Consider the following 112,465-nt stretch of genomic DNA (forward strand, 5'->3'; position numbering starts at 1 on the left):
GGGCGCCTGGGCGTTGTACCAGATGGCCGGGTCGTCAGCGGCATCGCCACTGCTTTCCACCGGTACCGTCTCGCCCACGGCACTGATGATGACCAAGGATTGTGCAGCAGCCGGTGGGGTAGTCGTCCAAGGCCATACCAGCACCCAGCCCACTCCGACCAGGAGTGCCAGGCCGAGAAGATACTTGAACGATCGCCAACGCATGAGGTTCGATAGATTCATGATGGACTCCGCGTCATGATGAACTGCGCGTATAGCGTTCCGACTCCGGCACGGCAGAGGGAGCAAAGGCAGGCGCCCGGTACTCCTGCCACCCCTTTCGATAGAGGTGCCAGCAGATCGCCAGCATCATCCAGAACAGGGTCGAGCGAAGCCCGTTGTGGGTTATCGAATAGATCAGCGGCCCCGCCACGCCCATCCAGACGTAGAGCGGTGCCCTGTGCAGTGCGAGGAAGATGACGGCCAGGAACAGCCCGAACCCGGGGATGCCATAGGCAAACAGCATGTTGCCGTAGGAGGAGTGGATCTCGCTGCTGTGATAGGGATAGAAGCGCCGCCGCTCACCCTCCGCCGCCCCCAGAATGGCGTATTCCGGGAAGTTGGCCAGCCGGTCGTACTTGCGCTCCTCGTAGGCGTTCTCCATCTTGTCCGGAGCGCGATCCATGCGCGACTGCAGATTGCTCTGCACCTGGCCATCCGAGCTCAGGTTCACCACCACCACCACCCCCAGGATCAGCGGCGCCACCAGCAGCAGCCTGGCGAAACGGCGCAGTCGATCCAGATTGGCCACCACCCAGCCAAGGCCGACCAACACCGCACCGCCCATGGCCCCCAAGGAGGAAGCCGCGAGAATGCTGACCACGGCGGCCACCAATCCGGCCAGCATCAGTGGCCGCAGCGGTGGCCGGAAATCGTCGAGCAACATGAGGATCACGATCCCGCACAGCGAGAAGTAGGCCAGCTGATTGGGATTGTTGAAGCTTCCGGTAGTGCGGTTGGCCCCAGCCCCCAGCTGCAGCAGCACCTGGCTGGCGGCGACCAGCAGGGCGATGGAAATGGCGTTACGGATCAGGCTGCAGCCCATCTCGCCCGAAACGCCGAGAAAGCGCAGCAGCGCCATGCCCACCAGAAAGTTGAAGAAGAAGAAGGCGGGGTAGATGAAGAACGAGGTGCGCTCCATGACCAGCGTCCAGCCCAGGCTGACCAGCAGCACCCACAGCACCATCAACGCCCAGCAGATGACGAAGGACGATAGCACCCTGCCGCGATCGGTGAGCGCCAGCAGCGACATCAACACGGCAAAACCGAGCAGCAGGAAGTCGGCGGGCTGAGGCTGACCGCTGGGAAACACATACAGACTCGCCAGGCTCAGCCCGAGGAACAGCAGAATGGCGGCTAGCAGGTGCATGAGCATGCCTCGTAGAAGTGACTAGAGATTGGCCATCATGCGGAAGGTGTGGTTGTGCGCGACCAGCTCGTCGTAGGTGCCGCTGTCGGTGACACGCCCCTTGTCGAGCATGTAGATCATGTCGCACTCCTTCACCGTGGTGAGACGGTGAGCGACCATCACCAGCGTCTTGCCCCCGGCAATGGCATCGATGTCGTCCATGACCCGCTGCTCGGTGATGCCGTCGAGCGCGCTGGTGGCTTCATCGAGCACCAGCACCTGCGCATCGCGATAGAGCGCCCGGGCAATGCCGATACGCTGGCGCTGCCCCCCCGAGAGCTGCACGCCGCGCTCGCCGACATGGGTCTCGAGTCCTTCGGGCAGCGAGGCCAGCAGCGACTCGAGCTGAGCCATGCGCACCGCCTCTTGCGCCCGCGCCACGTCGATCTCCTCACGAGGCACGCCGAACGCCACGTTCTCCAGTACGGTGGCATCCGCCAGAAAGATGTGTTGAGGGACGAAACCGATGCCGGCCTGCCAGCGCGGCAGGGTCGCCTCGTCCAGCGCCACCTCGTCCACCAGGATCCGTCCCTGCTGGGGATGAATCAGTCCCAGCAGCAGATCCACGGCGGTGGACTTGCCGGAGCCTGACTCCCCCACCAGCCCGACCCGGGCGCCAACCGGAATCTCCAGGCTCAGCCCGTTGAGTGCCGGCAGGCGCTTGCCCGGGTAGTGAAAGTGCACGTCGTCGAAGCGAATGCTCGTTTTCGCCACCAGCGGCGGCAGCGCTTCGTCGTTCCCGCGAACTTCGGCCTCGGCATGGGAGCAGCTGGCCACCAGGTCGTCGCGGATCGTCTCGTAGGCCGCCAGGTTGCTGCGGATATGCGAGATGGATGAGTAGATCTTCTGGTAGGCAGGCAGCATCTTGAACCCGGCCAGGGCGTAGATCGACAGCGCCGGCAGAATCGTGCCCAGGTTGCCCTGGTGGGCATTGAGCAGATAGAGCACCAGCAGGATCACCGAGCCGAAGGCGACCATCTCGATGGCATAGCGCGGCGCCTCGCTCAAGCCCTGCGATACCCCTTGGCCGCGCGCCACCTGCTGGCTGGCCTTGTCGAACTGGCGCGTGAAGGTGGCCTGGCGACGCAACAGCAACAGGTCCTTGATGCCGCCGAAGCCTTCCGTCATCAGCTTGAAGCGCTTGGCCTGGAAGCGCGACACGCGCCTGCCGTTGGCCACCAGAAAGCGGCGCACCGTCTTGTACAGCAGCAGATAGGAGAGGATGAAGATCACGATGCCGGTCGCGGCCACCTTCGGGTTGTAGACGAAGATGGTGATCGACATGCAGGTGACCATCACCAGCTTGGCATTGAGCTGCATGAAGGGATTGATCACCTTGGTAGTGACTCTTTGTACCTCCTGCGAAACACGATTGATCAGGCGGCTGCTGCTGCCGCCGGCATGGTAGAGCCAAGGCTGATACAGGTAGTAGCGATACAGCCGGCTGGAGAGCTCGGCGCCGACCCGCGCACCGTAGAGCGACAGTCGCCAGGTGGTGTACATGGAGAACAGCGCCGCCATCAGCATTATCGCGAGCACACTGGCTCCCAGCAGGGTGAGAAACCGCTCGGGGCTGCCGACGCCGCTCCACCCATAGGCCTGGGCCAGCCAGCCCTCGCCCTGCAGCCGACTCATGTCGCCCACCACCGCCATGAAGGGACCGATGGCAATCACGCTGGCGATCTCGGCGAAGGCCATGATGATGATCAAGCCCTGCAGCCGCAGCAGGCGACGACGCTGGTCCGAGGTCAGCAGCGAGTACAGCTCACGTAGTTGACTCAACATTCCCTGTCACCGATAAGCATAGATGTAGTTGCCGTAGTGGCCGTAGCGGCTGCCGGCCGGCTTCTCGAGACCGTTGAGAATCGCCCCCTTGAGCCGTACCCCGGCGCTCTCCAGCCTGCGCTTGGCCGCCTTGATCTCCGCCGGCGGACTGACGCCGAAGCGAACTACCAGCAAACTGGTACCGGCCAGCTTGCCGACGATGGCGGCATCCGTGACGGCCAGCACCGGTGGCGTGTCGATCACCACCAGGTCGTAGTCCTCGCTCATCGCCTGCAGGAAGTCGTGGAAGCTGCGCTGCATCAGCAGCTCGGAGGGGTTGGGCGGAACCGTGCCGCGCGCCACGTAGTCCAGCCCCTCCACCTCGGAGGTGCGGATCGCTTCGCTGGGCTCGATGCGCTGGGCCAGCAGCTCGGACAGGCCCGGCATGCCCTTGGCATGAAACGCATGATGCAGGCGGCCGCGACGCATGTCGGCGTCGATCAGCAGTACCCGCTGCCCGGCCTGGGCGCAGACGGTGGCCAGGTTGGCAGCCACGAAACTCTTGCCCGCCCCCGGGCCCGCCCCGGCAATCATCAAACGATTGTTGCCTGCCTCCAGCATGGCGAAGTAGAGGCTGGTACGCAGGCTGCGCAGCGCCTCGACGGCAAGCTCGGCGGGATCTGCCACCGCCAGCAGCCCGCGGAAGACGTCCTGCTGCTGCTTCGAGCCTGTCGGCCGAATCTGGCGTGTGAGCCGGGTCTGCTCCTGTGAAGCGGGCAAGGTGGCATACACCGGCAGGCCGATCTCATCGAGCTGGTCGGGGCTCTTGATCGCCTGACTCAGCAGCAGGCGCAGGATGACCCCCACGCAGGCCAGCACGGCACCGATCATGGCGCTGACCAGGGTGGTGAGCGGGATCCGTGGCGAAATGGCCCCGGGCCGCATCTCGGCGTTGTCGAGAATCCGCACGTTGCCCACGGTGCCCGCCTTCAGCAGGCGCATCTCCTGACGCTGATTGAGCAGCTGCACATAGACCTGCTGGTTGACTTGAGTGTCGCGGGTCAGGCGCAGTACCTCCTGCTGAGTCTCGGGCAGCTCACCCACCAGCCCATTCAGGCGCTCGCGCTCGGCCTGCAGCTGTGATCGCTGTCGCAGCAGTGCCTGGTAGTTGGGATGCGTAGGCCGGAAACGCTCGGCCAGATCCGCCTCGGCCAGGGCGAGTTCGGTCAACTGGTTTTCTACCGCCACCATCCTGTTGAGCAGGTTCTGGGTCTCGAACGTCAGATCGACGGAGTCGCGCTGAGCCCGGTAGCTGTTCAGCTGATTTTCCGCTTCCGTCAACTGTGCATTGACCTGGGGAATCTGCTCGTCCAGGAAGGCAATCTGCTTCTCGGCCTCCTCCGACTGCCGCTGCACGTTCTGGGTCAGAAAGACCCCGGTAATGGTATCCAGCGTCTGCTGTGTCAGGCTACGATCCGGCCCGCTGAGAAATACCTGATAGACCCCGGAGTCCTTGCCCCGCGGCACGATCATGAAGTTGCGCTGCAGCTGGCCGATCGCACTGAGGCGGGAGACGCGACTTACCTCGAACTCGGCGCCCGGATGGGCCACCATCTGACTGACGAAGAGTCGATAGCCTTCGTCGTTCCGGGCGGTCTCGCCGCTGCGACCACGCAGCAGCCTGGTGCCATCCAGCAGCAGCTCATAGGTGTCGGCACCCGTCACTCTCAAGGTGTGCCGGAGCCCTTCCCCCTGTGCCGGAACCTCGAAGCGGGAAATGCGCAGGGACTCCCCCGCCCACACATAAGGCGAGCCCGACGAGGCAAGCGCACCGGGTAGCCGCTCGCGCACGAAGGTTGGAGTAAAGCGCTCGAGCCAGGCGTGCCGGACTCCGTGATTGACCAGAAAGTCGCCTACCCACGGCATCCGACGCGGCTCGATCACCAGGGTCAAATCGAGGCGGTCGACGGTCTCCCCCATGACCATGCGAGACTGCAGGATCTCCAGCTCGGCCGCTGTCGGATTGCCCATCTGCTCCCCGCCGGCCAGGGACTGCAGCAGCCCCAGAATCGCAGCGCGGTTCTCCACCTGAATGAGCGCGTCGGACTGGTAGATACGAGGCTGAGAGCTCGCATGAAAATACCCGGCCAACATGAAGACGATAACGCTGAGGAAAATGATCCTTTTCCTGTCGATTAAAGCATCGAGCAACTTCCTCAAGCTGATATCGCCACTCTCTGTCGGGGCTGGTGCTGGCGACTGAGGTGACGCAGGTGGGTTCGGGAAAATCGTCATGGATGGTGCCTCTCATTGACTGTGCCAGCGATGAGAAAGGGTTTAGATATCACCGACATTGTCTACGGATCTTGCCACGTCACCTGGGAGAGTTACCGAAGGAATCAACAGGGAAATTACGTTATTCCAGCGTGCCAACGGTGCGGAAGTCACGTAGACGACATCCTGTGGATTCAATGGAAATCTCGTACCCAGCATCAGACGGGTCGCATCGCTTATGTCGAGCTGATAGACCGTGGCCAATTTCTCACTTTCCGGTGGATTGCCGCGTACCACAAAAATGCCTGAGGGCTGTGCACGGCTCTCGTTCACCCCCCCTGCGCGAGCCAGGGCATCCGTCAGTGACAGGCGCTCGTTGCCCAGCGGAATGGCACCTGGCCTCAATACCTGGCCGAGTACGACCACGTTCTGGTTCTCGGAGGTGGGAACGTGCAGCAGATCGCCGTCTCGCAGCAGTCGATTCTGCGTCAGGTCGCCCTGACGCAGCATGGCGAACAGGGAGATTCGCTCCTCGCGTCCTTCGCGATTGAGCAGTACGTTGTGCCAGTCCGCATCATTGCGCGCGCCACCGGCCTCGCTGATGGCATCCAGCACCGTCAGCGGTACGATGGTAAGTGGCTGAGCACCGGGGCGTTCAACCGCTCCACTGACGTAGACTTTCTGCGAGCGGAAAGCCGCAATGCCCACTTCCACCTGGGGCTCGGTAATCACCTGGGAGAGACGCCGGCTGATCATGCCCCGCAGCTCCTCGAGCGTCATGCCCGCCACCTGCACGCGGCCCACGTAGGGATAGAACATGGTGCCATCCGGCCGTACCCGGTTACCGGTTTCCGATGCCGCACGCTCACTGCCGGCTGGAATGGTGAGCTCGGGGTGGTCGTAGACGATGACGCTGATCACGTCTCCCGGGCCAATACGGTACTCGTAGCTCTGAAGCTGCCTCTGCAGATCGGCTGGCAGGGGCCGCGAGGCAGGCTCGACCGGTCTCATCTCCATGACCAGCTCAGGGGTTATCGGCTGTATGTCGACACGGGCATCCAATGACTCTTCGAGTCGGTTGTGATTGATATGCCCCCCTGGAGCAAGAGAACATCCTGCCAATGAAAGCATCAGAATCAACAAGAAAAGGAGCAAGGAACACCTTGCCGCTGCAGCCCAGGTGGTGCGACTATCCGACTCGTCGGAAGCGCATGTGGCTGTACTTCCCCCACTGATTGTAGTCATGGTTCGATCCCCCTCAGGACCCCTGTGACACGCTACCGCCCCGGATTTCTTGGAAGCCATCCGAAGCCCTATCTTTTTCCTTGCTTATCGCTTCGTCACATCCAGATATACAATTTACATTTCATTACATTCTGGATCACAAGACCATGACAGTAGGATGATGGCGAAGATACATTTAGGTTACATGTGCGTTTCGGTGTGGCCAGATGGTTTTTGCCTCAGATAGAGGCTGAAAATTGGTGGCAAAAAAAGACTCAGAAGGAAATAAGGCGGGAAAATAAAGTGGATGAGAAAAGTCAGGCAGAAGCGTTAGACACAACTGATGTGGGAAAACAATAAAAGGCAAACCATGGGCTTGGAAAAGCCTTCACGGCGGGGTTGTCGGTCGCTCAAAGCCGCGGCGCCCAGGTATCGCTGGCTTCGGTCAGCAAGCGATGTACCTGCTCGAAAAACGCTGCTGAGCGACGATACGGATCGGGAATGTCGAGTCCCTGCCCCCGAGCCAGCCAGTGCCCCAGGCGCATGACCTTGCCCATCGTCTGGGGCCAGCGTTCGCTGACTTCGCGGCGCTGACCTTCACTCATGACGAGTACCAGATCGGCCTCGGCCAGCTGTCGAGCATCCAGTTGCCGTGCGTGATGCCCACTGACGTCGATCCCGTCGGCTTCGGCGAGCAGGAGCGCCTCCGGCACGACACCCTGACCGGCCAGTGCGGTGAGCCCTGCCGATTCCACTCGACAATGGGGAAGGCGCCGCTGAAGCATGGCGGCAGCCACAGGGCTGCGACAGACGTTGCCGCGACACACCACCAGGATGGAGCGAATCATGACGGTACCGCATGTGAACGAAGGGGGAACATGCCTGGACTATAGCGTCTCGCGACGTCGGGTGTGGAAAATGCTCGTCGCCTGGCGCAGCATAGAGCCAGCCAAAGCGATCTTCGAGCCAAGTTCTGGAGTGTGATGTTGGAGAGCAGCGAATGAAAGACCGCAGTGCCATGCGCCTGGCCCGTCTGCAACAGGCGCTGGCCGGTGGCGGCACCCTGCCTCTCGGCGAGGCCGCACAGATGTGCGCCGTCTCCGAGATGACCATTCGCCGCGACGTGGCCGCAAGCGACGGCGCCATGATTCTGCTCGGTGGACGCCTGGTGATGGCCAACCACTACGCGCCGGCCTATGACCTCGATCAGCAGCAGGACAGCCACACCCTGGCCAAGCGACGGCTCTGCGAACAGGCTGCCCGCTTCATCGCAGACGGTGACACCGTGTTCATCGACTGCGGCACCACCCTACTGCCCCTGGCGGGCCTGCTCGTCGAGCGCAGCCAGCTCACCGTGGTGACCTATGCACTCAACGTCGCCAATGCCGTGAGCCTGATTCCCGGCGTACGCCTGGTACTGCTGGGTGGCCTCTATCACACCACCTCGCACTCCTTCGGCAGCGACGACATGAGCGCGGCGATCAAGCGCCTGGGCATCAATCGCGCCTTCCTCTCGGCCGCCGGAGTGCACGCCGAGCGCGGCGTGAGCTGCTTTCACTTCCACGAGGTCGCCCCCAAGCAGGCCGCCATCGCCTGCGCCGAGCAGCGCCTGCTGGTGGTGGACGAAAGCAAGATCGGCCAGGTGCGCCCGGCCTACTTCGCCCGCCTCGACGACTTCGACGTGGTCATCACCGACGGCGACATGGCGCTATCGCCGGCCAACGGCGGCCCCAGAATCGTCGCCGCCTGACCCGGATACGACGAAGCCGGAACAAGTCCGGCTTCTGGGGTGGTGGTAATAGCCGAGCGCAGCCATTCAGGCTTGAGACGAAAAGTCGGCGAGCGAAGGCCAGACAAGGCAAAAATCGGCGAAAGGACGGAGTTTACGTGCTGTAAATGAGTACCTTGAGCCGATTTTTAACGCAGTATGGCCAAGCGCAGCCAGTTTTCGTCCAAGCCTAGCCACACTTGGACCAGCCACAGCCCGCATAACAGGTAGGACATCCATCCATCATGATCAGCTCGCCGCGGCACTCCGGGCAGTGGCCCACCACCGTGGGGCCGTCGCCCTTCTCTTCGGCGACTGCCGCCTTGGCCTGCTTCTCGGCCTGCGCTTCCTCTTCCGGGGTGGGCGGCTGCCAGGGATGACCGTGGGTCAGGCGGTGGGCGTAGCGGCGTACCAGCTCCTCCACCGGCACCTGGTTGCCATCCTGATCGAGGAAGCCGCGGCGGTAGAGGATCTGCTGGATCGACCAGGCGATGGCGGCCACTTCGGAGTCGTGGAACATCGGCTTGCCCCAGCGGTTCATGCCGCAGCGCACCAGGCCCTTGTCCCACGCCACCTTGCGCAGGTCGGCCACCGCCTGGGTGACGTAGCCACCGCGGGCGGCCAGCGACAGGCTGCGCATGGTGGCGGTGATCCACTGATGCTCGCTGGAGAGCTGGCCGGAGGGGAAGAAGAACTCCACCGGACGCTCGATCACCACCCGCTTGCCGTCGAGCACGCCTTCCACCGGCATGAAGGAGACCAGCAGGTAGACCTTCTTGCGGCCTTCGGCGCCGACGTAGGAGATCTTCTCGGAGACGGCCTCGAGAGTGCCCTCCGGGCGCGAGGGAATGCGTACCGTGAGCGGGTTCTCGTCGGCCAGCGGCGCCTCTTGCACCGCCTTCTTGACGCTGTAGGAAACGATCTTGGACTTGATTTCGACGGCCATCACGGGGCTCCTGCGGAAAAAGGTTGAACGGCACACAGCGGCTCGGAGCTGATCCGTCGACACGTCTGCGAGGAGGCGCTGTAAATACATCCCTGTACGCTATCTACGCCATCCATGGCGTAGAACCTCCTCTTCGACGTGTCCCCGGCGCCCCTCGCTACCGGCTGTTGGGAGAACGCAGGCTTACCACTTGCCATAGGTGCCTTCCTTCAGCGCGTCGTACAGGTTCGCTGCGTTGTGCTCTTCGCCGTCGTAGACCACCTTCTCGTCACCGGCTAGCTCCAGCGTCTCGCCGTTCTCCAGCTCGAACACGTAGGTGGTGTTCTTGAGGTCGTCCTCGCGCACCAGCACGCCCTGGAAGGCCTCGGGGTTGAAGCGGAAGGTGGTGCAGCCCTTGAGCTTGCTTTCGTAGGCATCCAGGTAGAGGTCCTTGAACTGCTCGAAGGGGAACTCGGTGGGCACGTTGACCGTCTTGGAGATCGCCGAGTCGACCCACACCTGGGCCGCCGCCTGCACCGCCACGTGCTGCTTGGGGGTGACCGCATCGGCGGTGATGAAGTAGTCCGGCAGGTCGCTCTCCACCGCGTCGCTGGCGATGAAGTGGCGGTAGGCGGCGAGCTCGAAGGAGACCACCTCCACCTGCTCCTTGGTCTTCTTGCCCGACTGGATCACGTTGCGGAAGTAGCGGTGCGAGAACGACGGCTCGATGCCGTTGGAGGCGTTGTTGCCCAGCGACAGCGAGATGGTGCCGGTCGGCGCGATGGAGCTGTGGTGGGTGAAGCGCGCGCCGTGCTCGGCGAGTGCCGCGACCAGCTCCGGCTCCACCTCGGCGACCTTCTGCATGTAGCGGCTGTAGCGCGCGTGCAGGATGCGCCCCGGTACCTTGTCGCCGATCTCGTAGCCGTCCTTCGCCAGCTCCGGGCGCTCGCGCATCATCTTCGGGGTGATCTCGAAGTCCTCGGCGAGAATCGGCGCCATGCCCTTCTCGCGAGAGAGTTCCAGCGCCTGCTTCCAGCCCTCGATGGCCAGGTTGCGGCTGACCTCCTCGGTGAAAGCCAGCGACTCGGCGGAGCCGTAGGGGATCTTGAGCATGGTCAGGGTCGAACCCAGGCCGAGGAAGCCCATGCCGTGACGACGCTTGGCCTCGATCTCGCGGCGCTGCCCGGGCAGCGGCAGGCCGCTGATCTCGACCACGTTGTCGAGCATGCGGGTGAAGATCGCCACCACCTGGCGGTAGCGCTCCCAGTCGAAGCGCGGCTTCTTGCCGAAGGGGTCGATGACGAAGCGGGTCAGGTTGACCGAGCCCAGCAGGCAGGCGCCTTCCGGCGGCAGCGGCTGCTCGCCGCAGGGGTTGGTGGCACGGATCTCCTCGCAGAACCAGTTGTTGTTCATGCGGTTGACCTGGTCGATCAGGATGAAGCCCGGCTCGGCGAAGTCGTAGGTGGAACGCATGATGGTGTCCCACAGCTCGCGGGCCTTGATCACCTCGACGATGCGGCAGGCCACGCGGCCTTCGGCGTCGACCGTATAGCCCTGTTCGACCACCGGCCAGTCGCGGTAGATCAGGTCCTCGGGCTTGACGTCATCCTTCTCGCCGGCGTGCAGCGGGAAGGCCAGCGGCCAGTCGGCGTCGTTCTTCACCGCCTCCATGAACTCGTCGGTGATCAGCAGCGAGAGGTTGAACTGGCGCAGCCGGCCGGCTTCACGCTTGGCCTCGATGAAGGCGCGCACGTCGGGGTGGCCGACGTCGAAGGTGCCCATCTGCGCGCCGCGGCGGCCGCCCGCCGAGGCCACGGTGAAGCACATCTTGTCGTAGATATCCATGAACGCCAGCGGGCCGTTGGTGCCGGCGCCGGCACCGAACACGAAGGCGCCCTTGTGGCGCAGGGTGGAGAACTCGTAGCCGATGCCGCAGCCCGCCTTGAGGGTCATGCCGGCATCCACCACCGAGGAGAGGATGTCGTGCATGGAGTCGCGGATGGTGCGCGAGACGGTGCAGTTGATCAGGCTCACCGCCGGCTTGTAGTCCTCGGCGCCGGCGTTGGACATGATGCGCCCGGCGGGGATGGCACCGTTCTCCAGCGCCCAGCGGAACTTGGGCAGCCACTCCTCGGCCTTGTCGTCTTCCACCGCCGCCAGGGCGCGCGCCACACGCTCCCAGGTCGCTGCCACATCCTTGTCGACGGGGCGGCCATGACGATCCTTGAGTCGATACTTGGAGTCCCAGATATCGCGTGAGGGCGCTTGCATAGGCACCTCGTGGGATGTCTTGACGGCCTTGGTGGAAGTACTCATGCAGGAATCTCCAGTAAGGGTCAAAAATTCGAATCGTTCAACGTTCCTGGCGCGCCATGCGCTCGAAGCGCGCCAGCCAATCTCCAAGCCGGCCCTGGGCCAACCCCTCCTCGCGGCTGTCGAGCAGGTTCTTGACCATCAGGCCGAGCTCGGTGTCGCCCTCGATCACCAGGCGGCGCTGGAAGAACAGGGCGTCGGGATCCTCGCGCCGGGTCGCCAGGCACAGAAACTCGCGCCAGCCGCCGCGAATGGTGGCCTCCCCCGCCTCCGGACTGAGCCGGAAGTGCTCCGCTTCGAGGGTCAGCGTCAGCGTCATGCCCAGATCCTCGATGTGCAGCGAAATGCGCCGTCCGTCGAGCGCATCGAACTCGCCCTCGGCCAGGGGTTCGGCGAAGGTGCGGTTGAGCAGCGGCTCGATCAGCTGGCGCTTCAGGACCAGCGGCACGCGGGGGTCGATGGCGCGAATCAGGCGGGTCGGGGCGGGCGGACGTGGCAAGCGCGACAGGGATAGCGGAAGCATAGCGACTCTCCAGTGGAGCGAACCCATGGATTCGGTGCGGCCAGGTGGCCATGAAACCGATCATCCTAAGCTCGACGCCGCCTGCCCGTACTGATATGCGTCAAGCCTGTGGCACTGCCCCCAACCGGGGCCTTGGCTACCATATATAGCCGGACACTGGCATTCAAGCACCATATGTGGTCTTTATTTTAACGCTAGGGCTTGTATTTTGGTAACTACTTGATCCCCAAGCGGCGTGCCAGCTTGTGCAGATTGCTGGGGTCCACAGCGAGCCGGCGGGAGGCATTCGCCCAGCTCCCGTCGCATGCCGCCAGCGCCTGGCGAATCGCCCGTCGCTGGGCGTTTTCGACCTGACGGCGCAGCGGTTCGACGCCATGCGTCGCCGACTCCAGGATGTCGGGTGCGCGTGAATCGGCTTTCAACGATTCGTCCTTCAACGCTTCGCCATGGGGCAGGTCGAGCCACTCCGGTACCAGGGTGACGATGTCGTCGCGCCGGGCACCGTGTCCCAGCGCCTTGATCGCCGCCCGGCTGATCACGTGCTCCAGCTCACGTACGTTGCCCGGCCAGTGATAGCCAAGCAGCGCCGCCTCGGCCCTCGGCGCCAGGCGCAGGCTGCGCACACCGAGCCTGGCGCGGTTGATCTCGAGGAAATGCCCGGCCAGCACCAGCACGTCGCTACCACGCTCGCGCAGCGGTGGGATGGCGACGGGATAGACCGACAGCCGATGGTAGAGGTCGGCGCGGAACAGGCCGTCGCGCACACCGTCGGCCAGCTGGCGGTTGGTGGCGGCGATGATGCGCACGTCGACCCGGCGCGGGGTGTCCTCGCCCAGGCGCTGCACCTCGCCGTTCTGCAGCGCGCGCAGCAGCTTGGCCTGGATCGGCAGCGGCAGCTCGCCCACCTCGTCGAGAAACAGGGTGCCGCCATCGGCTGCCTCGAAGCGCCCCGCCCGATCCGCCGTAGCGCCGGAGAAGGCTCCCTTGATGTGACCGAACAGCTCACTCTCGGCCAGGGTTTCGGGTAGCGCCGCACAGTTGACCTGCACCAGCGGTTGATCGCGCCGCGACGAGCGCTGATGGAGCCGTCGGGCGAACAGCTCCTTGCCCACCCCGGTCTCGCCCATCAGCAGTACCGGCAGGTCCGCTTCCGCCACCACGTCGAGCTCGTGCAGCAGTCGCTGCAGTTCGGCGCTGTGGCCGAGGATCTCGCCACCCTCGCCCGGCTCGACATGGGCGATGCCACCATGGTCCGCCATGCGCAGCGCGCGCACCTCCTGCTCCAGGCGCGAGACGCGCACCGCGGCCTCCACCAGCAGTGCATAGCGCTCCAGCGCCGTACAGGCGGTCTCGTCGAAGGTACCCGCCACCAGCGCATCCAGGGTCAGCACGCCCCACGGCTCGCCCTCCACGTGCAGACTGATGCCCATGCAGTCGTGCACGTGCAGCGGCTCCCCCGGCTGCTGCTCGACCAGACCGTCGTAGGGATCGGGCAGGCCGGAATCCGGCGGAAACAGGGTCGAGCGGCGGCTGGTGAGGATGGTGGCCAGGCGCGGGTGACGCGCCACCTCGAAGCGCCGCCCCAGCGCCTCACGTACCAGCCCATCCACCGCCACCGGCGCCAGTACGTCCTGCTGCAACCGCAGCAGGCACACCGCACCGCAGCGAAAGCCTTCGCGCAGCGTGCGGACCAGACGCTGCAGGCGCACGGCGCTGGGCAGATCGGCCGTCAGGTCGGCCAGCAGGGAATCATCGAGCATGGTCAATAATACCAATCAGGGTGAATTTAACCCTATCACGATGAGGTAAATTTAACCATAACCACCGTATATCATTGAAAAGCAAACAAGAAAAAACATGGCATGGCGCTTGCTCTGTACAGAATGACATCCCAATTGCAGAGGAACTTCGTATGAACCTGTCCGATCAGACCGTTGGCCGTATCGCCCTGTCACTGCCCGGCGCGACTCGCATCTTCCACATCCACAACATCGACTTCTGCTGCGGTGGGCGCATCAGCCTGCGTCAGGCCGCCGAGCGCGCCGGCCTGCATGTCGACAAGCTCGTGGCCGAACTCGAGGCGCTGCCGGCAGCCAGCAGCGAGCAGCGCGACTGGCGCGAGGCCAGCAACGACGAGCTCATCGAGCACATCCTGACCCGCTATCATGACGTGCATCGTCAGCAGCTGCCCGAGCTGATCCGCATGGCGCGGCGAGTGGAGCAGGTCCACGGCGAGCGCGAAAGCTGCCCCAACGGGCTGGCCGACCTGCTGATGGACATCCATCAGGAGATGGAGAGTCACATGCAGAAGGAGGAACAGATCCTGTTCCCCATGCTGCGCAGCGGCATGGGCGCCCAGGCTCAGGGGCCGATCGCGGTGATGCGCCACGAGCACGACGACCACGGCGAAAACCTGGAGCAGGTGATGCTGCTCACCGACGACATCACCCCGCCCAAGGGCGCCTGCACCACCTGGCGCGCCCTCTACACCGGCCTGCGCGAGTTCCGCGAAGATCTGATGGAGCACATCCATCTGGAGAACAATCTGCTGTTCGAACGGGCCGGCTGAGAAAGCATCTCCCCAGGCACAGCAGCTACGCAAACGGCGCCACGCGGGCGCCGTTGTATTTCGGTGGGTAGATTAGACGGTGCGCGAGAAACGTCCTTCGTTGGGTTTGAGGTAGGCGTCGAAGGCCATGGCCATGTTGCGCATCATCAGACGCCCGGCGGGCAGCACTTCGATGGCATCATCATTGATGGCCAGCAGGCCGTCGGCCTGCATCTCCTCGAGCTGGTCCAGGGCATCGGCGAAATAGTCGCGGAAGACGATGTCGTGGCGCGCCTCGATGTTGGCGAAATCGATGCGCCCGTGGCACATCAGGGCGTTGATCACGTCGCGGCGCAGGCGGTCGTCGTCGTTGAGCCGATAGCCGCGCATCACCGGCAGGCGCCCCGCCTCCAGGCGCGCCTGGTACTGGGCGGTCTCCTTGACGTTCTGGCTGTAGCTGTCGCCGACCTTGCCGATGGAGGTGATGCCCAGGCCGATCATGTCGCAGTCGGCATGGGTGGAGTAGCCCTGGAAGTTGCGCTGCAGAGTGCCGTTCTCCCTGGCCAGGGTCAGCTCGTCGTCGGGCAGGGCGAAGTGATCCATGCCGATGTAGACGTAGCCGGCGGCGGTTAGGCGGCGAATGGTGAGTTCGAGAAGTTCCAGCTTGCGCTCCGGCGGCGGCATGTCCTCGGGGCGGATCAGGCGCTGGGCCTTGAACAGCTCGGGCAAGTGGGCGTAGCTGTAGCTGGCGATGCGGTCGGGGCGCAGGGCGATGATCTTGTCCAGCGTAGTGTCGAAACTCGCCACCGTCTGCAGCGGCAGGCCGTAGATCAGGTCCACGCTGACCGACTGGAAGCCGGCCTCGCGGGCGGCGGCCACCAGTTCGACCACCTGCTCCTCGCTCTGCAGGCGGTTGACCGCCTTCTGCACGTCGGTGTCGAAGTCCTGCACGCCGAAGCTCAGCCGATTGAAGCCGAGGTCGTGCAGCTCATGGATCTGTGCCGGCGTGACCGTGCGCGGATCCACCTCCAGCGAGAACTCGCGCTCCTCCACCGGGGCGAAATGGAACGCCTCGTCGAGGGCCGCCATCAGCTCGCCGAGCTGGGCATTGCTCAGGTAGGTGGGCGTGCCGCCACCCAGGTGCAGCTGGGTCATACGGCGGGTCTCGTCGAACAACGCCCCCTGAACGCCGATCTCCTGCTTCAGCCAGTCCAGATACTCCGCCGCACGCTCGGTATTGTGCGTGATGATCTTGTTGCAGGCACAGTAGTAGCACAGGCTCTTGCAGAACGGGATATGCACGTAGACCGACAGCGGCTTGGGCGAGGCGACCCGGTTGCTGCGCTCGGCGGCGGCGCGGTAGTCATCCTCGGCAAAGGCCGCATGAAACTGCGGCGCCGTGGGATAGGAGGTGTAACGGGGCCCGGGGCGGTCGTACTTCTCCACCAGGGGGCGATTGAACAGCAGCTCGTCTTGCATGATCGACTTCGACCTCTTGAAACCTCGGCATGGGACTCGCCATGCCCAATGCCAGTGAGTATGACATCGGCTATCGCCAGCGTCTCGGCAGCTCGCCCCTCTCTTGTCCCGAGTCAAGTTTGCTTATCTCAGGCGACGGCAACCGGCGAATCCACACCCACAGCCGCCAGGCCACCAGCAGCCAGCCCAGGCTCCAGGCCAGCGCCGAGGCCCACAGCAGCAGCAGCCAGGCACTGCCGGCATCGATGGCCCATAGGCGAAGAACCGCTGCCGTGGCGAACAGCCCGGCCAGCGGCAGCAGCACTCTCTCCCGCTGCGGGCGGCCTTTGGCACGCAGAATCACGTGGCGCAGCATGATGGCGCTGGCCAGGGTACCCAGCGCCCCCGCGGTGAAGGCGTGCAGCGCCGTGCTGGCATGCTGCGGCGCCCACCAGCTGCGCGCCAGCAGCACCAGGCCGATGGCCAGCCAGGCATAGCCCAGCATCAGCACCTGCAGGTCCGGCCGCTCGCGGCAGCCAAACGGTCGCCAGTGCCAGATGCGAGTCAGCACCAGCAGGCCCGCCGCCAGCACCAGCAAGGCCGCCAACGGGCGCAGCAGGTCGAGCAGCATGACGAAGGGCGCCAGCCCCAGCAGCACGATCAGCGCCGCCTCCAGGCGCGGCTGCACACCCACCCCGGCCTGGCGAAACTCTCGTGCGAAGTAGCCGTTGACGGCCGGAACGATGACGCGTCCGCCCATGAAGGTCATCAGCAGTACCAGCCACAGCACGCTCTGATGCATCAACGGCGCGGTGGTCGGCATGTCGTCGAGGTAGCGCCAGATCAGAGTCACCACCGCCAGCAGGCAGATCATGCCCAGCAGCGGCGACAGCAGCCGATTGCGCCACTTCTTGGCGGCAATGAAGCGTGGCACCAGGCGCCCGGCTACCCACAGCGCGAAGGCAGCGTCGGCCAGCGAGGCCACCACGGCGCCCGGCCAGGTCAGCACACCCACTCGACCCAGTAGCCAGAGCGCTACCAGCATGGCCAGTTGGCGGCGTGGCACCGGCCCCAGCAGGTAGCCGGCGATTACCGCCAGGGCAAAGCCGAACAGCATCTCGCGCGCATGTGCCGACGGTGTCGCCAGTTGCACCACTTCCCAGCCGTGATAAAGCGCCAACAGCGAGAGCGGCACCATCAGGGCGGCATGCAAGGCCGACAAGGGGAACAGCCAGCGCCAGGCCGGGAGCCGTAGCTCCCTCGACTGGGGGTCCGGTGCGAACGTAGACTTGGCAAAGTTTTTAAACATGTATATAAAATACTACTTAGAACGAGCGCGCGAAACTACGTTACGGAAAATCGCGGGGCTACGGAAATTAGCGAGGGTGCCATGAGAGAAACCGCGCTACGCCTCGGCTGGCGAATGCTTGCTTATGGTGCCATCGGCCTGGGAGCCGCCGGGCTGGTGGTGCCGCTGTTGCCGACCACCCCTTTTCTGTTGCTGGCCGCCTGGGCGGCGCCCAAGGGTTCGCCACGCCTGGCACAGTGGCTATGGCACCATCCACGACTGGGCCCGCCGCTGCATGCCTGGCGCGAGCAGCGGGCCATTGCCAGAGGGACGAAGCGACTCGCCGTCGCTCTGCTTGCTCTTAGTTGGCTGGTACTATGGATCGGCGGTGCACCCGGTTTCGTGCTGGGAACGACAGTGGCGATTTTTGGCTGTGTGGCCACCTTCATACTCACGCGACCCGATGCCACAGCCCTGCCCAGCGCAAACCAGCAACGAAGCAGTGTTATGATAAGAAGATGTTAGCGTACTTCAATTGACGCCCATCAAGACAGGCCGAACTTCATGCATCTGACCCGTTACACCGACTATGCGCTGCGCGTTCTGCTCTACCTCGCCGTCAAAGGGGAAGAGCGGGCCACCATCCACGAGATTGCAGAAAGCTTCGGCGTGTCGCGCAACCATCTGATGAAGGTGGTTCAGGATCTCAGTCATCGCGGCTACATCACCACCATTCGCGGCAAGAATGGTGGCCTGTTGCTCAATCGCCCCCCGGAGGAGATCACTTTGGGCGGGGTGGTACGCGACACCGAGCACGAGCTTGGCCTGGTGGAGTGCTTCCGCGATCACAACGAATGCATCATCACCCCGGCCTGCCGACTCAAGCCTATTCTCAACGAGGCGATGGGCGCTTTCATGCAGGTTCTGGATGGTTACACCCTCGCCGACATGCTCGGCAGACGCCAGCCCCAGCTCGCGCGCCTGATGCAGATCCCGACAGGCGCCACCTAGATGTGCCAAACTCAATTTGGCCTTGTAGAAGGCTGGCATCGAGCGTTGCCATCGCGCTTCGACCGCCTTCACCGTGAATCAAGCATAAGGAGAAACCCATGAAGAAAGTTACCGCCGCTCTGCTCGCCGGCTCCGCCGCCCTGGTCTTTGCCACCGTGGCCCAGGCCGAACCCGATGGCGAGGCGATCTACAACCAGGCGTGCATGGCGTGCCACATGACCGGTGCCGCCGGCGCCCCGATCAAGGGTGATGCCGACGCCTGGGCCGAGCGCCTAGAGCAGGACATGGACACCCTGTATGCCCACTCCATCGAGGGTATCGGCGCCATGCCGCCGAAGGGTGGCCACGCCAACCTGAGCGACGAGGAAGTAAAAGCCGCCGTCGACTTCATGCTCGAGCCGGTGCTCTAACCGCGCCGTCAAAGCTCAGGCGGACCTCTCCGCCTGAGCGGCGGGGCGACTGGCCCAGATCGCCATCACGCGCCCCGCCGCCACCATCGCAATACTCTTCCAGACAGCGCCACGTCTTACCGTAGCCAAGCCTGCCTACCCCTTAGGGATTACCTCTTAAACCCCGTCCCCAGTCCCTCCCGTGCATGATCCACGTCAATTCGATGACGTTGGTCTACTGGCATGATGGGCAACACCACATAAGCAACATTTCAAATGCATGTTCTTGGTATCTGTCTTCGATACCCCGAACAAATGCTTGGTAAGGAATGCCCATGTTCATCCGGCGCAACCCGCTCCTCTCCCTGGCTCTCGTCTGTGCATTCGCCATGTCGATGCTGCTCGGAGCAGCCGCACAGGCCTTCGAGCTGTCCCAGGTGAAAGCAGGCTTTCCCGATGCCACTCGCCTGGCCGATGCCCAGGGCGAGCATCTCACCAAGGCGGTCTACGCCGGCGACACCCTGCTCGGCTACGCCTTCGAGACCGACGACATTGCGCCGATTCCGGCCTACTCCGGCAAACCGATCAACATGCTGGTGGGCATCGACCTGGAAGCCCGTATCACTCAGGCCACCATTCTCGGCCACGAAGAGCCGATCATGCTGGTCGGCATCCCCGAGCAGCGCCTGATCGACTATGCCGATGCCCACACTCCTCATCACGTCAACGAGCGGCTGCGGGTGGGCGAAAACCTGGACGCCATCTCCGGCGCCACGGTCACGGTGATCGTGCTCACCGAAACGGTGATGCGCTCCGCCCGGCGGGTCGCCGCCGAGCAGGGCCTGATCGACGACCCGCTGGCGACGCCGCCGGCCGAGGTGCGCTACGACGTGTTCGAGCCGGCCGACTGGGAAACCCTGGTGGGCGACGGCACCGTTCGCCGCCTGCACCTGACCCACGGCGAGATCGACGAGGCCTTCGTCGGCACCGCCGCCGAAGGCTACGCCAGCGGTCAGGCGGCCGAGAACACCTTCATCGATCTTTACGTCACCTATCTCAATGCGCCGACTGCCGGTCGCAACCTGCTCGGCGACATCGTCTACGAGCAGCTGATGGAGCGCCTGGAAGAGGGTGAGCACGCCATCGGCGTAATGGCCAGTGGCGACTACTCCTTCAAGGGCTCCGGCTATGTGCGCGGCGGTATCTTCGACCGCATCGAAGCGTCCCAGGGCAATACCAACATCGCCTTCCAGGACAGCGACCATCGGCGCATCGTGCGTCTGGGCATCGACGGCGCACCGCGGTTGACCGAGCGCGACATCTTCATCATCCGCAGCGAAGCCGAGTTTGATCCGGGCGAGCCTTGGGAACTGGGCCTGCTGGTGCGCCGGGCCGCCGGGCCGCTGGAAACCGAGTTCGTCCGCTTCAACGCCCACTACAGCATCCCCGAAGCCTACGTCGAACGCTTCGAGGCGCCGGTGGAAGAGGCGCTGTGGGTGCAGGTGTGGCGCGACCGCACCTTCCAGATCGCCGTGCTCGGCGCCGGCCTGACCGTGCTGACGGCGATCATGCTGTTCCAGGACGTGCTGGTGCGCTATCCGCGCGTGTTCGCCCCGCTGCGTGTCGGCTTCCTCATCTACACCGTGGTGTTCATCGGCTGGTACTCCCTGGCCCAGCTCTCGGTGGTCAACATCCTGACCTTCGTGCATTCGCTGATGGGCGGCTTCAGCTGGGAGTCGTTCCTCATCGACCCGATGATGTTCATCCTCTGGTCGTTCGTCGCGGTGACGCTGCTGATGTGGGGCCGCGGCGTGTTCTGCGGCTGGCTGTGTCCCTTCGGCGCCATGCAGGAGCTGATCAACAAGGCCGCACGCAAGCTCCGGGTGCCTCAGTTCGAAGTGCCCTTCGCCCTGCACGAGCGGCTGTGGGCGATCAAGTACATCATTCTGCTGGCGCTGTTCGCGGTCTCGCTGCACTCGCTGGGCCAGGCCGAGCGCTACGCCGAGGTGGAGCCGTTCAAGACCGCCGTGACCATGCGCTTCCAGCGCGAGTGGGCCTTCCTGGCCTATGCCCTTGGCCTGCTCGCCATCTCGGCCTTCACCCACAAGGCCTACTGCCGCTACATCTGCCCGCTGGGCGCGGGGCTCGCCATTCCCGCCCGCCTGCGCCTGTTCGACTGGCTCAAGCGCCACCGCGGCAGCTGCGGCACCCCCTGTCAGATCTGCGCCAACGAATGCGAAGTGCAGGCCATCCACCCCGACGGCCGCATCAATGCCAACGAGTGCCACTACTGCCTGGACTGCCAGGTGACCTACCACGACGACCGGCGTTGTCCGCCAATGATCAAGCGCCGCAAGCGCTACGAGAAGGCCGCTCGCGGCTCCTCGAAGGGCGGTGCCGTTGAATCCTTCCCGGCCGACGCTGCGCAGGGCAGCCAGGCCAAACTGCAGCGCATTCCCACTCTTCAGGAGGAGTGACCATGAGCGACAAGAACGACCACATCAAGGACCTCAGCCGTCGGAATTTCCTGCGCAACAGCGCAGTGACCGGCGTGGCCGGGGCCAGCTTGGCAGGCGGCTTCGGCGCCGGCGCCCTGGTACGCAGCCGCCCCGCGGAGGCAGCCACCAACAACGAACACCACGTGGAGCCGGGCGAGCTGGACGAATACTACGGCTTCTGGAGCGGCGGTCACTCCGGCGAGGTGCGCATCCTCGGCGTACCCTCCATGCGTGAACTGCTGCGCATCCCGGTGTTCAACGTCGACAGCGCCACCGGCTGGGGCATCACCAACGAGTCCAAGCGCGTGCTGGGGGAGAACGCTCCGCTCAACGGCGACACCCACCACCCCAAGGTGAGCTACACCGACGCCCGCTACGACGGTCGTTACTGCTTCATCAACGACAAGCTGAACACTCGGGTAGCGCGTATCCGTCTGGACATCATGCGCGCCGACAAGATTCTCACCATTCCCAACGTGCAGTCGATCCACGGCCTGACGCTGCAGCGCGTGCCGAGCACCGAGCGGGTCTTCGCGGCGGGCGAAATGATCGTGCCGCTGAACAACAACGGCGAATACCTGGATGATCCGTCCGAATACTGGACCATGATGACCTGTATCGATGCCGAGACCATGGAGTTCAAGTGGCAGGCGATCGTCGACGGTAACCTGGACAACTGCGACACCGACTACAGCGGCCGCTTCGTCGCCGCCTCCTGCTACAACTCGGCGCGCGGCATGACCCTGCCGGAAATGATGGGCCCGGAGCGCGACTGGACGGTGATCTTCGACGTCCCCGCCATCGAAGCGGCCGTTGCCGCCGGCAACTACACCACCATCGGCGACTCCCCGGTCCCGGTGGTCGACGCCCGCGAGCAGGCCCACCAAGGCCGCAACGCCTTTGCCCTCTACGTGCCGACCCCGCGCAGCCCGCACGGCGTCAACACCGCACCACCGGAAGGCAAGTACTGCGTGGTCAGCGGCAAGCTATCGCCGACCTGTACCGTGATCGAGTGGTCCCGCGTGGCCGAGTGGTTCGACGGCGGTCTGTCCGACCCGCGCGACGTCGTGGTGGCCGAGCCGGAAGTGGGCCTGGGGCCGCTGCACACCACCTACGACAACCGCGGCAACGCCTACACCTCGCTGTTCCTCGACAGCCAGGTAGTGAAGTGGAACATCGAGGACTCCATTCGCGCCTACAACGGCGAGGAGGTGAACTACATTCGCGACCGCATCGACGTGCACTACAACATCGGCCACATCAAGGCCTCGCTGGCCTGTAGCCGCGACGTGGACGGCAAATACCTCACCGCGCTGTGCAAGTTCTCCAAGGATCGCTTCCTGCCGGTAGGCCCGATGCATGCCGAGAACGACCAGCTGATCGACATCACCGGCGAGCAGATGAAGCTGATTCACGACGGTCCGACCTACGCCGAACCCCATGATGCGCTGATGATTCGTGCCGATCAGCTCAACCCGTCCCAGGTCTACACCCGCGACGATCCCTACTTCGCCGAAACCGTGGCCATGGCCCACGCCGATGGCGTCACGCTGGAGACGGACAACAAGGTCATTCGCGACGGCAACAAGGTGCGGGTCTACATGACCTCGGTGGCGCCGAGCTTCGGCACCACCGAGTTCCGCGTAAAGCAGGGCGACGAAGTCACCATCGTGGTCACCAACATGGACACCATCGAGGACGTCAGCCACGGCTTCGCCCTGGTCAACCACGGCATCAACTTCGAGATCCATCCGCAGCAGACCTCGTCGGTGACCTTCGTGGCCGACAAGCCAGGGGTCCACTGGTACTACTGCAGCTGGTTCTGCCACGCCCTGCACATGGAGATGTCAGGTCGCATGCTCGTAGAACCCGCATGACGATGTAACCCGGCCGGCCCCCGCGGGGCCGGCCACTGCAACACCCGAGGTGACCGTAATGCAACATACTCTTTTCTCATTCCTGGGCGGCTGCGCCCTGCTGCTGACGGCAACGTTTGCCTTCGGCGAGCTGCGCATCGAGCCCGGCGACGGTCCTCTCCAAGCTCATATCGATACGGCCGCGCCTGGCAGCGAGCTGACGCTCGCCGCCGGGATCCATATCGGCGGTATCCTGATCGATAAGCCCTTGACCCTACGCGGCGAGCCCGGCGCCATTCTCGACGGCGAGGGCAGCGGCGACGTGATCCGCGTGCGCGCCCCGGACGTGCGCATCGAGGGCCTGACCCTGCGCAACTCCGGTTTCAACCTGACCGACATGAACGCCGGCATTCACGCCGAACGCGAAGCCCACCGCATCCACGTCGAGAACAACGTGATGGAGAACGTGGCCTTCGGCGTCTGGGCATGGCACCTGGAGGCACCCAGCGTGATCGGCAACCGCATCGCCGGCAATACCGGCGTGCGCTCTCAGGACCGCGGCGACGCCATCCGCCTATACAACATCAGCGGCGGCACCATTGCCGACAACGACGTACGCGACAGCCGCGATGCCATCTACGTCGATACCAGCCGCGACCTGACCTTTCGCAACAACCGACTGCGCGACTCGCGCTTCGGCATCCATTACATGTTCACCCACGGCGGCAAGATCGTGGGCAACCACACCAGCGGCACCCGGGCCGGCTATGCGCTGATGATGTCCCGCGATCTGGAAGTGGTAAACAACCGCTCCGAGCGCGACATGAACTACGGCATTCTGATGAACTACGTCAACTACAGCACCATCGCCGGCAACGACATTCGCGGTATCACCGCCTGGCACGGGCCCGGCGGCAGTGAACACGGCGTCACGCTCGGCGCCGAAGGTAAGGCGCTGTTCATCTACAACTCCCAGCGCAACGAGATTCACGGCAACCGCCTGGCCGATAGCGAGATGGGCATCCACCTGACGGCAGGCTCCGAGAACAACCGCCTCTACGCCAACGCCTTCATCAACAACCGCCAGCAGGTGATGTACGTGGCCACCCGCCATCAGGAGTGGTCCCGGGATGGCCGCGGCAACTACTGGAGCGACTATCTGGGCTGGGACCTGGACGGCGACGGGGTCGGCGATACGCCCTACGAGCCCAACGATGCCGTCGACCGCCTGCTGTGGCGTCACCCCGAGGCGCGCCTACTGCTGCACAGCCCCGCCGTGGTCGCGCTACGCTGGGTACAGCGCCAGTTCCCGATCTTCCGTGCCCAGGGCGTGCAGGACAGCGCCCCGTTGATGCACGCCCCCGACCTTGGAGAAGCCCAATCATGAATCCGGTAATCGAATGTCGCGGGCTGACCAAGCGCCACGGCGAGCTCACCCGCCTCGACAGCCTCGATCTCACCGTCCAGGAGGGCGAGGTACTCGCCCTGCTGGGCCACAACGGCGCCGGCAAGACCACCACCATGAAGCTGATTCTGGGCCTGATCTCGCCCAGCGCAGGTTCGCTAGAAGTGCTCGGCGGCGCTCCCGACGGCCCCCATGCCGAAACCCTACGCCGCCATCTGGGCTATCTGCCGGAGAACGTCAGCTTCTACGAGCAGCTCAGCGGTCGTGAAGTGCTCGATTACTTCGCCCGGCTCAAGCGGATCGATCGTCGCCAGGTGGATGAATTGCTCGAGAAGGTGGGCCTGGGCCACGCGGCCAAGCGTCGGGTCAAGACCTACTCCAAGGGCATGCGCCAGCGCCTCGGGCTGGCCCAGGCGCTGCTCGGCGAGCCGCGCCTGCTGCTGCTCGACGAGCCCACCACCGGGCTCGACCCCGCTGCCACCCGCGACTTCTACGAAACCGTGCGCGAGCTGCGCGAGCGCGGCTGCACCGTGCTGCTTTCCTCCCACGTGCTGCCGGGGGTGGAGCCCTACATCGACCGCGCGCTGATCCTCGGCGCCGGCCGGCGCCTGGCGCTGGGCAGCCTCGAGGAGCTTCGCCACGAGGCATCGCTGCCGCTGACCATTCGCGCCAAGGGTCGCTGGCCCGGGGTCGACTGGTCCGCCGGCTGGGACGATACGCGCATCGCCCCGCGCTATCTCAACGGCTCGGCGCTGGAGCTCGGCGTGCACCCCTCGGCCAAGATGAGCGCCTTGCGCCGGCTGACCGGCACGCCGGGAGTCGAGGACATCGACGTGCTGCCGCCGACGCTGGAGCACTTGTACGCTCACTTCTCGGCGCCCGTCGCCGCGGCTTCGTCCACCTCCGATCAGCGAGGCACGCCATGAACACCACCTTTATCGTCGCCCGCAAGGAGTTCCAGGACGGCCTGCGCAATCGCTGGGTGCTGGCCATCGCCCTGATCCTGGCCGCACTCGCCGTCGGTATCGCCTGGTTCGGCGCTGCCGCCAGCGGCGGCATGGGCTTCACCTCACTGGCCACCACGGTAGTCAGCCTGTCGACCCTGGCGGTATTCCTGATCCCGCTGATCGCCCTGCTGCTGGCCTACGATGCCGTGGTCGGCGAGCAGGAATCCGGCACCCTGCTGCTGCTGCTCACCTATCCGCTCAGCCGCACCTCGCTGCTGCTGGGCAAGTTCCTTGGTCACGGGCTGATCCTTGGTGCCGCCACGGCGCTGGGCTTCGGCATTGCCGGGGTGGTGATCGCCTTCGCCGCCGATGGCGTGGCGCTCGGCGAGCTTATCGCCAGCCTCGGCCTGTTGATCCTCAGCAGCGTGCTGCTGGGCTGGGTGTTCATCGCCTTCGCCTACCTGATCAGCGTGTGGGTGACCGAGAAGGCGCGCGCCGCCGGGCTGGCGCTGGGCGTGTGGTTCCTGTTCGTGCTGGTGTTCGATCTCGGCCTGCTGGCGCTGCTTGTGAGCGTGCAGAGCGGCGCCGACTGGCTGCCGTGGCTGCTGCTGCTCAACCCCACCGACGGCTTCCGTCTGATCAACATGGTCGGCTTCGAATCCGCCCAGGCCTATACCGGGGTGACCGCCATTGCCCAGAACACCGCCTTCCATGCTGGCTGGCTGCTGCTGATCCTGGTCGGCTGGATCGTCGCCCCGCTGGGACTGGCGATCCTGCGCTTTCGCCACCATTCCGCCTGACCCATGACTAGGCTGTGTAGGAGAACGACCATGATACGCACCACCCTCGCCGCCCTGGTTCTTGCCGTGTTGCTGGCAGGCTGCAGCGGCAGTGAAGACAAGCCTCTCGCCGCGGCCCAGCCGATCACCGACGGCGACAGCTGCCACGTGTGCGGCATGCTGATCGCGGATTTGCCGGGTCCCAAGGGCCAGGCCTACCTGAATCGCGACGATGCGGTACGCAAGTTCTGCTCCACCACCGACATGTTCGCCTTCCTGCTGCAGCCGGAGAACGAGAACCGCCTGAGCCATGCCTGGGTCCACGACGTGGCCGTGACGCCCTGGAGCCGGCCGGCCGACGACGCCTTCATCCTGGCCAGTGAAGCCTGGTACGTGGCGGGCCACGACCAGCGTGGCGCCATGGGCCATACGCTGGCATCCTTCAGGGAGCGCCACCACGCCGAGGCCTTCCGCGAGACTCATGGCGGCGAGGTGCTCGCCTTCGGCGACATCGACCTGGAGCTGCTGACCGAGCTCGCGCGGGCGGATGCCAGCATGCAGCACAACGGCGGCATGCCCGGCCACGCAGGCCATGGCAACGAAGTGAACGACCACGCCGGTCACGGTGGCGCCATGCACGGCCACTGATACGTACCCACTGCAGGGGAGGGTCCAGCCCATGGTCATGAAGCTCGCCTCGCGTGCCGTCGCCGTCCTGCTGATATCGCTGAGCCAGTCCGCCTGGTCCGGCGATACCTCTCCCTCACCTCCGGTTGGCGACGCGCAGCGCGGCGCCGACATGGCCAAGCTGTGCACCAGCTGTCATGGCTACCAGGGGCGCAGCGTGACCTCCCGCTATCCGAGCATCGCCGGCATGGACGAAGCGCGCTTCATCGCCGGCATGCAGGCGCTGCGGGCCGGCGAGCGCGGCCACCTGATGGCCAGCATGACCCGCGGCCTCAGCGATCAGGACATCGCCGACCTGGCGGCCTACTATTCACAGCTTGACCCCCAGACACAGCTTGAGCCCCAGACACAGCTTGAGCCCCAGACACAGCTTGAGCCCCATACGCAGCAGGAGCCGCACCCCGAGGACGCCGACGCAAGCGTGCCGTAAAGACTCTGCTCGCCGTAACCGATATCTGACGGGGTCGGCGCGGCGGGCTGCGAGTGCTACCATCCCAGGCTTGTCGATCAGGAACCCGAACATGACCCGATCCCTTCGGCCCCGCGCCGCATTCCGGCTGCACGCCGGCCTGGTGCTCGCGGCCCTGCTGGCGGCCTTTCCCTTTGCCAGCGTGGCACTGGCCACCAACTACAACGTGAGCGACGTCGAAGCCCACGGCCACTGGCACTCGCTGGCCCTGTCGCTAGGCGAGGAGCGCCACTTCCGCGCCCTGGAGCAGCACAGCTACAGCGACTCCATTTTCAGCGTGAACTACACCCCCGGCGTGTGCGACCTGCCGTGGCTGGAAGTGCGCGTCGAACTCGAGGAGCTCCAGTCGGAGAGTCGCGTGGCCAACCTGGTGCCCGGCGACCTGCGAGTCGACTACGCCACCATCCACAGCGGTGCCGCGGAATTCATCACCCAGCGCGGCGACCGCGGCTTCTACGTCAACTTCTATCTCGACGAACTGGATCTGCTGATCGACGAGATGAGCGAAGGCGAGACCCTGCGCCTGCGCTTCGACCGCGGCGACGAGGACTACTGGTTCATGAGCTTCGACCTGGCGGGTGCCGGCGACGCCATCGCCCGCGCTGAGCGGCTGTGCGAGGCGGCCGGCTGATGGCAACGCTGCTGTTTCGGCTGGCCAACGTCTCCGAGGAGGAGGTCTGGGAGGTACGCCGACTGCTCGACGAGCACGGCTTCGACACCTACGAGACCCACGCCGGCTTCTGGCGCCTGGGGGTCGATGCCATCTGGCTGCGCGACGACACCCAGTTGGAAGCGGCGCGGGAAACGCTCGCCCGCTACCAGGCCGAGCGGCAGGCGCGGGTACAGCAGGAACATGCCAACCAGATCGAACGCGGTGAGGCGCCTACGCTGTGGCAGCGTCTGCGCCATCACCCCTTGAAGGTCTTGCTGGTGGTCTGCGCCGTGGCGGCGATATTGGCGCTGACGTTGGTGCCCTTCCTGGGCCTGATCTAGGCTCTGTCTGAAAATTGCCCCACGCCCGACACGACAAGCCGCCGCCCGAGGGCGGCGGCTTGTCTATTGGCGGCTGGTATCAGCGCAGCAGCCGGGTATCCAGGTACTCCACCGATAGATAGTCGTCGAAGGCCCACAGGCGCACGAAGCGGCTACGCTCCTGGCGCTCGCTCTCGCTGCCGCCCCAGATCGTCAAACCGTTCGGCTCCTGCGGCATGTCGCCCTTGAGCTGCTCGAACCACCACTCGGTCATATCCTCGCCCCACGGCTGGCCGTACTGCGAGACCAACTGCTCCTTCACGGCCGCGTGATCCTCCACCTCGGGATGAAAGGCCACCACCAGGGCCAGCCGGTCGCTGCCGGCCGGGAAGACGTAGCGCAGATCAGTCACCGGTTCGCCATCCACCTGACGTTCGCCGTCGATGAGCAGGTCGTCATGCTCGGTCTGGTGCCGCTCGATGTTGGCGATCTGGTCGCTCTCGAGCCGCGCCAGCACCTCTTCCGAGCTCATGCCGAACTCGGCGCTGCGGTAGCCGGAGATCTCTTCCGCCGCGACGGCGGCACTGGCCGCGGTCAGTGCCAGCGCCGTGAGCAGCCCACCGAACAGCGCTGCGGGTTGGGTAGTCATCGCCATGGGAACTCCTCTTGAGCCGCTCCGGCCCATGCTTTCAGTTGTCTTCGTCGGTAGCCACGACGCGTATCACGCCAATCATGCCCCGGTTGTGATGGGGCTGGCAGTAATACTCGTAGGTGCCCTCTTCATCGAAGGTCCGCTCCCAGCTCTCCTCGGGAAAGAGACGGCCGGAGGCGATCTCCTCGTCGGGGAAATAGATGTCATGGTTGGAGCGGCGTTCGACGTTGACCCAGCGCACCGTGGTGCCGACGCTGACCTCCAGCTCATCCGGCTGGAAGCGGTTGTTGACCATCTCGATCTCGACCACATCGCCGCCGGCCTGGGCCGCCCCGCCGATCAGCAGGGCGCCCAGCAGGCCAAGGGTGGTCACGAGCCGCACGCGCATCTTCATTGCCCACTCCCCCTCGGGTCCGAGCGCATCACCGCGTGATGCGCGTGGCGTTGATCTCCACCATGTCTTCCTCGAAGTCGCCGGGAATCTCGGCGTCGAAGGCCAGACCGTACTGCCAGGAGACGTGGTGGAAGCGTGAGGCGGCATAGTCGTCGTGCAGCGCCACGTTGAAGCTGTACTTGCGGTCGGTGGCGAGCGGCTTGTCGCCCTCCACGCCGGTACGCAGCGCGCGGGTCAGGTAGGCGGTCCATACGCCATTCTCCTCCATCGCCGTCATGACCACCGCTTCGCTCTCGGAGAGATGCCGCTGCTCGAGGATATAGCCGCTCTCGGTGAGCTCGGCACCGCTCTTGTAGCGCGCGATGTCGAGATAGACGCCACCCCCCAGCAGCTCGGTGATCTCCGCCTCGTCCTTGAGCTTGTCCCAGCCCCCCCGCGCCGCGCCGCGGCGACCGCGGATCTCGATCTCGCTGCGGCTCTCGCTGAGGTACTTGGTCACGCCGTTGAGCATGTCGAGGCGCTCGGCCAGCTCGCTCTGAGCCAGGGCTTCCGCTTCCGGCGCATCGGGCATGTAGGTGGAGTCGTGGTGACAGCTGGCCCAGCAGCCGCCGCGGTCGGCCATGTCCACCCGCTCGTCGGCAAAGCTGACGGTGAGCTTCATGGGGTTGTCCGGGTCCATGCGGCCGCCGTCGACGAAGGGCAGCGGCGCGTGCTCGCCGGCTTCCCACTGGAAGCGCATGAACAGGTAGTCGTCATCGAAGGTGGCCTGCACGGTCATCGGAATGTGGCCGCGCTTGTCGCCCAGATCATAGGTCTCGATCTTCTCGGCGCTGGTGGCCAGCGCTCCGATCTGCGCCTCTTCGCCCGCATGGCACCACACGCAGCGGTCGCCGAAGCTGAAGGCACGGCCGCCGCCGTGGGAGCTGCCGTCCTGGATCCACTCGATGGAGGCCTGACCGGGCAGGAACAGAGTCACGTCCAGCGCCGGCACGTCGGACCAGTCCAAGGTCGCGGCGATGTCACCCTCGGCCGCCACGGCTTCACCCAGCTCTTCGGCTTCCAGCGGCATGGCCGGCTCGCCGCGCTCCGGCAGATCGGTGACGGGCTCGTCGTGCTCGAAGCGGTAGGCCCACACCGGCGACTCGTCCCAGTCTGCGGGAAGCTCATGGGCGATACCCTGGTGGCATTCGATGCAGGTCTGGCCCTGCTCGAAGGCGCGCGCATGCTCGCGGGCGGCGCGCGGCGCCTGCTGTTCGAGGTCCATGGCCGACCAGTCGTGGCAGTTGCGGCACTCACGCGAGTCGGTGCGCAGCATGGAGCGCCACACATTCTCGGCCAGCTGCAGCCGCTTGCCTTCGAACTTCTCCTTGGTATTGATGGTGCCCAGCATCCAGTGCCACACCTCGCGGCTGGCCTCGATCTTGCGCACCATCTTCGGTCCCCAGGAGTCCGGCACGTGACAATCCGAGCAGGTGGCCCCGACCCCGGTGGCGTTCTGGTAGTGGGGCCGGTCCAGGTACTCCTCGTGCACCCAGCTCATCTCGTGGCACGCCGTGCTGCAGAACTTCATGCTGTTGGTGGCTTCCATCACGGTGTTGAAACCGCCCCAGAACAGGATGCCGGCAACGAAGAACACCACGGCGGCACCCAACGATGCCCCCATGATGGTGATCCTGCGCCAGTTTCGTAGACGCTCCCCCATGATCTCGCTCTCCCCAAAATGTCGTGCCACGAGTCGTGCTTGTTGCTTATGCCTGCCTCCCGGTGGTGCCTGGGCTGTCGGCTTCTTCTGCAGGCGCTTCGCGCGAAGCGACTGAAGAAGAAGCCGGAGCGCCGCGGGGCGCTCCGGCCGGCGGGCTTAGCCGCGCTCGTACTTCTTCAGACGGTTGTAGACGTTGAACTTGCCGGTCGGCGTGTTCAGGTTCTCGATGACTTCCTTGACCTCGAGGGTCGCGTCGTCGAAGACCACGATGGCGCCATCGTCCTGGTGGCCACGGCCGCGGGCCCAGATGGAGACCCACACCTCGGTGCCGGACTGGTCGTACTCCATGTGCACGGCCACCGCATCATGCTCGACGGGACGGTCGGCAACGTGGATCGGAGTCAGCTCGCGAGTCTCCTTGTCCATGACCATGATCCACTGGTTGACGTCGGCCTCCGGGTGCATGGCCTGATCGATCCAGACGTGGGGCGAGTTCGGGTGGCTGCGCAGGAACAGGCCCGGGCCGTCGGTCTCCACGGTGCCGCAGATCTCCCAGGCATGCTCCGGATGGCCCTCGGGATCGGTGCCCCAGAAGGTCACCAGGCCCTCACCCAGGTGGGTGGTACCGGCCACCGGACCACACTCCGGGTCGATCCAGTTGGCACCCGGACCCGGGTGCGGGATCTGGCCGGTGTTGAGCAGGCCGACGAGCTTGCGCTCCACGGTATCGACGAAGGCCATCTTGTGGCTGAAGTTCGCCGCGATCATGAAGTAGCGACCGGTGGAGTCGAAAAAGCCGTCGTGCAGATACTCGGCAGACGCGATGTGGTCGATGCGCAGGTTGTCGATATCGCTGTAGTCGACCTGCCAGACCTGCCCGGTCTCCTTGACGTTGACCAGGAAGGAGGGCGCATGAGGCGTATCGTAGAGCGCCGCCACGCGGGCTTCGTGGACGTAGTTGCCCTCGGTGTCGTAGCCGCGAGTGGAGACGACCTTGAGCGGCTCCATGGTCTCGGCGTCGGCGATCACGAAGTGCGGGGGCCAGTAGCCGCCGCCGATGACGTACTTGTCCGCCCACTCGCCGTAGTGAGATACCGCCACGTCGCGGGCGTCGATGCCGATGAACACCTCGGCGGTCGCCTGGGGCGGGTCCATCCACAGGTCGATCTTGGTCAGACGACCGTCACGGCCCTGGACGTACCAGAAGCGGCCGTCGGAGCTCGACTTGGCCACGTGCACGGCATAGCCGGTCTCGGCCTCGGTGATCAGCTCCTTGGTGTCGCCGTCGATGATGCCCATGGCGCCACGGTCACGCAGGATGGTGACCATGAAGTTTTCCCAGTTGCGGTCGTGCTGGGGCTCGGTGGGCCACTCCTCCTGGGGCACCAGGATGCGCCAGGTCTCGCGGATGTCGGCAAGCGACATCTCCGGCGGCTCTTCCGGGGTCTGCTGGATGTACTTGGAGATCATGGTGATCTCCTCTTCGTCCAGGATGCCGTCGAAGTTGTTCATGCCGCCTTCGGTGCCCAGCGCGATGATGCTCTCCAGACGGCGCTGGCCCATCTCCTGGGTGTTTTCCGGCAGCAGATTGGGGCCGGTGGCGCCCTTGCGCAGGGTGCCGTGGCAGCCGGCGCAGCGCTGGAAGTAGATGGCGCTGGCGCGCTCCATTTCCTCGGCCGTCATTTCAGGGGCCGCGGCCTGGGCGGTACCCATCATCGCGGCCAATGGAAAGCTCAGGGCAAAGATCCCCTTGGTCAATGCTCTCATGTGCATATCGTGCCTCGCTTGGTTTCCCCTTCGGGTAGTGGCTGGCGGGTGCCCGGCATGACCCATTCTTCTCTACCGTTCGGCGACCATGCGCTTCAGCCACCCCCCACCTGACGCCATTAGTAGCAGGTTTGACTTTTGGCTCACTTGACCACTGTCAATAGATGCATTCTGGAGTTGACTTATGTCAGAAGAGGGGCGAAATAACCGTCGGCAGACATGCAACGACCCGCTGGGCGGGCCATTCCGCAGATGTCATGCGTGGCGGATGTCTGCATCAACGACAGGGGCGCATTGCTGCGGTTCGCTGCCCCTGCGCCACGCTTGGCAGCGGCGAGAGCAGCTCCTCCTCATCGGTATTGGCAAAGCGGCGCAGGGCGGCGATGTCCTCGACATGTACGCAGTTGCGCTCGCAGCTCACCCCGACCTCCTTGAGCCGAGCCATGGCCCGCGAGAAGCTCTCCGGTTTCATCCCCAGCCGGCCGGCGATGAGCAGCTTGTCGCAGGGCAGGCAAACGGTGGCCTGATTGGTTTCGCAAGGGCACAGGGAAACGATGAAGGCCGCCAGTCGCTGGTAGGTCGGCTGGTTGGTCAACTGGTCGAGCTGACGCACCAGATAGCGCAGCATGCCCGTCAGGTTGGCGAGCAGATTGAGCGTCAAGCCGTGGTTGCGCTCCAGGGTGGTGAGAAAGTGATCGGCTGTGAACACCAGCAGACGGGCGTCCTCGGCAACGGCGGCGTTGACCGGAAATCCCAGGCGGTCGAACATCGCCGCCTCGGCAAAGGACTCGCCGCGGGTGAACAGCCCCACCATGCATTCGTTACCGTCGGGACTCTCGCGAAACAGCTTGACCCAGCCGCTCAGCACCACATAGAAACGGTCCGCCGGCTCGCCGGCACTGAACAGCAGCGTGCCGCGACGATAGCTGCGCTCCAGGGCGCCGTCGGTGAGCAGCGCCAGGGTCTCGTCGCCGAGCCCCGAGAACAGCGGCACCTGCCTGACGGCCTGCAGGGCCTCACGACTCAGCGGCGATTTCATCGGTTTCTCCTTCATCATGGCATCTCCTGTCAGCCTTCCGTGGTGGTCTGCGCCACCTGGGCCAGGTTGCCGCGAATGATCTCGGCTTCCGGCGAGTCCGGCGGCAACAGGCCGAGCAGGCGCTCCCAGTAGCCGCGAGCAGTCGTCATTTCCTCCTCCAGGAAGGCCCATGAGCCGGCCAACCACAGCCCCTGGGCATGGTAGGGGTCGATTTCCAGGGCCCGCTCGATCAGCCGCAGCGGTTCACCGCTCAGGCCCCCCTGGCGCTCGGCCATGACGTCGGCATAGCGCGTGAGCAGATCGGGATCGCCGTCGCCGCCGTGGGCCATGGCCTCGCGAAAGGCGCGTTCGGCGGCATCCAGGTCATCGAGGAAGACCAGGGTACGGCCCAGCAGCACCCAGCTCTCGACGTCGTCCGGCTCCTGGGCCAGGCGGCCCTGGAGCTGCTGCGCCATCAGCTGGAACTGGCGGCGCAGCTCGGCTTCGGTGGCTGCGGTCGGCTCGGCGACCGCCGTCTCGCCGGCGGGGTGCTGGGTGGCGAAGACCTCCTCGGCGTGCCCCACCGTCAGGTAGATGCCGATCGCCATGAACGGCAGCACGGCAATGCTGACGATGGCGGCGGCGCCCACCGCGCGCCCGCCCCCACGCTGTGCGGCAGCGGGTGTTTCATCGGGCTCGATGGCACCGCTGTCAAGCAGTTCGCGCTCCAGGTCGGCCACGGCCGTGGCGTACTGGGCCTGGGTCAGGGTGCCCGCGGCCAGGTCTTGATCCAGTTCGTGAACTCGGTCGCGATGCACGCTGGCATTGACCGCCCGGCGCGACGGCAGCGTCTCTCGCCGTGGCGCGCGCAGCAGCGGATAGAGCACGAACGCCAGCGCCAGAACGCAGAGCAGCAGGGCAAAGAGCAGAAACAATCCGTTCATCTCATCCTCCGGGATCAGGCGTCGTGGTGCAGCCGTTCGAGCACGGCGCGCTCCTGCTCGGTGAAGTCGGGGCGCTCGGCCATGCCTCGCCGCCCGACAACGAGGCGCCACCACACCAGGGCGCCGCCGAACATGAGCAGGAAGGGGCTCGCCCACAGCAGCCAGGTGTTGGCCTGCAGCGGCGGCCGGTAGCGCACGTAGTCGCCATAGCGCTGGACCATGAACTCGACGATGGCGTCGGCATCGTGACCGGCCAGGGTCATGTCGTAGACCCGTCGACGCATGTCGGCGGCCAGCTCGGCGTTGGATTCATGTATGGTCTCGCTCTGGCACACCGTGCAGCGCAGTTCGCGCACCAGGGTGTCGTACTGGCGCTTCTGGGCTTCGTTGTCGAATTCGATCGGCTGGCCGATGGCCAGGGCCATGGCGAGACCGGCGGGCGCCAACCAGGCGGTCAGTAGCAATAGCATGTGTCGGATCATGATTGCGCCACCCTCCTCGCCTCGTTCTTACGCTGCTGCTCGGCTCTCAGTTGCTCGGTTCTCAGCTTCTCGACCAGCGGCAGCACCTCGTCGAGCAGCAGCTGGCGGGAGAGCGGGCCGATGCGCTTGTAGCGAATCACCCCTTCGGCATCGAGCACGTAGGTTTCCGGCGTGGCGTAGACGCCCCAGTCGATGCCGGCATCGCCGCGGGGGTCGTAGGCAATGGTGCGATAGGGGTTGCCACTGACGGCGAGATAGCGCACCGCCGCATCCCGCTCATCGCGGTAGTTGAAGGCGTGAATGGGAATGCCGCCCTGGGCCAGCTCCATCAGCAGCGGCTTCTCGGAGCGGCAGGTGCTGCACCAGGTGGCCCAGACGTTGACCAGCGCCACCTCACCGATGAAGTCCTGCTCGGTGACCAGGCGCTCGGCGTCTTCCAGTGCTTCGAGAGCGAAGGCCGGCGCCGGTTTGCCCACCAGGGGAGAGGGCAAATCGCGGGAGTTCATGCCAAGCCCCACGAACAGCAGACCGAGCAGGGCAAAGGTGGCGACCAGCGGCAGTATCAGGCGAAGTTTCATCAGCCGGTCGCCTCCTGCGCTCGTGCAGTGACCTCGTCCGACCGACGCTGCGGCCTGACCACGCGGTTTCTGGCCAGACGGTAGCGCTTGTCGCAGGCCGCCAGCAGGCCACCCAGCGAGAGCAGAATCGCGCCGGACCACATCCAGAACATGTAGGGCTTGTAGTAGAGCCGGAAGCTCCAGGCATCGCCCACCAGCCGCTCGCCCAGCGAGACGTAGACGTCGCGGGTCGGCGCACGATGCAGCGAGGCCTGATTCATGGGGTTCTGGGGCTGGGTGTCGTAGTAGCGGCGTTGGGGCAGCAGCGTCGCCACCAGCCTGCCGTTATGCTGCACCTCGACCACTGCCTGATCCGCATCCCAGTTGGGGCCGCGCACGGTTTCCATGCGCAGCAAGGTGAAGTCGAAGCCTGCCGCCGAAGCACTCTGCCCCGGCTGCATGCGCACGTCGCGCTCGACCTCGTAAGTGTTAACCATGGCGATGGCCACCACGATCAGGGCCAGGCCGATGTGGGCCAGGTGCATACCCAGGAAGCTCGGCCGCATGACCTTGCGCAGCCGCGCCGGCAGAGGTTGGCGCGCCGAGCCCATGCGCTTGTGCATGTCCAGCAGCGCGGTGAGCACGATCCAGGTGGCCAGCATCAGCGACAGTGCCGTCATGGGGCGCCAGGCGCCCAGGGTCAGCGGCCACAGCCCGCCGCCCACCACGCTGACCGCCAGCACCCAGCGCAGCTGGCGGAAGGTCTCGCCGGGATTGGCCTGCTTCCACATCACCGACGGGCCGAGGCCCATCAGCAACAGCAGCGGCAGCATCACCGGCGCGAACACGGTATCGAAGTAGGGCGGGCCCACCGAGATCTTGCCCAGCCCGAGGGCATCCAGCGCCAGCGGGTAGAGCGTACCGATGAAGACCGCGGTGCAGGCCACCGTCAGCAGCACGTTGTTGGCCAGCAGCAAGGATTCGCGGGAGTACCAGCCGAAGGCCCCGCCAAGCCCCACCCTGGGCGCCCGCCAGGCATAGACGGTCAGCGAACCGAGCAGGGTGAGGGTGAGCATGCCGAGGATGAACACTCCACGCTCCGGATCGGTGGCGAAGGCGTGCACCGAGGTGATGACTCCCGAGCGCACGATGAAGGCGCCGAGTATCGTCAGGGCGAAGGTGATGATCGCCAGCATCAGGGTCCAGACCTTGAAGCCGCCGCGCTTCTCGGTCACCGCCAGGGAGTGGATCAGCGCCGTGGCGGTGAGCCAGGGCAGGAAGGAGGCGTTCTCCACCGGATCCCAGAACCACCAGCCGCCCCAGCCCAGCTCGTAGTAGGCCCACCAGGAGCCCACCGCGATGCCCAGCGTCAGAAACACCCAGGCCACCGTGGTCCAGGGCCGCGACCAGCGCGCCCAGGCGGCATCGAGGCGACCACCGAGCAGGGCAGCCATGGCAAAGGCGAAGACCACCGCCATGCCCACATAGCCCATGTAGAGCAGCGGCGGGTGAAGAATCATGCCCGGATCCTGCAGGAGCGGGTTCATGCCGCGCCCATCCACCGGACCCGGCACGACGCGTTCGAACGGATTGGAGGTGAAGATAGTGAAGGCAATGAAGCCGACACAGACCATGCCCAGCACCGCCAGCACCCGTGCCAGCATCTCCCGGGGCAGCGACTGGCTGAAGTAGGCCACGGCGGCGCCCCACGCGCCCAGGGTGAAGACCCACAGCAGCAGCGAGCCCTCATGGCCGCCCCACACCGCGGTGACCTTGTAGATCAGCGGCTGGGTGAGGCTGGAGTGGCTGGCCACGTAGCGCACCGTGAAGTCGTCGACCACGAAGGCCCAGGTGAGCACCGCCAGCGAAAGTGAGAGGAAGACGAACTGGCCGGTGGCCAGGAAGCGACCGGTGCGCATCAGCCGGGCGTTACCGAGCTGGGCGCCCACCAGGGGCAGCACACTCTGAGCCAGCGCCAGACACAGCGCCAGGATAAGGGCAAAATTTCCGAGTTCCGCCACCATGGGCCGGCACCTCCCGCTTTCCCCGGTGCCGAAGAGCAGCGCGGCGACCGGTCACTGACGAACGTGAGTGGTCGAGACGAACGGGATGAAAAGCTGAGAGCGGGCGCGCCTCGACCGGCATGAGAGGAATGGTCCGACCAATGGCGTTAAATATCCATACGCAATACTTCTTTTCACGGTGGGGTTGTGATCCATGTCAAACAAAACGGCGCGGCCGGATGTCGCGCCCCACTTAGGGCGACGAAAGCCTGACAGCGGACACGTCTGGACGTAAGCTAGGCACAGCGTTTTTCCCGCCTCACACTCATCGCGAACACTCACCGCAAGTACTCATCACGAACACTCATCACGAACAACAGGAGCTACCGTGCTGAAGCGAACTCTGATCACCCTGCTCGCCGCCGCCAGCCTGCCGCTGGCCGCCGCCCACGCCCAGGCGGCCGACGTCGTGCTGCACACCAACCACGGCCCCATCGGCATCGAGCTGTTCAAGGACCAGGCCCCCGAGAGCGTCGAGAACTTCCTCACCTACGTGCAGGATGGCCACTACGACGGCACCCTGTTCCATCGCGTGATCGACGGTTTCATGATCCAGGGCGGCGGCTTCGATCAGGACTTCCGCCAGAAGGCGACCCGCGACCCGATCGCCAACGAGGCCGACAACGGCCTGCGCAACGAGCGCGGAACCCTGGCCATGGCCCGCACCGGCGACCCGCACTCCGCCACCGCGCAATTCTTCATCAACGTCAGCGACAACGCCTTCCTCAACCACCAGGGCACCCACTCCGGCCAGGCCTGGGGCTATGCGGTATTCGGCCGCGTGGTAGAGGGCATGGACGTGGTCGACTCCATCAAGCGCGTGCCCACGGGTAGCCGCGGCCCGTTCAAGGACGTGCCCCGTGAAGCCGTGATCATCGAGCGCGCCGAAGTGCAGTAAACGAGCACCACCCAGACACGACGACGCCCGCCATCGGTCGATGGCGGGCGTCGTCGTATGGGCGTTGGGTGTCTTACCGTCGCAGCAGGTAGCGTCTGATGGCTGCCAACAGCAGCACGGCCGTTCCCGCCCCCAGGGTATTGGCCAGGATATCGGCCCAGTCGCCGCCGCTGCGGCCGGGCACGGGGATCTGCAGGTATTCGATGCAGATGCCGTAGAACACCACGGCAACGAAGGTGCGCACCAGCGGCAGCCCAGCCAGACCGATCAACCCCGCCAGGCCGGCATAGCCGACGAAGTGGTTGAACTTGTCCCACGGCAGGTTGGTGGGCATCTCGTCGCCGGGGGTCAGGCTGCCGATGGCAATGGCCACAGCCGCCAGCACGGCCAGCACCGTCCATAGACGATGGCGGTCGTGCTGGCGCTGGAGCCAACTGGCTTCAGGCATTCTGATGCTGGATGGCACGGTGATAGCGCGGGCTCAGGTCGTGCAGTGCCTCCATGAAGGCGGTGACGTTGTCCGGGTTGGTGAACTGGCTGATACCGTGGCCCAGATTGAACACGTGCCCCGGCCCTTCGCCGTAGCTGTCGAGGATACGCCCCACCTCGGCGCGAATGGCCGCCGGCCGGGCGAACAGCACGTTGGGGTCGAGGTTGCCCTGCAGCGCCACCTTGTGACCCACCCGCGCGCGCGCATCGGACAACTCGGTGGTCCAGTCGAGGCCCACGGCATCCGGCCCCGCCAGGGCGATGTCCTCGAGCCACTGACCGCCGTTCTTGGTGAACAGGATCACCGGCACGCGGTTGCCTTCGTGGTCGCGGATCAGGCCGGCGACGATCTGCTCCATGTAGCGCAGCGAGAACTCGAGATAGGCCGGCGTGGAGAGCACCCCACCCCAGGTATCGAAGATCTGCACCGCCTGGGCCCCGGCGCGAATCTGCGCGTTGAGGTAGTCGGTCACCGCGCTGGCCAGGGTGTCGAGCAGGTCGTGCATCACGCTGGGCGTGTCGTAGAGCATGGTCTTCACGTGGCGGAAGTCCTTGCTCGAACTGCCCTCCACCATGTAGGTGGCCAGCGTCCAGGGGCTGCCGGAAAAGCCGATCAGCGGCACCCGTCCATTGAGCTCGCGGCGGATGGTCGAGACCGCCCGCATCACGTAGTCCAGGTCGCGCTCGGCGTCGGGCACGCTGAGTGCCGCCACGTCCTCGGCCGTGCGCACCGGCTTGCGGAACTTGGGCCCCTCACCGGTCTCGAAGTAGAGCCCCAGCCCCATGGCATCGGGGATGGTGAGGATGTCGGAAAACAGGATGGCGGCATCCAGCGGATAGCGCTCCAGGGGTTGCAGCGTCACCTCGCAGGCCAAGTCATGGTTGCGGCACAGGTCCATGAAATCACCGGCTTCGGCGCGGGTCGCGCGATACTCGGGCAGGTAGCGGCCGGCCTGACGCATCATCCATACCGGCGTGCGGTCCACCGGCTGACGCAACAGAGCACGCAGAAAACGATCGTTCTTGAGTTCCATGCAGGCAGTCATCCCCGGAAAATGTCGCCACATTGTAGCGCATCCTTTTCCACGCGGCTTGACCGGGGCCAAGATCGGGGGCACCGCACAATCGTGAGCCGCGCCGGCGTTCCTGCTAGAATGCGGGATTCACTTCCGGCAACGCCGTGGTCTTGACCGAGGTACCCCGTGACCATTCGATTCATCGCCGCCTCCCGGCTGCCCACGCCCTGGGCCACCTTCACCATGCACGGCTTCGAGGACGAAGCCACCGGCAAGGACCACATCGCGCTCACGCTGGGCGAGGTGGCCGACGGCGAGCCGGTACTCGGCCGGGTGCATTCGGAATGCCTGACCGGCGACGCGCTGTTCTCCATGCGCTGCGACTGCGGCTATCAGCTGCAGGAAGCGCTCAAGCGCATCGCCGACGAAGGCCGTGGCGTGCTGCTCTACCTGCGCCAGGAAGGCCGCGGCATCGGCCTGCTCAACAAGATCCGCGCCTATCACCTGCAGGACCAGGGCGCCGACACCGTGGAAGCCAACGAGCAGCTCGGCTTCGGTGCCGATCTGCGCCGCTACGATCTCTGCGTGCCGATGCTCGAACACCTGGGCATCCAGAGCCTGCGGCTGATGACCAACAACCCGCGCAAGGTCGATGCCCTGACCCAGGCCGGCGTCACCATTGCGGAACGCGTGCCCCTGACCACGGGTCTGAATCCTCATAACGAGCAGTATCTCTCGACCAAGGCGGGCAAGCTCGGCCACATGATGGCGCTGGGCGACTTCACCCAGGCCGGCGACGTGGATATCGAACGCAAGCCCTGAGCCGCACCCGGCAGCGGGGCACTCCTGACGGAAACGACCCCATGCCACCAACGGAAACAACGGGCGGCCACCGCCACCACCTCATCGAGGAGCTGCTCAACAGCATCAGCCACGGTATCGGCGCGGCTCTGAGCCTGACCGGCGTCATCGTACTGCTGGTGCTGGCCAGCATGGCCGCACACGTCGATCCGTGGAAGATCGTCGGTATCAGCCTCTACGGCGTGACCCTGGTCCTGCTCTATACCATCTCGACTCTCTACCACGGCGTTCGCCATCCCCGGCTCAAGCGGCTGTTCCAGCATCTGGACCACTGCGCCATCTACCTGCTGATCGCCGGCACCTACACCCCCTTTCTGCTGGTCAACATGCGCAGCGCCACCGGCTGGACGCTGTTCGCCATCGTCTGGAGCCTGGCGCTGGCCGGCATCGCCTGCAAGCTTGCCTGGCCGCATCGCTTCACTGCCCTGCGAGTCGCCATCTACCTGGTCATGGGCTGGCTGATCGTCTTCGCCGGCGACACGCTGAGTGCCAACCTGCCCACGGCCGGCATCGTGCTGCTCACGGCCGGCGGCATCACCTACACCCTTGGCGTGGTCTTCTTCGCCATCAGCGCGATCCCCTTCAACCACGCCATCTGGCACCTGTTCGTGCTGGGCGGCAGTACCTGCCACTACTTCGCGGTTTACGCCGCGGTGTTGCCGTTCGGAGGGTGAGGCACGGCCAGCCTCAACCGCTCCAGCCGGGCGTAGAGGTATTCGGTGAAGAAGCCATGCATGAGGAAGCGCTGGCTCAGGTTCCACGGCCCGACCAGGTAGTGCGGGTACTTGTTGTAGGCCATCTCGGCCAGGGTCGGGTCGCCGATCAACTGGCCGACGCGGATGGCGATGGACTGGTCGAGGTTGAAGCCATTGATCGCGTCGCGGTACTCCTCGCGGGTCAGCAGCAGGCAGAACAGGCACATGAACAGCGCATGGGCGCTCTCGAAGTCGAGCACCTGGGTGCGCCTGCGCGGCAGCTCGAAGTCGCTCTCTGCCAGCGGGCGCCAATGCGCCCAACTGATCGCCTGCGGCGCCAGGGGTGCCGGGCGCTGCCGCCAGTGGCCCATCTCCTCGATCACCCGGAACAGCTCCTGATCGTGCTTGACGAAGCTGGCGTCGAGCATGTCGTCGATGCGGCTCGGATAGAGCGTGAGCGGCTCCACCGAGACCTCCGGGCAGTTGTCGATGAGGAAGTTGAGGATGTTGGACTCGGTGGCGAAGTGACGCAGGATCAATTGATTGGCGCTGGGGCTGACGAAGTGGGTGCAGAACCAGCAGATCAGCCGCTGCAGCAGGCCGTGAGCGCGAAACTGTGGCAGCGGCAGGCGCTTCACGAACCAGATCAGATGCAGCAGCACTGCCAGCAGGAACTGCAGCAGCGGGCGCAGCGACCAGCGCGTGGGGCGCTCCAGGTCGTCCAGCCACAGCCGCACCGCCGCCGGCTCGATGGGCAGGGAGTCGTCGACTGCCAGCGCACGCAGGAAGGGGCTGCGCGGCCTCGGCCGGGTATCAGCCATGCTCGATCTCCTCCAGCTGCAGGGCGTAGAGCCGCGCCACCACCCGCGCGGTGCGCAGGATCGCCTGCTGCTGCTCCGGCGTGCGGCAGACCCGATCGATCAACGTATAGAGCTTGTCCAGGTGGGCGTCGTCGTTCTCGCCGTGGTAGCGCATGAAGCAGGTGTAGCGGCCGTCGCCCTCGGTGGCCTCGTCGATCCGCCGCGCCCAGTCGCTGGCCATCTTCTGCCCCAGCCCTTCGATGATCCACATGGCGCCGATCAAATCCACCGGATTGGGCTGGCTGGCGCGATACATCATGAAGGCGTGCAGCGCCTCGCTGCCGGCGTTGCGCTGCCCGGCGCGGATCTCCTCCAACGCGCCGCCTGCCGCCACGAAGTCCGCCTCCAGCATCTCGTAGTCGCGATGCTCCTCCTTGGCGTGACCGATCACTTCCGAACGCACGTCGGCGTAATCGCGCTCGAAGCTGGAGGCACCGCGGGTGATCCAACGCGCGCCCTCGATCACCTGCTGGCGCAGGTGCAACAGCAGGTTGCGGTAATCCTCGCGGGTGAACTTGCCGCGCTCCAGGCGCTGGATGATCGGCACCCGCCCCAGCTGGCGCTCGAAGTCGAACCACACACGCATCAACCCTTGCAGGCACTCCTGCCCCAACTGGGTGGTGACCTTGCTTTCCATGGTTACTCCTCCACGACCGTGAGCTGCATGTAGACGTTATTGAAGCGACCGCTCTCCGGAACCATGCACAGGATGGTGTCGCCGGCTCGATGACTCTGGGTGCGCCGGAACTCGTCGAGCATGATGAACATCGAGGCGCAGCCGGTGTTACCGCGGGTATAGAGATTGGTGTACCACTTCTCCTCGGGGATGGCCGCGCCGGCCTGGGTCAACATGTCGAAGATCTTGCCGCGAAAATAGTGCGACGAGTAATGGCACAGCACGTGGTCGATCCGCCCTACCTCGACCCGCCCCTCGTCGATCAGCCGCAGCAGGCCGTCCACCCCCAGCTTGACGATGTTGTCGAGTAGGCGAACGTCCTGACGGATCAGCAGGGCGCCGGCGGCCTCCGCCTCGGCGTAGGTGGAGAAGTCCTGCCAGCTGCGCCCATCGCTTTCGGCGCGACCGACGCTCATGCACACCGGATAGGCGTCGGCGTGGGAGAAGCCGCGAATCCAGTCGATGCGAAAGCAGCGCCGGCGCGGCTCGTTTTCCAGCAGCAGCGCCCCGGCGCCGTCCGACAGCATCCAGCGCAGGAACTCGGCATTGAAGTCGACCTCCTGCGCCACCGCCTCGTAGCGGCTGGCCTTGAACAGCCGCGAGGCCAGCTCGCTGGCGATCACCAGGGCATTGTCGTGCTCGCCGGCCTTGAGCCCGGTGTAGGCCGCCTTGAGCGCCATCATGCTGCTCGAGCAGATGCCGTGGCTGCTGTGCAGCTCCACATCGGCCACACCCAGCTCGGCCTGGACCATGCTGCCGAACCCCGGCAGCACCAGGTCGCCCTGGCTGGTGGCCACGCTGAGCATCTCGAGCCGCGACTTGTCCAGGTAGCTGTCGTCGAGGCAGGCCCGGCCCGCCCGGGCGGCCATCTCGCCGTTGCTGATCAGGGTGTTGTGCTCGGCATCGATGGCGTAGTGGCGCTGGCATATGCCGTTGGACTGCAGTATGCGGCGCTTGAGCCGGCTCGGTTTGCCGTGCACCAGGCCGAGCACTGCCTCGATCCGCTCGTTGTCCACCGGCTCGCCAGGCAGGTAGTGGCCAGTACTGGTGATATAGACGCTCACGCGGGGTTGCCTCCGTGCTTGAGGTAATGACGCAGGCAGCGCAGGTTCTCCTCCATGTAGGGAAACACGCACAGCAGTGCCATGAAGGTCAGGTAATAGGGCAGGTAGCGCTCGCCGCCATGGGGCACCTCGACGGGAATCAGCCGCATTTGCCCGGCCCAGTCGAGGGAGACGAGATCGATCACCACCGGCCAGTTGATCACCATGATCATCGCCAGCATGTAGAACGGCAGGCTGGCCAGGTAGCTGTGTGCGTGCATCTCCCAGATGCTGATGTGACGCCGGGGAGCGGCGTAGTGCACGTCCCAGTGGGCCACGACCTCATGCAGCACCCAGGCCAGCAGGCAGATTAGCAGCACCAGCACGTTGATGCGGTAGAGCAGGCACATGAGGATGGGGATGCCCACCTGAATGCCCATCGCCGAGTGCATCAGGGTCTCTTTCAGCCCCGAGGTCTCCTCGATGTGCGTGGCACGGTGGCAGCACCAGTCGACGAAGCCGGCAATTCCCCATAGCGGCAGGAAGACGTACAGCAGGACATGGATCAACAGCGTGTGAGTATCCATGGCGATTTCCTCTGTTTCAGCGACTCTCACAGCATTCTTGCAAGGCGCTCATGTTTCATGGATGATGTTAGGAAACACTGTTCGATAACTAATATCCACCAGGCGCATGACATTTGCAAGCGCCAATCGAATGGAACGAAACGTCATGAAACAGGTAACCCACAGGCGAGGCCCGGCTTCGGATAGCGCAGGCGCACCGCAGGCAGTTCGGGATCGCTACCCCGATGCCCTGCGTGCCGGCGCGCTGCTGGTGGTGGTATTCGGCCACTGGATCGCCACCCTGCCACGGCTGGAAAACGGCCTGATGACTACCACCGACCACCTGCTGCTGGTGTGGACCGGCGCCGGGGTGCTCACCTGGCTGCTGCAGGTGGTACCGCTGTTCGTCTTCGTCTCGGCCGCGGTCAGCGCCGACGGCGCCCAGCGTCGGCTGGATCAGGGCCAGCGCCAGCTGCACTGGTGGGCGGGCCGGGCACTGGGTCTGGCCCGCCCCACCGTCACCTACCTGGCGGTGCTGGTGGCCTTCGTCCTGCTGGCGGCCTACACCGGCGGACGCCTGCTCGGCCCGCTCAACCACTCGCTCACCGTTCACCTCTGGTTTCTGATGATGCTGCTGGGCGTGCAGGCCCTGCTGCCGCTGAGCGTGTGGGCCGACAACCGCTGGGGGCTCAAGGCCGTGGCAGGGCTGCTGCTGATCGCCGCTGCGGTGGACCTGCTGCGTGCCGGCATTAGCACTCCCGGCGAGCTGCTGGAGCTGGGCTCTCGCGTCACCGCCAACGGTGGCGGCATCGGTTGGCTCAACGCCGCGGTGGTCTGGCTGCTGCCGCAGCAGCTCGGCATCGCCTGGCGGCGCGGGCGCTTCTCCGGCCTGGGCTGTGGCCTCGCCCTGCTGCTGCTCGGGCTGGTGTGGCTGGCCGCCGCCGTGGCCTCGGGCTACCCCGTGGCCATGGTCGACGGCGCCTTCGGCGTGCCCAGCAATCTGCTGCCGCCCACCCTGGCGCTGGTCGGCGTGATGTGGGTTCAGGTAGGCGCCGCGCTGACCTTCGAAGCCCCCGTGCGCCGCTTGCTGGAGCGCCGCCGAATCGACCGGACGGTGACGATCCTCGGCGCCCTGGGCATGCCGCTCTACCTCTGGCACAAGCTCGCCGAACTGCCGGCCGCCTGGCTGGGCGAGCGCCTGGGCCTGCCCATCGACGCCGGCATACCGGGCGAGGTGGGCTTCTGGCTCGGTCGCCTGTGGTGGATTGCGCTGTGCATCGTGGCCGTCGCCCCGGTGATGATCGCGGTGGTGACCTTCGAGATGCGCCGCAAGCGCGACGTGGTTTCCGCCACCGCCGCACCGGTCATTCTCGCCGGCGGCGCGGCGCTGCTCGGCGGCATCGTCGCCAGCCTGGCGCTCGGCGCCCTGCCCGGCGCCATCTTCGGCCTGGCCGGCGTTGCGGCTGCCTCATGGCTGCTGCGCGTCCATCCACAGCCGCCAGTGTCAGCGCTCGACGCTTCCCTCTCCAAACAGAAGGAGGTTGAATCGAGCCCCTTGTAAGTCATTTCTTACAAATTTCATCGTCAATTTCTTACAAGCCGCTTGCCCCAGGTTAACGTCGCCGAGCACTGTTAGTTGGCAAAGTAAAACCGTACTGAGCACGGAGGCTCAGCCAGGGACGACCGAGTCAGGAAGACTCACTATCCAGGGATGCTCGGGTGGAAGGATGCTCGAGGTGGAGGTAAGGAAGCGAAGATCCAGCCCGGCCGCAAGGCCGGGCTTTTCGTTTGTCCTACCCGCTGTCCCTACCCAACAAGTGTGCCGTCAGGCCCAACACCATCAGTGATACCGGGTGACATTCAGGCCACCACCTCCTGATTGCGATAAGCCTCGGCGAACACTTCTTCGATGGACTGCTGCGGGTCGCGCTGGCGAATCCGCCGAACCTCTTCCGACAGACGCACCAGCTCCTCGCTGGGCTTGGCCCACTGCTCCTTGGGGAGCGGCTTGGACCATTCCACCATCTCCGGTGGCAGCGACTTGGTGCCGGAGCGTCTGAGTAGCCACGTTTCCAACTCAGCCAGATAGCCCGGCAGGGTCCAGAAAGTGAGCAGGTGATAAAGGTACCAACCCAAGGTGTAGCACCAGCCCACCTCTCCGTTACGGCGGCGACGGTGAAGCCGGCGATGGGCGTTGCGGATGGTATGCGCTCCCTCCCAAGGGGGATCCCCCTCTTCCCGGATGGACAGCGGGCTCTGGATCTCATCGAGCGTGTTGATCTCGTACTCCATATAGCCGCGAAGCGCTTCCCATTCAGCAAGGGCCAGAGGCAAAGCCGGCGTCATGAACTCCGTTTTCACCCACTGGTTGGTACCGGGCAACACATAGCCGATCCCCATACCGTACTGTTGCTGCACGCCATATTGAGTGACGCCACGCGTCTCGAATATCCATACGCGCAGCGACTCCCAGGGCACGAAAACCGGCGCCTCATAGCCCTCACCGTTCTTCTTTTCCGGCACAAAGCAGACCTCACGCCGCTGTCGGTGAAAGCGTGTCGGAATTACCTTTTTGCGCTTTGAATGGACGGAAATAACACCCCAAAGGCCAGCAATTAGCACAGTGGCCGACATGTATAGGCCATTCCTTATAAAGCCATCAGAGAGAGCATTGAAGAGTCTTTCCGACATAAATGGTGATAGAACTAGAGGCATCACAACAGCCACTAGAAGAAACCCCTTAAAGGCTCCCCCCAGAACTAGTTGGTTGCCAAAAACACCGGGCCAGCCAGCGCCATAGTCTAGCCATGTATCGTTGAGCTCGCTGACTGCCCCTTCGTTTAGCGCCGACTCCCCCGTTGGGAGGGGGAGAGGTGCCAGAAAGGAAATACGCCCCCCTGGCAAAGGCTCTACATCGCCAGCGCGTTGAGGTTGGGTGGGGTCGGGCCTAGAAAAGCCTTTGCGTTGCTTGGCCATCGTCAGGCTTCGACACCCTGGCGACGATAAGCCTCGCTGAAGATCTCCTCGATGGGACTGAGAGGATTCTCCGCGCGCAGTCGGCGCACCTCGGCCGATAGGCGCACCAATTCCTCGCTGGGCTTGGCCCACTGCTCCTTGGGGAGTGGCTTGGACCACTCTTCCACTTCCGCTGGGCGCAGCTTGGAGCGGCTTTTCATCAGCCGCTTGGCTTCCCACTCGGTCAGGTAGCCGGGCAGATTCCATAGTTCAATGACATGGTAGGCATACCAGAAAAAAGCGAAGATCGGCCCCACTTCTCCATTGGCCCGGCGCTCGCGCATCCGGCGGCGCGCATTGCGCAGCGTATGCACCCCTTCCCAAGGTGGATCGTCCTTGCCCCGCGGCAGGTGGGGGTCCTGGAGCTCGTGCAGCGAGTGGACTTCATAGTCCATATAGGCGCGGATCGCTTCCCAATTGCTGATCGCCAGGGGCAAGCCCGCCGACATGAATTCAAGTTTCAGCCACTTGCCCGTCTCCGGGTGGGCATACCCAACCCCCATACCGTACTGCTGCTGTACACCGTACTGAGTGACACCGCGCGCTTCCACTACCCAGGCCATCAAGGACTCCCAAGGCACGTAGACGGCTTCCTGCGTATCGGTCAGGGTAAAGCAGACTTCCCGGCGCTGACGATTGAAGCGGACGGGGATGCTGCGTTTCAAATCCTGGATGCCCATATAGTGCCCGATATACATGAGCAATAAACCAGCCACCCCCCCTATTATACCTGACCAAAAAAAACCGCCATATACGCTCTTGGCCATGTCTAATGGCAATAAGGCCAAGCTAATCAGAGGAAATCCTATCAAGCACAGCAATACAAACCCCAAACATCCCGCAGTAATCATCTGCCATCCAAAGACATTCGGCCACCCACCCCCGAAATCCAGCCAAGCGTCATTAAGCTCACTTACCGCCTTGCTCATATCCAGGGGCGGCTGACCCGTCGATAAGGGCAGCGGCGCCAGATAGGTAATTCGCCCACCGGGAACAACCTGTATGTCACCCGCACGGTGAGGCTGAGCAGGGTCGGGCCCAGGAAGGCCCTTGCATTTCTTGGTCATCGCGACTCCCCGGCGGGCCTAATCCACCGCAAAGGCACCATCCGAGTCGACGTCCAGCTTGCACTCACGGTAAGGGGTATTGGGAAGCTTCTCTCGAAAGAACTCGATGCGCTTATCGATTTCTTTTTTGTGGCAATAGAGTGTCTTGTAGGCTTGATAGCTAAAGCCGTCTTCATTGTGGTAGGTGAAGCGCAGGCCGATGACAGCCCGCTCCCGCCATACGGCGATTTCCTCGGCATTCTTCCAATCGATTTCATAGTGCTGATCGTCACGCACCATCGACCGATAATTTTTCGACGTGCCCATCAGCGCGGCGGCGATCCCGATACCGACGGGTCCGATGGCAGCAATAAGAAAGGCCGGGTCGATGAACACCAAGAAGAGCACCACCACACCAGAGCCGATAGCCGTCCAAGTCATCACTGGCTTGACCGAATCGATCTGGGGTTTCCAGGAAAACACCTCAATGCGCTTGTCGGTAAGACGGTAGACGATAATGGCGGTCTGGTGTGTCATACTCATGGTAATGAGAACGCCAAACAAAAAAACCCCCCCGCCAGCAAGAACCCTACCTAGTATCGATTCAATACCCCACCCAAATGCAAACCATAAGCCTGCTGCCATAGAGATGGCGGTCATAACCAACAAGAGTAAGTTGGCTGCGAGCACATAGTAATTTCGAGCGCGAATCTGCCACGCCATCAAAGCGGGTTCATCAGCATGCTTCCATGGCATCTGCGCCACATAGTCCTGCTTGGGTTGGATAAACCACATGTTCGTCATTGTCTCCTTAGGAGGTCGGCACGGTCAGCTCAACGATGGCCGAGGAGCACAACCCACGGTACCGGTCATCGACCTCTACCTCGTACTTACCCCACCGTGGTTCGGCCTTGTAAAAGGTGAAGCTGAGCCCGCCATTGGCATCGCCGTATATAGCTTCCTCATAGGATACACTGAATAGAAAGGGCTGACCGTCCGGCAGCTGATCGGCAGACAGCCAGGCTTGCCACACTCGCAACGGGTCACCCTCGACGTAGGTTGCGGCTTCAGGTAATTCCCGATTGATCTCGGTGGCAGGGCGATCAGCAAAGCTGTCCGACGATGCCCAAAAGCCTCCCATAGCGCTCTGTGAAACCGAGACTTTTTCGCCGCCCAAGACGGCTGGCAGGGCCAGTTGAATCCAGTAGCCCTGCAGCGTTTCCACTCTTCTGCCAGGCGAGAACTGAGAAGACGTTCGTGACACATCGAACTCGGCCCTGACAACCGGCGTCAGTTTGAGCGAGGGAGCAAGACGAGCTTCATTGAGCGCACGCAGTTCCGCGGTCCGGTCGGCATCGCTATCGGTCCACTTGTTGGCCTTGCCCCAAGTGCTTTGATAGAGCCATAGACGAACGCCTTCTCGACGATAGTGCTCGGCAAGCATGGAAGCAATCAGATAGCCAACGCTTAGAGCCAGAAGGGCCCAGCTAGCCCAAGGAGCAAGGATCCAGCCAAAGGCAAACCAGCGCCCCAATAGCGCTCCGCCAAGCTGAGCACCTCCAACAACCGACATCCCGGTAGTAGCTAGGCCTTGAGCTAAAAGAGCATGTCGCTCTGAATTACTAGTCGCGTTGCCATACTTCTGAGAGATTTGCCAAGTCTCTATTCCCGCCCCAATAGCAGCAAAAGCGGCCATACCCGCAACCCGACTGGATAGCTTGGCGGCGATTCGTGCCGCGCTTGCCTGCCCGGCAGCTTGCCACCTGGCTATACCAACTCCGGTTATTCTTCTCGTGGCTCCACGCAGCGAGGCCATCTGATGCGCATGCCGCTGCCAGTAAGGCATGACCCATAGCGCCATGACTGCGGCAGTGGCGTAGCTGGCCTGGCTGGCGAGTTTCTCCAGGTCGGCCTGGTTCATGCCGTCCCGCTGGGCGTTCCTAATACCATCGGCCACGTTGACCAAATTGAGTGCGGCGATCAGCAGCGGCAGTCCACCGATGCCTCGGCTCTCCATCCACTGAGCCATCCGTTGCCGAGCCGCCACAGCGCTACCTGCACCACGCTGAATGCGCAGGCGATGTTGCTCGCGCAGCTCGTCGAAGCCCAGTGTGGCAAGCGGTGCCGCAGCGCCTTGAGCAGGGCCTGCGGTAAAACGCTTCGGCTCTTGCAGTGCCAAGGCCCGATAGTCGTTTTCGAGCGAGCTCAGCGTGCGAAACACCTCGGCACGCCGGCCAGACGACATAGGTGCACGTAGTAACAGCTGCTGAGTCTTGATCTGCACCAACAGACGGAGCATGCCGGCACGCCAATGGCGTTGCTGGGCCAAGGCCCTGTCGTTGCGCTGCAGGAAGGTGCCCTGATTATCGGGATGAACGAAGGCCGCCAGCATGACAATCGAGGCCCCCCTGGCGATTTGCTGAGCAGCCACCTGAGCCCCAGCGCCTGCGGCGGGCAACGCCTGATAGGCAAGCGCCTCCCATACTTGCCTGCCGGCACCGGCTGCCACCTTCTGCAAGGTGGCAAATGTGTCTTGCACAGGCTGGGCCAAAGCCAGGAACATTGCTGATTGCTGCACATGCTCCAACTGCAGTACGGTATCGACGTGGCCGGCAAAGCCGGCCACGTCGCTTGGCATGACACCAAGCCCACCAGCGCCATCCACTCCTCCCTCTAGCCACTGCTGAGCGATACCATCAAGGGCCGCAGCCAACGTTGGGGAGAAGTTGAAAGGCCCTGTACCGATCAGGCTATCGCGCTCCCGGAAGGTCCCGGTGAGCCATTGCCGCCCTTGTTCGGTGGCCCCCAAAGCTTGACTGACCAGATCGGCGAATTCCAATAAAGTCTGCGATTGCGCTTCGTCGCAAAGATCGAAGCAGAGACTTTCACCATCCGTGGGCAGTCGCTCGAGCCAGACAATGACATCTTCGAGACTGGCTTTAGCATGGGCTTGCAACCGTTCAAGACGCGGTTGCTCAGAGCTGATGAAATTTACGACACCAGCATAATCGACATCGTCTCTCCAGCGTCGTTTGCTACGCCATGCATCCCGTGCATCGCGACTCGGCGGCTCGATGCCCATGGCAGCCAGGTTGGAGTCGATTGCAGCGATGCGCTCCTCATGCTGGCGCTGCAACGGAGAGCCAGCGCGACCGAAGGGAGAGCCTCGGTTCATTGCGGTGGAGAACTCCTGCGCCTCCTGCGCTTCCAGACGCTGCTGGAGTAGTCGTTGAGCCTGACGGTACATCTCAGGGTCATCGCGGACCGCCTCCGGTAGATCGCTGTCGTCAGGACCGCACAGTGCCTGGGTCACCAGCGCTGTTTCCAGCTTGTGCCCATGCTCGTCGAGGAAAGCTTCCCGCTCCGTTTCTCGCCCCAATAGCGCCATGATCAGATCGTTGACGATGCCGAGGTCGTCATCCAGCGCGACGAAGAGCGCTTCGTCATGGCGCTCCACTTTCGCCAGCACGCTCTCCTGAGTGATCTCCGGCTTGACGGAGAGGACTTCGTAAAGGCTGTCCTCCTCCCCTCCCACCTCTCCCACTTCTTCTTCACGCTCGGCAGTCGAGACGGTGGTTGTGGTGAAACCATCAACGGCTCCGTTGGGTGTGATATCCGCCACATGCGCAGCCAGCTGGGTGATGGGGCCGACATTGGCGGGAAAAGCACCACCCGGCTGGGCCGTGCCTGTTAATGCAGCCAGCAGATCGACGGAACGCATCACGCGCTGGCGCACCTGGGCATCGGCCAGCATGTGGGCCTGGATACGTTCGGTCCATTGCACCGGGGAGTAGGCCAGGGCAAGCTGCGCCTGGGTGGAATAGGTCAAATGGGGCTGGCCACCGAAGGTGGCACCCTCAACCCTATGCTCATCGATGCGCTGTTCGCCCTCTTCCTTGACCCAAACGTACACCCAGCCGTCGCGCAGTTGTCGCAGCGTGTAGCTGCGAGTCTGGAGCTCAGGATAGTCCGGGCCCTGCCAGGGAGATGCCAGGGGGTGTGGTGCCGGCTCGCCGGCTTGCCCCGGCGCTTCGTCAATGGCGTAACGTACGGGAAAGAGGGCAACGTCGAGCAGTAGTGGACACATGCCACCACCCAGCGGTGATTCATCGAAGCGAGCGTCGCGTTGTTGGCACTGCACGTCCCTGTCAGTCATGGGAAACCTCTTTCATGGTGTTGGTTCTTATGCTCGCTTTGCTCAGCAGAGCCACAGCCTCAGGAGTACGGCTCCAGGCATCGAGTGCGTAGAGCCGTTCCTGGCGCGAGAGCCTCTCACTCTGTGCGGTGCAGGCAATCCAATGCAGATACGGCCCATCACTCGCGCTCATGAAGTTCTCGCCCCAATGCAGGCTCAGATCGAGCCAGATAGCTATCTGCCGCTCGGTCGAGGCTCCCCAAGCCAACGCATCGTCGATACGCGTATCCATCCACGCGCCCCGGCTTTCGGGGGGCAGTGCCTGCCAGGCTTGACTGGCATTGGCCAGGAAGTACTCGGCCAGGCGCTCCTTGAACTGCCAGCGCGTCACCACCTCCAGCGCCGCGAGCTGAGGCGCACCCATGACGTGTAGCTGCGAGCGCTCATCGTGCTCGCCGAGCGGGGAACTCGCATCAGGCTGGAAGGCGCACCATGTCAGTACCGACGTCGCAGCCCAGTTAGGCGACCACTCCGCTACCCACCAGGTTCGAATGGGACCCATGACGTCGGCCGGCACCGCATTGCCATAGCTGGCCAGCCAGTGGCGTGTCACCAGTGGGTCGGCAAAGCGCAGCAGCTTTTCCTGACCCGCCGCTTCGAACGTTACGAACTGGCGCAGATGCTCGGCCAATTCCGCGCTGCTCGCATCGCTGTGCAGCCATGTCAGAGCCCGTGTCCACTCTCCCTGTGTTTCGCGTAGCACTTCATCGTGAAGCCCCGAGCCTTGCAGGCGCACCAGGATGGGCCCTTGCTCTGCCAACGACGCCCAGCGGGTCGTCAGGTACAACGGCTCAATGTCGGCAACATCGTCACGACCATACAGACGCTCGAAGGCGCGGGAATAACGCACACCATCCACCAATGCGTGGGTAGCCTCCCGTGAGTCATCCATTTCAGCGGCTTCCCTGACCATCGGCCGCTGCTTCACAGATCTCGCAGCTGGCCGGGGCCTTGAGTAGTGCCTTGAGCTGAGCCGGACGATCGATCGGGGCGACGATCTCATGTGATTCCCCCACCGCCTCCCGCGGCAGCGCCGGTGCCTGGGCGGCCTGGCCGGAGCCGGAGCCGGGGCTGCCTCCGGAGTTGATCTTGACCTGACTGCCGACGATGGTGACGCCGCTGGGGTCGAGCTTGACGAAGCTGCCTCCGGCCTTGAGGGTGATCTCGGCGCCGGCTTCGATCACCACCTTCATGCCCGCTTTGTGGTGGATCTCCTGGCCGGCTTCGACCAGCTGGGCGCGGCCGTACTTCTCGTGACGGCTGGCGTCGACGATGAGGTGGTCGTCGCCGTCGATCTGGGTATGGCGGCTGCCGCGCACCGTCAGGTGATCGTCGGCATGGATCTCGCCGATGCGGTCGTGGTGCACGGTGAGGAAGCTGTCGTTGCCGATCTCTTCGGTGCGGTCGTTGTTGGTCAGCAGCTCCAGGTCTTTCTGGGCGTGCAGCCAGATCTGCTCTTCGCCGGCCTGGTCCTCGAAGCGAAGTTCGTTAAATCCTTCGCCTTTGTGACTCTGGGTGCGGATGACGGTACGCGTCTTGTGCTCGGGCAGCGCGTAGGGCGGCGTGTTGACGGCGTGGTAGGTGCGCCCGGTGATCAACGGTTGATCCGGATCGCCCTCGAGGAACGATACCACTACCTCATGCCCAATCCGGGGTATCGCCATGCTACCGTAGCCGCCGCCGGCCCAGCCCTGGGAGACGCGCACCCACGCACTCGCCGTTTCATTCGGCTCGGCATAACGATCCCAGGGGAACTGGACCTTGACCCGGCCGTGCTCGTCGCAATAAATCTCTTCGCCTTCGGGGCCGACGACGAAGGCGATCTGCGGGCCGTCGACACGGGGCTTGGCGTTGGGCGTGGGGCGCCAGGCGCGGTCGGCGGGGGTGAGGATCAGTTCGTTGTCGAACTTGGTCATGGCTTCCGAGCCTGCCCGCCCCCGCAGGCCCATTCCTGCCGCGTCACCTTGAGTGACACCGTCCTCTTCCAGGGCCTGGGGCTGGCTGCCGGTGTGCTTGACCTTGACCACCTGCCAGTCGCGGTTGAGCTCACTGAGGTCGTGGTCGGTGAGGGTGAACTTGACCCCCGGGGCGAGCTCGGGCAGGTCGCTCTCGGCGGCGCAGGTCAGGGCGCCGCTTCTGAGGTGTTCGAGGCGGATGCGGGTGAAGGCGTCGCCGGAGGCGTCGGCCTTGTAGCGCCCGGGGTAGTCGTAGTGTTCGTAGTCGTCCCGCTGGGCGTGCTCTTCCAGGTCACCCGCGGCGTGCTCGTGGAGCTGGGCATAGGCGGGGTTCTTGAACGAGTAGTCCTTGAGCGTGACCGAGGCCGGGGCGACCCGGGCAAGCTGCTGGAGCTTGCGCACGTGGCGGCTCGGCGGGGTGCCGCCGGCGCGGCCGTGGTAGGTGCGCTCGCCCAGGTGGGCCAGGGTCTGGGGGGCGTCGGCGAACACCAAACGATGGACGCCGTTCGGGGCATCCTCGAACTCGTGGAAGTAGAACAGGCCCTCTTCGGCGGCCAGGCGCTCGATGAAGGCGAGATCGGTTTCCCGGTACTGCACGAGGAACTCTCTTTCCGGCAGTTCGCGGGTGACGGCGAAGGCGACGTCGGTGAGGCCACGCTCGTCGCACAGGGTGTTGAGCACGGTGAGTGGCGAGACCTCTTGGAAGATGCGCGAGTTGTGGCGCAGATCGAGGCGCCACAGCGCCGGGCGGGCGACCAGGGAGTAGAGGGTACGGCGATGGCCGCGGTCGCCGCGACCGAACTCGCTGACGATGGCATGCACCCGGCGCAGCACCTCGCCGTCCTGCCAGATCGTCAGGCTCACCGGGCGGTCGAGCAGCTCGGTGGCGGAGAGGCTGCCGTCGCGGCTGGCGAAACGCACCTCGAGGTGGAAGGGCTGCGAGAGTGCCTCTTCCAGGGTGAAGTCGATCACCGCCAGCTCGGCGCTGTCGACCCCGGCGAGATCGAGGGTGAACTGGAGTCCGGTGCGGTCGGCCATGTCAGCTGCCCTCCCCGCTGGCGGAACCGATCACAACGCCGCCGCAATCGACGGCGTGGCCGGTAAGCGCTGCCGGCTTGCCATCGATCAGGATGGTGCCCGAGCCCTCGGCAATGGAGCGCGGGTGCGAGGGGTGCTTGGGCTTGTCGTGCGGGGCCAGGGGGTCGCCCAGGCGCGCTGCCGGTTTGCCGTCGATGATCACGGTCGGGCTGCCGGCGGTGACCGGCGTCGGCGGAAAGCCGTCGTGGTCGGTGCCGATGTCACCCACGAGTACCAGTTTGCGTCCCATCTGTCGTTCTCCTGTCGCTATTCGCCTAGTCCCACTCGGCGGGCGCTTCGAAGCTGGCCACCTCGAAGGCATTGACGTGCATGCGTGCGAAACCGGCCTGCTCCAGGCTGCGCACCGCCGACTGGCAGGCCAGCGGCAGCCGGGCATTGAGCGGTACGCCGTTCAGGCTGAGGCGCGCCGCCCGCAGCAGGCGGGCCCCATGTCCGCTGCCCTGCCACTCGGGCTCGACGAAGAAGAAGCGCAGCTGCCAGGCCGCTTCGTCATCCGGCCGGCACGCCAGCAGCATGCCCAGGGTAGGGCCTTCGCCGTGGCGCAGCTTGAGCAGCCGGCCCTGCCAGCGGGCGATGTTGCCGCCGTCGCGCTGCAGCCACTGGCCGTGCTGCACGGTGAACTCCAGCGCCCGGCGCAGGGTGGCCAGGCGGGCTTCGTCGCGCAGTACCCAGGGCGAGTGCCCTTTGGTATCGGCACGCCGGGCCGCCTCGAGGAAGGCGTCGATGTCTTCCATCGAGGCCTCCTCCAACCCTTTCACCGCCTCTTCCGTGCTGGCAGGCGCCGCCGCCTTGCGGCGTTCGCCGCCGAACAGGCGCTTAAAGGCTGCCAACATCGAAGCCTCCTTCGGCATACAGCGCGGTGGGCAGCTGGAAGCCGGCGACCAGTGGGCGGGTGAAGGGGTTGCGCGAGCCGGTGGCGTAGAGGCGATAGCGCGCCGTGCCGCCGTCGACCTGGAAACGCAGCTCCAGGTCGCGCTCGCCGGCGCTGGTGATCTCCGCCTCGTCGAGCAGGCGGAACCAGGCCCAGGCGCCGTCGCGGCTGAGGCTGCGCGGCGAGCGGTTGACCTGGCTCGGCACCAGGGTGATGCGGCTCTCGTTGCCGCCGCGCAGGGCGTTGGGCCAGATCATCGAGACCCGCGAGCTGGCGCTGTGGGCGTAGTCGATGATCTGTCCGTCGATGTTGATCACGCTGCGGCGCTTGTCGGCGCTCAGGCTCACCGGCTCCAGGGCGAACTCCACGTCGAGCACGCCGTCGCGGCCGAAGTAGGCCTGGCGGATCTGCTCGGCGCGCTGGAAGGCGGTGAACACGCTCTGACGCAGCAACGGGCTGCCCTCGGCATCGACCAGGAACTCGGGCGCCTCTTCGATGAAGGGCCGCAGGTTCTCCTGGTAGAAGCGGTCGAGGATGCCGCCGCCGGCGAAGAAGGCCTCGAAGTCGGCCAGCGCAACCTCACGCGAGGCGCTGGGCACCAGCGGGTAGCGACCCGCCAGACGCTCCTGATAGGGCCCCACCACCTCGTCGAGCCACTGGTGCTCCAGGTGGCGGATGGCACTGGCCATCATCAGCTGCCAGCTCTGGTCGGCCAGGCTGTCGAGCATGCGACCCACCGGAGCCGGGGTGTTCTCGGCAATGCGCTTGAGGTTGTGGATGGGGTCGCCGCCGCGCAGCGCCAGACGGTCGCGGGCGCTGAGGAAGGCCGCCCGGCCCGGGTCGCTGGCACCCTGTACCTGGCGCAGGTAGTCGCGCAGCTCGCCGATGGCCACCTTGATCTCGGCAATGTCGGCCGGGTTGTCGCCGCGGGCGTCGAGCAGCGCGTTGAGGTCGCGGAAGTTGCGCTCGATCTCGCCGGCCAGACGGTAGCGCGGCGAGCGCTCCAGCGCCTGGCGAGCGGTCTCGTCGTCTTCCGGCAGCTCGGGGTAGAGCCGGGTGTGGCGCGCCACTTCGCCGAGCAGGCGATCCAGCGGACGGCTGGCGCCGAGCAGGGTGTCGGCCACGAACACGGCCTGGTCGATGTCGGGCAGCGGTACCAGATAGAGGTCGTCGAGCACCTGACGCCAGGTCACGTGGTAGTCGCTGACGTAGCGCTCGTGCAGGGCGTCGCGCAGCTGGCGCTCGTCGGCGGCACTGAAGGCGATGTCGTCACGCTGGCCCAGCACCCAGAGGTCGATCATCGCCAGCTCGGTGGCCTGTTCGATCTCCTTGAGGAAGTAGCCCTCGAAGCCGTCGCGGGTCACCAGGCTGGGTACCTGCAGGCGCTCCAGCTCGTCGTCGCGGGCCATGAACACGGCGTTGAACGACGGACCCACGCCCTGCGGGAGTTCGAGCACCGCGCCGCTGCGGGTGGAGCTCTCGGCCTTGAGGGTGGCGTAGACCCGCTCGTCCATGGGCTGACGCGAGAGTTCCTCCTGAGCGGCCTGCAGACTGCCGCGCAGCGCCGCCATGGCCTGCTCGGCGTGGCGGTCGCCGGAAGCGATCTGGCCTTCGAGGTCGGTGTGCGCCATGGCGTAGGCGAGGTGGTCGAGCAGGCGCTCCTGCACGCTGCCGCGCTGCGGGAAGGCGCGCTGCCAGCGCCGCGCCATGTAGGCTTCGACCCGCTCGGGCTGACGCCCGCTGGCGTCGGACATCATGCGCAGCACGCGCAGCAGGGCCAGCTTCTCGTTGCTGCCCGCCTCGGCGCGGTTCATGTCGTCCATGATGCCGATCATCAGCGAGGGCAGGAAGTGGTAGCTGAGCATCGCCAGATAGGCGCTCTCCACCTGGCGGCCCACGGCGTGGCCCTGGTAGAGGCCCATGTCGGCCAGCCACGGCAGGTGCTCGCGATAGTCGCCGAACTCCAGGGTGGCGGCGCGCAGCCGGTCGAGGGGCTCCAGCAGCGCATAGCCGGTGGGGTCGTCGCTGCGCAGCTCGTCGGGCTGGGCGGCGAGGAAGGCCTCGGCCTTCTCCTCCACTGCGGCCAGCGCCTGGGTGTTCTTCTGGTAGAAGTGGCTCCAGCCGCCCACCAGCGCCAGACCGCCCACCAGGCAGGCAAAGGCGCTGGTACGCCGCAGGCGACGCCGCCTCCGAGCGGCACGGGCATTGTCGCCGGCCAGTCCCGCCTCGGGGTAGATCACCTTCTCGAACAGCTCCTCGGTGAAGTAGAGCGCACTGCGCGCAGCGCGATGGGCCGGCTGGGTGGTGTCGGCCATGCCGTAGCGGCGCGCGGCGGCGTCGACGAAGGGGTCTTCCGGCACGCCCTGCTGGTACACCGAGGTGAAGTAGGTGCCGCGTACCATGGCGGCGGTGGAGTAGCGGTCGCTGGAGAGCGCCTCACGCAGGAAACCGAGCAGCACGTCGCGCAGGCCGGCAAGCTGGCGCACGAAGCGGAACACCGATTCACGTTCCTCGCGGTCGCGGCACTCGGCCAGCAGCGTGGGCAGGCTGCGATTGAGGCGTTCGAGCATGGCATCGTAGGCGTTGGCGAACTCGTCGGCCCACTGGTCGATACGCTCGACGCTCTCGGCGCTGAAGGTGAAGCCCAGCGGCGCCCGGCGTGCGGCGCGCGAGTAGTGACGGAAGAAGTCGTCGAAGCCGTGCAGCAGGTCCATCTTGCTGAAGGTGACGTAGACCGGCAGGCGCGCGCCGTGGCGTTCCATCAGCTCGCGCATGCGCGCACGCAGCAGCGAGGCGTAGGCCTTGCGCACCGCCACCCGGGCATCGCTCAGCCGCGCCAGGTCGAGCACCAGCACCACGCCGTCCAGCGGACGCTGGGGGCGGTTGACCTCCAGCCAGCCGACGAAGTGATCCCACAGCCGGCTCTGCATCTCCTGGGGCTCGCCCCCTTCCAGCGCGCCCTGGGTCAGCAGCTCGCCGTCGGGGTCGATCAGCACCGCCTTGTCGCCGATCCACCAGTCGAAGCCGTATTGATTGCCCTTCTTGCCCTGACCGGAAGCCTTCATCACGTGGGTCAGCGCGAAGTTCTGGCCGGAGCGGTTGATCAGGCTGGTCTTGCCGGCGTTCTCCACGCCCATCACCAAGTACCAGGGCAGCTTGTAGCGCGCGCCGGGACCGGCACCGAGGTTGTCGAGCAGCTCGTGCAGGGTAGCGTTCAGCGTCGCTTCCTGCTGCTCCACCTGGGCCAGTACCGGGTCGAGCTGCAGTTGCTCGTTGTGGCGCCGCTCTTCGCTCACCTCACGCAGCCGGCGGGCGAGGCGGATACCCCACACCACCGCTACCAGAGTGGCCAGCGCCAGGGTGGCCAGCAGGCGGTTGAGCCATGGCGCCAGCGGGTAGCTGTCGCGCACCTGCCACATCGGCCCCAGCCACCAGATGGCCGCGACCAGCGCGGCCAGCAGCAGCCACCAGAGCACGGCAGTGAGCTTGCTCGCCTGCTTGCCGATACCCTGAGCCTTGTTGCCGTGCATCTTGGCCCGGTTGAGGTTGCTTTCTGCCCTGGAGGCGCCGGGTACCCAGCGACTCAGACCGGACTTCACACTTTTCCACATGAGCCTTAGCCCTCGTCCCTGTCGATAATGTTGTTGGAAAGAATCTCGAGCCGCTCGAGTAGCGCCGGTTCCCACTGTTCCAAGCCCAGGCCAGTCAGCGACTCGCTTACCGCGCGATAGTGCTGGGTAGCCAGCGCCGCGAGGCCGGCATCGCGCAGCAGGTCGGCGCTGGCCAGCCGCCAGTAGGCGACCTCCCGCGGCGAACGGGCCTTGGCCAGGCCGCGGTCCAGCCCTGCCAGCGCCGCCTCGAGGCCCTCTGCAGCGAGTTTTTCGCGTGCCTCGGCGAGCCCCTCCTGCCAGGGGTCGCCGCCGCCTTCCGGGCCACCGGATGCCGCACCGGCCGGCATGGCCTGCAGCCACTGCCGGGTCTCGTCGTCGACGAAGGCGCTGCCGTCGTTGAAGGTCAGCGCTTCGATGCCGGGCAGACGCTCGGCGAAACGGCTCGCTTCGTCGCGAATGGCCGCGGCGCAGCGCGGGTGGCCGAGCCGCTCGGCGGCGCTCGCGCTGAGACGATGCCCTTCCAGCCAGTAAGGGCTGACCGCCAGGCTGTTCTCGATGCGCTTCCACAGCTCGGCGTCGGCGCCGCGAGAAAGCGCCTCGCGATACTCCGCCACCCGGTCGGCGGCTGGCGGCGCCAGTTCGGAACGGACGCCGTCGCGGGTGGCCGGCAGCGCCTGAATCGCGTGCCAGATGGCATGGCGTCGCAGCCGATAGCCGAGCGGATCGCCAATCGACTGCTCGTTGAGGAAGTCGGCCATCTTCAGCAGCGCCTGGCGGTTGCCGCGCTCGTTGCCCGCTTCCAGGCGCATCTCGGGCAGCTTGGCCGTGGGCGCAGAGGCGCCTCCCGCTACGGCACCGGGTGTGACTTCCTCCCGTGACGGCGCGGCGGCAGGCGCCGCAGCCTGGCTGGGGCGGGCCTGACGCAGCAGGCGCTGCAGGTCCACCAGCGGTTCGTCGGGAAGCTCGAGCCCCCGGGCCGCCGCCAGCAGCGCCTCCAGAGCGCCTTCGCAGGCCTGGTGCTCGTCTGCCGCGTTGTCGAAATCGAGGGTTTCCGCCAGCGCCAGCGCCCGCTGGGCGAACTGACGGAACAGCCGCGGCCGCAGCCGCTCGCCCTGCACGCCGCCGTAGGGGTAGGCCTGGCTCCACCAGCCTTCGAGACTGCCGGCGAACAGGCGCAGCGAGAGGGCGAAGCGCACGCCGTCGCCGCCGCGCTGCAGGCAGTGCAGCAGGTGGCCCAGCACCTTGAGGTCCTTGCCGGTTTCACTCAGCAGGCGCACGGCGCGGGTCTCGGCGCCCTCCCAATCGACGCCGCCGTGCTGCAGCGAGCCGATCTTCATCATCTCCTCGTCGAGCCAGGCATAGTCGGCGCTGTCGACCACGGGCCTGCCCACGCCCTCCGGGGGGAGTGCGGCCAGCAGGCCTTCCAACTGTGTCTCGTTGACGATTCGCATCTCTACCTCACCAGCGACAGGCGTCGCGCAGCGGCTGAATCGCCTGGCGCAGCCCGGCGGTCTCGAAGCGCAGGCCGTCGAGGGTGGCCTGGTCGCTGCCCAGTGCCAGTTCGTCGGCATCCAGCAGTTGCTGCAGCGTGGCGATGGCCGGCAGCCCCCGGCCGCCGCTGACCACGTAGCCACCGTCGCGGGCCTGCCATACCTGCTCCAGTTCGCGTCCGCCGGCCCGCAGGCGTACCTGCACCCGGGGGGCGTCCAGCGCCTGCGGCAGGTGGATCTGGAAGCGGGTGATGGTCTTCTCGCAGGCGATCACCAGCTGCGGCCGCGGCGGCACGCTGCCCAGCGCCGGGGCGCTGATGCGCACGTCCTCGCCCTCTTCGCGTACCAGCAGCCCCATGTCGTCACCCTCGCGCTCGGCCTCCTGGGCGTTGATCGCATGCCACAGGGCGGGACGCAGGTCTTCGCTCACCGCCGCTTCGTCGAAGGTCAGGAACAGGGCGTCGTAGCAGCCCAGCCGCTCCAGGCGCGAGGGCTCGGCCGCGCACTCACGGGCCTGGGCCACCACGGCCTCGGCGGTGTCGCCCCAGGCGTCGGCGGTAACGATCAGGCTCACGGCCAGCACCCACCATGGCGCGCGGCGGAAAACAGAGGTCGAACTCATTTGGCATCCAGTTCCAGCAGTCGGCACTTGTGTGCCAGGGTGCGCTTGGGCAGGCCGAGGCTCTCGGCCGCCAGGGCGCGGTTGCCATCGAACAGCAGCAGGCGCTGACGAATCAGCTCCGCTTCGTAGTCGCGCAGGGCGCGACGCAGGTCCTTCACGCTTTCGGCACTCGCCTTGGCGGGCGCTGTCGAGACGCTACCGTCGTCATCGGCCTCGGCATCGGCCTGGGCGGGCAACGCCTCGGGGGCGACATCCTCGCCGGGGCGGGTCATGGCGCAGGCGTAGTCGATCAGGTTCTTCAGCTCGCGCACGTTGCCCGGATAGTCGCGCTCGCGCAGCTGGCGCAGCGCGGCCGGGGTGATGCCCATCTCGCCGCGCCCCTCACGGGTACAGAAATCGGCAACGAAGGCTTCGGCCAGCTCGGCGATATCCTCGCTGCGTTCGCGCAGCGGCGGCAGGGTCAGCGGAAACTGCCCCAGCCGGTAGTAGAGATCGGCGCGGAAGCGCTGGTCGCGGATCCGTTCGCGCAGCGGCTGATGCGTGGCCGCCACCAGGCGCAGATCGGCGCGCCGCTCCTCGCTCGAGCCCAGCGGCCGGTAGCGGCCGTTCTCCAGCACCCGCAGCAGCTTGGCCTGCAGCGGCAGCGGCATGTCGCCGATCTCGTCGAGGAACAGGGTGCCGCCGTCGGCCTGACTGATCAGCCCTTCACGAGCGCGATCGGCCCCGGAGAAGGCGCCCTTGGCATGGCCGAACAGCTCCGATTCCAGCAGCGACTCGGGAATCGCCGCACAGTTGATCGCCATGAAGGCGCCTTCGCGCCGTCCCGAGAGGCGATGAATGGCGCGGGCCACACGATCCTTGCCGGTGCCGGTCTCGCCCTGCAGCAGCACCGCCAGATTGGTCTCCGCCGCCCGTACCACCTGGCTGCGCAGCGCCTGCATGGCCTTTGAGCCGCCCAGCAGATCCGCGGCCAGGCGCTCGGCCAGGGCCTGACGCCGGGCGCCGTCGCTGAGCTGGGCCAGCGACTGGCGCAGGCTCGCCTCGCGCTGGCGCTCGCCCTGGTGGCGGGTGAGCCCCGCCCACAGCCGGCACAGCAGCGCCTCGAAGGCGGCGAACTCGCCGTCCGCCTCGAGCCGGGCGAGGCTGGCCGCTTCCCCGGCCATGGCCAGGGCACCGAGCCACTCGCGCTTGCCGTCCAGCGCCCGCAGCGGACGCACCACCAGCTGCAGCCCGCCGGAAAGCGCCGCCACCTGGGCCTGGAAGTCGGCATGGTCGAGCCGCGAACGCGCCTCCAGCAGGCCCAGGCGCAACGGCTTGCCCTGGCGAATGGCGTGGGCGTAGGGGTGACGGAAGTCGTCGCAGTCGAAGCGCACGTCATTGCCGTCGCTGCCCAGCCAGCGACCGCTGCCGTCGAGGTAGAGACAGCTGACCCAGGCCAGCGCGTGGCTGGCCTGGAGAATGCCGCCGGCACAGGCACGCAGCTCGGCGGGCGAGGCGCTTTCGACCAGCGCCAGCGCACGCGCCATGCCGTCGAGGCCGGGCCCCGTCGGCAGGTCGCCTTCGCACCAGCGCATGTCGATCGCCTTCGCCGTCATCGCCTACACCACCTCCGCAGTGAAGGCGCCCGCCTCGTCGACGCCCAGGGCCACCCGGGTCACCGGCTCGCGCCGCGCCAGGCGGTCGAGCAGCGCCCGCGACACCGGCGGCAGCAGCTCGCCGTCGATCACCGACTCGAGCATGCGCGCGCCGTTCTCGCTGCGGGTGGCGCGGGCACAGATGGCGTCGCGCAGGGCCTCGTCGAGCACCACTTCGGCCTGGCGATGGCGCGAGCGGATACGCTCGGCCAGGGTGTCGAGCTTGGCCGCCACGATGTCGCGCAGGGTGTCGGCACCCAGCGGGAAGTAGGGCACCACCTCCATGCGCGCCAGCAGCGCCGGCTTGAAGAAACCCGCCAGCACTGGGTAGAGCGCGTCGTCCAGCGCCGCAGGCTCCTCCGCGTGGGCAACGATGGCCTCGTACCCCAGGTTCGAGGTGAGGAAGAACACCACGTTCTTGCAATCGATCAGCCGTCCTTCCCCGTCGGCCAGCTCGCCCTTGTCGAAGGCCTGGTAGAACAGGTTGAGCACGTCCGGGTGGGCCTTCTCGACCTCGTCGAGCAGCACCACCGAATAGGGGCGCTGACGGATCGCCTCGGTCAGCAGGCCGCCCTCGCCAAAGCCCACGTAGCCCGGCGGCGAGCCGATCAGCCGCGACACGGTGTGCTTCTCCTGGTACTCGGACATGTTGATGGTGGTGAGGAACTGGCGACCGCCGTAGAGGCGCTCGGCGATCTGCACCACGGTCTCGGTCTTGCCCACGCCGCTGGGGCCGACCAGCAGGAAGGCGCCCAGCGGGCGACCGGGACGGCGCAGGTCGGCACGGGCGGTGAGCAGGTGGCGATGCACGCGCTCGATGGCCACGTCCTGACCCTGCACCAGCCGGCCGAGATGCTCGGGCAGCTCGGTGAGACGGGTCAGCTCGTCGCTGGTCATGCGCTCCACCGGCACCCCGGTCCAGTCGCCGATGACCTGAGCGATCTGCGCCTCCTCGACGCTGGCGTTGACCAGGGCGAACTCCTGCTGCAGCTCGGCCAGGCGCGCCTCGTGGCGGGCCAGGGCTTCGTGCGGGTCCTCGGCGGCGACAGCAGCCTCCTCGGTGCTCTCGCCAGTCCCTGCTTCGGGGCTCTCCTCAAGGCTTGCTTCAAGACCTTCTGCCGGGCTCGCACCGGCGGCATCCGCTGTCGTCACGCCCTCGCTGGCCACCTCGGCTTCGGCAGTCGCAGGCTCGACCTCGGCGTCGTCCTTGCCCGCGTCGAGCAGCTGACGATGCAGGGCGATGATCGCGTCAACGCACTCGCGCTGGTCGACCCAGGCCGCCTCGAGCCGCTCGACCTCCTCCTCCAGGCGTGCCAGGCGGGCGTCGAGCTCGGCCTCGCGGGCCGGGTCGGGGCTGCGCCCCAGCAGGCGTTCGCGATCGAGCTGTTCGCGCTCGCGCTGGGCGGAGATGTGCTCGCTCTTGAGGTGGCTGAGCCGGCGCGGCGGAGTGTCCAGCGCCTGGGAGAGCCGCGCGCAGGCGGTGTCGAGCACGTCGATGGCCTTGTCGGGCAGCTGGCGGCCGGCCAGGTAGCGCGCCGAAAGCTCGGCGGCGGCGCGCAGGCCGCTGTCGCCCACCAGCACGCCGTGGGCGTTCTCGTAGGTGTCGCGCAGGCCGCGCAGAATCATCAGCGCCTGGTCGACGCTGGGCTCGGCCAGGGCCACCGGCTGGAAGCGCCGGGAGAGCGCCGGGTCCTTCTCGAAGTACTTCTTGTACTCGCGCCAGGTGGTGGCGGCGATGGTGCGCAGTTCGCCGCGGGCCAGGGCCGGCTTGAGCAGGTTGGCGGCGTCGCCACCGCCCTCCTGATTGCCGGCGCCGATCAGGGTGTGGGCCTCGTCGATGAACAGCAGGATCGGCCGCGGCGAGGACTTGACCTCCTCGATCACCGCCTTGAGGCGCTTCTCGAACTCGCCCTTGACCGCGGCGCCGGCCTGCAGCGCACCGAGATCGAGACTCATCAGCTCGACGTCGGCCAGCGCCGAGGGCACGCGGCCTTCGACGATTCGTGCGGCAAGGCCCTCCACCACGGCGCTCTTGCCCACCCCGGCATCGCCGATGACGATGGGGTTGTTCTTGCGCCGACGGCCGAGGATGTCGAGCATCTGGTCGATTTCCGGATCGCGGCACAGCACCGGGTCGAGCTCGCCGCGCCGGGCCTGCTCGGTGAGCGAGGTGGCAAAGCGTGCCAGGGCGCTGTCGCCCTGAGCGGCCTGGGCCGGACGCCGCCCGGCGTCGCCGGACTCGGCGCGGGGCGCTTCGGCGGAGTCGGCGGCCAGCCGCTCGAAGCCGCGACGCAGCCCCTCACGATTGATCTCGGCCAGCAGCGCGGCGCTGCGCGGCCCCACATAGCGCCCGGTGTTGTGCAGCAGAGCGGTGAAGATCAGGCCGCTGCGCAGGCTGTCATAGCTGAATTCGGTCGTGGCCAGCAGCCAGGCGTCCTGCAGCAGCTCGACCAGCAGCGGCGAGAAGCTCGGCGTGGTGACGGCCAGGTCCCGCGGCGGGCGGGTCTCCTCGGCCAGCCGTGCGCGCAGCTCGTGGAGGTCGACGCCCTGCCCTTCGAGCAGGCAGCGCAGGTCACACAGCGGCTGATCGATCAGCGCCAGCAGCAGGTGGCCGGCGGTGACCTCGGGAGCCTGCTGCTCGGCGCACAGCACCGCGGCCTGCTCCAGGCCTTGACGGGAAACGGCGTTGAGACGGCCGATGAGCGCGGGAAGCTCTACCCTGAGCATGGGATCTCCTAACGGTAAATCTGATCGAGAAGGGTACCGACCTGGGCCGCTTGTTGATCGAGCGTCCAGGCGAAGCCCAGGTAGGCGCCGACCATGGCGACGGCGAACAGCGCGAACACGCCCCACACCGGGATGCCGCGACCGCGGTGGCGGCGCCCCGGCATGACGTTGTCGAGCGGCCGGGTCAGGCTGTCCTCGGGGGTGTCGCTGAGGGCCGCCAACTGGTCGCCGAGGGTGCGCACGATGTGCTCGTACTCCTCGCGGCCGTGGTCCATGACCTTGTAGCGCCCTTCGAAACCGAGACACAGGCAGAGGTAGATGAACTCCAGCATGTCGCGGTAGCGCTGCGGCTCCTGCTGCAGCCGGGCGAGGATCGAGAAGACCTTCTCGCCGCCCCAGGTCTCGTTGTGGAAACGCGTCAGCAGCGAGTGCTCGGCCCAACTGCTCTGGTGCCCCCAGGGGGTGCCCATCACCGCCTCGTCGATGAACGAGCAGAGCACGTAGCGGAAGGCCAGCAGGGTGGGTCGGTCGTAGCCCTGCTCGGTGAGCTCCACCTCGATGGCGGCGATCTCGTCGACCACCTGACGGTAGAGCCGATCGAGGTCGCTCATGCCGTCGAGCTGGCGCACCCGCAGCACCATGCCCAGCAGCGAGCTGGCGGCGTCGGCCAGCGGGTTGAGGTTGTAGCCGCGCAGGCGGAACCAGTACTCCTCGTCGGCGTCGAGCTGTTCGGCATGGCTGTGGATAAGCTGCTCCAGCCCGCGCTCGTCGATGCGGTCCTCATGGCGGGTGGGGGCATAGCGCGCCACGGCGCCAGCCTCGGGTTCGTATCGCGTGGTGGCAAGTTCTTGCATGGCTTAGCTCCTGATCGCCCAGAACTGCATTTCGAGCCCGGGGAATTCGCCCGCCACATGGAAGGCGAAGCCGCTGGCACCGTCGAGCATGCTCCAGGCCTGGCTCTGCCGGTCGAGCCGGAAGTAGCTGTATCCGGCGTGGTAGGGCAGCTCCCGCGGGGCCACCGGCAGCGGCTCCAGCGGTACGCCGGGCAGCTGCAGGCTGATGAGGTCGCGGATGCGCTCCACGCTTGCCACCTTGGTCTGCTGCAGGAACAGCTTGCGCAGCCGCTCGTGGGGCATGTCGGCACGCACCGCGAGGATGAAATCGGCGCTGTCGAGCAGGGCCGGATCGGCCAGCGGTGCCACCAGCAGGCCGTAGCGGCGCGACTGCAGCTGGATCGCCAGCGCGCGCGGCTCGAGCACGGTGGAGAGCGCCTGACGCAGGCTCTGCATCAGCATGCGGAAGGCCCGCTCGGGGTGGTCGTGGTCGTAGGCCGGATACTCCGGCGGCAACCGCGACTCGTCGGTGAAAGTCACCAGTTCACTGGCGGTTTCCAGCATGGTGGCGAACAGCCGCTCCGGATGCAGGTGACCCAGGCGCGCCAGGTGCTGGAAGCGCGGCTGGGCGCGGTTGAGCAGCTGCAGCAGCATGAAGTCGGAGACGTCGGCCACACCGGCCTGGTGCGGCGAGGCGAGGCGATGGGCGATATTGCGTGCACGCTCGCGCATCAGCCCGGCCATCTCGCCGACGAAGCGCTGAAGCACCGGCGCCGCCTGCACGTTGAGCAGCGTGGGGATGAACTGCTCGTCGAGCACCAGGCTGCCGTCGGGACGCCGCTCGTGGATGCGCGCCACCGCCAGGCAGGTGTAGGCGCTGCGGTCGTCGCGCTCGAGCAGCAGCCGCGGCGCGACCCGGGCAACATCGAGAATCGCGGTATCGCCGTCGCGGGAGTGCAGATCGCGCACGCTGCGCTGGGCCAGGCGATAGCGGGTCGGCAGGTCGTCATCGGGCCAGCGCACCTCGCCCACCGCATCGGTGGCCAGCGGCAGGCAGAGGTAGACGAGCTGATTGGCGATACCGGCGTCGTCGATCTCCAGCGGCTGCGGCTCGATGTCGTCGTCGGGCAGCAGGAACGCCGTACCGTCGGGCATCACACCGCTGGCACGGCTGATGGCGATGCGTCCGAAGCTCAGGTATTCGGCGTTGAGTTCCAGGGTCTGGAAGCCGTACAGGGCGTGGCTGATGCCGCGCAGGCGCGCCTCGAGCAGGCCCTCGAGGCTGCGCTGCTGCTGCTGGAAGTGCTGGGGCTTGATGAACAGCCCCTCGCTCCATACCACTCGGTTGCGGCTGGCCATCAGTCTTCCTTCCTCAGCTCGGCCTCGTCGGCGCGCAGATGCACCAGCAGGTGGTAGTCCTCACTGCGCGAGGCGACCCGGACCACCTTCTTCCATTCGGTCTGGTCGGGGTTGTTGTAGAAGGCGATCAGCCCGATGTAGCGGGTCTCCTCGTCGATGTCGAACGGCTCGTAGAACTTCCACTGCCCCGGCAGCAGGGTGAAGTCGTCATGCGACAGATAGTTGGTGCCCAGGGCGCCTTCCAGGTCGTTGAGCAGCTGCTGGTGGTCGGCCGCCATCAGCATCGAGTCGTCCTTGAGCTGCAGGATCTGGAAGCGCAGCGGCGTGCCCTCGCCCTCGAAGTTGGGATTGACGTCGGGCTCGGCGAGCATGGCCAGGTCGACTCGGGTCGGGCGGTCTTCGGGGTGGCCCACCGGGATCGAGGGATCGCGGATCACCTGCCAGGTCTTGCCGATGGTGGTACAGCCGCTGAGAACCAGCGCCAGCAGCAGCACCGCCAGCCAGCTCAAGGTGCGCCCCGAGGCCTTGCTTGCGCGCAAAAGTCTTGTACTCATGTTTCCTGCGTCCCGTCTTGTTGTGTTCACTTGGCTTCGCGCTGCTGACGTCGCACCGATTGGTCGTAGGCCTGCTCGAACACCTCCCAGAACAGCTTGGCGAAGCCCTGCTGACGGCCGGAGTTGAGCTCCTGGTAGTAATGGCGATACATCTCCCACGCCCAGCTGCCCTCGTCGTCGAGGCGGTTGCCGGCACCGCGGTAGGCGTGGAAGCGCTTGAGCAGGGCATCCGGAGCGAAGGCGTCGAGGATCGCCTGCAGCGCCTCGCCGATGGCCTCCTCCACCGCCGCCTGGTGCTGCCCCTGATGGGTCAGGCACTCGGTGACGGCCGCCGGTGCCGAGAGGTGCACCGGACTGCGGCGGGCGGAGAACAGCGTCTCCACGGTGTCGCGGTAGGGCTGGCCCAGGCGCAGCGGGTTGTCCTCGATCGGCTGCAGGCGGCGGTCGCGCAGCGGATAGCGGCTGTCGTCCTGGGCACGGTGCAGCGCCTGCAAGCCTTCGATGGCGGCGCGCAGGGTCTGGCCGGCCTCAGCCAGGAAGTTCTGCTGCTCTTCGCTGTCGGCAAAACGCAGCTCGGCGCCCAGGGCACGCAGCAGCGGATCGCTGCCGACGGAGCCGGCGCCGACCGGCACGCTGTCCTGCCAGCGCTCCTCGAGCTGTTCGCCTACCGAGCGTTCCAGATCGTCCAGCAGCCCTTCGTCCATTTCCCGGTTCATCTTGGTGTCTTCCTCGTATCGTCGATTGGTCGGCGCCGCTGCGCGCCACTCCAGAGAGCCGTGCTGTCCCGTATCGCCATGCCGCTGCTCGGCCAGCACGCCGAGCAGCGCATCGTCATCGCCTTGCGCCGCATCATGCTCGTGAGCCAGGGCCGTGAGCGGATCGCGCTGGCTGGCGCCGGGCGTGGCCTCGCCCAGGGCTTCCAGCGGGTCGTCGCGACGCGGCGGCGGAAAGGCGGCCGAGGGCGCGGCCCGGTAAGGCACCACGCCCTGCTCCGCCAGCACCTCCTGCTCGTCGTCGACCAGCGCGGCAAGCGGCTGGGCGCCGGGCAAGCCGGCCTGACGGTCGCCCAGATGCACGCGCACCCGGTACTCGCCGATCCCCAGCTCGTCGCCATCGCGCAGGGCGACCCGACGATCGCGGCCCAGCGGCAGCGTGGCTTGATTGATGAAGGTGTGGCCGCTGCGGTCGATCAGGCAGAACTGGCCGTCGGCCCGGCGGATCTCGGCATGGGCCGGGCGGATCCGCCCGGCGTGGTCCTGCAGCAGCCAGTCGTCGCTCTCGGCGCTGCCCAGGGTGCCCCCCGAGGCCGCAAATACGTAGCTGCTGGTGGAGCGCCCCTCGAGCCGTTCGCTGTTGAGCACCACCAGGGTGACGGCGCTGGCGGCGGCCTGGGGACGGGAAAGATACGTCATCGCGTTACCCTGTCATCTGAATGCGCACCCGGCGCCGCCCTGCGGCGGCACCGGCTTGGGGATTGACGAAAGTGGTCCAGCCGAGCTGGCAGCAGCCGTGGTCGCCAAGACGCATGGGCTGAACGGCGCTCTCCAGCAGTTCCAGTTCGAGGTCGTAGGCCAGCGGCTCGCGCAGCACGAAGCTGACCAGGGTCTTGAGCGGCGCATGTTCACGGCCGTCGGGCAGGAAGTCGCGGAAACGCGCCAGGCTGAGCCCCTGCAGGCACAGGGCGAACTTGCCGCCCACGTCGGCGACCCGCTCGCCGGCCACCATGTCCTCGCCCAGGGTCATGGCGCCGAGGCCGGTGCGGCTGCGCTGATCCTCGGGAATCTCGACCCAGCGGTGCACCCACTGCTCGACGCTCACGTCGTCGAGGTCGAAGCAGTGGCCGACCACGCTCTCGACCACCTCGGGCGAGCGCGAGCGCCCCGCCAGCAGGCCGGCATAGGCGAGCATCTTGCCCCAGTTGATCGGCGTCTCGCCGCGCAGCTCCTCGTCGGCCAGCCCCACCAGGGCGAACACCGCGGCGGAGAAGCCGTCGCTGGCGCCGTCCTGGTAGCGCACGTAGTGGCGATACTTGCGCCAGCTGCGATGCACCAGGGTCAGCAGGCGGTGGTTGAAGAAGTCGAGGAAATCGCGGGCCACCCCTTCGTGGTGGGCCGCCTCGTGGGCCAGCGATTCCAGGTAGTAGCCGGGCAGCGGCGACTGGGCCCCCTGCAGGCCGAAGAAACTGACTTCCAGCGCGTATTCGCCGCTCGGGCGGGACTCCAGCGCCACCACGTCGCTGCCAGGGAAGCCCAGCGACGCCGAGGCGCTGAAGCGCACTCGCTCGCGGCCGGGATGCACGTCGGCCACGCGCTCGAGATCGTCTTCATGGTGACGATGCAGCAGCTCGACGAGCTGGTAGAAATCGTAGCGCCGGGCCCCCTCGATCAGGGCCAGCGGCGCTAGATCAGGGGTTGTTGGCCCGACTGTAAGGTCCATGCGTAACGTTCCTGGTTGTGACGATTGACGACGTGAAGTTCGTGGAACGAATTGATGCTGGCGTAGAGCGAGAAGAATCGTGCCAGCACGCTGCCGAACAGATAGAGGCTGCCCTCGTCGCCGAAGGCCTCCTGATCCAGGGTCATCACCGAGCGCAGGCCGCGTACCGGCAGACCACGCTTGAGTCGGTCGATGGAGCGGGTCTCGATGTTCAGCACACCGGCGAGACGCTTCTGCGACACCCGCTCGGCCTGACGGTCGACCAGGGCGCGGAAGTCGTAGGCGCGCAGCACCGAGCACAGCGCATCGCGCTCGAGCAGCGACAGATAGTTGAGCGAGAGGTTGGAAATCAGCGTCCACAGCAGGCTGCCGTCCAGGGTCGGACGCAGCGCCGGGGTGGGCCGGGTGATGTTGCGATAGGCGGCAAACACCGGGCTGGTGTCGGTGGAAGCGATGATGTCGCCTACCGCCAGACGCTCGGGCAGGGTGCGGTTGCTGCAGGTCAGGCGCAGCGAGATGGTCTCGCGCATGCCGACGCAGGCCTGCTCGTCGCCGCGCACGAAGGCGATGTCGTGGTCGAAGCCGTCGCCGCGCAGGCTGTCGCGCACCCGCACCCGGAAGTAGCGCGCCTCGCGGCCGCGGTCACGCTCGATCTGATGCTGGAAGCTCTCGAACGGCACGTACTGACGCGGCTCGCCGCGCATCTTGCCGCTGTCGCCCTCCAGCCAGCCCTGTACCGCATCGACGCTGAACACCTCGTAGTGCTCCGCCGCGCGGCTGCTGGGCCGAATGCGGTACTCGCTGCGCTCGCCGTTGAGATCGATGGGGTCGGCGTCGTGGCTGAACAGGTTGATCGCCGGGGCGCAATAGAGCGCCAGGTGTTCGTCGCGAACCTTGGCGTCCGCCGGCAGCGTACGCGAGAAGACGAAGCGCAGCACGATGCGCGAGGCCTGGCGCGGAGGCAGCAGGCGGCCGAGCCCCATCAGATCGACGAAGTGGAAGGCCTCGGGAAAGCACAGGTACTCCTGCAGGATGCGATAGCCCTGATGCACGTTGCGCGGATAGGGCAGCAGCGCATGCTCGCGCTCGAAACCCACCGGAGCGAGCATGTCGCGGGGCAGCGGTACCACGGCGCCGTCGATCTCCAGCTCCAGGCGCGACAGGTAGTGGCCCAGCCACAGGTAGAGCGTGCGTGCGGTATAGCCACCGCCGCCCAGGTGCAGACGCAGGTTGTCGATGCCCAGCGCATCCAGCGACTGATCGCCGTCCACGTCGAGAGCCAGCTCGACGATGGAGGATTCGCGGGAGTGTCGCGCCTCTACGCCGGCATGCATCAGCGGGTAGAGCGCCACGTCGTGGCAGATGCGAAAGCGACAGGCGGTGCCGTCGATGGGCCGCGCCGCCAGGGTGGTGCCGGCGGGCACTTCCTGACGTCCGCTGAGAGCCCCCTTGTTGGGCGTGAACTGCATGATCGTCATGCTCGGCACCGGGCGCAGATAGTTGGGCCACAGCATGGAGATCAGCGAGTGGGTGAGTTCGGGGAACTCGTCCTCGACCTTCTCGCGCATGCGTCCGGTGAGAAAGGCGAAGCCTTCCAGCAGCCGCTCGACGTCCGGGTCCGTGCTGCGCTCGGAGAGGAAACGGCTGAGGCCGGGGTTGGCCTCGGCGAACTCCCGCCCCTGCAGCTTCAGGTAATCGAGCTCATCCCGGTAATAACGATTGAGCATGCACGCCTCGCTTCCTGGCTGGGGCTAATCGGCTTGGGTACTCAGTTCAGGCACTGGTAGCGTTTGTCGTTGAGCAATAGATCGATGGTGGCCTGGCCCTGGTCGCGACCGAGATCCACCGTGGCGTGCACCTGGAAGCGCAGCTGCAAGGGGTCGCTGCCGCGCGGCAGCGACTCCACCTCCACCTGCCGCACGCGCGGCTCGAAGCGCTCGATGCACTGACGAATGGCGCGCTGGATGTTGCGCTCCAGGTCGAGCACGCCGATGGTCGCGTCGTTGAAGTCGAGGAGCCCCAGCTCCGGGGCACATTCGCTGTGCCCCGGGTGGCTGTTGAGCAGATCGACCAGATGGCGCTTGATGGACTCGACGATCTCGGCAAGGCTCGCCTCGGCGCCGCTGGCTTCCGGTCGCTCGGGAGTCGCCAGACGCTCGAACAGCCGGTTGCCGAGCACGCCGCCACGGTGGATCATCATGGCCGCGTCCTCCCCTTACTCCTTGTCCAGACGGCCCACCAGTGACAGCTCGAAGTTGGCGCCCATGTACTTGAAGTGCGGGCGCACCGCCATGGAGACCTGATACCAGCCCGGATCGCCCTCGACATCGGAGACCTGGATCGAGGCGGCGCGCAGCGGACGACGACTGCGCACTTCGGCCGGCGGGTTCTCCTGGTCGGCGACGTACTGGCGAATCCACACGTTGAGCTCGCGCTCGAGATCCTGACGCTCCTTCCAGGAGCCGATCTGCTCGCGCTGCAGCACTTTGATGTAGTGAGCCAGGCGGTTGATGATGAACATGTAGGGCAGCTGGGTGCCGAGCTTGTAGTTGGTCTCGGCGGCCTTGCCCTCGGGGGTGTTGGGGAAGACCTTGGGCTTCTGCACCGAGTTGGCCGAGAAGAAGGCGGCGTTGTCGCTGCCCTTGCGCATGGTCAGCGAGATGAAGCCCTCTTCGGCCATCTCGAACTCACGGCGGTCGGTGACCAGCACCTCGGTGGGAATCTTGGCCTGCAGCTGGCCCAGCGCCTCGTAGGTGTGTACCGGCAGATTCTCCACCGCACCGCCGCTCTGCGGGCCGATGATGTTGGGGCACCAGCGGTACTTGGCGAAGCTGTCGGTGAGGCGCTCGGCGAGCAGGTAGGCGGTGTTGCCCCAAAGGTAATGCTCGTGGCTCTCGCTGACCGTCTCGCGGTAGTGGAAGGTCTTGACCGGGTTCTCCACCGGGTCGTAGGGCATGCGCAGCAGGAAGCGCGGCGCGGTGAGCCCCAGGTAGCGGGCATCCTCGGACTCGCGCAGGCTGCGCCAGCGGGCGTACTTGGGCCCCTCGAAGATCGCCTTGAAGTCCTTGATGTTGGGCAGCTCCTGGAAGCTGTCGATGCCGAAGAAGCTCGGCGCCACCGAGGACAGGAACGGTGCGTGGGCCATGGCGCCCACCGCAGCGGTGAACTGCAGCAGCTTGATGTCGGGGGTCGAGGGCGAGAAGTCGTAGTTGCCGATGATGGCGCCTACCGGCTCACCGCCGAACTGACCGTACTCGGCCGCATACACGTGCTGGTAGAGCCCGCTCTGGCTGAGCTCCGGCGCGAACTCGAAGTCCTCCAGCAGCTCCTCCTTGGTGGCGTGCAGCAGGTCGAGCTTGATGTTCTGGCGGAAGTCGGTGCGATCGACCAGCAGCTTGAGCCCGCGCCAGGCCGATTCGATCTGCTGGAAGCCGCGGTCGTGCAGGATCTCGTCGACCTGACTGCCGATCTTGCGGTCGAGCTCGACGATCATGCGGTCCACCACCGCCTTGTTGACCTGCGGTGCCGCATCGTCGCTGCGCAGCAGCTCGGCAATGAAGGCGGCCACGCCCTGCTTGGCGATGTCGTAACCGTCCTCGGACGGCGCCAGGCGGGTCTGCGCCATCACCTGATCGAGAAGGGAACCCTCGGCCTGGGCCTCGGCGGCCTGCCCCTGCGTCTGTGCCATTTCGCTCATTGTACGTGCCTCGAATCTTTTGCCTGGCCGGGAACGTCATGCGCATGTCGGCGCGCTCCCGGAATGCCTCAGTGACGCTGGAGCCTCAGCTCTCGGCGTCGTCGCGAGTGTCCAGCAGCTCGAGTTCGGCGAGCAGCTGCGTGCGCGCTTCGTCGCTCTCCATCAGCTTCTGCAGCTGGTCACGGAACGCCGGCACGTTGCCCAGCGGCCCCTTGAGCGCCACCAGCGCCTCGCGCAGCTCAACCAGCTTGCGCAGCTCGGGCACCTGGCGTGCCACGCTGTCGGGGGTGAAGTCCTCAAGCGACTTGAATTCGAGATTGACCGCCAGGTCGCCGGCGTCCTCGCCCTCCTCGAGACGGTTGGGCACGCTGGCCGTCAGGCTGAGACCGGCCTCGCGCATTACCGACTTGAAGTTGTTCTTGTCCACCGAGAGCTTTTCGCGCGCCTCGATCGGCGTGGCCTCGGCACCGCCCTTGAAGTCGCCTACCACCAGCAGCTTGAGCGGCAGTTCGGTTTCCGCCTGCTGGTCGCCGGTAGCCGGCACGTACTTGATGTTGATGCGCTCTTTCGGCGCAACGGTTCCTTCCTTCGCCATTGGAGAAGCCCCCTGATGGACCGCCTTGTTTGGAATCGCAACAGCTGAATCGGTACAGCTGCGTCGACAACGCACCACGCCCTGTCCGCATCAACCCACCCTCAGGTAGGCAGATGCGGTCAGCATTTCAGGTGAGAAACGTTATCGCCCTTGCTCGTGAGGCGAGAGAGTAATCAGGCTTGGGTCATGTGCCAAACGGCGGGGTCGGCCGGCTGGCGGTTACAACTGAGATACGGAGTGTCGTTTCGGCTTACACACAATCCGCCACAACACCCGTGGTGACGCGGATCGTTCCCGGACGCAGGCCACTGCTGACAAGAGGGGGTGGTAATGGACTACAAAGACTGTAGGAAATCGCTTACACGAATATAAGAAATATAGGGCAAATAGATACGCCATTCGCTTCACCTCGAAGTACGATGGATGACGCTGGCGGTACGAGAAGAGCCAGTAGCCCGCAAACGAATCGACCGGGCAAGCGCCCGGCCGATTCGTTTTTCCGCATCAAGTTCTCACCCCAGGCGGGCGCGAATCGCCGCTTCGATACCGGTAGCATCGAGACCACACTCGGTCAACAGTTCGGCGGGCTTGCCGTGCTCGACGAAGGCGTCGGGCAGGCCCAGGTTGAGCAGCGCAGCCTGCACGCCCTCGGCGGCAAGCAGCTCGTTCACGCCGCTGCCGGCACCGCCGGCTACCGCATTCTCCTCCAGGGTGACCAGCAGCTTGTGGTCGGCGGCAGCGGCCAGAATCGCCTCGCGATCGAGCGGCTTCACCGAGCGCATGTTGAGGTGGGTGGCATCGAGGGATGCGGCGACCTCGGCGGCCGGACCGTTGAGGCTGCCGAAAGCGAGCAAGGCGACCCGCTTGCCGAGCTCGGCGCCGCTCTCGCGGCGCAGCTCGGCCTTGCCGATCGCCAACGGCTCGAGGTGCGTCGGAATCGCCACACCCGGCCCGCTGCCACGGGGGTAGCGTACCGCGGCGGGGCCCGGGTAGTGGTAAGCAGCGCTGAGCATGGCGCGACACTCGGCCTCGTCGGCCGGTGCCAGGATCACCATGCCGGGCACGCAGCGCAGGTAGGAGAGATCCATGCTGCCGTGGTGGGTGGGGCCGTCTTCACCCACCAGGCCGGCGCGGTCGATGGCGAAGGTGACGTCGAGCTCCTGCACCGCCACGTCGTGGATCAGCTGATCGTAGCCACGCTGCAGGAAGGTGGAGTAGATCGCCACCACCGGCTTCGCCCCTTCACAGGCCATGCCGGCAGCCAGCGTCACCGCGTGCTGCTCGGCGATGGCCACGTCGTAGTAGCGGTCGGGATACTCCTTCGAGAAGCGGATCAGATCGGAGCCCTCGCGCATCGCCGGGGTGATGCCGATCAAGCGCTTGTCCACCGCCGCCATGTCGCACAGCCACTCGCCGAAGACATTGCAGTACTTGGGTTTTTTTCTTGCGGGCACCACCGGCGCACTGCTGGGCGCATCGCCATTCTTCTCCAGCTTGGTGATGGCGTGATAGCCGATGGGATCGGCCTCGGCGGGCAGGAAACCGCGTCCCTTGCGGGTCTTCACGTGCAGGAACTGGGGCCCGTCCAGGTCGCGAATGTTGCGCAGGGTCTGGATCAGGGTCGGCAGATCGTGGCCGTCGAGCGGGCCGATGTAGTTGAAGCCCATCTCCTCGAACAGCGTGGCCGGGCTGACCATGCCCTTCATGTGCTCCTCGGTGCGTCGCGCCAGCTCCAGCGCTCCCGGCAGGTGCGACAGCACCCGCTTGCCCTCTTCGCGGATGGCAAGGTAGGGCTTGCTGGAGAGAATGCCGGCCAGGTAGCTGGCAATGCCGCCGACGTTCTCGGAGATCGACATCTCGTTGTCGTTGAGCACCACCAGCAGGTTGGCGTCGAGGTGACCGGCGTGGGCCAGCGCCTCGAAGGCCATGCCGGCGGTCAGGGCTCCATCGCCGATCACCGCGCAGACGCGACGCTTGTCGCCGCGGGTGGCAGCGGCCAGGGCCATGCCCAGCGCCGCCGAGATCGAGGTGCTGGAGTGGCCTACGCCGAAGGTGTCGTAGGGTGATTCGGCGCGCCGCGGAAACGCCGCCAGGCCGCCATACTGGCGGATGGTCGGCATGGTCTCGCGCCGGCCGGTGAGGATCTTGTGCGGGTAGGCCTGATGGCCGACGTCCCACACCAGGCGGTCGTGGGGCGTCTCCAGGGCGTGGTGCAGCGCCACGGTGAGCTCCACCACCCCCAGGCCGGCGCCGAAGTGACCGCCGCTGCGGCCCACGCTGTAGAGCAGGTAAGCGCGCAGTTCGTCGGCCACCTGCAATAGTTGGGCACTGCTCATGGCGCGTAGTGCCGCCGGGGTGTTAAGCGAATCGAGCAGCGGGGTTACCGGGCGCTCGACAGGGATTACGTCGTAGAGCTTCATTGCGATTCGGTCGTCCTGGCTGTCATGCCGTATGGCGGCTAGTGGTCGCGCTCGATCATGTAGCGGGCCAGTTGGGCCAGCGGGTCGCCCGCCTCGCCCAGCGGCGCCAGTGCCGCCAGCGCTTCGTCGGTCAGCTCTTGGGCCCGGCGACGAGCGCCTTCCAGCCCCAGCAGGGCCGGGTAGGTCGGCTTGTCGCGGGCGGCATCGGCGCCCGATGCCTTGCCCAGGGTTTGGGTGTCGCCGATGACGTCGAGAACGTCGTCATGTATCTGAAAGGCCAGACCGAGCGCCTCGGCGTAGCGATCCAGCGCCGCCACACGAGGATCCTGTTCGGGTACGGCCGTCAGCGCCCCCATACGCACCGCGGCGCAGATCAGCGCGCCGGTCTTGTGGGCGTGCATGGTGGCGAGTGCCTCGACGTCAGGGTGGCCGCCAACGGCCGCCAGGTCCAATGCCTGTCCGCCCACCATGCCATCCCGACCCGCGGCGACGGCCAGCGTGAGGATCAGTGCCGGCAGGCGCGGATGCGCAGCACGGGCGAGTACTTCGAAAGCCAGGCTCTGCAGCGCATCGCCGGCAAGTATCGCCGTGGCCTCGTCGAAGGCACGGTGCACCGTAGGCTGCCCCCGGCGCAGATCGTCGTCGTCCATGGCCGGCAGGTCGTCATGTACCAGCGAGTAGGCATGGATCAGCTCGACGGCAGCGGCAGGCGCATCGAGCGCCTCGTCGCTGGCCCCGAGCGAGCGTCCGGCCAGGTAGACCAGCAGCGGGCGCAGGCGCTTGCCACCCACCAGCAGCGCGTGGCGCATGGCGGCCTCCAGGCGCGGAGTCGGCGGCTGGCGCTGCTCGAAGGCGCGCGCCAGGAAGGCATCGACCCGAGCACGATCGACCGCCAGGGTGGCGGAAAGAGAGTCAGTGCTCACTGTCGTCCTCCGCGCTCGGGCCGGCGAAGGGTTCGAAGTCGATGCCGCCGTCGGGACCCTCGACCAGGGTGCGCACGCGCAGCTCGGCCTCGTCGAGTCGACGCTGGGCATTGCGGGTCAGGCGTACGCCCTGCTCGAAGGCGGCAAGCGAGCCCTCCAGCGTCAGCTCGCCCGACTCCAGCTGCTCCACCAGCTGCTCCAGTCGCTCCACGGCAGCGGCGAAATCGACCTCGCCTTCATCGCCCGCCGTCTCGCCTGTCGCTTGCTTGTCACGCTCGGCCATGACACCTCTATTGGTCACCGCTGTTTTCAGGTGGCACAGTATACACGCACAGCCCTATACGCACTGCCCCAGGGGGCGTCTGCCCGCGCCGAGTCACGTGCAGCGCGCTCATCTTCGCGACGCAGCATTTTCATCTTGACGCATGTCGGTTGTGTTAACATGAGCGCCCTGTTCCCAGCCTGAACACCGGATGGCACCACGCCGTTTCGGCACCCACCGGTCTTCCAGCACAGCACGCGGCGTACCACGAAGGGGTTGATTCGACCATGGCCAAAACGTCCCTGGACAAGAGCAAGATCAAGATCCTGCTGCTCGAGGGCGTCCACCAGAGCGCGGTGGACAATTTTCTGAATGCCGGTTACACCAACATCGAGCATCTACCCACCTCGCTCGACGAGGCGGCGCTGGTAGAGAAGGTGCGTGATGCGCATTTCCTCGGCATTCGCTCACGCACTCAGCTCACCGAGCGCGTGTTCGCCGCTGCCGAGAAGCTCAATGCCGTGGGCTGCTTCTGCATCGGCACCAACCAGGTCGACCTCAATGCCGCCCTGATACGTGGTATTCCGGTATTCAACGCCCCCTATTCCAACACCCGCTCGGTGGCGGAGCTGGTGCTGGCCGAGGCCATCATGCTGCTGCGCGGCATCCCCGAGAAGAACGCTCGCGCCCATCAGGGTGGCTGGCTGAAGAGCGCCAAGAACTCCCACGAGGCCCGCGGCAAGACCCTGGGCATCGTCGGTTACGGCAACATCGGCGCCCAGCTCTCGGTGCTGGCCGAGTCGCTCGGCTTCAACGTCATTTTCTACGACGTGGTGACCAAGCTCGGCATGGGTAACGCCAACCAGGTGGCCAGCCTCGAGGAGCTGCTGGCGCGTGCCGACGTGGTCAGCCTGCACGTGCCCGAGCTGCCCTCCACCAAGTGGATGATCGGCAAGGAACAGCTGGCGCTGATGAAGCCCAGCGGCATCCTGATCAACGCCTCCCGCGGCAGCGTGGTGGTGATCGAGGACCTGGCCGAGGCGCTCCAGGCCGGCCGTCTCTACGGTGCCGCCATCGACGTCTTCCCGGTGGAGCCCAAGGGCAACGACGAGGAGTTCGTCAGCCCGCTGCGCGGCATCCCCAATGTGATCCTCACGCCCCACGTCGGCGGCTCGACGCTGGAGGCCCAGGAGAACATCGGCATCGAGGTTTCCGAGAAGCTGATCACCTACTCCGACAACGGCACCACCGTCACCGCGGTGAACTTCCCCGAAGTGGCACTGCCGGCCCACCCGGACAAGCATCGCGTGCTACACATCCACGACAACGTGCCGGGCGTGCTCTCCGAGATCAACCGGGTGCTCTCCGAGAGCGGCATCAACATCTCCGGGCAGTACCTGCAGACCAACGACAAGGTCGGCTACGTGGTCATCGACGTGGACAAGGCCTACGGCGAACAGGCGCTGGAGGCATTGCGCAAGGTCGATCACACTCTGCGTGTACGGGTGCTCTACTCCGAGACCAACTACGAGGAGTGAGCAAGCGGCTCACCGCAATCAGACCGCCGCGCCTAGCGCGGCGGTCTGCGTTAAAGACGCTGAATGTCGATGACGTAGCCGATGATCGGATAGCCGGCCTGCTTAGCCGCCTTCTCGGCTTCCAACTGGGCTTCGAGCTTGGAAATACTGGTGGAACGGTGCTCGAAGACGGTATCGGTCTCCAGCTTGCGCGTCCTCACCGCAAGCCGGACCAGGTGTCCGGTCTTGTAGGACTGGGCGGACTGCTCGGCTGCCCCCGCCCTGGCGCTGCTCTTCTTCTTGCCACGTCCCTTGTGTCCGCTCGCCTTGCCGATCGGCAGATCGCGGGACGGCGACGGCTCGTGGCCGGGCTTCATGAAGGCATCGATCTCGCGCTTGATACTCTGCTCGAACTCGCTCAGTTCGTCGCTCATTCGTCCTCCAATGACAGATGTTCGCGCCCCGGTTGGAACATATCAGAACCGCTCCTCAAAAAATGCTAACCCAGGTTATGCGAGGTTGGGCGCTTGGTTAGACGCGCAGCCCTGTGGTTAGACGCGCAGCCCCTTGCTGTGCTAATCATTTCTTTTCAAAACGTATATTGCCGCCTTCACAAGGAAAAGTGCATGCCGACTAGCGCCGCCTACCTGATCGTAGTGCTGGTGTGGGCCACCACGCCACTGGCCATCAAGTGGAGCGCCGAGGCGGGGGCGCCCGTAGGCAGCGTGCTGTTGCGCATGGCGATCGCCTTCCTGGCGGGGTTGCTGGTGCTGGTGGTCCTGCGCAGCGGATTACGCAGGGACCGGCGCGCCATGACAAGCTACGCGGCAGCGGTTCCCGGAGTATTCGGGGCCATGGCCCTGAGCTATCACGCCTCGATGACGCTGCCCTCCGGCATGATGTCGGTGATCTTCGGCATGGCACCGCTGATCTCGGGGCTGATCCTGCAGCTGCTGCCCGGCGCCGTGAAGCTGCGTCGCTGGCACTGGTTCGGCTGTACGCTTGGCCTGGCAGGGCTGGGCGTGGTGTTCGCCGACAGCCTGGTGCTGGGCAGCGATCAGCTGCCGGCCCTGCTGATGATGGTCCTTGCCGTGACCCTGTTCAGCGGCAGCGGCATCGCCGTGCAGCGGGTGGCGGCCGGGCTCGGCCCACTGGAGCAGACCCTGGGCGCCCTGGCTCTGAGCCTGCCGTGTTTCTTCATCCTGTGGCTGGCCAGCGGCGAACCCATGGCGATACCGCTCAGTACACGCGGCCTGTGGTCGGTATTCTATCTGGCACTGTTCGGCTCGCTGCTGGGCTTCCTCTGTTATTTTCTGATCCTGTCGCGGCTCTCGGCCGCTAGCGTGGCGCTCGTCACCTTGATCACCCCGGTGCTGGCGCTGGGCCTGGGCATGACGCTCAATCAGGAACAGCCATCGTCCTCCATGCTGGCGGGAGCGGTGCTGATTCTGGTGGCGCTCGGCGCCTACCTGTTCGGCGACCGCCTGGCTCGGCTGAAGGCCGAGCGTGAGGTCACGCCCTCCTGAGCGCGCCTAGAAGCAGGTCTGCATCACCTCGACCACTTCCAGCCGCTCATCGACGCGGCAAATCCGCCGCCACTTGTCGAAGGTCAGACAGGGATGTGATGCGCCGAAGGCGACGATGTCGCCGACCCGCACCCTGCCGTTGCCCACCTCGGGCTCATCTTCGTCCTGAGGCAGATGCACGAAGGCGTGCTGATCCATCAGCTTGGTCACGCGCCACCCCGCCACCGAAAGCGTGCGCCCCGGTCGCTCGTCGCCTTCGCGGTAGCGGCGCAACGGTTCTGGCAGCTGGTCGTGACCGATATCGCGCTTGCCCATGCCGACGATGGCCAGCCCCGGCTCCGGCAGCGACACTACCTGGGCGAACACTTCGAGCGCCGGCTTGAGCCCGCGCTCGAGCTCCGGCCGGCGCTTCAGAATGTCATGCTGAGCCTGACGATAGATGCCGTGGTCGTGCACCACGTAGCAGCCAGGGCGCAGCACCGGCACGAACTGCTTGCCCAGGTGCGCCTCGCGGAACACCTCGGCGATCATGTCATACCAGGCCGAGCCGGATGCGGTGATCAGCGGCTGGGGACTCTCGATCAGGGCGTCCTTGTCCAGCGCCTGGGCCGCTTCCACCAGCTGCCAGGCGTAGGCGCGCACGGCACGCTCGGGGTCGTTGCCATGCACTACGCCCTCGTAGCCTTCGAGCCCGCACAGCACCAGCGCCTGCTCGCTGTCGATGCGCTCGGCGAGCGCCATCACTTCGTCGGTATCGCGGCAGCCGCAGCGTCCGCCCGGTATGCCCAGCTCGATCAGCACCTGGAGGCGCAGACCGCGGGCAGTAAAGTAGCGCGCCAGCTGGTCGGCGTTCGCGACGCTGTCGACCACGCAGTAGAAGTCGACACCCGCTTCGATGAGCTCGGCGACGATGGCCATGTTGGCTTCGCCGACGAGCTGGTTGGCCATCAGCAGACGGTTGACACCATGACGGAAGGCCGCCCGACACTGCGGCGCGGTAGCCAGGGTGATGCCCCAGGCACCGGCGGCAAGCTGACGCTGGAACAGCTCGGGGCACATGGTGGTCTTGCCGTGCGGGGCCAGCCGCGCGCCGTGGTCTTGGCAAAAACGCTGCATCCAGGCCAGGTTGTGGGCCAGCGCCGGCTCGTGGATCACCGCCGCCGGCAGGCTGACGCCCGACAGCAGGCTGGTCCCGACTTCCGGCATGCCTTTGTGCTGGGTCTCGAGGTCGGAAAACGTGTCGTTCATGCTTCACTCTCGCTGGGTGGACGCAGGAAGCGCGGCACACCCTCTTTGGTCGCAGAGGTATCGAAATGTGCACGTGTCAGGCTAGTCTGGTGCAGGGCACGTTGCTACAGGATACGACAATGACTACTACCGTCGACGAGCGCCCGGTGATTCGTCGCGACCACCGCGGTGTCGCCACCCTCACGCTGAACCGTCCACACCAGTTCAATGCGCTGTCCGAGGCTCTGCTCAAGGCCCTGGGCAGCGAGCTTTCCCGCCTGGCCAACGATGGTTCGGTGCGCTGTGTGGTCATCGCCGCCGAGGGGCGCGCCTTCTGCGCCGGGCACGACCTCAAGGAGATGCGCGCCACTCCGGACAAGGCCTATTACCAGGCGCTGTTCGCCCAGTGCGGCGAGGTGATGCAGCGCATCGTCGAGCTGCCGGTACCGGTGATTGCTCGGGTACAGGGCCTGGCCACCGCCGCCGGCTGCCAGCTGGTGGCCAGCTGCGACCTGGCGGTGGCGGCCAGGTCGGCGCGTTTCGCGGTATCGGGCATCAACGTCGGGCTGTTCTGCTCGACTCCTGCTGTGGCGCTGTCGCGCAATATCGGCCGCAAGCGCGCCATGGAGATGCTGTTCACCGGCGAGTTCATCGATGCCGAGCAGGCGCTCGACTGGGGGCTGATCAATCGCGTCGCCGACGACGAGGCACTGGACGAGGTGCTCGAAGCGCTCACCGCCAGCCTGTGCGCCAAGAGCGCCGTGGCTCTGCGCACCGGCAAGGCCCTGTTCCAGCGTCAGCTGCAGATGCCGCTGCGCGAGGCCTACGCGCTGGCCGGCGAGACCATGGCCTGCAACATGATGGCCGAGGACGTCGCCGAGGGCATCGATGCCTTTATCGAGAAACGCTCGCCCCAGTGGCGCCATCGCTAGCCGCCCCGCCCTGCGAAAGAAGAGTGGAAGCCATTTCCGCAATCGAGACAAGCTCGCGCCGAGCGGGTATCCTGTTGCAGGCCTTGCGGCCCAGGTCAATGCAGAGGATATACGCAGGTGAGTGAAGTCAAACGCAGAACGGCGGGGCGCCCGCCCGGCCCTGGCAAAAGCGCCAGCGGCCATAGTCAGTCGCTGGTGCGCGGCCTCAATCTGCTCGAGCGCCTGGCGGCCACACCGGGCGGCCTGGCACTCTCGGAGCTGGCGGAGATGGTCGACCTGGCCCCCTCCACCACGCACCGCCTGCTGCAGGCGCTGCAGGGGCAGGGCTTCATCACCCAGGACGCCGCGCTCGGCGTATGGAAGATCGACGTCAAGACCTTCCGCATCGGCAACAGCTTTCTCGAAGCGCGCGACTTCGTCGCCGCCAGCCGCCCCTTCCTGCGCCGCCTCACCGCCCAGACCGGCGAAACCGCCAACCTGGGCATCCGTGACGGCGCCACGGCGGTGTTCCTGGCCCAGAGCGAGTCGCCGCAGATGATGCGCATGATCACCCGGCTCGGCTCCCGCGCGCCGCTGCACGCCTCCGGAGTGGGCAAGGCGCTGATGGCCTGGCTGCCCGACGACGAGTTCGAGCGGGTGCTGGCCGAGCGCGGCCTGGCGCGAGTCACCGAGAATACCCTGCATACCCCCGAGACGCTGCGTGCCAATCTGGCTCAAGCTCGCCGGCAGGGATTCGCCTGCGACCGCGAGGAGCATGCCATCGGCCTGCACTGCGTGGCCGCCTGCCTGCACGATGAACACGGTGCTCCACTGGCAGCGATCTCGGTATCGGGTCCGGTGGCACGCATCCCCGAGTCGCGGCTGCCCGAGCTGGGTAAGCTGGTGCGTGAAACCGCCGCTGAGATCACGGCCCGCCTGGGCGGGCGGGTGCCCAGCCCCGACGAGACAGCAGCAGAAGCATGAAACTGCGCCTGGTGGTGGCCAGCTTGCTCCTCGGCTTCAGCGCCGCTGCCTGGGGAAATGCCAACACCGGTTACGATGCCAGTCTTGAAGGATGGGTCGTCGACTCGAAGCAGCAACTGGTGTGGATGCGCTGCAGCCTGGGCCAGGAGTATCGGGAAGGACGCTGTCTAGGCGAAGCCGAACGCTTCAACTGGAGCGAGGCACAGGCCCGCATCGATACTCTGGCAAGCGCCGAGTGCCCCTGGCGGCTACCGCGCTTTCACGAACTGCGCGGTCTCATGCAGCCATCGAACGAGGCTACGGGGTCGGTCCCCATGGCGATCGACCTCGAGTATTTCCCCGATACCCCGCAGGGCTGGTACTGGAACGAGGTCAGTGCCGGTGGCCATTCTCAGCAGGACTGCTTCGTCGACTTCGGCGGAGAGGGGCGCACCCGCTGCAACATGGGCGGTCAGTTCTACCTGCGGCCGGTAATGGCGCTGGAAAGCGCCGCCGCCCACTGCCCGGCGCCCTAGGCGACCTGTCAGCCCTTCTCGCCGATCCGCTCCAGCTGCCGCTCGAGCTTGCGCATCACGTTGAGCAGGTCGCGGTACTCACCGGCGGTGAGCGTCGCGACCAGCTCCGCCTCCCAGGCCTGAGCCTCGGGGATCAGCTTGGTCAACAGCTTGCGCCCGGCAGCGGTAAGGTGCAGGTCCTGCTGACGTTGATCCTCGGGCGCCGGCGTGCGGCTGATCAGCCCGCGCTCCTCCAGCCCTTGAATCGCCCGCGACACGCGGGCCTTGTCCATGTAGGTGTAGGCGCAGATCTTCTTGGCCGTCAGCTCGTCGCAATGACTGAGCCAGGCCAGTATCCGCCACTGGGCGATATTGAGCTGGTAGCGCTCCTCGTAGAGCTCGGCCAGCGCCTGGCTGATGCGATCGGCCAGGCTGTTGAGCCGGTAGGGCAGGAACTGGTTGAGGTCCAACTCTTGCTTGGTCGGCGGCCCGGCCAGGTCCTCGTCGCCCTCCATGGCGAGACCGGCCTGGCGTTCTTCTTCTGTATTCATCTCGAGACTCCTCACCCGCACTTGGCAGCAATCAATAGAGCAGTTGCGGCAGGAACAGCACGATACCCGGGAACACCAGCACCAGCAACGCGCGCGCCATGCCGGCCACCCAGAACGGCGTCACGCCGCGGAAGATCGTGCCCGTGCTTACGTCCGGCAGCACCGCCCGCAGCACGAACACGTTCATCCCCACCGGTGGCGTGATCAGGCTGATCTCGATCACGATCACCACCAGGATGCCGAACCACACCAGGTCGAAGCCGAGCCCCGCCACCACCGGGAAGAACACCGGCACGGTGAGCAGCAGCATCGACATGCTCTCGAACACGCAGCCGAGCAGCACGTAGATGGCCAGTATCACCAGAATGACCATGAACGGGGCGATGTTGAGTCCGTTGACGAAGGCCAGCAGGTCGTTGGGCAGCCCGGCACGGTTGATGAAGTTGGCAAAGATCAGCGCGGTGAGCACCACGGCGAACAGCATGGCGGTGGTGCGCACGGTGTCCATCAGCACGTTCATCAGCACCTGCGGGGTGAGCGCCCGGCGCAGCAGGGCGATGATGAAGGCGCCCATGGCGCCAATGCCCGCCGCCTCGGTGGGGGTGAACACGCCAAGGTAGATGCCGCCGATCACCAGCACGAACAGGGCCAGGGTGCTGCCGACGCTCTTGAGCGCCTGGAAGCGCTCGGGCCACGGTACCTTCTCGCCGGCGGGGCCGGCATCCGGGTCGCGCCACAGCACCCATTTCACCGCGACCAGGTAGAGGATGATGCCCAGTATGCCGGGAATGAAGCCGGCGGCGAACAGCTCGCGGATGCTGGTTTCGGTGAGAATGCCGTAGATCACCAGCATCACGCTGGGGGGAATCAGGATGCCCAGGGTGCCGCCGGCGGCGATGGAGGCCGAGGCCAGAGTGTCCTTGTAGCCGTACTTGCGCATCTGCGGCATGGCGACCCGGCCCATGGTGGCGGCGGTGGCCAGGCTTGAGCCGCAGATGGCGCTGAAGCCGCCGCAGGCGACGATGGTGGCCATCGCCTGACCGCCCTTGCGGTGGCCGAGGAAGCCGTTGGAGGCGCGAAACAGCGCATCGGAAAGCCCGGCATGGGAGACCAGGTTGCCCATCAGGATGAACAGCGGGATCACCGACAGGCCGTAGTCCATGGCGGTGTCCACCACCCGCCGCGCGGCCATGGCTTCGGCGGCGTTCCAGTTGCCGGTGAGGAAGTAGAAGCCGGCAAAGCCGACGATGCCCATGGCAAACGCCAGGGGGACCCGCAGAAAAGCCAGCAGCAGCAGGGCGGCGAACCCATACAGTGCTTCAGTCATGAACGCCTCCCTTGCCTTTCTCGGGGCTGAGCGGGCCGCCGCGTGCGAGCACGCCCACGCCTTCCAGCAGGTAGCCGATGGCGCGCAGCAGCGTCAGCACGGCCGAGACGGCCAGCATGATCGAGATGAGATAGATGAGATAGCCGTTGGGGATACGCAGAAACTCGGTCACGTCGCCCCACTCCATGGCACGCTCGGCCAGCGCCCAGATGCGGCGTGCCATGATCCACAGCGCCCCGGTGACGATCAGGTTGACCAGCACCTGGCGGATCCAGATCAGGCGCGCGGGAAACACGCTGTCGAGCAGATCGACGCTGACGTGCTCCTCGCGCCAGCACACCACCGGCAGCGACAGGAACACCAGCGCGGCCAGCATCAGCTGGGTCAGCTCGACGGTGCCGAGAATCGGTGAGTTGAAGAAGTAGCGTCCGGTCACGTCTGCCGTGGTCAGCAGCATCATGGCGAAGAGGGTGGCACCAGCCACCCCCTCCAGCGTCAGCTGCATGACACGGCCGACCCGTAACCAGAGCGTGGTCGAGGTCGGCATGCTCAAGCCTCCAGAAATGTACAGCGGGTTACTGGCGCACGACGCGCTCGGCGATCCTGTCGCCTTCGGCCGCCAGGGCCAGTTGCTCGCGGAAGTGCGCCAGGGCCTCCTCGGCATCGACGCCGCGACCCGCCACGGCACTGGACCACTCGGCGATCAGCTCCTCGGTCACACCGCGCAGCCGCTCGATATCCGCTTCGGGCGCCTGGGTGAAGGTGGCACCACGCTCCTGACCGAACTCGACGCCACTCTCGTCGGAAACGTCCATCATGTAGCCGAACAGTCGCGACAGGTGTTCACCGGAGACGGCCTCGATCGCCTCGCGATCCTCGGGCGAGATCTGATCCCAGAACATCGGGTTCATGACGATGGCGAAGCTGCCGCGATAGAAGCCGCCATCGACGGTCAGGGTGTGCGGCGCCACTTCGGCCACACGGAAGCTGCGCAGGCTCTCCAGGGTCAACATGGCGCCGTCGACTACGCCCTGGGAGGCGGCTTCGTAGACGCCGGTGGGCGGCAGCGCCACGCCGGTCACGCGCATGGCATCGGCCAGCCCGCTCATCACCCCGCCACCCACCCGCAGGCGCTTGCCCGCCAGGTCGTCGATGGAGCCGACCTGATCGCGGGTGAAGATCTGCCCCGGCCCGTGCACGCCCATGGCCAGCACGTCGACGCCGCGATGCTCGTTGGCCTGAGCCAGATACGCCTGATGCGTATGCCAGTAGGCCGCGGCGGCGTCCTCGGAGGAGAAATCCTCGAAGGTGGGGAACTCAGGTAACTGAGTGGCCAGGAAGCGGCCGGCCATGTGGGCGTGGAAGATCCAGCTGGCATCGGCGATACCGTCGGCGACGATCTCCATCTGTGCCGCCGGCGGGCCCATGTCGTGCACCACTTCTACGGTCACGCGGCCCTCGGTGGCCTCCTCGATCCACGCCTTCCAGGTCGGCCAGACGATGGTGTTGACGCCGTGATTGGGGCCGCCCCAGGTACTGACGGTGATGGCGGTCTGGGCCAGTGCCGGCGTGCCGAGGCCAAGCCCGAGCGCCGCTACGGCGCCGATCATGAGGCGGTTGGTGGTTTTCATTGTGTGCTCCTGGATCGTCACGGGTGGCGTATTCGCGCCACGTGATGGCTGTGCATTGTTGTAATGGCTGCGTCACTGTCTTCGTCTGCATTCGCCGGTGACAGCGCGGCCTATGTTTTTCAGCCTCACCTTGCCGCTAGTTAATTTCCTGTGCAACTAATTTTGCAACAATTCGTTATTAGACTTAGGTCGCAAAAAAACGTTAAACCCATGATCCAAGGCAAATTCCGGCCATTCTCCCGCCGCTTGATTTAGGGATTGGTCCGTGATTTGCTGGACATATAGTTTCAAACAAAACTATGCTGAACGACATTCCGGCACCGCTGGTGGGCGGGACAAGGCCCACGTGACGACCCTGACGACCCTGGAGGAACCATGAGCAAGAAGTTCGCTTCCCACGCCGATACCGAAGAGAAGCAGGTCAGCTTCACCCAACTGGCCGAGGGCCTGTACGCCTATACCGCCGAGGGCGATCCCAACACCGGCGTGGTGATCGGCGACGACAGCGTGATGGTGATTGACACCCAGGCCACGCCGATCATGGCCCAGGACGTGATTCGCCGCATTCGCGAGGTCACCGACCTGCCGATCAAGCACGTGGTGATGAGCCACTACCACGCCGTACGCGTGCTCGGCGCCTCGGCCTACGGTGCCGAGAACATCTACGCCAGCCAGCACACCTACGACCTGATCGTCGAGCGTGGCCAGCAGGACTATGAATCCGAGGTCGGCCGCTTCCCGCGCCTGTTCAAGGGTGTGGACTCGGTGCCCGGCCTGACCTGGCCCAACATCGTGTTCCAACAGGAGCTCACGGTGTTCATGGGCAAGCGTGAGGTGCGCATCATCCATCTGGGCCGCGGCCACACCAAGGGCGACACCATCGTCTGGCTGCCCGAGGAGAAGGTGATGTTCTCCGGCGACCTGGTCGAGTACGGCGCCACCCCCTACACCGGCGACGCCTATCACGAGGACTGGCCCACCACCCTCGACCGCCTGCAGGCGATGGCCCCGCAGAAGCTGGTACCGGGGCGCGGCGAGGCGCTCACCACCCCCGAGCAGTGCCAGGAGGCGATCCAGGGCACCCGCGACTTCCTCGCCGACATGTACGAGAGCGTCAAGGCGGGCAAGGCGGCCGGCAAATCGCTCTCCGAGTGCTATGCCGAGACCTACGCCAAGCTCAAGCCCAAGTACGGCCACTGGGTGATCTTCGACCACTGCCTGCCCTTCGACATCACCCGCTGCTACGACGAGGCCGGCGGCGAATACCCCGATCCGCGCATCTGGACCGCCGAGCGCGACACCGCCATGTGGCACTCGCTGCAGGAAGTGGTCGAGAACCAGTAACGACAACGATACCCCGGGACGTCCCGGAACAGGCCTGCCGCCGGGACGCCACCCGGCGGCAGATGCCGAGGGGAGCACGATGCCAACGACCTACAACAATCCCGTCTATCCGTACCGGCGCCCACCGGAGCTCGACCGCACCGACGTGCGCCACTGTCCGGTGGTGATCGTCGGTGCCGGCCCCACTGGCCTGGCCATGGCCATCGACCTTGCCCAGCAGGGCATCGCCAGCGTGGTGCTCGACGACAACAATACCGTCAGCGTCGGCTCGCGGGCGATCTGCTTCGCCAAGCGCACTCTGGAGATCCTCGACCGCCTGGGCTGCGCCCAGCCGATGGTCGACAAGGGCGTGACCTGGCAGCGCGGCCGGGTGTTCTTCCAAGAACGCGAGGTCTACGACTTCGACCTGCTGCCGGAAGCCGGCCACCGCATGCCCGCCTTCATCAACCTGCAGCAGTACTACTTCGAGGAGTACCTTGTCGATCGTGCCGACGAGCTCAGCGAGCTGATCGACCTGCGCTGGCTGCACAAGGTCACCGCAGTGGACAGCCAGGCCGAGCGCAGCGAAGTCACAGTCGGCACCGAGGACGGCAACTATCGCCTCTCCTGCGACTACCTGCTGGTGGCCGACGGCGCCAACAGCAAGATTCGCGACATGCTGGGCCTGGAGAGCAAGGGTCAGGTGTTCCAGGATCGTTTTCTGATCGCCGACGTGATCATGAAGGCCGACTTCCCCACCGAGCGCTGGTTCTGGTTCGACCCGCCCTTCCACCCCAACCAGTCGGTGCTGCTGCATCGTCAGCCGGACAACGTGTGGCGCATCGACTTCCAGCTCGGCTGGGATGCCGACCCGGAAGAGGAGAAGAAAGAGGAGAACATCCGCCCGCGAGTGCAGGCGATGCTCGGCGCGGACGTGGAGTTCGAGCTGGAGTGGGCCAGTGTCTATACCTTCCGCTGCCGCAAGATGGACAGCTACATCCACCGGCGGGTGTTCTTCATGGGTGACGCTGCACATCAAGTCTCGCCCTTCGGCGCCCGCGGCGCCAACGGCGCGCTGCAGAGCACCGAGAACCTTGCCTGGAAGCTGGCCCGGGTGCTCAAGGGCCAGGCCCCCGCGGCGCTGCTCGCCACCTACGACGACGAGCGCCAGCACGGCGCCGCCGAGAACATCCTCAACTCGACGCGGGCCACCGACTTCATCACGCCCAAGAGTCGCGTCAGCCGACTGTTCCGTGACAGCGTGCTGGAACTGGCCGAGCACTATCCCTTCGCTCGGCGCCTGGTCAACAGCGGCCGCCTCTCCATGCCGTGCCGCTACGACGACTCACCGCTCAATGGCCACGAGACCGAGGGCCTGCCGCTCGAGCTGCGTCCCGGTAGCCCGGCCAAGGACGCGCCGATCGGCCTGGCCGGCCGCCGCGCCTGGCTGCTCAACCAGCTCGGCGATCGTTTCACGCTGCTGCTCGACGGCCGCGTCGACAGCGCCCGGGCCGAAGCCCTCAGGACCGAACTCGTCCCGCTGCTCGAGCACCGCGACGACCTGGATCTGCTGATCGTCGGCCCGGCGCCACACGCCCTGACCGAGCTGCCGCGCAGCCGCCAGGTCGAGGACGTGGAAAACCTGATCGGCGAGCGCTACGGCCTCGACGCCGGCATCGCCTACCTGATCCGCCCCGACCAGCACGTCACCGCCCGCTGGCACGCCGTCACGGCCGCCGCGGTCGGCGAGGCGATGGACCGCGCCCTGGGCGCCTATCTCGCTCCTTCCACCGTTCAGGGAGGCACCCATGCCACGGCTTGAGCTCAACCCCAACTTCACCGACCCGGACGCCTTCTATGCCGCGCTGACCGAGCTGCATCGCGAGCGTAGCGAGGCCGAGAGCGAGCGCATCAATGCCCGGCTGATCCTGCTGATGGCCAACCACATCGGCGACCAGCAGGTGCTCGAGGAGGCGCTGGCCATCGCCGGCCAGGCCACACACGACACAGCCAAGCGAACGGCTTGAGTACGCAAGAGATTCGACAGGACGTTGAAACAGAGGACCCCCGACATGACGACCCAGACGCTCGAGTACCAGAGCGGTTTCCGCAACCACTTCGCCAGCGAGGCGCTGCCCGGCGCCCTGCCGGCCGGGCAGAACTCGCCGCAGAAGTGCGCCTACGGCCTCTACGCCGAACAGCTCACCGGCTCGGCCTTCACCGCGCCGCGCCACGCCAACCTGCGCAGCTGGCTCTACCGCATCCGCCCCTCGGTGGTGCAGAGCGCCTATACGCCGCTGGAGAACGGCCGGGTAGCCACCTCGCCGCTGGCCAAGCCCGCCGCCGACCCCAACCAGATGCGCTGGGACCCGCTGCCGATTCCCGCCGAGCCCACCGACTTCGTCGACGGCCTGCTGACGATCGCCGTCAACGGCGATGCCGGCACCCAGGCCGGCTGCGGCGTGCACGTCTATGCCTTCAACCGCGACATGACCGAGCGCTTCTTCTACGACGCCGACGGTGAGCTGTTGATCGTGCCGCAGCAGGGCACCCTGCGCCTGCGTACCGAACTCGGCGAGCTCGAGGTCAAGGGCGGCGAGATCGCGGTGGTTCCCCGCGGCATGAAGTTCCAGGTGCGCCTGGCCCGAGGCAGCGACGCCGCCCGCGGCTACGTCTGCGAGAACTACGGCAGCCCGCTGGAGCTGCCCGGCCTCGGCCCCATCGGCGCCAACGGCCTGGCCAACCCCCGCGACTTCGAGAGCCCGGTGGCCGCCTTCGAGGACATCGAGGGCGACTTCGAACTGGTGGCCAAGTTCTCCGGCCGCTTCTGGGTGACCAAGCTTGGCCATTCGCCGCTCGACGTGGTGGCCTGGCACGGCAACTACGCCCCCTACAAGTACGACCTGGCCAAGTTCAACACCATCAACACGGTGAGCTTCGATCACCCCGACCCCTCGATCTTCACCGTGCTGACCTCGCCCTCCGACACCCCGGGCATGGCCAACATCGACTTCGTGATCTTCCCACCGCGCTGGATGGTGGCCGAGAACACCTTCCGCCCGCCCTACTTCCATCGCAACCTGATGAGCGAGTTCATGGGACTGATCCACGGCGAGTACGACGCCAAGGCCGAGGGCTTCCTGCCCGGCGGCGCCAGCCTGCACAACTGCATGTCGCCCCACGGTCCCGATGCCGAGACCTTCGAGAAGGCCTCGAATGCGGAGCTGACACCGCAGCGCCTGGATGCGACCCTGGCCTTCATGTTCGAGAGCCGCTACGTCTACCACCCGACCGAAGCAGCGCTGAACGCGGACATCCGCCAGCGCGACTACGTCGACGTATGGTCGACGCTGCGCTCGCACTTCGATCCCAGGCAGCCTTAGAAGGCCGAGAGACGAAACGCTGAACCGGACGGGGCCGACGAGCCCCGCCCCTGACAAAAGGATTGAGCCAAGATGAAACTCGCCACTTTGAAAAACGGCCGCGACGGCGAACTGCTGGTGGTCTCCCGCGACCTCACCCGCGCCGTTTCCGCCACCGACATCGCCGCCACCCTGCAGCAGGCCATCGAGAACTGGGACGCGGTGAGCTCGAAGCTGGAAGCACGCTACGCCGAGCTCAACGACGGCAGCGCCGAGGGCGCCTTCACCCTGGACCAGAGCAAGCTGCACTCGCCGCTGCCGCGCAGCTACCACTGGGCCGACGGCTCCGCCTACCTCAACCACGTCAAGCTGGTACGCCAGGCGCGCAACGCCGAGATGCCGGAAACGTTCTGGACCGATCCGCTGATGTATCAGGGCGGCGGCGACAAGTTCCTCGCCCCCACCGAGGAGATCGAGGCGGTCAGCGAGGAGCACGGTATCGACTTCGAGGGCGAGATCGCGGTGATCACCGACGACGTGCCCATGGGCGTCACCCCGGAACAGGCCGCCGGCCACATCAAGCTGATCATGCTGGTCAACGACGTCAGCCTGCGCGGGCTGATCCCCGGCGAGCTGGCCAAGGGCTTCGGCTTCTTCCAGGCCAAGCCGGCCTCGAGCTTCTCACCGATCTGCGTCACCCCCGACGAGCTGGGCGACGCCTGGCGGGATGGTCGCGTTCACCTGCCGCTGACGGTGCACCTCAACGGCGAGAAGTTCGGCGAGCCCGAGGCCGGCCCGGACATGATCTTCGGCTTCCCCGAGCTGGTCGCCCACGCGGCCAAGACCCGCTATCTGGGCGCCGGCGCCATCATCGGCTCGGGAACCGTCTCCAACCCCGATCCTGACGGCGGCCCCGGCAAGCCGGTCGCCGACGGCGGTGTGGGTTATAGTTGCCTGGCCGAGGTGCGCATGGTGGAGCAGATCCTGCACGGCGCGGCCAAGACACCCTTCATGCGCTTCGGCGATCGGGTGCGCATCGAGATGTTCGACCGTGATGGCAACAACATCTTCGGCACCATCGACCAGCAGGTAGTGGCCTACCGGCCCAAGTAAACCGGCCCAAGTGACGCGACACAAGGAGCCAAGCATGACCACGCTGTACGGCTATTTCCGCTCGTCGGCGGCCTTTCGGGTGCGCATTGCGCTCAATCTCAAGGGGCTGGCGTACGAGCAGGTGCCGGTCAATCTGGTCAAGGGCGAGCAGCGGGACGAGGACAACCTCGCCCGCAACCCCCAGGGACTGGTGCCGACACTCGAGACAGATGACGGCATGCAGCTTAGCCAGTCGCTGGCGATCTGCGAGTACTTGAACGAACGGTACCCGGAGCCGGCCCTGCTGCCGGCCGACCCCGCGGGCCGCGCCCGGGTGCGCTCGCTGGCCCAGCTGGTGGCCTGCGAGATCCACCCGCTCAACAACCTCAAGGTACTCAAGTACCTGGTGCACGAGCTGAAGCTGGACGAAGCGGCCAAGCTGGCCTGGTACCGCCACTGGATCGCCGAGGGTTTCACCGCGCTGGAAGCGAGGCTGGCGGGCGAGGCCGCCACCGGCGCGTTCTGCCACGGCGACAGCCCAAGCCTGGCGGATCTCTGCCTGGTGCCGCAGGTGTTCAACGCCGAGCGCTTCGAGTGCGACCTCTCGGCGTATCCGACGATCCGCCGCATCGCCGAGCGCTGTCGCGCGATGGAAGCCTTCGCCAAGGCCGCTCCGGGGGCGCAGCCGGACGCAGGTTGAGCAACGCCGCACTAATTAGGCTATATTAAGCAAGCTAACGACTGGCGGGCGCCGCCCCTCCCTGTTCCAGCCTGGAGCGGGAGAAGCGGCGCCCGTCGGTCGTTGTCTTTCGCCCCCGAGCGCCCTTCGAGACGCCCTTCGAGAATGAGGTCGATGTGCTGAGGCTGAAGTCCCCTGCCACGGTGATCACCCTGGCGGCCCTGACCGCGCTGGGCCCGCTGGCCACCGACATGTATCTGCCGGCCATGCCGGCCATGGCCGCGGCGCTCGATACCGGCCCCGATCAGGTGCAGCTGACGTTGAGCCTGTACATGGCCGGCTTCGCCGCCGCCCAGCTGTTCTGCGGCCCCTTTTCCGATCGCTTCGGGCGCAAGCCGGTGATGATCTTCGGCTTCAGCCTGTTCCTGGTCGCGAGCCTGCTGTGCGCCTTCGCGCCAAGCATCGAGTGGCTGCTGGCCGGGCGCTTCCTGCAGGCGCTGGGCGGCGCCACCGGGCCGGTGCTGGGGCGTGCCGCGGTACGCGACATCTACGGCCCCCTCGAGGCCGGGCGCATCCTCTCGTACATGGCCAGCACCATGTCGCTGGCCCCGGCGGTAGCACCCCTCGTCGGCGCCGGGCTGCTGCTGGTCTGGGGCTGGGAGTCGGTGTTCGTGCTGCTGGCGCTCTACGCTGCGGCGATGCTGCCGCTGCTGATCCTGGCACTGCCGGAGCCGCTGCCGCCGGAGCGGCGCCAGTCGATCCATCCCAAGGTCATCGTGGCCAATTTCCGCATGCTGCTCGGCCAACGCACCTTCATGGGCTATACCCTGACCAACGCGGCGGCGTTCTCGGGGCTGTTTGCTTACCTCTCGGGTTCGTCGTTCGTGCTGATCGACTTCCTCGGCGTCTCGCCTTTCCAGTACGGCCTGTTCTTCACCCTGATCGTGGCCGGCTTCTTCGTTGGCACCCTGCTCAGCGGCCGCTATAGCCACCGGCTGGGCCGCGAACGCCTGGTCGGCCTGGGTAGCCTGACCTGCGCGCTGGGCGGCAGCGTCATGCTGATGCTGGCGCTCTCGGGGATGTACTCCGCCTGGGCCGTGGTCGGCCCGCACGTGCTGTTCATGGTCGGCATGGGCGTGCTGATGCCGCAGTCGATGACCGGCGCCCTGGCGCCCAACCCCCACTGCGCCGGCTCGGCCTCGTCGCTGTTCGGCTTTCTGCAGATGAGCATCGCCGCCTTGATCGGCAGTGCCGTGGCCCAGTTGCACGACGGTACCTCACGCACTATGGCCATCGTGGTGGCCCTGGGCGGCCTGATGGCCGTGGTCAGTTTCCTGGGGCTGGTGCGGCCCGCCGAGCGGGCCATGAGGGTGGAGCAGGCCGAAGGGGGCAAGCCGTGACTGCGGCGTCACCTCCCAGCCGTCTCGTCATCTTGCTGCTGGCGCTGGCGGGTTTTGCCAGCATGGCCTCGATGCGGGTCACCGACGCCATGCTGCCGGCGCTGTCCCAGGCCTTCGCCCGACCGGTGGCCGACGTGGCGCAGAACATCACCCTGTTCGCCATCGCCTACGGCCTCATGCAGCTCGCCTATGGCCCGCTGGGCGACCGCCACGGCACTCTGCGGGTGATCGGCCTGGCCACCGTGGCCTGTGCCGTGGGTGCGCTGGGTTCGGCGCTCTCCGAGTCGCTCTCGATGCTGCTGCTGTTCCGCACCCTTAACGGCGCCACCGCCGCTGCCATCATCCCGCTCTCCATGGCCTGGGTGGGCGACAACGTACCTTACGAACAGCGCCAGGTGACCCTGGCGCACATGCTCTCCGGCGCCGTGCTGGGGCTGATCTCGGGGCAAGTGGCAGGCGGTTTCCTGGCCGATACGCTGGGCTGGCAGGCGGCCTTCATGCTGCTCACGCTGCTGTTCCTCGGCGCCGGCGGGCTGTTGCTCACGACCCTGCACCGCCAGCCGCAGCTGTCGCCTCCCAAGGCCGACCAGGGTCGCATCGCCTTCTTCGCGCGCATCCGCGAGGTGCTGCTGATTTCCCGTGCCCGACGCATCCTGGCGCTGGTGTTCCTGGAAGGAATCGCCGCCTTCGGCGCGCTGGCCTTCGTTGCCAGCCATCTCTATACCCGGCTGGAGGTTTCGCTGACCCAGGCCGGGCTGATGGTGGCGCTGTTCGGCGTGGGCGGGCTGATCTTCGCCGCCCTGGCGCGGCCGCTGGTCGCCCGCCTGGGCGAGCCGGGCCTGGCCGCGGGCGGCGGCGTGCTGATGGGGCTCGGCTTCGTCGGGCTGGCGCTGGCGCCGCTGCCGGCCGTGGCCACCGCCAGCGCCTTCGCCGCCGGGCTGGGTTTCTACATGATGCACAGCACGCTTCAGATCAACGCCACCCAGATGGCGCCTGCCATGCGCGGCACCGCCATGGCAGTGTTCGCCGGCTGCCTGTTCCTCGGCCAGTCGGTAGGCGTCAGCCTCGGCGGGCTGATACTGCGCCTGGCCGACAGCCTGTGGCTGCTGGCTGGCGCTGGCGTGTGGCTGCTCGCGCTGGGGCTCATCTTCGCCTGGCTGCTGCGCCAGTGGCACGGCGAGCGGGCCACCGCTGCCGTGACCTCATAGCCCGCCGCTCATCGAGTCGCTGCGAAACCGGCCACCCAACGCATGGCCTCTTCCAGCTCGCCGTGATGGAAAACGCGCATCTCGGTACGCGGGAACAGCTTGCCTGCCAGATTGGTCGTTGTCTCGATCCAACGCTTGTCGGCGATCACCGCGGCGCGCTTGAAGCGGTGGTACTCGCCCAGCTTGCTGATGGCATAGGAGAGATCGCGCAGCAGCGCGCCGGGGGTCATGTGGTCGAACTCGGTCATGTCGGCCAGCACGCCGATCTGTTCATTGTGCTCGAGCTTCGACTCGATGGCAGGGATCAACACGTCGTAGTCCGCGCTGTGCAGCGTGCCCGATATGCGGAACGCGGCGACGTATTCGGGAGCGGGCAGTATCTCGATCATGGCGGGCTCCTCCTTGGCTTGGCCTTGCCCTTTTAGGGTAGCCGCCACCGGCTGCGGTTCCCTCCCCCACACCAGTCAGCGCCAAAAGGGCTTGCGTACCTCGCGCTCGACCGCGGCCCGGTCGAGGCCGATGTCGGCCAGCAGGTGATCGTCGAGGTGGCGCAGGTCGTATCGAGTCCGGTGGCGCTGCTGCCGGTTCCTGAGCCAGCGAGACAGATGAAGAAAGCGTTCGATCAACATGGCGGCATCTCCTGTCGGTGGTTCTGACAGGCTATGGCCGAGCAAAAATCCAATACAGATTCAACATTAAAATAGTTTTGCAGTACAGATAGGGCTATTCTGACTCTGTATCGCCCTTTCCAGTGTCTTCTGTACCGAAAGAGGGCAAGGCTTGGTGAATCTGTCATGAAACGTTACGATCAGGTAGCGCAGACCCTGACCCAGCGCATCGAGCAGGGCCAGTACCGCGTCGGCGATCGACTGCCCTCGGTGCGTACGCTGTGCGGCGAGCTGGGGGTCAGCGTCTCCACCGTGCAGGAGGCCTACCGCCGCCTCGAGGAGGCCGGCCTGGCGGAAGCGCGCCCGCGCTCGGGCTACTATGTGCTGCCCCGAGCGACCCCGAGCCTGCTGCCGAAGGTGTCGCGCCCCGCCCAACGCCCCCTCGACGTTTCCCAGTGGGACCAGGTGCTGGAGCTGGTGGCCCGCTCCCCCGATGAGGACCGCCTGCTGATGCTGGGGCGCGGCATTCCCGATCTCGCTGCCGCCAGCCTGCGCCCTTTGCAGCGTCAGTTGGGGACGCTGCACCGCCACGTGGCGACCCACGGGCTCAACTACGACAGCCTGCAGGGCAGCCTCGCGCTGCGCCGTCAGGTCGTGCGGCTGGCCGCCAAGTCGGGCTGCCTGCTGCACCCCGATGATGTGCTGATCACCACCGGCTGCCAGGAAGCGCTCTCGCTGGCCCTGCGCACCCTGACCGAACCCGGCGACGTGGTGGCGGTGGACTCGCCGAGTTTCTACGGCACCATGCAGATCCTCAAGGCGCAGAAACTCAAGGCGCTGGAGATTCCCACCGACCCGCGGACGGGCATCAGCCTGGAGGCGCTGGAACTGGCGCTCGAGCAGTGGCCGATCAAGGCCATCCAGATCACGCCCACCTGCAACAATCCGCTCGGCTATACCATGCCCGAGGCGCGCAAGCGTGCCCTGGTCGCCCTGGCCCAGCGCTTCGACGTGGCCATCGTCGAGGACGACATCTACGGCGACCTCTCCTTCGAGGCGCCACGGCCGCGCACGCTCAAGAGCTTCGACGACGACGGCCGGGTCCTGCTGTGCAGTGCCTTCTCCAAGACGCTGGTGCCGGGGCTGCGGGTCGGCTGGATGGCGCCGGGACGCTATCGCGACCAGGCCCTGCACATGAAGTACGTCTCCACCGGTGCCTCGGCCACGCTGCCGCAGCTCGCCGTGGCCGAGTTCGTCCAGCACGGCCATTACGAGCGCCACCTGCGTGAGATGCTGCGCCAGTACCGCCGCCACCGCGACATCATGATCGACTGGGTCACGCGCTACTTTCCGGTGGGTACCGGGGTCAGCTTCCCTCAGGGCGGTTTCCTGTTGTGGCTGGAGCTGCCGGCGGACATCGACTGCGTGCGCCTCAAGGAGCAGCTGGCGAGCGAGGGCCTGCACATCACCCCGGGCTCGCTGTTCTCCGCCTCGGGGAAGTTTCGCCACTGCTTGCGGCTGAACTATGCCGCGGCAATGACACCCAACGTCGAGGCCGGCATCAAGCGTGTCGGTGAAGCGGTGGCGGCGCTATTGGTGACAGAGGCATCGGCCTGACCACGATCGCCCATAAATGACTCAACCGTCCGGCGAACGCGAGCCCAAGCTGACGAACGTTTCAGCGTTGGGGCAAAAGCTGGTGCACTCTTCCAACGAGGCGTCATGGCGCAGCGCCAGCCAGCACCCCGCTACCCTGGGGCAGGCGCTGCAGACGGTGCGCAGGGAATGAATGGCCGGGTCGCGGCCGCAGGCGACGGGATCGAGGCCGAAGCGTCGCATCATCACCGGCAACAGGGTTTCCGCTGGAGCGAAGCCTTCCAGCTCCCTGCCGGCCAGACAGCGGGCAATGGCTTGTTCCAGCGAGGGGCTCATGGGGTGTGCCAGATCATGGATCAGCGCGCTCAGCGTCTTCGGCTTGCAGCAGCGCAGCTCGAGCAGGGCACGCTCGCCTTCGAGATAGTGGTGCAGCTGCGCCTCTCCACCTGGGGGTGGCGGGCGCTTTTGCGAAGGTCGAGGTTTACTCATCGAGGCGCTCCTCTATGACAATTCTTACCGTAGCGCCTCTACCGAATCTCGCCTTGACCCCGCTCAATCTATGATCAATGAAGTGAGCCCTTGCTTACTCCCTGGCACTTCCACGACAGCCGGATGCTCCACCTAGGTGGAGCTATGCCAGCCCCTCACGCCGTTTCGGCCAGCCGCTCGAAGGCTGCCGCATTGGGGCAGAAGGCGCGGCACTCGTCGACCCCGGCGTCGCGGCGCATGGCGCCCCAGCAGTAGCCGGCCACCGGGCAGGCGTTGCAGTTGCCGCGCAGGCTGGGGTAGCTGACGTGGCTCTCGATGCTGGCCTGCTCGAGGCCGAAACGCTGCAGCATGGCCGGCATCAGGGTATCGGCGGGCACGAAGGCGCGGTAGCCGCCGCGGTCGAGATGTCTGGCGACTTCACGCTCGAAGGCGGGCTCCAGAGGGGTGTTCAGATCCTGCAGCATTTCGCTGTAGACGCCGGGCGATTCCGCCTCGATCTCGCGGACCAGGCGCCGCGTGGAAGCGCGATAGCTGCCTTCGCAGAGGCGGTTCCACCAGGAGGTTTGCGGTGTCTTGCTCATGATGCTTCTCCCCAAGGGTACGTTTGCCTCAGTATCGGCCCTCGCCCTTCTGGCAGCATTGACCGGGATCAAAATAGTTTCATTTGGAACTTAGAGCGAACATCCCATAACGCAGCGAGCGCGGCCGGGGGCCGCGCTCGCAGAATGAAGAGTGGCGTGAGCTCAGGCTTCGGGGTCGATCACCTTGTCGGCGGAGAGCCCCTCTTCTCCCTGAGCGGCATCGAGCTGCTCGAAGAAGTAGGCATGGGCGGCCTGGCCATCGATGCCCTTGGCGCCGGCCGCTTCCATCCACTCGCCGGGCAGCTCGGCGGCCATCTGCTGGAAGCGCTCGATCTCCTCGGCGGGCAGCTCGACGAAGGTGTTGCCGCGCTGCTCGGCGAACTCGATGCCGCGCACGTCGACCACGTCCATCATGTAGCCGAACAGGCGTGAGAGCTTCTCGCCGGAGACGCTCTCGATCGCCTCACGGTCTTCTTCGGAGAGCGAGGCCCAGGTGTCGGGGTTCATCACCAGCGAGAAGCTGCCGCGATAGAAGCCGCCCGGCATCTGTACCGTGTAGGGCAGCACCTCGGCCAGGCGGAAGCTCCTGAGGCCCTCGAGCGTGAGCATGGCACCGTCGATCACGCCCTGGGTGGCCGCCTCGTAGGTGCTGGCCGGGGGCAGCGCCACGCCCGTCAGCGCCAGCGCACTGGAGATATCGCCCATCACCCCGCCGCCGATGCGCACCCGCTTGCCACGCAGATCGTCGAGGCTGTCGATGGACTGGTTGAGGAACAGCGAGCCCGGGCCGTGCACGCCCACGCCGATCACTTCGACCCCGCGATGCTCACCGGCGTCGGCGAAGTACTCGTTGTGAGTGCGCCAGTAGGCCACCGAGGCGGCTTCCGAGGAGAAGTCCTCGAAGGTGGGCAGCTCGGGCAGCTTGGTCAGCTCGAAGCGTCCCGGCATCAAGCCGTGAAACAGCCAGGTGACGTCGGCCACGCCATCGGCGATCAGCTCCATCTGGGCGTTGGGCGGGCCCATGTCGTGTACCACGTTGACGCTCACACGCCCTTCGGTGGCCTCCTCGACCCAACTGGCCCAGGTCGGCCAGACGATGGTGTTGACCCCGTGGTTGGGGCCCGCCCAGGTGCTCACCGTGAGTTCGGTGGCCGCGGCGCTGTGAAAGGCCCCCAGGGAGAGCGCGGTAAGCGTGGTCAGTGTCGCGAGCTTGTGCATTTTCATTGTCGTTCCTCGTGAGTCCCGGTTGTCAGGGTTGGCGTAGGTTGTGCGTGTTGTGGTTGTGTTGGGGGTTAGAGGGCCAGCACCAGTTTCTTGCCCTTGGCACGTGAGCAGCAGCTCATCAGCCGATCCTGGCCGGCGCGCTCGGCGGCGGTGAGCACCTTGTCGCGATGATCGATTTCGCCCTCGATCACCTCGACCTGGCAGGAGCCACACAGCCCCTCTTCGCAGTCGCTGGGCACATCGACGCCGGAGGCACGCAGCGCCTGCAGCAAGGTGCGATCCGCCGCCACTTCGACCACCAGCTCGGAGTCGGCGAGCTCGACCTCGAAGGCATGCTCGTTCTGCGGATCCAGCAGCGCGCCTACGGCGGTGAAATGCTCCACGTGCAGGCTACCTTGCGGCCAGTGGGCGGTGCCGGCCTCCAGCGCGGCGAGCAGGCGCTCGGGGCCGCAGGCGTAGAGCAGCGTGCCTGCATCAGGCTCGGCAAGCAGCGAGGCGAGATCGAGCCGTGCGCCCTCATCCTTGGGATAGAGCCGCAGTGCCTCACCGTGGTCGCGCTCGAGCCGCTCGACGAAGGCCATGCTGGCGCGCGCGCGACCGGCATAGTGCAGTTCGAAGGACTTGCCCAGCCGCTTGAGGCGGTCGGCCATGGCGATGATCGGGGTAATACCGATACCGCCGGCGATCAGCACGTAGCGCTCGGCCGTCTCGTCGAGGCGGAAGTGGTTCTTGGGCCCGCGCACGCACAGCTCGAGCCCCTCGCGCACCGTGTCGTGGACCCAGCGCGAACCGCCGCGACCGGCTTCTTCGCGCAGCACCGCGATCTGCCAGTCGCCCGATGTCGGCGGGCCGCACAGCGAGTACTTGCGCGCCTCGCCGCCGGGCAGCACCACGTCGAGGTGTGAGCCCGACGTCCAGGCGGGCAGGTCACGCCCGGCCGGATCGGCCAGGGTCACGCCGAGCACCCCTTCGGCCTCGGGCTCGGCGCGGGTCACGCGGAGGCGCCGCACGATGGTGCGTGCCTCCGGGGCGCCGACGGGAAAGTCGCGCTGGGCGCTGCGTACCGCCGGGTCGCGGCGCTCCGGGTTCTGCGCCGGGTCCCAGCGCACCCACAGCGCCTCGGGACCGCGAAACGAGGTGTTGGGCAGGAAGGTGAACTCCTGCTCCTCGAGCTCAAGGTGCGGCAGGCGCCGGGTGAACTCCTCGAGGAAGATGCGCATCTCCATGCGCCCCAGGTTCTTGCCCATGCACTGGTGGCTGCCGTAGCCGAAGGTGAGGTGGTCGACGGCGTTGTCGCGGTAGATGTCGAGTTCGTCGGGGTTCTCGAAGTGGGCCGGGTCGTGGTTGGCCGAGGCGGTGACCATCAGGATCTTGCCGCCCTCGGGGATGGTCACGCCGCCCACTTCCACCTCGCGAGTGGCGATGCGCCGCCAGGCCACCACCGAACCGGAGTGGCGCAGACACTCCTCGGCCGCGGCGGGAATCAGCTCGGGATTGGCGCACAGCTCGGCCCACACCGCGGGGCGCGAGAGCAACTGGCGGAAGGCGTTGGCGGTGGCCAGCGCCGTGGTCTCGTGGGCGGCGACGATGATCGCCATCATCATCGAGTGCAGGTAGTTGTCGGTGACGACATCCGGCTTCTGCCGGTTCTTCTCGATCATGTCGTACATCCAGCCGTGGCCATGCGGCTGCTCCTGCATCTTCTTGAGTACCTGCCCGGAGTACTGCCAGAACTTGCCGACCCCCTCGGCCACCTCGACCTGCTGCTCCGGCGAGGGGCGGCCCCAGGTGTTGAGCGTGTGGGCCACCGAGAAGCGGCGCAGCTGCTCCATGTCCTCCTCGGGCACGCCGAGGAAGTGCAGCGCCACGGTGAGCGGCACTTCCCAGAACATCTCGGCCACCAGGTCGGCGCGGCCGCGCTCGACGATGGCATCGAGCTTCTCGCGCACCAGACGGCGCACCATCGGCGCATGGGCTTCCAGCGCCTCGGGAGTGAAGGCCTCCAGCAGCTCGCGGCGCCGCGCCATGTGGGCCGGCTCGTCCTCGTTCACCAGGGTACGGTTCATGCCGTAGTCGTAGCGCTCCAGCACCGCCTGGGCCTTGCGACTGGCCGGGGTGATCTTCTCCAGCGCGATCGACGGCGAGAAGGTGAGGTTGTCGCGGAAGATCGTCTTGATGTCGGCATAGCGGCTCACCACCCAATAGCCGAGCCTGGGGCTGTAGAACACCGGCTCCTGCTCGCGGGACCAGCGCAGCGCCTCGGCGGGGTCGAGCTGGTAGGGCGAGTCGAAGGGATCGAAGGCCGCCGCCTGCGCTGACACAGGGCAGCCGTTGGGCGCCATCGGCGATTCAGCGGCGGCGTGGAAGGGGCAGCCGCCTGCACCGTTGGTGGTCCGCTGTGTCGCTGATGTCATCAGGCCTCCCCAGGCTGTCGTCCGAGTCGTTCGAAGTCATTGCTGTGTTCGAAGTCATTGCTGGCATGCATGGCGCCGCTTTGCCATTCATGATTTACTTTTATCGCACAATTGATATCGTTTAACGAACACATGAGGGAACATAGGCAGTTTGTGTGGGGGCGTCAATCCCCGCCGGCTGCGCTACCATGCTCTGCCACCATCCACCGAGGGACGTCATTCGATGGCCACTACGTTGCAAACCCTGGATCGCGGCCTGCGCGCGCTCGAGATCGTCGCCGAGCACGCCGAGGGCATCAGCATTGCCGAGCTAGCCGAGCGTCTAGATGTGCATCGCGCCATCGCCTATCGCATCGTCACCACCCTGGAACAGCACGGGCTGGTGGCACGCTCCGCCGAGGGTCCGCTGCGCCTGGGGGCGGGTATTTCCCTGCTGGCGGCACGCTTCGAGCCGCAACTGCGCGCGGTGGCCCAGCCGCTGCTGCAGGCGCTGGCCAAGGCCACCCGGGCCACCGCTTTCGTCTCGGTGGCCCAGGGCGAGGAGTGCGTGGTGATCCTGGTGGCGGAGCCCGACGAGGGGCTGCTGCGGGTGGGCTACCGGGTCGGCAGCCGCCATCCGCTGTCGCTGGGGGCGGCGGGTATCGCCATTCTGGCCGGACGCCCGCCGCGCGCAGACGACAGCGAGGCGGTGCGTCAGGCCCGCAGCGACGGCTACAGCCTGACCCGCGGCCAGCTGCAACTCGGCGCAGTGGGAGTGGCCAGCCCCGTGGCCACGCCGCAGTTCCGCCCCGGGGTGGAGGCCTGCGTGGGCGTGGTGGCGATGGACGATCTCGACACCGAACGGGCCATACGCGAAGTGAAGGCTCACGCCCATCAGTTGGCCGAGCTGCTCGGTCGCTGAGGGGCACACCGTCGCGGCCCGTGAAGCCCGGCTCCGGTAGCGTTACACTACGCACCATCCTCCGCCGCCACCTTCGAGGCCCTCGATGAGTCGCCACCTGCTCTCCGTCGATTCCCTGACCCGCGATAGCGTCAACCACCTGATGCATGTCGCCGCCCGCATGGAACCCATCGCCCAGCGCCGTCAGGTGACCCGGGTGCTGGAGGGCGCCGTGCTCGGCAACCTCTTCTTCGAGGCCAGCACCCGTACCCGGGTCAGCTTCCACGCCGCCTTCTGTCGCCTGGGCGGCAGCGTATGCGACACCACCGGTTTCACCTTCTCCTCCATGGCCAAGGGCGAATCGCTCTACGACACCAGCCGAGTGATGAGCGGCTACTGCGATGCCATCGTCATGCGCCACCCCGATCAGGGCTCGGTGGCCGAGTTCGCCGCCGCCACCCACGTGCCGGTGATCAACGGCGGCGACGGGCCCGGCGAGCACCCCAGCCAGGCGCTGCTCGACTTCTACACCATCGACAAGGAGTTCACCCGGCTGGGCAAGAAGCTCGCCGGCGCCCATGTGCTGCTTACCGGCGATCTCAAGTACGGGCGCACCGTGCACTCGCTGATCAAGCTGCTGTCGCTCTACGATCCCATGCGCATCACCCTGGTGGCGCCACCGGGACTGGAGATGCCCGACTACCTCATCGACCTGGTCGCCTCCCGCGGCCACCGCGTCGAGCAGCGCACCAGCCTGGCCGACGACTATGCGGACGTGGACGTGGTCTACACCACGCGCATCCAGAAGGAGCGCTTCACCGCCGAGATGAGCGAAGGCTTCAGCCTGTCGCGGGACTTCACCGTCGACCGCGCCTTCATGGACAAGCGCTGCGGCCGCGACACCATCGTCATGCACCCGCTGCCACGCGACAGCCGCTCGGAGGCCAACGACCTCGACGTGGATCTCAACGGCGACCCGCGCCTGGCGATCTTCCGCCAGACCGACAACGGCATCCCGGTGCGCATGGCGATCTTCGCCACCCTGCTGCAGGTGGACGAGCTGATCGAGAAGGACCTGCGTCCGGTCCGCTGGTTCGTGCCCGAGCGGGTGGGGGTGGACGACAGCGCACTCTGACGATGCTGCAACCAACGCTGGGCATCGCTATGCTGTTCAGTACCGAGTAATGTAAGAGAGCACGAATAACAACGGCGTTGCCGCCCACGGCAACCGTAGAGAGGAGATGTGACGCATGACTCTGGAACGCGCTTACATATTGCTGGCGGTCTTCTACAGCGCCCTGGTGGCGATCGGTGCCATCGCCCTGCTGGTGGGTGGCGGCCCGGTCTGGGGCGTGGCGATACTGCTGCTCGGTGCCCTGGTGGCCGCCGGCCTGTGGGGCCACACCCTGGGCAAGCCGGTGATGAACCCTCGGATGTGGCGCCCGCTGGCGGGCATTCTGGCCGCCGGCTTCGTTCTGCAGCTGTTCGCCGTGTTCTCGCTCTCGCTCTCCGGGGCCGAGCTCACCTGGCTGCTCACCGGTGCCATCTTCTCCGTGCTGCCGGCTATCATGCTGTTCCAGTACGGGGAGCGGGACCAGGAAGTGTGGGCCACGCCCGAGGAGTGCGAGGGCGGCAAGATGCTGCGTGAGCTACTGGCCAGACAGCGCGAGCTGGTGCTGGAAAAGCAGGAGGCCGACCGCCAGGCCACGGTCAAGTTGACCAAGGAGGGCGACACCTACCGCGCCAGCGTCACTCGCGGCAACGGCGTCGAGGTGGAGCGTTTCGAAGAGCGGTTCGCCTGCCCCGCCACCCTGGCCTTCTTCGTCATCAAATACACCTGCATCTCGGTCAAAGACATCGCCGCCCAGTATGACGAGGAGCGCGCGCTGACGACCTGAACAGGACGACGGTTCGCTGCTCGGTCAACGCTCCGGCAGCCCCTCCTTACGGGCGAACCAGCTCTCGAGGATCAAGACGGCAGCAATGCCGTCGACGCCGTCGTCGCGGTAGCTCTTGGCGGGATTGCGCAGCAGCCCGGACTCCCGCGCGATGGCCTTGGCCTCACGGGTGGAGCCGCGCTCGTCGACCATTTCGCAGGGTTTGCCGTAGCGCCCGTAGAGCCGCTTGCCGAACTTGCGCGCCCTGGCGCTCATCGCCGATTCGCTGCCGTCCATGTTGAGCGGCAGCCCGACCACGAACAGGTCCGGTTGCCACTCCTCGACCAGCCGCGTGACGACGTTCCAGTCGGGGATGCCGTCGCGGGCCGGCAGCGGCTCGAGCTGGCGGGCGCTGGCGAGCAGCTCGTTGCCCACCGCCACGCCGATACGGCGGGTGCCGAAGTCGAACGCCAGGATCAGGCGCTTTCCCGCAGCGGTCATCAGGAGTGCCCGGCTTCCCGTGACATCAGATTGAGATCCACGCCGAGAATGCCGGCGGCCGCACTCAGGCGCTGCTCGGCCGGTACCTTGAACAGGATATCGCCCTCCGCCTCGACGGTGAGCCAGGCGTTGTCCTTCAGCTCCTGCTCGAGCTGACCCGCCTCCCAGCCGGCGCAGCCCAGGCACACCAGGAACTCCTCGGGGCCGCGGCCGGCGGCCAGCGCCAGCAGGATGTCCATGGAGGTGGTCAGGGCGATGTCGTCCTCCACCTGGATGCTGGAGTCCCACGGGGTACTGGAGCCACGATGCAGGATGAAGCCGCGGTCCTTGTGGGTCGGGCCGCCGTAGTAGACCGGCGCGTTGCGATGCGGGCTTTCATCGCCTTCGAGCTCGAGCTGCTCGAACAGCGCATCCAGGGTGATCTCCAGCGGGCGATTGACGATCACGCCCATGGTGCCGTTCTCATCGTGGTCGCACAGATAGCTGAGGCTGCCGGCGAAGTTGGGATCTTCCAGGTGCGGCATCGCCAGCAGGAAATGACCTCTCAAGCCTAGGTTTTGCACGGATTGCATGGGACTCCCGGGCGGTGGGCAGTCGCCCTAGCGCACGCCACCGAAATGATTGCCTTGCCCGAACCGCCAGACGCGGGTGATGGAGAGACTGTCGAGCTCCCCCATGCTGCCGTCGAAGGGCCGGTAGGGCCCGGCACCGTGCACGGTATCCAGCGCCGCCTGATCGAGTTCGGTATGTCCTGAGGATTGTACCACCTCCGCCTGGCGAAGCTGACCATCTCGACCAATCACCACCCGAATGCGCAGTTGGCCGTGCAGGTGGCTCGGTGCGGGATGCACCCGATTGCCGTAGTCCTCGACGCGGCGGGTCCAGTCGTCGATGTAGCGCGCCTCGGCGGCCCGCTGTGCCGCGCTGCGCGGCGCGTCGTCGGCCGACCCGGCCAGGTGCTGGTCGAGCCCCTGCTGACGAATGCTGCTGGTGGCCTGGGCCAGCAGGTCGCGCCCCGATGCCGAAGGCGCCGCAACGGCCGGTTCCGATGGCGACTCGGACGACTGAGGTGCGCTCTCGCGTGGCTCCGCCGCAGGCTGGACCGGGCGTTCCTGCGCGGCGTCGGTGGGCGCCTCGTCGACCGCCTCGGGCTCGGTGGCGGAGCGCTCCGCCGGCTCGGCCTCGGCCGGTGTGGTGGGGTCCACGGCGCTCTCCGTCACCTCGAGCACCGGCAGCTCGTCGAGCGGTGCCGCACGCTGCTCGGCAGGCGCTTCCTCGGCCTGCTCGCCGGCGGCCTGCTGGTCCGCCTCGGCAATGGCCTGCGCCTCCTCGGGCGTCTCGGCCGGGCGGGTCACCAGCACCACGTCCAGGCTGGTGCGCTCCGCCGGCGCCGGGGCGAACTGCCAGCTTGCCACCAGCCCGATCACCAGCAGGTGCAGCAGCAGCGCGACCGACAGCGCCAGCCAGCGGCGATAGGGCCGCGTGACCGGGGCATAGTGGATCGGGTCGCTGATCGGGGCCACCATGGGTGGGCTGGGTCCTCCGGTATCTCTCGGCGATTCGTTCAGCGCTGGGCCAGGCGCCGCTCGATGGCATCCATCAGCAGGCCGGCGATGTCGGTCCCGCGCTGGTCGTCGATCTCGCGCACGCAGGTGGGGCTCGTCACGTTGATCTCGGTGATGTAATCGCCGATCACGTCGAGGCCGACGAACATCAGCCCCTTCTCGCGAATCATCGGCTGCACCTGCTCGATCAGCCAGTGATCGCGGGCGGTCAGCTCGCGGCTGACACCGGTGCCGCCAGCCGCCAGATTGCCACGGGTCTCGCCGGCCATGGGCACCCGGGCCAGGCCGTAGGGTACCGGCTCGCCGTCCACCAGTAGAATGCGCGTGTCGCCATCCTTGATCTCGGGGATATAACGCTGGGCCATGATCTGGCGCTGGCCACGTTCGGTCAGCGTCTCGATGATGGCGCCCAGATTGCGCCCCTCGGGCTGCACGTGGAAGATCCCGCTGCCGCCCATGCCGTCCAGCGGCTTGAAGATCACGTCGCGGTGCTCGGCGTGGAAGGCGCGCAGTACCGCTTCGCTGCACGACACCACGGTGGGCGTGCAGCACTGCGGGAACTGCTGGGCGAACAGCTTCTCGTTGCACTCCAGCAGCGCCCGTGTGGGATTGACCACCAGCACGCCCTCGCGTTCCGCAAAGCCCAGCAGGTGCACGGCATTGAGGAAGTGTGCGTCGACCGGCGGGTCCTTGCGCATCAGGATCACGTCGAGTTCGGCCAGCGGGCGCTCCTCCGGAGCCCCCAGCGCATACCAGTCGTCCGGGTTGCGGAAGGCGGCGAGGTCGCGCATGCGTGCATGAGCGCGGCCATCGCGCAAGTAGAGATCTTCCTGTTCCATGTAGTGCAGCGACCAGCCACGCTGCTGTGCCGCCCACAGCATGGCCAGGGTGGTGTCCTTCTTGTAGGTGAGGTGGGCAATGGAGTCC

At 66.1% G+C, this 112,465-nt stretch carries 103 protein-coding genes (2 of these 103 cut by a window edge); 35 read left to right on the top strand and 68 right to left on the bottom strand.

The features are described from left to right. From HOP53_RS17645 to HOP53_RS17670, 6 genes are all read right to left on the bottom strand, one after another. Positions 1–222, bottom strand: partial view of a phytase gene (locus HOP53_RS17645; protein ID WP_234271246.1) — the 5' portion only. 855 nt of this gene lie to the left of the window's left edge; only the first 222 of its 1,077 coding nucleotides appear in the window; its start codon is at positions 220–222; its stop codon lies beyond the left edge, outside the window. Between the two features lie 13 nt (positions 223–235). Next, positions 236–1,408 carry an O-antigen ligase family protein gene (locus HOP53_RS17650; protein WP_234271247.1) on the bottom strand — a complete coding sequence of 391 codons (1,173 nt, stop codon included), beginning with the start codon at positions 1,406–1,408 and terminating at the stop codon, positions 236–238. A 21-nt stretch (positions 1,409–1,429) separates the two neighbouring features. After that, positions 1,430–3,232 (bottom strand): ABC transporter ATP-binding protein, encoded by a 1,803-nt coding sequence (locus HOP53_RS17655; protein WP_234271248.1) that lies wholly within the window; start codon positions 3,230–3,232, stop codon positions 1,430–1,432. Positions 3,233–3,238: 6 nt separating this feature from the next. After that, positions 3,239–5,506 carry a polysaccharide biosynthesis tyrosine autokinase gene (locus HOP53_RS17660; protein WP_234271249.1) on the bottom strand — a complete coding sequence of 756 codons (2,268 nt, stop codon included), beginning with the start codon at positions 5,504–5,506 and terminating at the stop codon, positions 3,239–3,241. A gap of 42 nt (positions 5,507–5,548) precedes the next feature. Next, the gene (locus HOP53_RS17665; protein ID WP_234271581.1) at positions 5,549–6,616 is read right to left on the bottom strand and encodes a polysaccharide export protein; all 1,068 of its coding nucleotides are present in this window, start codon (positions 6,614–6,616) and stop codon (positions 5,549–5,551) included. Between the two features lie 503 nt (positions 6,617–7,119). Then, entirely contained in the window at positions 7,120–7,557 is a 438-nt protein-coding gene (locus HOP53_RS17670; protein WP_234271250.1) for a low molecular weight protein-tyrosine-phosphatase, read from the bottom strand. 152 nt (positions 7,558–7,709) lie between these two features. On the opposite strand from HOP53_RS17670, the gene HOP53_RS17675 reads away from it, so the two are divergent. Beyond that, the gene (locus tag HOP53_RS17675; RefSeq protein ID WP_234271251.1) at positions 7,710–8,459 is read left to right on the top strand and encodes a DeoR/GlpR family DNA-binding transcription regulator; all 750 of its coding nucleotides are present in this window, start codon (positions 7,710–7,712) and stop codon (positions 8,457–8,459) included. A 208-nt stretch (positions 8,460–8,667) separates the two neighbouring features. On the opposite strand, the gene HOP53_RS17680 is transcribed toward HOP53_RS17675, so the two are convergent. The 4 genes from HOP53_RS17680 to norR all read right to left on the bottom strand — a co-directional run bounded on the left by HOP53_RS17680 (position 8,668) and on the right by norR (position 13,998). Beyond that, positions 8,668–9,423, bottom strand: coding sequence for a hypothetical protein (locus HOP53_RS17680; RefSeq protein WP_010626216.1), 756 nt, complete (start codon positions 9,421–9,423; stop codon positions 8,668–8,670). 183 nt (positions 9,424–9,606) lie between these two features. After that, positions 9,607–11,718 carry an adenosylcobalamin-dependent ribonucleoside-diphosphate reductase gene (locus HOP53_RS17685; protein WP_234271252.1) on the bottom strand — a complete coding sequence of 704 codons (2,112 nt, stop codon included), beginning with the start codon at positions 11,716–11,718 and terminating at the stop codon, positions 9,607–9,609. Positions 11,719–11,755: 37 nt separating this feature from the next. Beyond that, the gene (gene ubiT, locus HOP53_RS17690) at positions 11,756–12,238 is read right to left on the bottom strand and encodes a ubiquinone anaerobic biosynthesis accessory factor UbiT (protein ID WP_234271253.1); all 483 of its coding nucleotides are present in this window, start codon (positions 12,236–12,238) and stop codon (positions 11,756–11,758) included. Between the two features lie 215 nt (positions 12,239–12,453). Continuing rightward, positions 12,454–13,998, bottom strand: a complete 1,545-nt coding sequence (gene norR / locus HOP53_RS17695) for a nitric oxide reductase transcriptional regulator NorR (RefSeq protein ID WP_234271254.1) — start codon at positions 13,996–13,998, stop codon at positions 12,454–12,456. Positions 13,999–14,150: 152 nt separating this feature from the next. Here norR and ytfE point away from each other — a divergent pair, with 152 nt between their 5' ends. Next, positions 14,151–14,807, top strand: a complete 657-nt coding sequence (ytfE, locus tag HOP53_RS17700; protein WP_234271255.1) for an iron-sulfur cluster repair protein YtfE — start codon at positions 14,151–14,153, stop codon at positions 14,805–14,807. A 72-nt stretch (positions 14,808–14,879) separates the two neighbouring features. On the opposite strand, the gene hemN is transcribed toward ytfE, so the two are convergent. Then, positions 14,880–16,265 carry an oxygen-independent coproporphyrinogen III oxidase gene (hemN, locus tag HOP53_RS17705; RefSeq protein ID WP_234271256.1) on the bottom strand — a complete coding sequence of 462 codons (1,386 nt, stop codon included), beginning with the start codon at positions 16,263–16,265 and terminating at the stop codon, positions 14,880–14,882. A gap of 70 nt (positions 16,266–16,335) precedes the next feature. Continuing rightward, a complete protein-coding gene (locus HOP53_RS17710) occupies positions 16,336–17,553 on the bottom strand; it encodes an NnrS family protein (RefSeq protein ID WP_267955407.1) in 1,218 nt (405 codons plus the stop codon). An 81-nt stretch (positions 17,554–17,634) separates the two neighbouring features. Between HOP53_RS17710 and HOP53_RS17715 the strand changes: the two genes are divergently transcribed. The 12 genes from HOP53_RS17715 (at position 17,635) to HOP53_RS17770 (ending at position 28,566) form a co-directional block, all read left to right on the top strand. Continuing rightward, entirely contained in the window at positions 17,635–18,057 is a 423-nt protein-coding gene (locus HOP53_RS17715) for a YbaN family protein (protein ID WP_234251216.1), read from the top strand. A gap of 39 nt (positions 18,058–18,096) precedes the next feature. Beyond that, positions 18,097–18,543, top strand: coding sequence for an Rrf2 family transcriptional regulator (locus HOP53_RS17720; RefSeq protein ID WP_234251215.1), 447 nt, complete (start codon positions 18,097–18,099; stop codon positions 18,541–18,543). Positions 18,544–18,641: 98 nt separating this feature from the next. Next, complete coding sequence (locus HOP53_RS17725) at positions 18,642–18,953, top strand: c-type cytochrome (RefSeq protein WP_234251214.1); 312 nt, start codon at positions 18,642–18,644, stop codon at positions 18,951–18,953. Positions 18,954–19,267: 314 nt separating this feature from the next. Next, positions 19,268–21,409 carry a transcriptional regulator NosR gene (gene nosR, locus HOP53_RS17730; RefSeq protein ID WP_234251213.1) on the top strand — a complete coding sequence of 714 codons (2,142 nt, stop codon included), beginning with the start codon at positions 19,268–19,270 and terminating at the stop codon, positions 21,407–21,409. Positions 21,410–21,411: 2 nt separating this feature from the next. Next, positions 21,412–23,307: a TAT-dependent nitrous-oxide reductase gene (gene nosZ / locus HOP53_RS17735; protein ID WP_234271258.1), complete on the top strand. Its 1,896-nt coding sequence runs from the start codon at positions 21,412–21,414 to the stop codon at positions 23,305–23,307. Positions 23,308–23,365: 58 nt separating this feature from the next. Further along, positions 23,366–24,673 (top strand): nitrous oxide reductase family maturation protein NosD, encoded by a 1,308-nt coding sequence (locus tag HOP53_RS17740; RefSeq protein WP_234251211.1) that lies wholly within the window; start codon positions 23,366–23,368, stop codon positions 24,671–24,673. After that, entirely contained in the window at positions 24,670–25,617 is a 948-nt protein-coding gene (locus HOP53_RS17745) for an ABC transporter ATP-binding protein (RefSeq protein WP_234251210.1), read from the top strand. The genes HOP53_RS17740 and HOP53_RS17745 overlap by 4 nt, the downstream gene beginning before the upstream one ends. After that, positions 25,614–26,438 (top strand): ABC transporter permease, encoded by an 825-nt coding sequence (locus HOP53_RS17750; RefSeq protein ID WP_234251209.1) that lies wholly within the window; start codon positions 25,614–25,616, stop codon positions 26,436–26,438. The genes HOP53_RS17745 and HOP53_RS17750 overlap by 4 nt, the downstream gene beginning before the upstream one ends. A gap of 30 nt (positions 26,439–26,468) precedes the next feature. After that, the gene (locus HOP53_RS17755) at positions 26,469–27,065 is read left to right on the top strand and encodes a nitrous oxide reductase accessory protein NosL (protein WP_234251208.1); all 597 of its coding nucleotides are present in this window, start codon (positions 26,469–26,471) and stop codon (positions 27,063–27,065) included. A 31-nt stretch (positions 27,066–27,096) separates the two neighbouring features. Beyond that, positions 27,097–27,534, top strand: a complete 438-nt coding sequence (locus HOP53_RS17760) for a c-type cytochrome (protein WP_234271259.1) — start codon at positions 27,097–27,099, stop codon at positions 27,532–27,534. A gap of 91 nt (positions 27,535–27,625) precedes the next feature. Further along, on the top strand, positions 27,626–28,204 hold the full coding sequence (locus HOP53_RS17765; RefSeq protein WP_234251206.1) for a hypothetical protein: 579 nt from the start codon (positions 27,626–27,628) through the stop codon (positions 28,202–28,204). Further along, complete coding sequence (locus HOP53_RS17770; protein WP_234251205.1) at positions 28,204–28,566, top strand: DUF6164 family protein; 363 nt, start codon at positions 28,204–28,206, stop codon at positions 28,564–28,566. The genes HOP53_RS17765 and HOP53_RS17770 overlap by 1 nt, the downstream gene beginning before the upstream one ends. A gap of 79 nt (positions 28,567–28,645) precedes the next feature. Here HOP53_RS17770 and HOP53_RS17775 read toward each other — a convergent pair whose 3' ends face one another. The 9 genes from HOP53_RS17775 to HOP53_RS17815 form a co-directional block, all read right to left on the bottom strand. Beyond that, positions 28,646–29,200 (bottom strand): hypothetical protein, encoded by a 555-nt coding sequence (locus tag HOP53_RS17775; protein WP_234251204.1) that lies wholly within the window; start codon positions 29,198–29,200, stop codon positions 28,646–28,648. A gap of 34 nt (positions 29,201–29,234) precedes the next feature. Continuing rightward, a complete protein-coding gene (locus HOP53_RS17780; protein ID WP_234251203.1) occupies positions 29,235–29,591 on the bottom strand; it encodes a cupredoxin domain-containing protein in 357 nt (118 codons plus the stop codon). A 28-nt stretch (positions 29,592–29,619) separates the two neighbouring features. After that, a complete protein-coding gene (locus tag HOP53_RS17785; protein ID WP_234251202.1) occupies positions 29,620–31,254 on the bottom strand; it encodes a NapC/NirT family cytochrome c in 1,635 nt (544 codons plus the stop codon). Positions 31,255–31,449: 195 nt separating this feature from the next. Further along, positions 31,450–33,060, bottom strand: a complete 1,611-nt coding sequence (locus tag HOP53_RS17790) for a nitrite reductase (RefSeq protein ID WP_234251201.1) — start codon at positions 33,058–33,060, stop codon at positions 31,450–31,452. A 277-nt stretch (positions 33,061–33,337) separates the two neighbouring features. Beyond that, complete coding sequence (locus HOP53_RS17795) at positions 33,338–34,117, bottom strand: Crp/Fnr family transcriptional regulator (RefSeq protein WP_234251200.1); 780 nt, start codon at positions 34,115–34,117, stop codon at positions 33,338–33,340. 11 nt (positions 34,118–34,128) lie between these two features. Beyond that, entirely contained in the window at positions 34,129–35,022 is an 894-nt protein-coding gene (gene ccmI, locus HOP53_RS17800) for a c-type cytochrome biogenesis protein CcmI (RefSeq protein ID WP_234251199.1), read from the bottom strand. Between the two features lie 14 nt (positions 35,023–35,036). Beyond that, positions 35,037–35,504, bottom strand: a complete 468-nt coding sequence (locus HOP53_RS17805; RefSeq protein WP_234271260.1) for a cytochrome c-type biogenesis protein — start codon at positions 35,502–35,504, stop codon at positions 35,037–35,039. After that, entirely contained in the window at positions 35,501–36,082 is a 582-nt protein-coding gene (locus HOP53_RS17810) for a DsbE family thiol:disulfide interchange protein (RefSeq protein ID WP_234251197.1), read from the bottom strand. The genes HOP53_RS17805 and HOP53_RS17810 overlap by 4 nt, the downstream gene beginning before the upstream one ends. Continuing rightward, on the bottom strand, positions 36,082–38,085 hold the full coding sequence (locus HOP53_RS17815) for a heme lyase CcmF/NrfE family subunit (RefSeq protein WP_234271261.1): 2,004 nt from the start codon (positions 38,083–38,085) through the stop codon (positions 36,082–36,084). The genes HOP53_RS17810 and HOP53_RS17815 overlap by 1 nt, the downstream gene beginning before the upstream one ends. Positions 38,086–38,500: 415 nt before the next feature. On the opposite strand from HOP53_RS17815, the gene HOP53_RS17820 reads away from it, so the two are divergent. Then, complete coding sequence (locus HOP53_RS17820) at positions 38,501–39,022, top strand: peptidylprolyl isomerase (RefSeq protein WP_276574626.1); 522 nt, start codon at positions 38,501–38,503, stop codon at positions 39,020–39,022. Between the two features lie 73 nt (positions 39,023–39,095). Here the strand turns inward: HOP53_RS17820 and HOP53_RS17825 are convergent, their stop codons facing one another. Both HOP53_RS17825 and hemE read right to left on the bottom strand, forming a co-directional pair. Next, complete coding sequence (locus tag HOP53_RS17825; RefSeq protein WP_234251195.1) at positions 39,096–39,470, bottom strand: VanZ family protein; 375 nt, start codon at positions 39,468–39,470, stop codon at positions 39,096–39,098. Further along, positions 39,463–40,545, bottom strand: a complete 1,083-nt coding sequence (gene hemE, locus HOP53_RS17830; protein WP_234251194.1) for a uroporphyrinogen decarboxylase — start codon at positions 40,543–40,545, stop codon at positions 39,463–39,465. The genes HOP53_RS17825 and hemE overlap by 8 nt, the downstream gene beginning before the upstream one ends. Before the next feature lie 168 nt (positions 40,546–40,713). On the opposite strand from hemE, the gene ribA reads away from it, so the two are divergent. Together ribA and trhA are read left to right on the top strand one after the other, a co-directional pair. Then, positions 40,714–41,349: a GTP cyclohydrolase II gene (ribA, locus tag HOP53_RS17835; RefSeq protein ID WP_010626184.1), complete on the top strand. Its 636-nt coding sequence runs from the start codon at positions 40,714–40,716 to the stop codon at positions 41,347–41,349. 41 nt (positions 41,350–41,390) lie between these two features. After that, complete coding sequence (gene trhA, locus HOP53_RS17840) at positions 41,391–42,062, top strand: PAQR family membrane homeostasis protein TrhA (RefSeq protein ID WP_234271262.1); 672 nt, start codon at positions 41,391–41,393, stop codon at positions 42,060–42,062. On the opposite strand, the gene HOP53_RS17845 is transcribed toward trhA, so the two are convergent. The 4 genes from HOP53_RS17845 to HOP53_RS17860 are packed head-to-tail and all read right to left on the bottom strand — an operon-like array spanning position 42,032 to position 45,249. After that, the gene (locus HOP53_RS17845; protein ID WP_234271263.1) at positions 42,032–42,904 is read right to left on the bottom strand and encodes a DUF6999 family protein; all 873 of its coding nucleotides are present in this window, start codon (positions 42,902–42,904) and stop codon (positions 42,032–42,034) included. The genes trhA and HOP53_RS17845 overlap by 31 nt on opposite strands. After that, positions 42,897–43,580 (bottom strand): iron-containing redox enzyme family protein, encoded by a 684-nt coding sequence (locus HOP53_RS17850; RefSeq protein ID WP_234244304.1) that lies wholly within the window; start codon positions 43,578–43,580, stop codon positions 42,897–42,899. Before HOP53_RS17850 ends, HOP53_RS17845 begins: the two co-directional genes overlap by 8 nt. A gap of 2 nt (positions 43,581–43,582) precedes the next feature. Then, positions 43,583–44,683, bottom strand: coding sequence for a 3-oxoacyl-[acyl-carrier-protein] synthase III C-terminal domain-containing protein (locus HOP53_RS17855; RefSeq protein WP_234271264.1), 1,101 nt, complete (start codon positions 44,681–44,683; stop codon positions 43,583–43,585). Beyond that, positions 44,680–45,249: a diguanylate cyclase gene (locus HOP53_RS17860; RefSeq protein ID WP_086510611.1), complete on the bottom strand. Its 570-nt coding sequence runs from the start codon at positions 45,247–45,249 to the stop codon at positions 44,680–44,682. The genes HOP53_RS17855 and HOP53_RS17860 overlap by 4 nt, the downstream gene beginning before the upstream one ends. A 145-nt stretch (positions 45,250–45,394) precedes the next feature. Between HOP53_RS17860 and HOP53_RS17865 the strand changes: the two genes are divergently transcribed. After that, a complete protein-coding gene (locus HOP53_RS17865) occupies positions 45,395–46,789 on the top strand; it encodes an acyltransferase family protein (protein ID WP_234271265.1) in 1,395 nt (464 codons plus the stop codon). 299 nt (positions 46,790–47,088) lie between these two features. On the opposite strand, the gene HOP53_RS17870 is transcribed toward HOP53_RS17865, so the two are convergent. The 25 genes from HOP53_RS17870 to HOP53_RS17990 form a co-directional block, all read right to left on the bottom strand. Then, positions 47,089–47,751 (bottom strand): hypothetical protein, encoded by a 663-nt coding sequence (locus HOP53_RS17870; protein WP_234271266.1) that lies wholly within the window; start codon positions 47,749–47,751, stop codon positions 47,089–47,091. Between the two features lie 455 nt (positions 47,752–48,206). Then, positions 48,207–49,310, bottom strand: a complete 1,104-nt coding sequence (locus HOP53_RS17875; protein WP_234271267.1) for a hypothetical protein — start codon at positions 49,308–49,310, stop codon at positions 48,207–48,209. Positions 49,311–49,328: 18 nt separating this feature from the next. Continuing rightward, positions 49,329–50,084: a hypothetical protein gene (locus tag HOP53_RS17880; RefSeq protein ID WP_234271268.1), complete on the bottom strand. Its 756-nt coding sequence runs from the start codon at positions 50,082–50,084 to the stop codon at positions 49,329–49,331. A gap of 16 nt (positions 50,085–50,100) precedes the next feature. Next, complete coding sequence (locus HOP53_RS17885) at positions 50,101–53,445, bottom strand: toxin VasX (protein WP_234271269.1); 3,345 nt, start codon at positions 53,443–53,445, stop codon at positions 50,101–50,103. Further along, positions 53,438–54,397, bottom strand: coding sequence for a DUF4123 domain-containing protein (locus HOP53_RS17890; RefSeq protein ID WP_234271270.1), 960 nt, complete (start codon positions 54,395–54,397; stop codon positions 53,438–53,440). The genes HOP53_RS17885 and HOP53_RS17890 overlap by 8 nt, the downstream gene beginning before the upstream one ends. Next, the gene (locus HOP53_RS17895) at positions 54,378–56,477 is read right to left on the bottom strand and encodes a type VI secretion system Vgr family protein (protein WP_234271271.1); all 2,100 of its coding nucleotides are present in this window, start codon (positions 56,475–56,477) and stop codon (positions 54,378–54,380) included. The genes HOP53_RS17890 and HOP53_RS17895 overlap by 20 nt, the downstream gene beginning before the upstream one ends. 1 nt (position 56,478) lies before the next feature. Further along, complete coding sequence (locus HOP53_RS17900) at positions 56,479–56,766, bottom strand: type VI secretion system PAAR protein (RefSeq protein WP_181513494.1); 288 nt, start codon at positions 56,764–56,766, stop codon at positions 56,479–56,481. 25 nt (positions 56,767–56,791) lie between these two features. Further along, a complete protein-coding gene (locus HOP53_RS17905; protein ID WP_086510622.1) occupies positions 56,792–57,370 on the bottom strand; it encodes a GNAT family N-acetyltransferase in 579 nt (192 codons plus the stop codon). After that, positions 57,354–61,019, bottom strand: a complete 3,666-nt coding sequence (gene tssM / locus HOP53_RS17910) for a type VI secretion system membrane subunit TssM (protein WP_234239698.1) — start codon at positions 61,017–61,019, stop codon at positions 57,354–57,356. Before tssM ends, HOP53_RS17905 begins: the two co-directional genes overlap by 17 nt. 5 nt (positions 61,020–61,024) lie before the next feature. Continuing rightward, complete coding sequence (gene tssA, locus HOP53_RS17915) at positions 61,025–62,470, bottom strand: type VI secretion system protein TssA (protein WP_234271272.1); 1,446 nt, start codon at positions 62,468–62,470, stop codon at positions 61,025–61,027. Between the two features lie 7 nt (positions 62,471–62,477). Next, complete coding sequence (vasI, locus tag HOP53_RS17920) at positions 62,478–63,131, bottom strand: type VI secretion system-associated protein VasI (protein WP_086510625.1); 654 nt, start codon at positions 63,129–63,131, stop codon at positions 62,478–62,480. Further along, positions 63,128–64,726, bottom strand: coding sequence for a sigma-54 interaction domain-containing protein (locus tag HOP53_RS17925; RefSeq protein WP_086510626.1), 1,599 nt, complete (start codon positions 64,724–64,726; stop codon positions 63,128–63,130). The genes vasI and HOP53_RS17925 overlap by 4 nt, the downstream gene beginning before the upstream one ends. Positions 64,727–64,729: 3 nt before the next feature. Beyond that, positions 64,730–67,492 (bottom strand): type VI secretion system ATPase TssH, encoded by a 2,763-nt coding sequence (gene tssH / locus HOP53_RS17930; protein WP_234271273.1) that lies wholly within the window; start codon positions 67,490–67,492, stop codon positions 64,730–64,732. 8 nt (positions 67,493–67,500) lie between these two features. Continuing rightward, positions 67,501–68,346: a type IVB secretion system protein IcmH/DotU gene (icmH, locus tag HOP53_RS17935; RefSeq protein ID WP_234271274.1), complete on the bottom strand. Its 846-nt coding sequence runs from the start codon at positions 68,344–68,346 to the stop codon at positions 67,501–67,503. Between the two features lie 3 nt (positions 68,347–68,349). Then, positions 68,350–69,684, bottom strand: a complete 1,335-nt coding sequence (gene tssK / locus HOP53_RS17940; RefSeq protein WP_234271275.1) for a type VI secretion system baseplate subunit TssK — start codon at positions 69,682–69,684, stop codon at positions 68,350–68,352. Beyond that, positions 69,684–70,238: a type VI secretion system lipoprotein TssJ gene (gene tssJ, locus HOP53_RS17945; protein ID WP_191222936.1), complete on the bottom strand. Its 555-nt coding sequence runs from the start codon at positions 70,236–70,238 to the stop codon at positions 69,684–69,686. Before tssJ ends, tssK begins: the two co-directional genes overlap by 1 nt. Before the next feature lie 26 nt (positions 70,239–70,264). Then, positions 70,265–71,650, bottom strand: a complete 1,386-nt coding sequence (gene tagH / locus HOP53_RS17950) for a type VI secretion system-associated FHA domain protein TagH (RefSeq protein WP_086510631.1) — start codon at positions 71,648–71,650, stop codon at positions 70,265–70,267. Between the two features lie 4 nt (positions 71,651–71,654). Then, positions 71,655–72,674 (bottom strand): type VI secretion system baseplate subunit TssG, encoded by a 1,020-nt coding sequence (gene tssG / locus HOP53_RS17955; RefSeq protein ID WP_103969932.1) that lies wholly within the window; start codon positions 72,672–72,674, stop codon positions 71,655–71,657. Further along, positions 72,638–74,401, bottom strand: coding sequence for a type VI secretion system baseplate subunit TssF (gene tssF / locus HOP53_RS17960; RefSeq protein WP_103969933.1), 1,764 nt, complete (start codon positions 74,399–74,401; stop codon positions 72,638–72,640). Before tssF ends, tssG begins: the two co-directional genes overlap by 37 nt. Before the next feature lie 41 nt (positions 74,402–74,442). Beyond that, positions 74,443–74,874: a type VI secretion system baseplate subunit TssE gene (tssE, locus tag HOP53_RS17965; RefSeq protein WP_234271276.1), complete on the bottom strand. Its 432-nt coding sequence runs from the start codon at positions 74,872–74,874 to the stop codon at positions 74,443–74,445. Between the two features lie 15 nt (positions 74,875–74,889). Beyond that, positions 74,890–76,371, bottom strand: coding sequence for a type VI secretion system contractile sheath large subunit (gene tssC / locus HOP53_RS17970; RefSeq protein WP_086510635.1), 1,482 nt, complete (start codon positions 76,369–76,371; stop codon positions 74,890–74,892). Positions 76,372–76,456: 85 nt separating this feature from the next. Further along, positions 76,457–76,966: a type VI secretion system contractile sheath small subunit gene (tssB, locus tag HOP53_RS17975; protein WP_234271277.1), complete on the bottom strand. Its 510-nt coding sequence runs from the start codon at positions 76,964–76,966 to the stop codon at positions 76,457–76,459. Positions 76,967–77,478: 512 nt separating this feature from the next. Then, a complete protein-coding gene (gene dxs / locus HOP53_RS17980; protein WP_234271278.1) occupies positions 77,479–79,386 on the bottom strand; it encodes a 1-deoxy-D-xylulose-5-phosphate synthase in 1,908 nt (635 codons plus the stop codon). A gap of 38 nt (positions 79,387–79,424) precedes the next feature. Next, positions 79,425–80,309, bottom strand: coding sequence for a (2E,6E)-farnesyl diphosphate synthase (gene ispA / locus HOP53_RS17985; RefSeq protein WP_234271279.1), 885 nt, complete (start codon positions 80,307–80,309; stop codon positions 79,425–79,427). Next, positions 80,299–80,592 carry an exodeoxyribonuclease VII small subunit gene (locus HOP53_RS17990; protein WP_234271280.1) on the bottom strand — a complete coding sequence of 98 codons (294 nt, stop codon included), beginning with the start codon at positions 80,590–80,592 and terminating at the stop codon, positions 80,299–80,301. Before HOP53_RS17990 ends, ispA begins: the two co-directional genes overlap by 11 nt. A 266-nt stretch (positions 80,593–80,858) precedes the next feature. On the opposite strand from HOP53_RS17990, the gene serA reads away from it, so the two are divergent. Beyond that, a complete protein-coding gene (gene serA / locus HOP53_RS17995) occupies positions 80,859–82,109 on the top strand; it encodes a phosphoglycerate dehydrogenase (RefSeq protein ID WP_234271281.1) in 1,251 nt (416 codons plus the stop codon). A 50-nt stretch (positions 82,110–82,159) separates the two neighbouring features. On the opposite strand, the gene HOP53_RS18000 is transcribed toward serA, so the two are convergent. Then, a complete protein-coding gene (locus HOP53_RS18000) occupies positions 82,160–82,522 on the bottom strand; it encodes a hypothetical protein (RefSeq protein ID WP_234271282.1) in 363 nt (120 codons plus the stop codon). Between the two features lie 192 nt (positions 82,523–82,714). Between HOP53_RS18000 and HOP53_RS18005 the strand changes: the two genes are divergently transcribed. After that, positions 82,715–83,614 (top strand): DMT family transporter, encoded by a 900-nt coding sequence (locus tag HOP53_RS18005; protein WP_234271283.1) that lies wholly within the window; start codon positions 82,715–82,717, stop codon positions 83,612–83,614. A gap of 6 nt (positions 83,615–83,620) precedes the next feature. Here HOP53_RS18005 and HOP53_RS18010 read toward each other — a convergent pair whose 3' ends face one another. Next, complete coding sequence (locus tag HOP53_RS18010; RefSeq protein ID WP_234271284.1) at positions 83,621–84,862, bottom strand: amino acid deaminase; 1,242 nt, start codon at positions 84,860–84,862, stop codon at positions 83,621–83,623. A gap of 119 nt (positions 84,863–84,981) precedes the next feature. On the opposite strand from HOP53_RS18010, the gene HOP53_RS18015 reads away from it, so the two are divergent. The 3 genes from HOP53_RS18015 (at position 84,982) to HOP53_RS18025 (ending at position 87,251) form a co-directional block, all read left to right on the top strand. Further along, complete coding sequence (locus HOP53_RS18015; protein WP_234271285.1) at positions 84,982–85,773, top strand: enoyl-CoA hydratase; 792 nt, start codon at positions 84,982–84,984, stop codon at positions 85,771–85,773. A 117-nt stretch (positions 85,774–85,890) separates the two neighbouring features. Then, complete coding sequence (locus tag HOP53_RS18020) at positions 85,891–86,736, top strand: IclR family transcriptional regulator (protein ID WP_234271286.1); 846 nt, start codon at positions 85,891–85,893, stop codon at positions 86,734–86,736. After that, positions 86,733–87,251: an Lcl C-terminal domain-containing protein gene (locus HOP53_RS18025; RefSeq protein WP_234271287.1), complete on the top strand. Its 519-nt coding sequence runs from the start codon at positions 86,733–86,735 to the stop codon at positions 87,249–87,251. Before HOP53_RS18020 ends, HOP53_RS18025 begins: the two co-directional genes overlap by 4 nt. 8 nt (positions 87,252–87,259) lie before the next feature. On the opposite strand, the gene HOP53_RS18030 is transcribed toward HOP53_RS18025, so the two are convergent. From HOP53_RS18030 to HOP53_RS18045, 4 genes are all read right to left on the bottom strand, one after another. Then, complete coding sequence (locus HOP53_RS18030) at positions 87,260–87,745, bottom strand: MarR family winged helix-turn-helix transcriptional regulator (RefSeq protein WP_234271583.1); 486 nt, start codon at positions 87,743–87,745, stop codon at positions 87,260–87,262. A gap of 67 nt (positions 87,746–87,812) precedes the next feature. Further along, on the bottom strand, positions 87,813–89,108 hold the full coding sequence (locus HOP53_RS18035) for a TRAP transporter large permease (RefSeq protein ID WP_103969941.1): 1,296 nt from the start codon (positions 89,106–89,108) through the stop codon (positions 87,813–87,815). Further along, positions 89,101–89,655, bottom strand: a complete 555-nt coding sequence (locus HOP53_RS18040; RefSeq protein WP_234271288.1) for a TRAP transporter small permease — start codon at positions 89,653–89,655, stop codon at positions 89,101–89,103. Before HOP53_RS18040 ends, HOP53_RS18035 begins: the two co-directional genes overlap by 8 nt. A 28-nt stretch (positions 89,656–89,683) precedes the next feature. Further along, positions 89,684–90,739 (bottom strand): TRAP transporter substrate-binding protein, encoded by a 1,056-nt coding sequence (locus HOP53_RS18045; protein WP_234271289.1) that lies wholly within the window; start codon positions 90,737–90,739, stop codon positions 89,684–89,686. 375 nt (positions 90,740–91,114) lie between these two features. Between HOP53_RS18045 and HOP53_RS18050 the strand changes: the two genes are divergently transcribed. The 8 genes from HOP53_RS18050 (at position 91,115) to HOP53_RS18085 (ending at position 99,803) form a co-directional block, all read left to right on the top strand. Next, positions 91,115–92,083 carry an MBL fold metallo-hydrolase gene (locus tag HOP53_RS18050; protein WP_234271290.1) on the top strand — a complete coding sequence of 323 codons (969 nt, stop codon included), beginning with the start codon at positions 91,115–91,117 and terminating at the stop codon, positions 92,081–92,083. 79 nt (positions 92,084–92,162) lie between these two features. Next, positions 92,163–93,884 (top strand): FAD-dependent oxidoreductase, encoded by a 1,722-nt coding sequence (locus HOP53_RS18055; protein ID WP_234271291.1) that lies wholly within the window; start codon positions 92,163–92,165, stop codon positions 93,882–93,884. Beyond that, a complete protein-coding gene (locus HOP53_RS18060; RefSeq protein WP_234271292.1) occupies positions 93,871–94,089 on the top strand; it encodes a DUF2783 domain-containing protein in 219 nt (72 codons plus the stop codon). The genes HOP53_RS18055 and HOP53_RS18060 overlap by 14 nt, the downstream gene beginning before the upstream one ends. 45 nt (positions 94,090–94,134) lie before the next feature. Then, a complete protein-coding gene (gene hmgA, locus HOP53_RS18065; RefSeq protein ID WP_234271293.1) occupies positions 94,135–95,445 on the top strand; it encodes a homogentisate 1,2-dioxygenase in 1,311 nt (436 codons plus the stop codon). 72 nt (positions 95,446–95,517) lie between these two features. After that, entirely contained in the window at positions 95,518–96,537 is a 1,020-nt protein-coding gene (locus HOP53_RS18070) for a fumarylacetoacetate hydrolase family protein (RefSeq protein WP_234271294.1), read from the top strand. Between the two features lie 34 nt (positions 96,538–96,571). After that, entirely contained in the window at positions 96,572–97,216 is a 645-nt protein-coding gene (maiA, locus tag HOP53_RS18075) for a maleylacetoacetate isomerase (RefSeq protein WP_234271295.1), read from the top strand. A gap of 155 nt (positions 97,217–97,371) precedes the next feature. After that, positions 97,372–98,595, top strand: coding sequence for a multidrug effflux MFS transporter (locus tag HOP53_RS18080; RefSeq protein WP_234271296.1), 1,224 nt, complete (start codon positions 97,372–97,374; stop codon positions 98,593–98,595). After that, on the top strand, positions 98,592–99,803 hold the full coding sequence (locus tag HOP53_RS18085; protein WP_234271297.1) for an MFS transporter: 1,212 nt from the start codon (positions 98,592–98,594) through the stop codon (positions 99,801–99,803). Before HOP53_RS18080 ends, HOP53_RS18085 begins: the two co-directional genes overlap by 4 nt. An 8-nt stretch (positions 99,804–99,811) precedes the next feature. Here HOP53_RS18085 and HOP53_RS18090 read toward each other — a convergent pair whose 3' ends face one another. Both HOP53_RS18090 and HOP53_RS18095 read right to left on the bottom strand, forming a co-directional pair. Continuing rightward, positions 99,812–100,192 (bottom strand): SpoIIAA family protein, encoded by a 381-nt coding sequence (locus HOP53_RS18090; protein ID WP_234271298.1) that lies wholly within the window; start codon positions 100,190–100,192, stop codon positions 99,812–99,814. Between the two features lie 75 nt (positions 100,193–100,267). Then, positions 100,268–100,432, bottom strand: coding sequence for a DUF1127 domain-containing protein (locus HOP53_RS18095; RefSeq protein WP_234271299.1), 165 nt, complete (start codon positions 100,430–100,432; stop codon positions 100,268–100,270). Positions 100,433–100,597: 165 nt separating this feature from the next. Here HOP53_RS18095 and HOP53_RS18100 point away from each other — a divergent pair, with 165 nt between their 5' ends. After that, entirely contained in the window at positions 100,598–102,028 is a 1,431-nt protein-coding gene (locus HOP53_RS18100) for an aminotransferase-like domain-containing protein (RefSeq protein WP_234271300.1), read from the top strand. A gap of 21 nt (positions 102,029–102,049) precedes the next feature. On the opposite strand, the gene HOP53_RS18105 is transcribed toward HOP53_RS18100, so the two are convergent. The 4 genes from HOP53_RS18105 to HOP53_RS18120 form a co-directional block, all read right to left on the bottom strand. Beyond that, positions 102,050–102,496, bottom strand: a complete 447-nt coding sequence (locus tag HOP53_RS18105) for a hypothetical protein (protein ID WP_234271301.1) — start codon at positions 102,494–102,496, stop codon at positions 102,050–102,052. A 155-nt stretch (positions 102,497–102,651) separates the two neighbouring features. Then, positions 102,652–103,077, bottom strand: a complete 426-nt coding sequence (locus HOP53_RS18110) for a hypothetical protein (protein ID WP_234271302.1) — start codon at positions 103,075–103,077, stop codon at positions 102,652–102,654. Between the two features lie 162 nt (positions 103,078–103,239). Beyond that, positions 103,240–104,295, bottom strand: coding sequence for a TRAP transporter substrate-binding protein (locus tag HOP53_RS18115; protein ID WP_234271584.1), 1,056 nt, complete (start codon positions 104,293–104,295; stop codon positions 103,240–103,242). A 74-nt stretch (positions 104,296–104,369) separates the two neighbouring features. Continuing rightward, positions 104,370–106,715: a cytochrome P450/oxidoreductase gene (locus HOP53_RS18120; protein WP_234271303.1), complete on the bottom strand. Its 2,346-nt coding sequence runs from the start codon at positions 106,713–106,715 to the stop codon at positions 104,370–104,372. A gap of 223 nt (positions 106,716–106,938) precedes the next feature. On the opposite strand from HOP53_RS18120, the gene HOP53_RS18125 reads away from it, so the two are divergent. The 3 genes from HOP53_RS18125 to HOP53_RS18135 all read left to right on the top strand — a co-directional run bounded on the left by HOP53_RS18125 (position 106,939) and on the right by HOP53_RS18135 (position 109,493). Then, on the top strand, positions 106,939–107,616 hold the full coding sequence (locus HOP53_RS18125; RefSeq protein ID WP_234271304.1) for an IclR family transcriptional regulator: 678 nt from the start codon (positions 106,939–106,941) through the stop codon (positions 107,614–107,616). Positions 107,617–107,701: 85 nt separating this feature from the next. Continuing rightward, positions 107,702–108,730 carry an aspartate carbamoyltransferase gene (gene pyrB, locus HOP53_RS18130; protein WP_234271305.1) on the top strand — a complete coding sequence of 343 codons (1,029 nt, stop codon included), beginning with the start codon at positions 107,702–107,704 and terminating at the stop codon, positions 108,728–108,730. A gap of 115 nt (positions 108,731–108,845) precedes the next feature. Further along, positions 108,846–109,493 carry a hypothetical protein gene (locus HOP53_RS18135; RefSeq protein ID WP_234271306.1) on the top strand — a complete coding sequence of 216 codons (648 nt, stop codon included), beginning with the start codon at positions 108,846–108,848 and terminating at the stop codon, positions 109,491–109,493. A gap of 24 nt (positions 109,494–109,517) precedes the next feature. On the opposite strand, the gene ruvX is transcribed toward HOP53_RS18135, so the two are convergent. The 4 genes in view from ruvX to gshB are tightly spaced (at most 38 nt apart) and all read right to left on the bottom strand, a layout consistent with a single transcriptional unit that may run on beyond the window. Beyond that, positions 109,518–109,973 (bottom strand): Holliday junction resolvase RuvX, encoded by a 456-nt coding sequence (gene ruvX / locus HOP53_RS18140; protein ID WP_234271307.1) that lies wholly within the window; start codon positions 109,971–109,973, stop codon positions 109,518–109,520. After that, a complete protein-coding gene (locus HOP53_RS18145) occupies positions 109,973–110,545 on the bottom strand; it encodes a YqgE/AlgH family protein (RefSeq protein WP_234271308.1) in 573 nt (190 codons plus the stop codon). The genes ruvX and HOP53_RS18145 overlap by 1 nt, the downstream gene beginning before the upstream one ends. A gap of 27 nt (positions 110,546–110,572) precedes the next feature. Then, complete coding sequence (locus HOP53_RS18150; protein ID WP_234271309.1) at positions 110,573–111,499, bottom strand: energy transducer TonB; 927 nt, start codon at positions 111,497–111,499, stop codon at positions 110,573–110,575. A 38-nt stretch (positions 111,500–111,537) separates the two neighbouring features. Continuing rightward, on the bottom strand, positions 111,538–112,465 hold the 3' portion of the coding sequence (gene gshB / locus HOP53_RS18155) for a glutathione synthase (RefSeq protein ID WP_010626048.1). 47 nt of this gene lie beyond the right edge of the window; 928 of the gene's 975 nt are visible here — the last part of the coding sequence; the start codon falls outside the window, past its right edge; its stop codon occupies positions 111,538–111,540.

The organism is Billgrantia ethanolica (assembly GCF_021404305.1).
GTDB lineage: Bacteria > Pseudomonadota > Gammaproteobacteria > Pseudomonadales > Halomonadaceae > Halomonas > Halomonas ethanolica.

Excerpts from the sequence above, each read along its gene's own strand:
- HOP53_RS17650 (WP_234271247.1), bottom strand. The coding sequence starts at position 1,408 with ATGCACCTGCTAGCCGCCATTCTGCTGTTCCTCGGGCTGAGCCTGGCG.
- HOP53_RS17655 (WP_234271248.1), bottom strand. The coding sequence starts at position 3,232 with ATGTTGAGTCAACTACGTGAGCTGTACTCGCTGCTGACCTCGGACCAG.
- HOP53_RS17660 (WP_234271249.1), bottom strand. The coding sequence starts at position 5,506 with ATGACGATTTTCCCGAACCCACCTGCGTCACCTCAGTCGCCAGCACCA.
- HOP53_RS17665 (WP_234271581.1), bottom strand. The coding sequence starts at position 6,616 with ATGCTTTCATTGGCAGGATGTTCTCTTGCTCCAGGGGGGCATATCAAT.
- HOP53_RS17670 (WP_234271250.1), bottom strand. The coding sequence starts at position 7,557 with ATGATTCGCTCCATCCTGGTGGTGTGTCGCGGCAACGTCTGTCGCAGC.
- HOP53_RS17675 (WP_234271251.1), top strand. The coding sequence starts at position 7,710 with ATGAAAGACCGCAGTGCCATGCGCCTGGCCCGTCTGCAACAGGCGCTG.
- HOP53_RS17680 (WP_010626216.1), bottom strand. The coding sequence starts at position 9,423 with ATGGCCGTCGAAATCAAGTCCAAGATCGTTTCCTACAGCGTCAAGAAG.
- HOP53_RS17685 (WP_234271252.1), bottom strand. The coding sequence starts at position 11,718 with ATGAGTACTTCCACCAAGGCCGTCAAGACATCCCACGAGGTGCCTATG.
- ubiT (WP_234271253.1), bottom strand. The coding sequence starts at position 12,238 with ATGCTTCCGCTATCCCTGTCGCGCTTGCCACGTCCGCCCGCCCCGACC.
- norR (WP_234271254.1), bottom strand. The coding sequence starts at position 13,998 with ATGCTCGATGATTCCCTGCTGGCCGACCTGACGGCCGATCTGCCCAGC.
- ytfE (WP_234271255.1), top strand. The coding sequence starts at position 14,151 with ATGAACCTGTCCGATCAGACCGTTGGCCGTATCGCCCTGTCACTGCCC.
- hemN (WP_234271256.1), bottom strand. The coding sequence starts at position 16,265 with ATGCAAGACGAGCTGCTGTTCAATCGCCCCCTGGTGGAGAAGTACGAC.
- HOP53_RS17710 (WP_267955407.1), bottom strand. The coding sequence starts at position 17,553 with ATGTTTAAAAACTTTGCCAAGTCTACGTTCGCACCGGACCCCCAGTCG.
- HOP53_RS17715 (WP_234251216.1), top strand. The coding sequence starts at position 17,635 with ATGAGAGAAACCGCGCTACGCCTCGGCTGGCGAATGCTTGCTTATGGT.
- HOP53_RS17720 (WP_234251215.1), top strand. The coding sequence starts at position 18,097 with ATGCATCTGACCCGTTACACCGACTATGCGCTGCGCGTTCTGCTCTAC.
- HOP53_RS17725 (WP_234251214.1), top strand. The coding sequence starts at position 18,642 with ATGAAGAAAGTTACCGCCGCTCTGCTCGCCGGCTCCGCCGCCCTGGTC.
- nosR (WP_234251213.1), top strand. The coding sequence starts at position 19,268 with ATGTTCATCCGGCGCAACCCGCTCCTCTCCCTGGCTCTCGTCTGTGCA.
- nosZ (WP_234271258.1), top strand. The coding sequence starts at position 21,412 with ATGAGCGACAAGAACGACCACATCAAGGACCTCAGCCGTCGGAATTTC.
- HOP53_RS17740 (WP_234251211.1), top strand. The coding sequence starts at position 23,366 with ATGCAACATACTCTTTTCTCATTCCTGGGCGGCTGCGCCCTGCTGCTG.
- HOP53_RS17745 (WP_234251210.1), top strand. The coding sequence starts at position 24,670 with ATGAATCCGGTAATCGAATGTCGCGGGCTGACCAAGCGCCACGGCGAG.
- HOP53_RS17750 (WP_234251209.1), top strand. The coding sequence starts at position 25,614 with ATGAACACCACCTTTATCGTCGCCCGCAAGGAGTTCCAGGACGGCCTG.
- HOP53_RS17755 (WP_234251208.1), top strand. The coding sequence starts at position 26,469 with ATGATACGCACCACCCTCGCCGCCCTGGTTCTTGCCGTGTTGCTGGCA.
- HOP53_RS17760 (WP_234271259.1), top strand. The coding sequence starts at position 27,097 with ATGGTCATGAAGCTCGCCTCGCGTGCCGTCGCCGTCCTGCTGATATCG.
- HOP53_RS17765 (WP_234251206.1), top strand. The coding sequence starts at position 27,626 with ATGACCCGATCCCTTCGGCCCCGCGCCGCATTCCGGCTGCACGCCGGC.
- HOP53_RS17770 (WP_234251205.1), top strand. The coding sequence starts at position 28,204 with ATGGCAACGCTGCTGTTTCGGCTGGCCAACGTCTCCGAGGAGGAGGTC.
- HOP53_RS17775 (WP_234251204.1), bottom strand. The coding sequence starts at position 29,200 with ATGGCGATGACTACCCAACCCGCAGCGCTGTTCGGTGGGCTGCTCACG.
- HOP53_RS17780 (WP_234251203.1), bottom strand. The coding sequence starts at position 29,591 with ATGAAGATGCGCGTGCGGCTCGTGACCACCCTTGGCCTGCTGGGCGCC.
- HOP53_RS17785 (WP_234251202.1), bottom strand. The coding sequence starts at position 31,254 with ATGGGGGCATCGTTGGGTGCCGCCGTGGTGTTCTTCGTTGCCGGCATC.
- HOP53_RS17790 (WP_234251201.1), bottom strand. The coding sequence starts at position 33,060 with ATGAGAGCATTGACCAAGGGGATCTTTGCCCTGAGCTTTCCATTGGCC.
- HOP53_RS17795 (WP_234251200.1), bottom strand. The coding sequence starts at position 34,117 with ATGATGAAGGAGAAACCGATGAAATCGCCGCTGAGTCGTGAGGCCCTG.
- ccmI (WP_234251199.1), bottom strand. The coding sequence starts at position 35,022 with ATGAACGGATTGTTTCTGCTCTTTGCCCTGCTGCTCTGCGTTCTGGCG.
- HOP53_RS17805 (WP_234271260.1), bottom strand. The coding sequence starts at position 35,504 with ATGATCCGACACATGCTATTGCTACTGACCGCCTGGTTGGCGCCCGCC.
- HOP53_RS17810 (WP_234251197.1), bottom strand. The coding sequence starts at position 36,082 with ATGAAACTTCGCCTGATACTGCCGCTGGTCGCCACCTTTGCCCTGCTC.
- HOP53_RS17815 (WP_234271261.1), bottom strand. The coding sequence starts at position 38,085 with ATGGTGGCGGAACTCGGAAATTTTGCCCTTATCCTGGCGCTGTGTCTG.
- HOP53_RS17825 (WP_234251195.1), bottom strand. The coding sequence starts at position 39,470 with ATGCCTGAAGCCAGTTGGCTCCAGCGCCAGCACGACCGCCATCGTCTA.
- hemE (WP_234251194.1), bottom strand. The coding sequence starts at position 40,545 with ATGGAACTCAAGAACGATCGTTTTCTGCGTGCTCTGTTGCGTCAGCCG.
- trhA (WP_234271262.1), top strand. The coding sequence starts at position 41,391 with ATGCCACCAACGGAAACAACGGGCGGCCACCGCCACCACCTCATCGAG.
- HOP53_RS17845 (WP_234271263.1), bottom strand. The coding sequence starts at position 42,904 with ATGGCTGATACCCGGCCGAGGCCGCGCAGCCCCTTCCTGCGTGCGCTG.
- HOP53_RS17850 (WP_234244304.1), bottom strand. The coding sequence starts at position 43,580 with ATGGAAAGCAAGGTCACCACCCAGTTGGGGCAGGAGTGCCTGCAAGGG.
- HOP53_RS17860 (WP_086510611.1), bottom strand. The coding sequence starts at position 45,249 with ATGGATACTCACACGCTGTTGATCCATGTCCTGCTGTACGTCTTCCTG.
- HOP53_RS17865 (WP_234271265.1), top strand. The coding sequence starts at position 45,395 with ATGAAACAGGTAACCCACAGGCGAGGCCCGGCTTCGGATAGCGCAGGC.
- HOP53_RS17875 (WP_234271267.1), bottom strand. The coding sequence starts at position 49,310 with ATGACCAAGAAATGCAAGGGCCTTCCTGGGCCCGACCCTGCTCAGCCT.
- HOP53_RS17880 (WP_234271268.1), bottom strand. The coding sequence starts at position 50,084 with ATGTGGTTTATCCAACCCAAGCAGGACTATGTGGCGCAGATGCCATGG.
- HOP53_RS17885 (WP_234271269.1), bottom strand. The coding sequence starts at position 53,445 with ATGACTGACAGGGACGTGCAGTGCCAACAACGCGACGCTCGCTTCGAT.
- HOP53_RS17890 (WP_234271270.1), bottom strand. The coding sequence starts at position 54,397 with ATGGTCAGGGAAGCCGCTGAAATGGATGACTCACGGGAGGCTACCCAC.
- HOP53_RS17895 (WP_234271271.1), bottom strand. The coding sequence starts at position 56,477 with ATGGCCGACCGCACCGGACTCCAGTTCACCCTCGATCTCGCCGGGGTC.
- HOP53_RS17900 (WP_181513494.1), bottom strand. The coding sequence starts at position 56,766 with ATGGGACGCAAACTGGTACTCGTGGGTGACATCGGCACCGACCACGAC.
- HOP53_RS17905 (WP_086510622.1), bottom strand. The coding sequence starts at position 57,370 with ATGTTGGCAGCCTTTAAGCGCCTGTTCGGCGGCGAACGCCGCAAGGCG.
- tssM (WP_234239698.1), bottom strand. The coding sequence starts at position 61,019 with ATGTGGAAAAGTGTGAAGTCCGGTCTGAGTCGCTGGGTACCCGGCGCC.
- tssA (WP_234271272.1), bottom strand. The coding sequence starts at position 62,470 with ATGCGAATCGTCAACGAGACACAGTTGGAAGGCCTGCTGGCCGCACTC.
- vasI (WP_086510625.1), bottom strand. The coding sequence starts at position 63,131 with ATGAGTTCGACCTCTGTTTTCCGCCGCGCGCCATGGTGGGTGCTGGCC.
- HOP53_RS17925 (WP_086510626.1), bottom strand. The coding sequence starts at position 64,726 with ATGACGGCGAAGGCGATCGACATGCGCTGGTGCGAAGGCGACCTGCCG.
- tssH (WP_234271273.1), bottom strand. The coding sequence starts at position 67,492 with ATGCTCAGGGTAGAGCTTCCCGCGCTCATCGGCCGTCTCAACGCCGTT.
- icmH (WP_234271274.1), bottom strand. The coding sequence starts at position 68,346 with ATGCAAGAACTTGCCACCACGCGATACGAACCCGAGGCTGGCGCCGTG.
- tssK (WP_234271275.1), bottom strand. The coding sequence starts at position 69,684 with ATGGCCAGCCGCAACCGAGTGGTATGGAGCGAGGGGCTGTTCATCAAG.
- tssJ (WP_191222936.1), bottom strand. The coding sequence starts at position 70,238 with ATGAGTACAAGACTTTTGCGCGCAAGCAAGGCCTCGGGGCGCACCTTG.
- tagH (WP_086510631.1), bottom strand. The coding sequence starts at position 71,650 with ATGACGTATCTTTCCCGTCCCCAGGCCGCCGCCAGCGCCGTCACCCTG.
- tssG (WP_103969932.1), bottom strand. The coding sequence starts at position 72,674 with ATGGACCTTACAGTCGGGCCAACAACCCCTGATCTAGCGCCGCTGGCC.
- tssF (WP_103969933.1), bottom strand. The coding sequence starts at position 74,401 with ATGCTCAATCGTTATTACCGGGATGAGCTCGATTACCTGAAGCTGCAG.
- tssE (WP_234271276.1), bottom strand. The coding sequence starts at position 74,874 with ATGATGATCCACCGTGGCGGCGTGCTCGGCAACCGGCTGTTCGAGCGT.
- tssC (WP_086510635.1), bottom strand. The coding sequence starts at position 76,371 with ATGAGCGAAATGGCACAGACGCAGGGGCAGGCCGCCGAGGCCCAGGCC.
- tssB (WP_234271277.1), bottom strand. The coding sequence starts at position 76,966 with ATGGCGAAGGAAGGAACCGTTGCGCCGAAAGAGCGCATCAACATCAAG.
- dxs (WP_234271278.1), bottom strand. The coding sequence starts at position 79,386 with ATGAAGCTCTACGACGTAATCCCTGTCGAGCGCCCGGTAACCCCGCTG.
- HOP53_RS17990 (WP_234271280.1), bottom strand. The coding sequence starts at position 80,592 with ATGGCCGAGCGTGACAAGCAAGCGACAGGCGAGACGGCGGGCGATGAA.
- serA (WP_234271281.1), top strand. The coding sequence starts at position 80,859 with ATGGCCAAAACGTCCCTGGACAAGAGCAAGATCAAGATCCTGCTGCTC.
- HOP53_RS18000 (WP_234271282.1), bottom strand. The coding sequence starts at position 82,522 with ATGAGCGACGAACTGAGCGAGTTCGAGCAGAGTATCAAGCGCGAGATC.
- HOP53_RS18005 (WP_234271283.1), top strand. The coding sequence starts at position 82,715 with ATGCCGACTAGCGCCGCCTACCTGATCGTAGTGCTGGTGTGGGCCACC.
- HOP53_RS18010 (WP_234271284.1), bottom strand. The coding sequence starts at position 84,862 with ATGAACGACACGTTTTCCGACCTCGAGACCCAGCACAAAGGCATGCCG.
- HOP53_RS18015 (WP_234271285.1), top strand. The coding sequence starts at position 84,982 with ATGACTACTACCGTCGACGAGCGCCCGGTGATTCGTCGCGACCACCGC.
- HOP53_RS18025 (WP_234271287.1), top strand. The coding sequence starts at position 86,733 with ATGAAACTGCGCCTGGTGGTGGCCAGCTTGCTCCTCGGCTTCAGCGCC.
- HOP53_RS18030 (WP_234271583.1), bottom strand. The coding sequence starts at position 87,745 with ATGGAGGGCGACGAGGACCTGGCCGGGCCGCCGACCAAGCAAGAGTTG.
- HOP53_RS18035 (WP_103969941.1), bottom strand. The coding sequence starts at position 89,108 with ATGACTGAAGCACTGTATGGGTTCGCCGCCCTGCTGCTGCTGGCTTTT.
- HOP53_RS18040 (WP_234271288.1), bottom strand. The coding sequence starts at position 89,655 with ATGCCGACCTCGACCACGCTCTGGTTACGGGTCGGCCGTGTCATGCAG.
- HOP53_RS18045 (WP_234271289.1), bottom strand. The coding sequence starts at position 90,739 with ATGAAAACCACCAACCGCCTCATGATCGGCGCCGTAGCGGCGCTCGGG.
- HOP53_RS18050 (WP_234271290.1), top strand. The coding sequence starts at position 91,115 with ATGAGCAAGAAGTTCGCTTCCCACGCCGATACCGAAGAGAAGCAGGTC.
- HOP53_RS18055 (WP_234271291.1), top strand. The coding sequence starts at position 92,163 with ATGCCAACGACCTACAACAATCCCGTCTATCCGTACCGGCGCCCACCG.
- HOP53_RS18060 (WP_234271292.1), top strand. The coding sequence starts at position 93,871 with ATGCCACGGCTTGAGCTCAACCCCAACTTCACCGACCCGGACGCCTTC.
- hmgA (WP_234271293.1), top strand. The coding sequence starts at position 94,135 with ATGACGACCCAGACGCTCGAGTACCAGAGCGGTTTCCGCAACCACTTC.
- HOP53_RS18070 (WP_234271294.1), top strand. The coding sequence starts at position 95,518 with ATGAAACTCGCCACTTTGAAAAACGGCCGCGACGGCGAACTGCTGGTG.
- maiA (WP_234271295.1), top strand. The coding sequence starts at position 96,572 with ATGACCACGCTGTACGGCTATTTCCGCTCGTCGGCGGCCTTTCGGGTG.
- HOP53_RS18090 (WP_234271298.1), bottom strand. The coding sequence starts at position 100,192 with ATGATCGAGATACTGCCCGCTCCCGAATACGTCGCCGCGTTCCGCATA.
- HOP53_RS18095 (WP_234271299.1), bottom strand. The coding sequence starts at position 100,432 with ATGTTGATCGAACGCTTTCTTCATCTGTCTCGCTGGCTCAGGAACCGG.
- HOP53_RS18100 (WP_234271300.1), top strand. The coding sequence starts at position 100,598 with ATGAAACGTTACGATCAGGTAGCGCAGACCCTGACCCAGCGCATCGAG.
- HOP53_RS18105 (WP_234271301.1), bottom strand. The coding sequence starts at position 102,496 with ATGAGTAAACCTCGACCTTCGCAAAAGCGCCCGCCACCCCCAGGTGGA.
- HOP53_RS18110 (WP_234271302.1), bottom strand. The coding sequence starts at position 103,077 with ATGAGCAAGACACCGCAAACCTCCTGGTGGAACCGCCTCTGCGAAGGC.
- HOP53_RS18115 (WP_234271584.1), bottom strand. The coding sequence starts at position 104,295 with ATGCACAAGCTCGCGACACTGACCACGCTTACCGCGCTCTCCCTGGGG.
- HOP53_RS18120 (WP_234271303.1), bottom strand. The coding sequence starts at position 106,715 with ATGACATCAGCGACACAGCGGACCACCAACGGTGCAGGCGGCTGCCCC.
- HOP53_RS18125 (WP_234271304.1), top strand. The coding sequence starts at position 106,939 with ATGGCCACTACGTTGCAAACCCTGGATCGCGGCCTGCGCGCGCTCGAG.
- pyrB (WP_234271305.1), top strand. The coding sequence starts at position 107,702 with ATGAGTCGCCACCTGCTCTCCGTCGATTCCCTGACCCGCGATAGCGTC.
- HOP53_RS18135 (WP_234271306.1), top strand. The coding sequence starts at position 108,846 with ATGACTCTGGAACGCGCTTACATATTGCTGGCGGTCTTCTACAGCGCC.
- ruvX (WP_234271307.1), bottom strand. The coding sequence starts at position 109,973 with ATGACCGCTGCGGGAAAGCGCCTGATCCTGGCGTTCGACTTCGGCACC.
- HOP53_RS18145 (WP_234271308.1), bottom strand. The coding sequence starts at position 110,545 with ATGCAATCCGTGCAAAACCTAGGCTTGAGAGGTCATTTCCTGCTGGCG.
- HOP53_RS18150 (WP_234271309.1), bottom strand. The coding sequence starts at position 111,499 with ATGGTGGCCCCGATCAGCGACCCGATCCACTATGCCCCGGTCACGCGG.